The following is a 111196-nucleotide window of genomic DNA, read 5'->3' on the forward strand; positions in this document are numbered from 1 at the left end:
CTGTCAGCCAACCGGGACCCGGCGGCATTCAAGAACCCGGCCGAACTGGACATCGAGCGCGGAGCCCGCCACCACCTCGCCTTCGGATACGGCCCGCACCAGTGCCTCGGCCAGAACCTCGCCAGGACCGAACTGCAGATCGTCTTCGATACGACCAATCGATGCCGAGTTCATCGCGCTGGGCTCGTTCGTGGCGGTGCAGCAGCCGGAGAGTGTCGAGGTCCAGAGCGTGTTCTTCGGCCTCGGCGAGGCGGTCGATGAGGTTGGCGCGGATCTCCTTCAGCCGGGGCTGCTGAGCTGGGCTCGCCGCACCTCAGCATCCGGGGTGCTGGTCCTGAAGCTCCTTCTAGCGCTCGACGACCTCCGAGAGCGACAGGCCTAACGGAACCACCGTGAGCGGTTCAGCTTTCGGTTTCGACGGAGCCATCGGCTGGTTCGGAGCGGAAGCGCCGTAAAGGATCTTCCGAGCTTCCTTGAGTCTCCACCGAACCCGGGGCGCTTCAACCAGCAAGATCAGCATCTAAACAGCATTGGCCACTCAACCGGGGCACACCAAATCCATAACGACACCAAGCAGGCCGAACGTCTGTTCCCCCATGTGAACCGCGAAACTTACCCAGACACAGCTCATAACGTGACCCCGGAGGATGAGCCCTGGACGATCGATGTCAACCGACTCCTCATCTGGCCGATTCGCGCGGCGATGGCGGCGAACTTCTCCTTCTCCTGACGCAGAACCTGCTCCTGAAGCTTCGACTCCACGCGGACCAGAATCGGCACCAGATTGGTCGCCTTCTTGCACTTGACATCAGCTGTCGCTGTGGCGATCTCCTGCGGGGTGGGCTTGCTCGCTGGGCCGCCCCATTGGGAAATGATTCCCGCTTCTCCGGGGCCCTTGTATGCGAAACCCGCCATCGCCATGCAACTGCTCCACTGTTCGACCGCCCGTTCTGCGGCAGGACGTGTCCAGGCGCTGTCAAATGTTTGGGTTCCGAGCCGGTGCACGAATGCCCGGTCCTCGGTGAGCGCGAACCGGTTCACGTAATCCAGCGCCTCCTTAACACATCCGCCCTTGCCGTCTTTTCCATAGGCGGCGACGCGGGCCGTGGGGCGAAGGTCGCTGTCACGCTCCGCTCGCAACCTTCGCACAAACAGCACGCCCGGATCCTGCGGCAGGTGATAGCCGACGCGCCGTGCCACCTCATCTTCTGCGAGACCGTATCGCCTCCGGTGGGTGATATAGCGAACATCGCCAACATCGGTTTCCGTGATTTCGCGCCACGTTTCTCGCCTGGCCGCCATGCATCTCTTAGTCAAGACGTCGGCCGCACGGTCGGTGAGAACCAGATCAGCGGAATTGGGCCGGTAGGCGTCAAACGGCAGATGTAGCGTACGGAAGTAGGGCTCCACCGCGATGCCGACCTCCATGCCGCGCGTTCCTCCGGCGGAGGAATGTCGTGCCGGGGGGACGCCGCAACCAGCTACAACGAGAGCGGAAACGCCTGTCCAGATAAGCAGCCGTGCACACATCACAGCAGCTTGAGTGACGAGATCCTATTATCCCACGTATAGATATCGCAGGCCGTGTATCTACGCGGAAAATAGTCACTGTCACCTTGGTAGTTAAGCCCATCGTAAACGGCGAGGTAATAGTCGTTCTCGTTGGCGAACCCGCTGATCCGATTGTAGACGGAGGTCCCGTCCGTGAAGAAGTTGTTCCGCAGGTCCGCGTCCTGCATGTAGATCGACGCCCATGGCCCGGTGCATCCTCTGGCGCGCCAAACGTAGACCTTATTGGCTTGCTGAGCGTTGCTCTCGATGACGCTGCCAGTCGAACTCCCTGCGCCGTCGGCATATGCGGGCACCACTGGGGCGACCCCCACAACAGCGGTCCCCACAGCGGCAGTGACAAGAAGCGCGGCCGCGGCCAATGCTTTCATTTCCTACTCCTGACTTCGCTCTCCGTACACGGCGGTAGCCAGGCTAAAAGGGCGGATCCACTCACGAATCCGTCATGTGACCGGTGCATTATTACTGCATCGTGTTTGACACAAGGGGAATCCAAGCTGCTCGCCGTCTCATCGGCCCCATCTCTCTCACCCGTCCCGCGCTCCGGTCCGGCGACAGTGGCCGCGGCCGTGAGGTGCCTCACCGGCCGCAGTCCTGGGTGCCGGTGCTGGAGTTACCGCCTTCCGGCTATCGGGCAGCCGTTGCGGTGGGCGTCGGCTGTCGGCCGTCATGAACTCGAGACTCTCGGCGTGAGCTTGCCGTCCAGCCCGGTGTAGAAGACCAGGACGTTGCCGCCCGGCCCCAGGCCGGCGGCCACGGTGCATGTGGTCTTGTCGGAGGCGGAGGGCTGCTTCCAGCCCAGCCAGGCGTCGGCGGGCCTGCGGTTGACGAAGATGCGCTGGTCGAGGCCGGTGGCGAATACGAACAACTCGCCGTCGCGGCCGTAGGCCATCGCGACGGCGAGGTTGGTGACGAGTCCGGGCAACCCTAGATGACCATCGGGCCGGCTCGGGGTCCGCTGTGTCGCGTGCGCTCTCGAACAGGCCGGCCCCGCCCGGTGCAGCACCTTGTCGAAGATCTGCTGCTTGTTGTCGAAGTGGCGGTAGAGGACGCTCTCGCTCAGCCCGGCCGCTTCGGTGATCGCGCGTACGGAGGTGCCGCCGAAGCTGTGCCTGGCGAACAGTTCCAGTACCGACTCGACCAGCACGTTCTTGGTGTCCATCGCGGCGGACTTGGGTGGCCGGCCTGGCCTTCGGGTGCTGATGTTCTGACTTATAAGTAATCGATCCCTTATTTCAACGTGACCTGGGTCACTCGCGTGGTGAGAAAGGGAGAACACACTGGTCACCTGCCGCGTCACTTGACGGATTCGGAAACTTGCCGGGATTTCTAGCGTTCGAAGTACCGAGGTGCTTCTAACCGAGGAACCCGGCGAAAGATCGGCTTCATTCCAAAGGAGGAACCCATGAAGCCATGGACACGCTGGCAGGACTGGACCAACATCGCGGTCGGCTTGTACCTGGCGCTGGCGCCCGTCTGGACGGACACCGACCCCGGTGCGGCGACGGCTCTGGTGGCGATGGGGGCGCTGATCGTCTGCACAGCGCTGTGGGCACTGGCGCAACCTTCATCGGCGGTCAGCCAGTGGACCAACGTCATCTGGGCGGTGCTGGCGATCGCCGCGCCGTGGGTGGTTTCCTTCACCGGGCTCGCCGCCGCTGCCTGGACCGCCTGGGTGGGCGGGATCCTGGTCGGCTGCCTGGCGCTGTGGGCCCTGCCCGCGACCAGGAGGCCAGCCGACCCCCGGGCCGTCCAGCCGCGGCACTGACCGCCGTCACCGACAAGCCCGGGCACCCGCCCGGGCTTTCTCGTATGGTCGCGTCGCCGCCCGTCCGGACGGTGGTGATGGCGGCCCACCGGATGCGGACGGTCCAGCCCGCCAGTCGCCCGAAGGACGCGAGTTCATCCGGCACAGCGCCGCGGCCTGGGGCGAGGCTCACCTGGCCGCCGGTGGCGAACCAGAGCACGTCGCGGCCGCAGTCGAGGCCACCACCAAGTTCTACGCACCCGGCCCAACCTGACATCCCGCTGCGGTGGGCTGACCGGCATCCTTGGCGCTCGAACCGCCGATGAGAATGGTCAGTCGCGAGACGGGTGTCAGACCCCTCCGTCGAGGAGCGGGACGAGCAGCACTACAGCATGTTGTCCCACACCTGGAAGGAATGCGCGCCATGAAGTACACCAACTCGATCGAGATCGCACTGCCGAGGGAGAAGGTGGCCCAGTTGCTCGCCGACCCGGCACACATACCGAAATCACACGCCGGGATCCGGCAGACCTGCACGGGATCCCGAAAGAGAGCGTCGTTCACTTCGACCGCGAGATCGTCGGCGCGGGCATGTGGAGCGTCGTGCGCGATCGGTTGACCGAAGCCGATCCGGAGACGACGCTCTGGGTGAGCGAGAGCGAATACCGCTTCAGCAGCCTGCTACTGCGCCGGGAGACTTGTGTGCCCCCGACTTCGGTGGAGTCGCGTTCCTGGAGTGTCACGCCACGGTGGACGCGTTCGCGAACCGCATCGGGGTGAGCATCCTCAAGGAAACCGGCGTGACGACCTGGTCGTCAACGGCCGAGCCTTAGCGGTGGGAGCGTTCAGATCGTGGTTCGCCGCATCTTCTCGGCGTTCAATACCATGTGACGGAGCACCTCGATGGTGCCGGCATACCTTTCCGCGGTCACTCCATCCCTCATCTGACGACCTGCCTGCTCGACCTTCCGCGCCAGGGCGGCGTGCGCGGCCTCCCCCTCGGGGGTGAGGCTGTAGGGCTCCCGGCCGGTGATCCAGCTACGCCGCTGCAGATCTTCGATCGTCTGGTCCAGGTCGACCGAACTCCCGGACCAGAATGGCCGAAGCCTCTGTGCGATCGCCTCTCTCGTAGCTGGCCCGCGCTGGCCCGCGCGGTCGAAGTCGGGCCCTGGGGCGAGCAGGTTCATCGTCTGCCAGTGGCGACGGTGGAGCCCCATCGCCGCGAGCACTCGGTTGAGGTTTTCCTCGATGAGTTGGTCGAGGAGCTTCAGCCAATAGCCCAGCGGGCGACGTTGTTCCATGCTGATCCCTTCTTCGACGACCCGGAACGCCCGGTCCCGGCCGCGGCCGTCGGCCCTTGCTGTTTCGGTGAGGGGTGGCGGGGTCATGGGCGCAGGACCGTTTTTCCGGTGGTGGCGCGGGATTGCAGGGCGATGTGGGCGGCGGGCGCGTCGGTGAGGGCGAACCGCTGGCCGATCACCGGGACGAGTCGTCTGTGGGTGAGCGCTTCAAGGGCGTCGCGCTCGAGTGTCCGGGTGCCGCCCGGGCGCTGGAGGATGCGTGCGCCGATGGCGGAGGCGGCGCTGATGCCCCGGCTGAACAGGTCGCCGGTCGACAGTTCGGTCAGGGATCCCGAGGACGAGCCGAACATCACCAGGCGCCCCGTGACGCCGAGCAGTTCCAGGGCGCTTCGGCCGATCTGGCCGCCGACCCCGTCGAGGGCGAGCGTCACCGGGCTGCCCGCCACCGCTTGGCGTACCTCGTGGGGCCAGTCGGGGCAGGTGTAGTCGATGGCGTGGTCCGCGCCGGTCCGACGGGCGAGCGCAACCTTGTCGGGACCGCCCGCGACGCCGACGACCGTTGCGCCAGCCGAACGGCATGCCTGGACCAGCAGGGTTCCGATTCCGCCGGCGGCCGCGGTGACCAGGACGACGTCGGCGGCGGTCGGCGCTGCGAGTTCGAGGATCGCCATGGTCGTCCGGCCGGTGCCGACCATGGCCACGGCGCAGTCGGCGTCGACGTCGTCCGGCAAGACGTGGACGGCCACCGCTGGGGCCAGCGCCAGTTCGGCGTTCCGCCGCTGGCCAGACCGAGATCAGCCACGACGCGTCGACCGAGGAGAGCGGCGCCGGCGCCGGCGCCGACCTCGTCGATCGTTCCGGCGACCTCCCGGCCCGGTGTCATGGGAAGGCGGGGCGCGACCCGCGGCCCGCCTCCGCCTTGGCGGATGATGGTGTCCAGCAGGTGGACACCTGCCGACTCGACCCGGATCCGCACCTGGTCACCGGCCGGATGGAGGTCGGGCACCTCCTCCAACCGGAGTTCCTCGGGGCCGCCGAACGCATACTGCCGGATCGCTCGCATCGCCCTCAGCCCTCTCCGTCGGCAAGCAGGTCGTGCTTGTCCAGCCATGCGACGAGCGAGGCGGCGATGGCCTCTGGCTGGTCCTCGGGGGTGTGGTGGCCGGCCGTTCCGTGCGTCTCGATCTGCAGAGCGGACATGTTGGCGGCGCACCAGTCGATGATCTGCGCGCTCATCATCAGGCCCGGGCCGGGGTCGAAGGCGACCAGGAGTTTGGGTACGTCCGCGCTTGCCGCCAGCCACTGGCCGTAGGCATCGATTCTGGCGACGACCTCGGTGGGCTCCCCGTCCAGCGGCATCGCCCGCGGCCATTGCAGCAACGGAACCCGGGACTGCCGGGTCGGGTACGGCCGGCCGTAGACCGCCAGGTCCTCCTCGCTCAGCCCGGGGACGGTGCGCGGCAACGCCTGCTCGATGAAGGCGTTCTGGTCCAGCACCAGTTCCTCACCGACCCCGGGCGTGCGCATCGATTCGAACAGCGGGCGGGCACCAGTTGGGAACTCCTCCCACGACATCGGTTTCACGATCGTCTCGGTGAACGCGATGCCGCGCACCCGTCCGGGGTGGCGGGCGGCCCAGTCGAAGGCGAGCGCGCCGCCCCAGTCATGGCCGACCAGCACGACCCGGTCGAGGTCGAGGGCGTCGAACCAGGCGTCGAGGTACTCGGCGTGGTCAGCGAAGCTGTAGGCGATGTCGGGCTTGCCGGACTCCCCCATGCCGATCAGATCGGGGGCCAGGCACCGGCTGAACGCTCCGGCGACGGGCAGGATGTGCCGCCACAGATACGACGACGTGGGGTTGCCGTGCAGGAAGACCGTCGTGGTCGGCCCGGCGCCGACCTCCCGGTAGAAGATCGTCGAGTCCAGGACATGTGCGGTGGGCATGGCAGGCTCCCCTGAAAGACTGCATATTAGACAGGTATCTGACCACTATGAGATTTAGACAGGTGCCTGTCAATATGAACGGAGATTCCTCCACGAAGCGGCTGCGACTCTCGCTGCTGCTCCGCCTGCTCCACCGCGAGTACGCCGCCGGCATTGAGGCGGCCCTTGCCGAGGCGGGCTTCGGCGACATCCGCTCCGGGGATGCCAAGGTGTTCCCGTTCGTCCCGCCGGAGGGAATCCAGGTCCGTGACCTGGCCCTTCGCGCCGGTGTGCGGAAACAGACCATGGCGCAATCGGTCGACCAGCTGGAACGGGCGGGCTACCTGGAACGCCTCCCGAATCCCCGCGACGCCAGGTCGCGGCTGATCGTGCTCACCGAACGGGGAAGAGCGGTCCAGCCGCTGGCGGCCGGCGCAGGGGACCGAATCGAGGAACGGTGGGCCGAACTGACAAGCCCCGAGGACTTCGAGGCTCTCCGCGCCCTGCTGCACCGCCTGCTGAACCGCATCGGCGAAGCAGACCCCGATGCCGCCGATCGCCTGAGCTCGGTTGACAGGAGCCGGCTCGACCAACAGTGAGACGGTGTCACCTCGGCTACGAACGGGCTCGACAGCATTCGACATCACCGCAGAACAGAATCGGCCCGGTGGCGCCCCCGCCAGCACCTCGGTCGCCTTTCGCAAGCCCGGCATCGCAGGCCCTGATGCAGCAGTGGAACGAAAAGTCACGCCCAGCCCCTCCACCGAGCGGCTGAGCGGAACGGGTTATGGCGCGAGGAGGGCCACAGGTGCCGCAGCGGCGGCAGATCACAAGCTGTCACATTCGGCGGCCCCGGCGGTGTCTTCATGTCGAACAGCCAGAACGCACACCTAAGAGGAGAACATCATGGCGCTACGCGTTCCTAAGGCCGAGCTTCCCGCCGACCTCAGGGAAAACATGATCAGGCAATTCGGCAGCGTGCCCGAGAATGTCGAGGTGTTGTGGAACAACCCCGCACTCGCTCGTGACAACCTGGAGTTCGGCGGCAAAGCGGGCGCGTGGAATGCGGCCGACGCGAGTCTCAAGTCGTTCGCGCACATGGCCGTCGCGGCACTGATCGGTTGCAGTTGGTGTCTCGACGTCGGCTACTTCCAGGCACAGAACGACGATCTGGACCTGGCCAAGGCCAGCCAGGTGCCGCGCTGGCGGACCTCAGATGTGTTCACCCCGCTGGAGCGAGACGTGATGGGGTACGCCGAGGCCATGTCGAACACACCGCCGACCGTCACCGACGAGCAGTACGCGAGTCTGCTGGAGCGGCTCGGCCCCGCGGCGATGGTCGAGCTCACCACGCACATCGCCTACGTCAACCTGGCGACCAGAGCCAACGTGGCGAACGGGGTCACCTCGCAGGGCTTCTCCGAAGCTTGCGAGATTCCGCTGGCCAAGGTCCCGGAGGATTCCGGCGCGGCGTCGACGGCGTGACCGGGGACACGATGACCGAGGACCCGTTCCTCGCCCACCGCAGCCTGCTGTTCACCGTCGCCTACGAGATGCTCGGATCGGCGACCGACGCGGAGGATGTCCTGCAGGAGTCCTGGCTGCGGTGGGCCGGTGTCCACCACGCGCAGGTGAGCGCCCCGCGGGCCTACCTCGTCCGGCTCGTCACCCGGCAAGCGCTCAACCGCCTGCGCACGCTGTCGCGCATCCGCGAGGACTACGTCGGCGAGTGGCTTCCGGAACCGCTGCTGACCAGCCCTGACGTCGCCGAGGACATCGACCTTGTGGATAAGGTCTCGATCGCGATGTTGACTGTACTGGAAACGCTCGCTCCGACGGAACGTGCGGTGTTCGTGCTCCGCGAAGTCTTCGATATGCCCTATGGCGAGATCGCCGAGGCCGTCGAGAAGTCCGCGGCCACGGTGCGGCAGATCGCCCGGCGGGCCCGCGACCGTGTCGCTGCCCGTCAGCCCCGGGTACGGGTGAGCCGGTCGGAGCAACAAATCGTGGTGGAACGGTTCCTGGCCGCGGTGCGCACCGGGCAGGTGAAGGAGCTGATGGAGGTCCTGGCGCCAGACGTGGTCCTGATCGTCGACGGCGGCGGGCTCGCGTCCGCAGCCCGAGCTCCGATCCATGGGCCCGAACTCGTAGCGGAGTCCCTCGCGCGCCCGAACCGGACGGTGTCGGCCGTCTGGCTCAACGGCGCGCCCGCCGGCCGGATCGAGACCGACGGCCAAGTGGCCGCGGTGAGCCTGATGGTTGAGAACGGGCAGGTGAGCCGGATCCACGCGGTGGCGAACCCGCAGAAGCTGACGTGGCTCAGGGAGCCGACCAGCCTCACCAGATAGTCCGCGATCGCGTCATCGCAGGCCCGCGAGCGGATCGACCGGCCGCGGGTCGCCGAACTGTACCGGCGGCGAATGGCGGAATGGTAGGGGTTGGACCCCGGCGCACCGGGCACGCGCTTCAGCCTCGGCTAAAGACAACCGACCCGGTGGGTGGCCGAAGCGCGCTCTTTGGAGTGTGTGCGCAGGATGGCGTCGGGAGATTGGCGCATTCCCAGATGCGGATACAGGTTGCCCAGGACCCGGTTGCTGGGGCGTGGCACCCAGGAGATGAGTGTGCAGAGGGTGAACAGGAAGGTGTAGCCGACGGGTATCACTCCGAGCCGGACGCAAGGTGGGAGAAGACCGCGCCGGAGAAGTTGAAGAATGCACCGGCGTAGGCCCATTCCTTCAACCGGGTGAATCCCGGCGGGAGTATGGCCGGGACGGACAGGACCTTCCAAGATCCGATGATGAGCAGGAAGTATGCGGGGCAGCCGAGGGCCTGCATGCGGCCAGGTTTCCGAGCGGACGTAGGCGGTCCGCAGCAGATCCCAGAAGCCGCCCACGAACGACTCGGCCGCGATGATCAGGGTGGCGGCCCAGTACACGGGATACGCGCGGGTTGATGGAGTCGATGGCGCCGATCATCGGTTGCTGTGCTCCACGCCTCGTACGCGTGACGGCGCGGCACTGCTTTCCCGTTGCGGGCGTATGAGGTCCTTCCAGTCAGCCGGCCAGTTCGCCAGGGCGGCCATGGCCGTGAGCACCAGGTGAATGGGGGCCGAGACCTCTTCGTACAGGGGCGCATCATCGATGAGGTGCGTAGTGACCGCGGCGGTAAGGAGGAAGACCAGCCCTGCGGCGCCGATGAATCTGGACCGTTCGGATGGGATGACCAGCAAGATCGCGCAGATCAGCTCGATGGCGCCAACGACGAATCTGAACCAGGGAGGAAACCCCCAATCGACGAACTTCACCGCGTACGCCGGGCCAAAGAAGGTCGGGCCAGGCCAGAACTTGGTGGCGAAGCCGACGAAGAACTCTGCGGCTAGAACCCAGTAAAAGGCGGTGCGCAGCCAAGACGAGGTGCGTGCGGACATGATTCTTCCTCCGATGGGACAGCTACGCCAGCCGATGAACGGCACCAAGGGCTCACCGCCCAGCGCGGTCGTCACTCTGCTGGTCACACCCGCGACGTTTCGCGAGTCATAGACAATGACTTGCCGCGCCGGAGGAATGTGACCGATGAACGAGCACGACTTTCTGACCGACCGGTTCGAGGAGCACCGGAGGCATCCGCGGGCGGTGGCCCACCAGATCCTCGGCTCGCGGCCGAGGCCGACGACGCCGTCCAGGAACCTGGCTCCGGCTCAACCGGTCCTACACCAGCGAGGTGGAGAACCTGCGCGGGTGGCTCACCACTGTCGTCGCCCGCGTAGCGCTGGCCATGCTGCGCTCACGCACCGCCCGAAGCGAAGAACCTTTGGACGTGCCCGCGCTGCACCTGGCTCAACGCAGAGACGACACAAGGGTCGATCCCGAGCATCAGGCGATCGTGTCCGACTCGGTCGGCCTCGCACTGCTGGTGGTGCTGGACACCTTGGCTCCCAACGAGCGCCTGGCCTTCGTGCTGCATGACATCTTCGCTGTGCCGTTCGCGCCGCTCCGCGGTCGCCGAGACCCTCTCCGGCCGCGCTCTCCACGCATCCCTGGCACTGATCGACGGAGTCCCCGGTGCATTTGTGGCCATGTCGCGTTCCACCCTGTCGGAGGGCGGGACAGCCCGGCACTGCACATTTCGTGGGCAGCGTCGAAGCTGTCCCCCGCCCGTTCGTCTTCAGAATGTGAGCCTCTATGAAGGAGTAGACATGTCCTCAGCAACCCTGCCGCCAGCGCGTGACCTCCCACAGCGACGAGCCGACACCCTTGACCGTCTGAGCAGCGGATTCCAGATGTGGCTGGCCACCGCCAGCGACGGTCACGGAGCACATCTGATCCCGGTCGCCTACGTCTGGAACGGCTCGACCTTGACTTCCGCGACCTTCCGCCGCAGTCGCACGGTCTCAAACCTGCGGGCGAGGCCGACGGCGCGGTTGGCGATCGGAGACACCGCTGACGTCGTCCTGATCGACGCCTACACGATCCTGCTCGACGTACCCGACATCGACGTCGCCTCGGCCGAGGCGTACGCAGAGGTATCGACAGACCCACGCAATACTCCGGACATGTTCCTGTACATCCGCCTCTGCCCCAAGCGGATACTCGCATGGAATTCTCTGGCGGAGTTCAGCGGCCGTACCGTCATGCTCAACGGCTCCTGGCTTGACATCCCCGTTGACTGAGGCCTAAGACGCGGGCTCGACGCTCCACCGGCTGCGGGACGACCACGCCGACGCGGCAATGATCGGCGACTATGACCGTTTCGCGTCGCTGTTCAGATGGTGACACCGCGACCGGCCGGGAATCCATCTTCGAGATCGGTCGCCAGCGCGACGGCAGGTCGGTCCTCATGTACGGCCTGTTCCACGACCGCTACCAGCGCACCCCGGATGGCTGGAAGTTCACCGAGCGCGTCCTCGAGCCCAGGTACCTCGACACCACTGCGCTGCCGGGTTCGCCTCATGTGACCTGGGACCCCGCCGGCTCAGAGGCCGGAAACACCTCCTTCGCGGAAGAAACCCGATAACCGCGGTTCCTCGATCTGCTCCGTCAGCCCCTGCCGCGGCCGGTATAGCGGAGGATGTGAATGCCCTGGTTCTTGTCGGAGACGTAGATGTTGCCGCGGGTGTCCACCACGACGTCCTCCGTCTGGGCCACCAACTCCCCCTCAGGCATCGGGCCGTACCTGCGGACGGGGTCTGGAGGCACGAAGTAGCCGACCTCGCGCGGCAGGCGGGTGTTGGAGACGTCATAGATCCGCAGCCCGGCGTTGAAGTGCGCGACGTAGAACAGGTCGCCTTGTTTCTGCACGTCGGGGTGGTGCTGGTGGTGGTTGATGTTGTGCGGCCCGCTCCAGCCGCCCCTGCCGGAGAAGTCCTCGTACGGCGCTCCGGGTGGCGGTTCGGGGGTGGGCAGCAGGGACAACAGCCAGGGGTTGGCCGGATCGGAGATGTCCACGATGGAGGCGTGCGGGGCGGCGCCCTTGCCGTAGGAGACGTCCTCGGAGTTCGCGAAGGCGATCTTCCTGTCCGGGATCGGGAGCACGCCGTGCACACCGAAGCGGGAGTGGAAGGGCGGGCTGAAGTTCAGGCCGCCGACCGGCTTCGGCTCGGTCACGTCGGAGATGTCCAGCACGACCAGCCCGGCCGCGCCGTAGGGCAGGTAGGCCAGGTCGCCGGTGACGTACGGGGGCCCGTGCAGGGACACGTCCGCGCCGTTCGCGCAGCAGAAGCCGTGTGTGTGCGGCAACTCGGGGGCGGGCGTGCCCTTCTCGCCGTCCCGCTGTCCCGGCACCCACCAACGCCCCACCTCCCTGGGCCGGGACGGGTTAGCGATGTCGACGATGGAGTAGATGTTGCCGCGGAATCCCTTCGCGCCCGCCGCCACGTGCACGTAGCGTCCACCCGGATAGAGGTTGCGGTGCGTCCCGGTGCCGCCGGTCGTGTAGTGGCCGAGCCGTCGCGGGCGTACGGGGTCCTTGATGTCCCAGATGTAGATGCCCTCCTCGAAGGAGGCTTCCGGGTCACCGCCGAAATTGGGGAAGATCTGCTCCAGTGCGGTCACCATGATGTCGCCGTGCAGATCGACCTGCAGGGTCCAGGTGTCCTTAGGCCCCGGCACGAACGCCACCACCTCCGGCCGCCGCGGATCGGTGACGTCCACGACGCTCCAGCCCGAGTGCCAGAAGTGACCTGTGTAGAGATACCACCGATCGCCCACGCGGCGGATGGCGAGCTTGAAGGCCGGCCGGTGATCCATGTCGGTGTAGCCGACGACCTCCACGTTGCGGGCGAACTGGCCACGCGGACCGGGGACGACCGCACTGACCCCGGAGTCCGCGCCCGCGTGGGCCGCCTCCGTGCCTGCCCGGGCCGGTGTCGCGACCGTCTGGGTCGCCGCCAGGGCGGAGGCCGCGGTCAGTGAGGCGCGCAACGCCTGACGCCGCGACACGCCGGAATCCGTTCGCTCGACTCCCATGTCACTCCTCAATCGGCTATCAAGATCATGGTCGTGGTCATCCCATCAACCCATCCGTAAAAGCGAGCGAAAGATCATCTGTCGGAAAACGTTCGGCCCTCGGCCCGAAAGCCAGAGATCTTTCTACAAAACCGCAGGCAGGAGGGTCGTGGAGGGCGGCCCCGGAAGGATGCCGCCACCATGCCGCTATGCCGCGTTCCAAGCTTGATCGGCACCCCTGGAGCGGCTTCACTCACCGAAACACCGTCGGCACGACGACCATTCGGGCTGGCCGAGGGCGGGCCCTCACGTCATTGAGATGACCCATTTTCCCCGGGTGTTCGGAGCGGCGGCGAGGTCGGCGAGGGCTTGGGCTGCCTGGTCAAACTGGTACCTGCGGCTGATCATGTCCACCAGCGTGCCGTCGAGAACGCGAGCGGCGAGGGTGGGGAAGGTGTCGGCACGCAGGCTTGGGGGACCGTCGACGATCTTCACCGTGACGTCTCCGCTGCCGAGCGAGCTGAACGTGGTGCTGATCACCCGACCGCCTGGTCTGAGCGCCTTGACAGCCTCTGCCAGCCGGTCTCCGTCGAGGACGAGGTTGACGATGGCGTCCACGCCGTCCGGGTGGAGTCTGCGGGTCGCGGTGACGACGTCGGTGGTCAGATAGTCGATCGTGTGCGTCGCGCCCAGAGTGCGGGCATAGCCGGCGTATTCGGGGAGTGCGGTGGCGACGACCTCCGCCTCGCGCTCCTTGGCCAGAAGTTGGACGACGATGCTGCCCACACCTCCTGTCGCGCCGATGACCAGGACTGTCTCCCCCGGCTGGAAGTCGCCGTCCTGGATGGCGGCGGCGGCTGTCATGCCGGTGCTCGCGAGCGCCGCCGCCGTCTCGGGGGCCAGGCCGGCGGGCCTGTGCGCAACGAAAGGGCCGTTGGCTTGGAAGGTCGCGTACTCGGCCAAGCCACCCGAGGTGACCGCGGGCAGCCCGAATCGCTCGGCGTAGGAGGGCGGGACGCCGAAGCCGAAGACCTCGTCACCTTCCGCGAAAGCGACGACTCCGGTGCCGAGCCTAGTGACCGTACCGGCGAAGTCCGATCCCGGGACGTAGGGGAAGCGGGTATCGAATGCTTCCCTGATGTCTCCGCTGGTCATCATGAGGTCGGCGGGGTTGAGCGAGGCCGCGGACACTTTGACCTGGATCTGGCCGGGTCCGGGCTCCGGGATCGGCATGTCCTCGATCCTGAGGGTTTGCGGCGGGCCGTAGGCCCTTGCTACCAGGGCTTTCATATCGATCATCCTTTCTTTGTGAGCATTGGGGTGCCGATGAGAGCGCGGGCCTCGCGGAATTGACGTGGCAGGCCCATGCCTGCAACCCCGATCACGCGGCCGGCCCGACCGTAAACGGCCAGGAAGCGGCGGTCTTCGAGGTCTCCTTCCACGACGGCGAACGCGGCATCGCCGGTCGGGTAGCCCCAGACCTGCAGGCGCAGGCCGTACTGGTCGGTCCAGAAATACGGAATGCCAGGTTCGGTACGGCCGCCGAGCAGGTTGTGTGCCACGCACCTCGCCTGCTGGGTGGCGGACGTCCGGTGTTCGATCCGGACCTGGGAGCCGAGGACGGGTTGGTACCAGGCAGCTACGTCACCGGCCGCGGACACACCGGGGCCTGCGCTGCCGTAGCGGTCGCAAAGGACGCCGCTGTCGACCGGCAGGCCGCTGCCGGTCAGCCAGCCGCTGGAGGGCACCGAGCCGATGCCCACGACTACCAGATCGGCGGGCACGGTGCGTCCATCGGTCAATACGACGCCGCCGACCCGGGTGCCTTCCGGGAGTAGGGCGGCGACCTCGGCGCGCATGAGCAGGGTGACGCCGTGGTCGGCGTGCGTGCGGGCCATCAGCCCGCCGAGCACGGGTCCGAGGACTTCGGACATCGGGGCGGGGCCCTGGCCGATCAGTGTGACGTGCGCCCCTATGGCCCGCGCTGCGGCGGCGATTTCCGAACCGACGAACCCGGCGCCGATCGCCACCAGCCTGGATTCCGCTGTCAGCCGATCGCGCAGGGCCAGGGCGTCGTCCAGGGTGCGGAGGTAGTGCACACCCTCCAGGCCGTCGCCCGGCAGGCGCCTGGGTTGTGCGCCGGTAGCGATGATGAGGTGCTCGTAGCCGATGTGCTCCCCGTCCACGAGGGTGATCTCGCGGCTGTCCGGATCCAGGGCCACCGCTTCGGTGGACAACCGCAGGTCGAGGCCGGCGAGCTGGTCGCAGGTGCGTAGGACGGTCCGGTCGGCGTCCCACTGGCCCAGGAGCACCTGCTTCGACAGCGGCGGCCGGTCGTAGGGGAGGTGGGGCTCGGCGCCGATCAGAGTGATCGGCCTGTCGCAGCCCGCCTCGCGCAAGGCTTCAGCCGCGGACAGCCCTGCGGCCGAGGCGCCGACGATGACCACACCGGGCATGGCGTTCAGTCCTTCTCCAGCGCGATGGCCAGCGCGGGGCAGAGTGTGGCCGCCTCGCGTACGGCCCTGGACTTCTCGATGGGCGGCGTCGGGTCGAGGAGCACTACCACCCCGTCCTCCTCCCGCTGGTCGAACACCTGCGGCGCGGCCAGCACGCACTGCCCGGCACCGATGCATCTGTCCTCTTCGATCCGCACGCGCATCGCGCTGTCCCTCACCATGTGACCGGCACCTCGTGGATGCCGTAGATGTTCGCCTCGTCCTTGAAGGGCAGCTCACGCGCCGGCACCGCCAGCCGCAGCCCGGGAATCCGGGAGAACAGCGCGGTGAACACCACCTCGAGCTCCAGCCGGGCGAGGTTTTGGCCCAGGCACTGGTGGATGCCGTAGCCGAAGGCCATGTGCGGCGCGCCGCTGCGGTGGAAGTCGAGCTCGCCGGGGTGGTCGAAGGCGGCGGGGTCATGGTTGGCTGCGGCGCCCAGGGCGATCACTCCCTCTCCCTCGCCGATGACGGCGTCGCCCAGCACGATGTCGGCCGTCGCCACCCGGGCGGTGCCGACGTCGGCGATGCTGAAGTAACGCAGCAGCTCCTCGATCGCCTTCGGCATGATCGCCGAATCGGACTCCAGTTCGGCGAGCCGGTCGGGATGCTCCAGCAGCGCCACCGTGCCGAGCGCGATCATGTTCGCGGTGGTCTCGTGGCCGGCCACCAGCAGCATCGTGGCGGTGACCACGATCCGCTCGCGGTCGTAGTCGCCCGACCGCCGGTATTTGTCGATCAGGCGGCTGATCAGGTCGTCGGCGGGCTCGCGTTCCTTGCGGTCCACGAGTTCGGACAGATAGTCCCGCAGTTGGCCGAGCACGCCCACGCGCTCTTCGGGCGGGCTCGACCGCGAGACGGCCGCTGCGGTACGGCTGTGGAAGAACTCCCGGTCGTCGTACGGGACGCCGAGCAGCTCGCAGATCACCAGCGACGGCACCGGCAGGGCCAGCTCCCGGACGAGGTCGGCCGGCCGCTCGCCTGCCATCAGCACGTCGATGCGCTCATCCACCACCTCTTGCACGTATGCCCGCATGGCCTGCACCCGCTTGACCGCGAACTCGTCAGCCACCATGCGCCGGTGCCGGGTGTGCTCTGGCGGATCCTGAAAGACGAACCCCCTGGCCAGACCCTGCGTGGCCGCCCGGAAACCGGGAGCGGGACTCGGATAGCCGGGACGTGTGGTGTCCTTGCTCGCGCGTGGGTCGGCGAGGAACTCGCGAGCCAGCGCATACGAGGTAATCACCCACGTCGTCCGGCCATCGGGAAGGACGACCTTCGAAACCGGGCACTCGGCACGCAGCCGGGCGTACTCCGGAGGGGGCGACAGGGGGCACGACCTGGGCATCGGGAAAGCGGGCCGGCTGAGAACGCTCATGGAACCTCCAGTAATCGGAGAAATTTTCTCCACTTATGGCGAAGGTACCTTTCCCAGACGGACGCCGTCAAGTGATCGCAGGCGTGACGGAAAGGGGCTGATCGATGCGCGCGCCTGATGACCTGCGCGCCGCTTGTCCGGCGACCGGTCCCTGCCGGTGGCCATGCAGGACAGGCTGATCGCCGAGGCGGCCGGCCGGTGCGGGTCCGCTCGCCAGGCCGTCCCCGGCACGTGAAGGCCCGTTCCTGAACTGATGCCGACGGAGGCCGTGGCGTCCGACCTGGCGGTCGCAGCATCGCCACCCATGACGCAGCGCTCTGCCCGCCGCGCGCAAGAACGCGCTGCTGCTGCCGGTGATCGAGGAGGAGGCCGCGAGCGTTCGATGGAACCGTGGCTCACGAAAGGTCGAAGACGAGACCGGGCGTGGCGATGCCGATCTCACCGTCGTATGTGGCCCCAGCGGCGGCTCGCGCGGCTGAGGCGTCCGTGCCTGGCTGCAGGTGCGTCAGCAACAGGCGCCGGGCATCGGCTTCCAGGGCTTGCCGGCCTGCCTGCCGGGCGCTTGTCAGGTAACGTCGGGCCCCCTCCGGGACCTGGTTCACGTAGGTAGCCTCGGCCAGTAGCAGGTCAGCGCCACGCGCCAGTTCCACCCTGTCGGGACCCGGGCCGCTGTCGCCGGCGTACGCGAGCACCCGTCCGCCCGCTGTCAGCCGTATGCCGGCATTGGGTACCGAGTGCGGCAGCAGACGAGTCTGTGCGCGGAACGGGCCGATGTCGAATCTGCTGCCGACGGTGAACTCGTGCAGGACATAGGCGTCGGCCAGCACCCCTGGGCGGTCCAGCGCGAGCACCGCATCCAGGGCGCCGGGCAGCGAGTACACCGGCAACGGCGCCGGCGGGTCATCGCGCATTGTGCGTGCCCGCAACAGCGGGTTGAGGTCGGCGCAGTGGTCGGGATGTCCGTGGCTGACGAACACCGCATCGATCTGATCGGCGCTGACCCGTTCCAGCAGCCGCGGCACCGTCGCATACCCAAGGTCGACGAGCAGCCTGAACCCGTCGTGCTCCACGAGGTAACCGCTGCAGGCCTGGCCTGCCGCCGGCCACGCACCGCATCCGCCGAGGATCGTCAGCAACATCCGTGAACCCACCTCTTTCCCCATGGTTGTTGGAGAACTTATTATCCCAAGGTGTCTTTGGAAAATCGGGATGACCTTGTCCCCCTGCGCGCCCTGGCCAACCCGCTGCGCATCCGCATCGTGTCGCTGCTCACCGGCGCGTCGATGTCGGCCACCGAGGTCGCCGACGAACTGGGCATCGCGCACGCCTCGGCCAGCTACCACCTGCGCCAGCTGGCCAAAGCGGGCTTCCTCCAGCAGACGGACGAGCGGCCGCGGGCAGGCAAGGGCCGCCCGCAACTGCGCTACCGCTACGACCCGTCCAGCGGCGAGCGCCTCGACCGGTCCGAGGGACGGCAACTCCTCCACCAGGCGATGAGCACTGACCTGGCCAGGCGACTGGCTGAGACCGATCGCCAGCGCACGTCCATGGACGCCGAGGTATGGCTGGCCAGGCCCGTCTGGGAGGAGATCGTCGGCCTGATCGACCAGGCCGTGGCGCTCCTGCACGACAAGGCCGGACCGCCGCACGACGGCGTCAAGGTCAGCATGACCGCGCTCCTGCTCGAACTGCGTGACGAATGATGATCGGCCGCCTGCTTCTCTGCGCGGCCGGCGCGTTCCTGTCGATCGGGCTGCTCATCCCGGCGGTTCCGCGATACCTCACCGGCCCGCTGGGCCAGCAGGCGGGCATGGTGGGCGTCTCGCTGGCCGTCACCGCGGCGGCCGGGGTGCTCGCCCGCCCGCTGGCCGGACGGGTGGCCGACAGGGCCGGACGCCGCACGGCCCTGTGCGCGGGCGCGCTGCTGCTGTCCGGCACGTCCCTCGCGCTGCTCGCCGCCGGACAGTTACCGCTCTTCTTCGTCCTGCGCGGCGTCGCCGGCGCCGGTGAGGCGCTGGCCTACGTCGGCCTCGCCGCTCTGGCCGGCGACCACCGGCGACCCGGCGCGGCGATCAACCACTTCTCCGTCGCCGTCAACGCCGGACTGCTCGCGGGGCCCGTCATCGCCGAGACGCTGTACGCCGCATCCGGGTTCGCCGCCGTCTGGATCACGGCCGCGGCCGTGGCGCTGGGGTCGGCGGCGCTCGGCCTCACCCTGCCGAAGACCATGAGCCCGGACACGGAGAGCGCGAGCCCGGATCCCGGATCCGGGCGGGCCCAGCTGTACCACACGTCCGCTCTACGACCCGGCTTCGGCTACCTGGCCTCCGTGTGGGGCTACACCGCCATCAGCGCCTTCCTGCCGCTGCACGTCGCCGCGCTCGGCGGCGGCTCCGGCGGCCTCCATTTCCTGGTCTACGGCGGCGTCCTCGTCGCCGTCCGGCTGGCCGGACATCCCCTGCTCGCCACGGCCGCCCCGGCGCGCCTGGCCGTCGCCTCCCTCCTGCTGACCGGGACGGGATCGATCCTGCTTGCCGTCTGGCTCTCGCCGGTCGGGACATGGTGCGCGATCGCGCTGATCGGCGCCGGGCAGAGCCTCGGGCTGCCCGCCTTCCTCAGGATGGCGGTGCACGGCCTGCCCGCCGGCGAGCGCGGATCCGCCGTCGCCACCACGACGGCCTTCTTCGACGTCGGATTCCTCAGCGCTGCCCTGGCCCTCGGCGTCCTCGCCGACCGGTTCGGCCTGGCCGCCGGCTTCGCCCTCGCGGGCGCAGTGTCCGCCGCCGGGGCGCTGCTGTTCCTGCCCATGCGCCACAACGAACGCGAAGGAGCCCCCCTTGACCATTCCCCCCGCTGACCTGTCCGGCTATGCCGACGTCGTGTTCGACGTGGCCGTGCCCCTGCTGGCGGACGACCGGGTGCTGATCAACGCCGAGATCGAGCACGCCCCGCTCGCCCGCGCCCTGGCCGAGGCCGCCTACGCCAGAGGCGCCCGCTACGCCGACATCTGGTACTTCGACCCGTACGCCAAACGATCCCGCGTCCGGCACGCCGACACCGCGAGCCTGGCCGAGGTGCCCTCGTGGCTCGACGGCCGCAACGACGAGCTGGGACGGTACGGCGGCATCATCGTCAACATCCGCGGCGCCACCGCCCCCGACCTCCTGGCCGGGCTGGACCCGGTACGCGTCGGGCTGGACCGCATGCCGTCGCTGACCTCACGGCAGCGGCTCCAGCTCAACAACCTGGTCCGCTGGACGATCGTCCCCTACGCCACCCCCGAGTGGGCCCGTGCCGTCTTCGGCGAGCCCGACCAGGCCAGGCTGTGGCGGCACCTGCGCCACATCCTCCGTCTCGACGAGCCCGATCCGCGCGCGGCGTGGCGGCAGCGCATCGCCGAACTGCTCGATCGCGCTCGACGGCTCACCGAGATGCGCCTGGACGCCGTGCGGTTCGAGGGCCCCGGCACCGACCTGACCATCGGCCTGCTCCCGGACGCCCACTGGACCGCCGCCCGCCTGGAGGACGTCAAGGGCCGCCCGTTCCAGGCCAACCTGCCGACCGAGGAGGTGTTCACCACCCCTGACTACCGGCGCGTCGACGGCACGGTCCGCGCCACCCGGCCGCTGTCCCTCGACGGCACCGTCATCCGCGACCTGGAGCTGACCTTCGCCGATGGCGTCGTGACCGGTGTCAGGGCGAGCAGCGGAGCTGACGTCGTTCGCGCGCACCAGGCCACCGACGCGGGAGCGGCCCGGCTGGGCGAGCTCGCTCTGGTCGACCGTTCCTCGCGGGTGGGCGAAAGCGGCATCACCTACCTGGAGACCCTTCTGGATGAGAACGCCACCTGCCACCTGGCCTGGGGCGCCGGGCTGCCTCCTGGCGCGCCCGCCCACCTGCGTACGGACGATCCCGCACGGCTGGACGCGGCGGGCGTGAACACCTCGCGCGTGCACGTCGACTTCATGGTCGGCGGCCCGGACGTCACGGTCACCGGGCTGGGGCCCGGCGGGAAGGTGGTGCTCCTGCGCGACGACGCCTGGCAGTTCTGACGCCCTGCCACAGTCGGGAGTATCAACTGTTGAAGTGGTCAGAGGCCGGCCAGGGCCGGGTCCGGGCGGTGTCAGACTAAGAGAGGGTGAGGGCGATCGACGAGGCGCCTCGTGCCGTCCGGACCGGCTGCATCCTGTCATGTCCTGGCCGGTCAGACCAGGTTCTCGCAGAGAAGCTCGGGACGGTCCATACGTTTACCGATATCATTACATCGACCGGCGCGTATTGGACGTATCACCCCTGGTCCTCCTAGCGTTCGTCGGGTGACGGAGCGACGCGCGATCCTCAGCGGATCGACCTTCGAGGAACAGATCGGGTACGCCAGGGCCGTCGTCGACAGCGACCGCGTGCACGTGTCGGAAACCACCGGTTGCGACTCCTCGACCATGACGACCTCGACCGTGATCAGGGAACTCCATGCGAACGAGCAGTTCGAGCAGGTCGACGAGTTGTTCGAGCGGATCTGGGGATTCGAGCCGGACAGCCGGCCGATCACCGCCGGGCTGATGCGGGCGCTGACCCACGCGGGCAACTACGTCTCCGGTGCCTTCGACGGCGACCGGATGGTCGGGGCGTCGGTGGGCTTCTTCGGGCAGGACTCGACCCTGCACTCGCACAACACGGGCGCGGCAGCGGGACGGGGCATCGGCTTCGAACTGAAGCTGCACCAGCGGCAGTGGGCGCTGGACCGCGGGATCTCCCGGATCACCTGGACCTACGACCCGCTGGTCCGCCGCAACGCGCACTTCAACCTGGCCAAGCTGGGCGCGCGGCCGGCGGAGTACCTCCCGAACTTCTACGGCGTGATGGCCGATGCCATCAACCAGGGCGACGAGTCCGACCGGATCCTGGCCGTGTGGCCGCTGACCGAGCCGCGGGTCGAGGCGGCGGTCCGGCGGGTGCCGTGTCTGCCGGCGGTGCCGGAGGACGCCGTGGTCGGGCTGGGCGACGACGGCCGCCCGGTCGAGGGCCGTACCGACGGGCGCGTGGTGCTGGTCGCGGTCCCCGAGGACATCGAGCGGCTGCGCGGGGTGGACACCGGTGCCGCCAAGGCGTGGCGGCACGCCATGCGCGACGTTCTGGGCGGTCTCATGGAGGAGGGCGCCACGGTGACAGGCTTCCATCGCAAGACCTACTACGTGGTGCAGAGGAACGCATGAAGATCACCGGGGTGGAGCTGCGGCGGATCGCGATGCCGCTGGACTCACCGTTCCGTCGTTCGGCACCGAGACGACGCGGGGCGTGCCGCTGGTGCGTGTGGTCACGCCCGACGTGCTGGAAGAGGTGACCACCGCCGCCGAGTGGATCACCGCTCAACGCATGACTCCGATGTGTCGGTCGATGCGCGGAGAGGGAGGAAAGGATTCAGGGTTCGCCGCGGGCGGCCTCAAGGAACCGTGTGACCAGGGGGTTCTGTTCGTCGCGACGCCAGGCCACTGCGACGGTGGTGCGCGCGCTGTTCGGTTCGATCCGGCGGTATGCGACACCGTTGAGGCGGATCCGGCGGATGCTCGCCGGGGCGAGTGACACGCCCAGTCCTGCCTCGACGAGCGCGCAGACCGTCTGCCATTCGACCGCCTGCTGGCCGAGGCGGGGTTCGAAACCCGCGCTGCGGCACAAGTCGAGGATCCGATCATGAAAGATCGGTCCGGCACTACGGGGCAGCAACACGAACGGTTCGTCCGCGAGTGCTTCGATCGGGAGGACGCGCTGGGCCGCAAGGTGGTGGGCGGCTGGCAGGACCGCGATGAACTCCTCGGACAAGATCGTCTCGGTCGCCAGCCCCGGCTCGCCCGGCGGCTCGCGCAGGAGCCCGACGTCGATCACATGCTCGTGCAGAGCGGACACCTGCGGCGCTGTGGTCATCTCACGGATCTCCATATCCACCTGGGGAAACCGGTCGCGGTAGGCGCGCAACAAGCCCGGCAGGACGGTCAGCGCGAGCGATGCGGAGAAGCCGATCCGGATACGACCGGCCTCGCCACTGCCAGTGCGTCGGGCCGCGTCCAGGCCGACGGCAATCTCGTCGAGTGCACGCCGAGCGACGGGCAGGAGTTGCTGTCCTGCCGCGGTGAGAGTGACCGCGCCGGGTCCTCGGGTGAACAGCGGGTGCCCAACCTTCGCTTCCAGGCGGCGGATCTGCTGGCTGAGCGGCGGTTGCGCGATGCCCAGCCGATCCGCTGCGCGCCCGAAGTGGAGCTCCTCGGAGAGGACCACGAAGGCGTGAAGCTGCTGAAGGCTGAGCTCAGGACGATCCATATCTTCAGGAATATCAGATAAGTCTCGGATAGGTATTGGACATATCGCTGCTGGTTGCCTACCTTTCGCCACATGACAGAGCGACACGTGATCTTGAGTGGATCCACCTTCGAAGAGGAGATCGGCTACGCGAGGGCGGTGATCGACGGCGACTGGGTGCACGTGTCCGGGACGACCGGGTTCGACTACACGACCATGACAATCTCCGCCAACGTGGTCGAGCAGGCCGAGCAGGCCCTGCGCAACGTTGGATCGGCACTGGACGAAGCGGGCTGCTCGTTCGCCGACGTCGTCCGGGTCAGATACCTGCTACCCGACCGTGAGGACTTCCAGCCGTGCTGGCCGACGCTGCGCCGCTGCTTCGGCGACATCCGCCCTGCCGCGACGATGCTCGTGTGTGGCCTGGCCGATCCACGCATGAAGTTCGAGATCGAGGTGTACGCACGACAGCCCGCAGAGCCAAGTCCCGTGCCCGCTGCTTCCTGACCGGCAACAGGCTCCGACGCCTTCCGGACGCAGAACGTCCGGAACGGGGTCTACCGTCGCGACATGACCAACAGCGATTACTGGTGGGAACCGCCCCTCGCCGGCACCGAGGCCGAGCACCTCCTCGGTGCGCTCGACCGCCTGCGCACAACCTTTCGCTGGAAGACCGACAACCTCGACGCGGCCGGGCTGCAGACCCGCGTCGGCGCCTCCTCGCTCACGCTGGGCGGCCTGCTCAAGCACCTCGCATGCGCCGAAGAGCAGATGTTCAGCACCAAACTCAGCGGCGCTCCGCTCGGCGCGCCGTGGGACACCGCAGACTGGAACACCGACCCCGACTGGGACCTCAACTCGGCCGCCGACGACACCCCCGAGGACCTCTACGCGCTCTGGGACGCCACCGTCGAACGGTCCCGGGCGAGGCTCGACGCGGCCCTGGCCACCGGCGGACTCGACCAGCTCGTCCACCTCGCCTACGCCGACGGGCGCCATCTGAGCCTGCGCCGGCTGCTCTGCGACCTGATCGAGGAGTACGGACGGCACACCGGGCATGCCGACCTGCTCCGCGAGGCCGTGGACGGGCTGGTCGGTGAGGACCCTCCGGCTGGATGGCACGCGAAGTCCAACCGGCCACGCCTCCGCAGCTGACCGCCGTACCGGCCGAAGCTCGCAGAGCAGCTCCACAAGAACGGCCGATGTGCAGCTCATACCGCGGCCGGCGAACATCGCCCGTGGACGGAGTCAAGAGCGCCATGGAGGTGCTGCCCGTAGATCATCGCCGCCCTGTCCCGGATTTCTGGAACAGGACGGCTCGGCGATGCCTCCAGGTCGTTCAGCGTTTCCCCGGCGCGTACCAGATTCTGCTGTGCAGGTCGCTGCCCCTGATCACTTGTACGCGCCACGGCTCCAGCCGCAGCACGTGCAGCTTGGGGTCGCCCGGGTCGCGCCAGAAGTTGCCCAGGTCGTAGCCGGCCCCCTGCGGGCTCGTACGCCGATAGAGGCCCCACACGTGGTACTTGGTCTCCAGGTCGTCGGCCCAGGTGGCGACGGTGTCGACGCTCACCGCGTTCTGCCGGGGCGTCCAGTAGGAGAACGTGCTGTGCGGGTTGCCCGCCAGGTGGGCGGCCTTGACCGGTGTCCTGTAGGTGGCGAGCCAGCCCAGCGGCCGCCCGTCGACGTTCTCCCAGACGGGGATCAGTACTCGTGCGCGGGGCCGTCCCTTCCGGTCGACCGTGGTCATGGTCGCGTACACGATGTCGCCGATGTAGGCGTCGAACTGGCCCTTGATCTCGGCGAACGACGTCACGTGGTTGCTCAACATCGTCTCCTTGCTGCTCAAACGGTGGCGGGGGCGGACTCTTGGGCCGGTCCGGGGGAGGCGACACGGGTCCGCAGGCCGAAGGCCATGACTGCCGCGCCGAGCAGCGCCGCCACCAGCGGGACCACCAGCGCGGTCCGCAGCGCGTCCAGACCGGTTCCGGCGGAGACGCTGACCGCGGTGACGGCCGACAGCCCGAGCGCCATGCCGAACTGCATGGCCGTGTAGAGCAGACCGCCCGCCAGACCGTGCTCCTCCTCCTCGACGCCCTCGGTCGCGGCCATGGTCAGCGGGCCGTACGCCAGCGCGAAAGCCAGACCGAGCAGGAGCAACGCCGGGAGCATGGCGGTGTAGGCCCAGTCCATGCCGACGGGCAGAAACAGCGCGTACGCGACCGCCGCGAGCACGATGCCGCCGAACAGGACTCGCGCGTTTCCGAAGCGGTTGACCAGGCGTGGCGTCAGCGTGGGCGCGAGCACCGTGTCGATCCCGATCACCAGCATGGCCAGGCCGGTCTGCATCGTGCTCCAGCCGCGCACCTCCTGGAAGTACAGGGTGGCCAGGAACTGGAAGCCGGCGAACGCCACCAGGAACAGCAGAGCCGCCAGGTTGACGCGCACGAGCGACGCCTTGCGCAGGATCCCCAGCCGCACCAGCGGTGACGACGATCGCCGTTCGATCGCGACGAACAGCCCGAGCAGCGCCAGCCCTGCGACGAACGTCGCAACCGTCAGGAGAGGCCCGTCACCGGGGTGCTCCAGCCGGACCACGCCGTACACCAGGAGCAACATGGCCCCGGTGATGGACAGCGACCCCGCCAGGTCGAAGCTGCCCCGAGCCCGCTTGCCGCCGGTGTCGCGCAGCAGGGCCAGCGCCGCCACCAGGATCAGCGCGGACAGGATGACCGGCGCGAAGAACACCCACCGCCAGCCGAACGAGGTGAGCACGCCGCCGGCGACCAGCCCGAGCGAGAACCCGCCCGCCGCCGTCCCCGCGTACACGCCCAGCGCCTTGGTGCGTAGGCGGCCCTCGGGGAAGTTGGAGGTGATCAGCGCCAGCCCGGCCGGCGCCATGAACGCGGCTGCCACCCCCGTGACGAACCGCGCGGCCAGCAACATCCAGCCTTCGGTGGCGAACCCGCCGAGCCCGGAGAAGAGCAGGAAGACGCTCAGCCACACCACGAACATCCGCCGGTGTCCCAGCAGGTCGGCGGCGCGGCCGCCCAGCAACATGAACCCGCCGTAGCCGAGCACGTAGGCGCTGACCACGCCGCTGAGCATCCCGGTGGACAACCCCAGGTCGGCGCGGATCGACGGCAGCGCCACGTTCAGCATCGCCACGTCGATCCCCTCCAGGAAGATCGCGGCGCACAACACCAGCAACACGCCCCACGCACGCGCTGTCATGCGTGCGGGCCCGCTGACGGAATCCGACATCGGAGCCCAACCTCTCTGCATCGGAGAACCGATCCGCAGACGGTTCCCCAATGCCCTCTTGGTTCCTTCTTGTAAGTGACAGCATCGTCAGGCACTATCGATGAGCATGGAAGACGGCACTTTCAAGTCCCTCGGTTACTGCGGTGATACCGGCATCGACGAGGACGTTCTCCAGTGGGACCAGCGCGCGGAGTGTGAGGTGCGGCATATTCTCGACCGCATCGCCGACAAGTGGTCGCTTCTGATCATCGCGCTGCTCGACAAGCGGAGCCTGCGCTTCAGCGAGCTGAGCCGCGCGATCGATGGGGTCAGCCAGCGCATGCTGACCCGTACGCTGCGGCATCTGGAACGCGACGGGCTGGTGAGCCGGACCGTGCATCCCACCGTCCCGCCACGTGTGGACTACGAGCTGACCCCGATGGGCGCGACCCTGCACAGCACCATCAGCGCCCTCGTCATCTGGACCGAGGAGCACCAGAACGCCATCGCGGCCGCTCGCGCCGCCTACGACAGGAAAGTGGTGGCCGAACGGGAGACCGCGGAACGCCTGGAGGCCGAACGCCAGGCCGTCGCCCACGTGGCCCTGTCAGGCAGGGGCTGACCACCACCACGCCCCGCGCGGCGGCGCGCTGGTCCCGCTTGTTGCCGTCCCAGGGATGGCGGTCTCCTCTCCCGTCTCGGCACCAGCCGCGTTCTTGTCCCGATGGTCAGCGGATCCAGACCGAGGCGTACACGCCGTCCTCGACATTCACCTGCACCGGGCGCAGACCACGCGCCACCAGGCTGTCGAACCTGCGCTGGTAGGCGGAGCCGGAGGTGTCGATGTGGTGGTACCAGGGCCGGACACCGTCCTTGCGGTAGATCGCGGCGAACCGCGCCCCTCCCGGGCCCACCGCGACCGCCGTCGGGCGAAACCCCTCGGCGGTGCGCTCGTCGAAGAACTTCCTGTGCCCGGCGGACGACTTTCCGTACGAGTAGTACCACCCGCCTCCCTGGCTCTGCCGCCAGACCGCGACGTACCGGGGGTCCGACGGCGTACCGTACATATCAATCGAGACCGGTACGTACCCATCCGCGTGGGCCTTCCGGTTGTGGGCGGCGAACTCTGCCCCGGTGAGCCCCATGCGGGAGAAGAACCGTTCGGAGCGCTTCTCCCACAGTGCGGCGAACGTCGCACGGCCGGCCGGACCCGTCGCGGACACCGATATCGGCTGGTACCCCTGCGCGAGGTAGTCGTCGAACCGCGCCTTGAAGCCCGCTTCGGACATCCCGCTCCGCGAGACCCAGGCTCCGCCTCCGCCCTTGATCCAGACAGCCGCGTATCTCGGCCCTTCCGAGACGCTCACCGTGATCGGCCGGTAACCCCGGCTGCGCAGGCTCTCGAAATGGGCTTGGTGCGCGCTCTGGCTCGCGCCGGAATATGCGCGGAAGGCCACCCCCGTGGCGGCGTGTGCCGGCGCCGCGACACCGCAACTCCCCATGGCGACCGCAACCACTGCCGCGAACATCCTCTTCACTCGTGTGCCTCCTCAGACGGCTGACTTGCCCAGTACGGCTCATCCTTGTCACGCTTTGATTGATCACCACCGATCAGATGTTTGATCAACGAGGCAGGGCGAATGGGCAGGCCAGAGCGGAAACTCGATCCTGACAGCGGGTTGGTCGAACACTTCGCACATGACTTACGCCAGCTGCGCGTCGCGGCAGGGCAGCCGACCTACCGGATCATGGGCTCGCGGGTCGGTTGCTCACCGAGCAAGCTCTCAGAAGCCGCGAAAGGGCTCCGGCTGCCCAGCCTGGCGGCGACCCTCGATTACGTACGCGCCTGCGGCGTGACGGACACGGCCGAGTGGGAGCAGCGCTGGCACGAACTCGACGGCCAGATCCAGCAGCATGCCCCGACCGCCGGCCAACCCGTGCCCAGCGATCCAGCCGTGGCGGACGAAGCCCATGGCCAGGAGCCGAGGCCACGCGCTCTCTGGAAGGTCGCGGCGGTCGTCGGCACGGCGCTGGCACTCGTCACGGCCGGCGGGGCGTTCATCTGGGCCTCGGGCGATGCCGTACCAGACATACCCACGCGGTGCCGCACGCCCCTCGTGACGGCGCGCGTGCCGGTGTCGATGCAACCGTGTGTCGCGGTGACCGACGGCGCCGTGGTCGCATCCCTCGACCTGCGAACGGTCCGCGCGGTCGACGGCGCGGTCGCCTACATCTGGCTGCACAACGTCAAATCCCGCGCACCGCTGGCGAAAACCCTCCGTACGTGCGAACTCGGTGTCTTGGCAGCAGGTCAGGCGCTTACCTGCGGACCGTTCTCACACGAGGTGCCGCCTGGACGCTACACCACCGCGGTCGCGGTGGAGCCGGGCCCGCGGCAGAGCGAACCTCCGCACTGGCGCCGCGGCGCCACCGGAACGCAGAGCCAGCAGGTCAACACCGAGCCCTGAAACCGCCACGCGGAGCCATCACGGCTGTGGCGAGGTCACGGGGGCGCAGGGAACCGCCGGTGCCGCAGAAGACGGTGAGACCGGTGGAGGGCCGGGCTACGGGGCGACAGGCGCTCGAGCCCCAGGCACGCGAGCAGATCATCCGTGTCGAGCACGGCGGGGTGACGCTGTTCGGGCTGGCCACGTCCGAGACGTGAGCTAGTTGCAGCGCTATGGTTATTGCGAGGACTATGCAAGTAGGAACTTTGGAGGATAGACGTCATGGGTCAGTACACCCTTCCGGACATGCCCTACGACTACGCGGCCCTGGAGCCCGCGATCACCGGCGAGATTCTTGAGCTGCACCACGCCAAGCACCACGCCGCCTACGTCAAGGGCGCCAACGACACCCTGGACCGGTTGTCGGAGGCCAGGGACAAGGGCGAGTTCGGCGGCCTGGTCGGCCTGGAGAAGACGTACGCCTTCAACCTGTCCGGCCACGTCCTGCACACGATCTTCTGGCAGAACCTGTCCCCCGACGGCGGCGACCGCCCCGACGGCGAGCTGGGCGACGCGATCACCGAGCACTTCGGCTCCTTCGACGCGTTCAAGAAGCAGCTCACCACCGCCACCGCCACCGTCCAGGGCTCCGGCTGGGGCGTGCTGGCCTGGGAGCCGCTCGGCCGCCGCCTGGTCGTCGAGCAGGTCTACGACCACCACGGCAACGTCGGCATGAACACCACCCCGCTGCTGGTGTTCGACGCCTGGGAGCACGCCTACTACCTGCAGTACCGCAACGTGCGCCCCGACTACGTCGAGAAGCTGTGGGGCCTGATCAACTGGAACGACGTCATCGCCCGCTACGACGCCGCCCGCGGCGCCTAGCCCCGATGCCGGCGACGCCCGCCTGGCCCGAGCTTGGTCCGCGGGGCCAGGCGGGCGCCGCCACCTCACAGATCCGGATCGTCCCGGCGATCGAGGTGGACGGCTTGCTGGCCGCCGTGGCAGAGCTCTCAGGCGGTCGGTTCGGCACGGCACGGCAACCTACGCCCGTTCGCCCTGCGCGTCGTCTCGGGCGCGACCTCCATCCAGGAAGATGGCGATGATCGTCGAGCTGGCGTCTTCCACTCCGATCGGCGGCGAGGGCCCCTACAAGGAGTTCAAGCAGAGCGTGGCCAGGATGATCGAGCGGGCCCACCGGCGATCGCGGCTGGGACGCCTTCATGCGCCGGATGGTGCCGTTCTCCGTGGACTGACCCGTTCGAGCTCTGCCCCACCTGGCTGCTCCGTCCCCCGGCCACCTCCTCATACCGGCCCCGATGTCCAGGCGGCGACGGGAGCGCCTGGACGCGGGGAAGAGGGAGGCGGTAGGCGGGGGACGTCAATAACGGCGCCTGCCACTCGGCCCTCGCGGTGCGCTCGTCGGCTGGGTTTGCGGATGGTGGCGGTCTCAGTCGTCGCCGCGAACGGCGGTGGGAGCGAGGCGGGTGACCAAACCATGCAGGACGCAGTCCAGCCCGGTGTCGAAGTCGTCGTCGCGGATGCCGCCCGGGTTCTGGCTGCGCTGGGCGGCGTACAGTTCTCGCAGCCGCGGGTATTCCTTGACGGCTTGTTCGGCGGCCGGCCACAGGCGGTCAGCCCACGCCTGCTCGCTTTGACCAGTGCGGGCGAGCGTGCTCAGCCACGCGGCCTCGCTGGTCGAGATCCCGATGACGTAGGCCACAACGGTGTTCAGGGCCTGGTCTGCCGCTTCGAGTGAGAAGCCCGCCTCCTCGAACACCGCGAGCATGGCCTCGGTCAGCCGCAGCATGTTCGGCCCCAGGTAGGCCAGGCCTGCCTCCCCGAGCACGGAGACGATCCAGGAGTGGCGCAGAAGCGTTGAGCGCATGCTGCGGGCGCAACCGGTGATGGCCGCCCGCCAGCCCGCCGCGTCGCCTGTGCTCGGCACCTGGACCTCGCCGTAGACCTCGTCCACGACGAGTTCGATCAGCTCGTTCTTGTTGGTCACATGGGTGTACATCGAGGTGGCCCCGGCGTTCAGGAGGGCACCGAGCTTACGCATGCTCAGGGCGTCGATGCCCTCGGTGTCCAGCAACTGAAGCGCCGCGGACACGATCTGCTCCCGGCTCAGCGCCGGCTGCTCCCGCCGTTGCCGCCGCACACGAGTCCACACCGATGGGAACACCTGCTTGTCGGCTGGCATGCGCTCTCTCCTCGTGTCTCATGACCACCCTCTCCGCACAGTGTACGGCTTTACGACCAGCGTTCGAGCACCGTACAGTGTGCGGTGAGCAGAACGATGTGCGGAAAGAAAGTCTTCGGAGGGACCTCTTCATGTCTTCACCACGATTCGATGGTGACCGTTGGCAGGCCAGGCTCGATGAGCTGCGCGACGCCCACCACGTGCCGGGAGCTTCCCTGGCCGTGCTGACCGGTGGAAACATTCACGAACTGGCCAGCGGCGTGTTACACCGGGGCACAGGGGTGGAAGTGACGACCGACTCGGTGTTCCTGGCCGGCTCGCTGGCCAAGGCCTACACCGCCACGCTGGTGATGCGGCTGGTCGACTCCGGCGCCCTGGACCTGGACGCGCCGGTCGTCAGCGTGCTGCCGGAGTTCGCCACCCCCGATCCACGGGCCACCAAGACGATCACCATCCGGCAGCTGCTGTCGCACACCGGCGGGGTAACCAACGACTTCAACTACGACAGCGGGCGTGGTGACGACTGCCTGGCCAAGTACGTCCAGGCGGCCAGGCAGGTGGCACTGGACTGCCCGCCAGGAACGGCGATCTCCTACGGCGGCCTCGGCTACGTCGTACTGGGCCGCGTCATCGAGGTACTGACCGGCAAGACCTGGGATCAGGCGCTCAAAGACCTGCTCTTCACCCCGCTCGGGCTGGAGCACTCGCTAACGCTGCCTGAGGAGGCGCTGCGCTTCCGGGTGGCGATGGGCCACCAGGGCGCACCCGGACAGGACCCCGAGCCGGCACCGCACTGGGACGTGATGCCGCGCTCGGCTGGGCCGTACGGCAGGGTCATCGTCTCGGCCGGCGATGTCGCCCGGTTCGCCAAGATGCACCTGGACGGCGGCCTCGCCGCCGACGGCACCCGTGTCCTGTCCGCCGACACCGTCGCCGCGATGCAGCGCCGCGAGGTCGACAGCCCGGACAAGTGGTCGATGTCGGCCGACGGCTGGGGCCTGGGGTGGACACTGCACGACTGGAACGGCATTCCTGGCTACGGCCACGACGGCAGCGCCGTCACCCAGCACTCCTACCTGCGTGTCATCCCGCACGCGGGCGTGGCCGTCGTCCTGCTGGCCAACGGCGGTGACGTCAGCCGGCTGTACGTCGACCTGGTCGCCGACCTGCTGGACGAGCTGGCCGGGGTGCGCATGCCGCCTCCCTTCGCTCCGGCGGCGACCCCGCCCAAGGTGGACATGACGGAGTTGGTGGGCGCCTACAGGCGCGAGGGCGTCCTCACCACCATCACCCAAGAAGACGACGGAGCCGCACGCATCCGGTATGAGTTCGTGGACGGCATGAAGGGCTTCTCCACACCTCTGGAGGCGAACCTGACGCCGGTGTCGCAGACGGTGTTCGCCGCCTCCGGCGGGCCTTTCGGCGAAGCCTACATCCCGGTGGTGTTCTCCACCCTGACCAACGGCACTCCCTGCGTGTACGTCAGCATGCGCTGCACGCCCAAGATCGCCTGACGTCGACCGCCCCAGCATCGCCCACACCTACGGGACCTCCAGCGGGGTGGATCCGTCGCCGGTCGACCCCGGCCTGCTGGGCGAGCACAACATCGTGGTGGGGGGTTACTGGCTCGGCGCCCACCTGCGCCTGCCCGGCAGCACCGCCGCCGAGGCGCTGGCACACCTGGTGGCCCGCCGTACCGTCGGCAAGGTCATCCTGCGCCCGTGACAGCCGGGACCCGCTGGTCATCCTGGACCGCCCTCGCCTCGGCCGCAGCGCAAGGGGGAGTTGACAGCGCAGCGGCAAGAGCCGGCGGCTCAGGAGCGATGGAGCAGCCGGCGGAGCGCACTGCTCAGCGCCGGCAACTACCTGGGGACCGCCGGGTTCTCCCTCACCTGCGGATGACCATGGTCGTCACGCTCACGGTCCGCACCACGAGATCTGCGGCGCCGGTCGGCCGCTCATGATCGTGACGATGGCGGACGGGTGGGTGAGGTGGGGGTGATGGCCGGCGGTGGGGACGGTCGTGACGGCGGCCTGGCCCGGATCGCCGATCAGCGGGTCCAGCTGCCCGGCGACGAGGTGGAGCGGGACGGATACCGCGGTGGTTTCCCTGAGGAGGGCTTGGAGCGCGGCGCGTTCGGCGGGTCGGTTCGCGGCCCGAAGCCACGTGGCCGTGCGGCGGGCGACGCGGGGTCTGCGCAGCTGGGCGGCGGCGCTTTGGATCGCGGTGCGAGCCGCGCTGGAGGCGGTATCACTGCCCGAGCCGAGGAGCGAGGACGTGAGTCGCTCGGCGGATGCCTTCTTGAGGAGCGGCGTGGCAAGTAGCGGCGTGCGGAACATCGCTGAAGCCGGCTTCTGGAGGAAGTAGGGAGAGATGAGCAGCAGACCCGCGACCCGGTCGGGGTGGGCGGCGGCGTATCGGAGCGCCGGTGCCGCGGCCGCCGAATGGGCGACGATGACGGGCCGGGTGCGTACGGGGGCGAGCAGATCGGTGAGCCACTCCAGCGGGGTCGACTCCGTGGGGGCCGAACGGCCCAAGCCAGGCAGGTCGGCGACGAGGGCGGACGCGTCGAGCCCGTTGAGCACGGGCCGCCAGGACTCACCATCGAGGGGGATGCCGTGCAGGAGGACGAAGCCGGGCGAAGTACGGTCACCAGCGACATACGTGCGGGATCCACTGACGTCGTGAAAGCCGCCTGGAAGCACGGCCGCGGCTGACCCGAATTCGTCCGCTACCAGGCGGTCGGCCCAGCGGCGCAGCGCGGTCTGTACGGGAGGCCGGCGGAGTCCCGCGGCTTCGGCGACCTTGTCGGCCGAGGTCGTGTCGTAGCGGTCCTCGGTCAGAAAGGTCAGGGTCTCGGGGTTGGCTCCGGTGAGTGCGGTCGGCAGGCGGCGGATCAGGCTCACGGGTATGAGGGTTCTCGGCGCACGCACGCCGAGGTGGCCGGCGAGTAGCCGGAGCATGTCGGGCAGGTCCGGGGTGTTCTCGTCGAGGACCCAGTGCAGGCCTCCCGGCTCCGGGTCGTGCTCGGGGATCGAGGCCATGAACTTCGCGAAATGGTCCACGGCCACCACGGGCACGAAGGTGCGCGCGGTCCCCGGCACGACGGGCAGCTTGCCCTGCCACAGATCGCGGACCAGCTCGGCCAGACCGATGTACTGATCGGCCTCTCCCGTCAGCGAGTGGCCGATCACGCTGCTCGGATTGACCACGGTCAGCGGGGTCCCCAGCTGCGCGGCGACGACCCGTACTGCCGCGTCTCCCTCGATCTTGGAACCTTCATACGCTCCCTTGTCGCGATAGAGCTCCACCAACTCGGCTTCCGGCAGCGGATAACGCGGCCGCGGATCGAGCCCCACCCGGTAACCCGTCACATGGACGAGCCTGCGCAGGTCGGGCCGGGTGGCGGCCCAGCGCAGCACGTTGACTGCGCCCTCTACGTTGACCGCCCTGGCTTCCTCACGCCGGAGCCCGAACCGGTAAATGGCCGCGGTGTTGAACACATCTCGTACGCCTGAGAGTCGCTCGTCGTCCGTGTGGCTCAGCCCAACGCCCGGCCCGCTTGTGAGGTCACCGCCCAGGACCGTGAGCCGCTCGGTCGACATCCCGTGATCCATGAGCCAGCCAGGCAGCTTGTTCCCGGCGGGGTCGCGGACCACTGCGGCGACCTTGCGGCCCCGCTCGAGCAGATGCAGCACTGTCCATTTGCCGAGGAAGCCGGTCGCACCGAATACCAGGGTGTCCGGTGCTGTAGTCATCTTCTGCATCAAGTGTCCTATCTAGACCAATCTACATATTTTATGGTCACAGAGCAGTGCTCTGGCTTGCCGAGAAGCCGCTCTGGCAAAAATAGACCGATCTACATAAATTGTCCATAGCCCTTTCGACAGTGACGATCCGGGGGTACGAGCCATGCCTGTCTCTGCGGCCACGCGGGTGCAGCGCCAACCACGGCCTGCGGTCACGGTGCGTCGATCGGGTTCACGCCGAATCGACCGGAGAGCTTCACAGCCCGCTCAAGCTGGGCAAAGGCACCCTGTGGCGATGTCCCCTGTATCCCACCGTCATCGGCGGCTACTGACCGGGTTCAGGGGGCGCGCGTACCGCCGACGTAGGTCACGGGTTGCGAGGAACATCAGCACAGCCCAAACCGTGCAGTACCCGCCGAAAACCGCACCACCCCGATCACCGATCAGAGCGGTGCTCAGCATCCCCACCCCCCAGACGGCCGTCAAGACCGTACATATCCAGTGCAAGGTCAGCACCACCCTGTACGGCCAGCGTCCCTCGAACCGGACCCGCCCGGCCAGCAGAATCGCCACGATCAGCAGCCCAGATCCGGCATTGGCCCACTGAGCCAACGCCACCTCCCCCGGCCCGTAATCCAGATAACTGTCCGGCGAGACACGCGGTCCACCGGTAACGCCGAGTCGCCCGTCGAGGGCGTACCCGATCTTCGACGCCACGTACAAACCCGTCCAGGTCATCGCTGCATACGTGATCCTCATGACACCGAGGGTGCCCGCGATGCCTAGCAGCCTGACTCCCCCAAGGGAGGGGTTCCCGGTCCGGTCCTCCCCCACGAGAGCGAGCCATTCACCTGGCGAACGCCGATCCCGGCATCGTGAGCCATGGAACGCCGCGTTCCCCCGGCCGGCGTCCGCCGAGCAGACCAGCCGGCCTGGCTCTCCGATCGGCCAGCATGCCGGCGAACGGCCCTGCCACCACGAGGGGCAACGTCAGCGCCGAGACCGTGAAGGCCCGGCAGCGGTCGCGGACGGGAAGGCGGTTCGCCGGAGGGGAAACGCCCGGCGAACTACTCTGCCCTCGTCGCCTCGGGGCCGGGGGGCGGGACGGCCCGGCGGAAGAGGGCAAGAAACCCCACCGCCGCCTCCACGTCGCCGTCGACACGGAGGTCACCGCCGACCACCGCTTCTTCGGGAGAACGCACCCCTCTGAGCAGCGAGGCGAACGTGGCCGCGTCGGTATCGAGGGTGATGTCGGGGTGTTCTACCCCGCCACGGGCGATGGCGATCTCGCCGCCGGCGGCTGTGACGCGAAACTCGTCCCCGCCAAGCCGTACCGTTGCTCTGATCTCGACATCGCCGACCGGCCCGGGATCGAACAACGCTTTCAACGACAGGATGAGCGAGTCGACGCCGATCGGGGCGTCGAGCGGCAGCGAGGAAGAACCTCCTGCCCAACGCCCCAGCCCGGTCACCACCGGCTCGAGCCCCATGCCCCACTCGGTCAGTTCGTAGACGGGAACGCCCGCCGGCGGGGGGAGCCGGCGGTGGCGGACGACACCGCTTTCCTGGAGCTGGCGGAGCCGCTGGGACAGCACATCCGGGCTGGCGCCGGGCAGCCCGGCTCTCAGGTGAGTGAATCGCTTGGGGCCGAGCAGCAACTCGCGCACGATCAGCAGGGCCCAGCGCTCGCCGACCAGGTCGAGCCCGTGCGCAACCGCGCACCCGTCATCGTATTTGCGCCTCCCTACCATGCCGTCGATCCTACCGCGCCGATTCAACAGTCCACGCGATCAGTTGTTTTTTCCAATCATCTAGTTCTATTGTTCAACCACAGACTTCCCGACAGCGGGAGGCACTCAACCGGGAAAGGTGGCCACCGTGCCCCTGATCTTCATCGAAGGCCCACAAGGAATCCGGCCCGACGCCAAGCGCGAGCTGATGCGGCAGGTCACCGAGGCGCTCTCCGACACGTATCACGTTCCTGACGTGCGGATCTTCGTGCGCGAGCACCCTGGCGTGAACGTCGCCCAGGACGGTCTCTCGGAGGCCGAGGACATCCGGCCGGTCTGTTTCCTGGAGGTGCCGGAACTCCGTGATCTCGACGCGAGGAGGGTACTGGTCAAGCGGATCCAGGACTCAGTGGCTGAGGCCTATCAGGGCATCGCCAACACGGACGAGCTCCTCGTCATGATCAACCACTACCCGCTGGAGAACGTGGGATTCCACGGCCGCCTCCAGTCCGACGACCCCCAGATCGTCGGACTGATGGAGCAGTTGAACCGTTGAGAACGGACGGCGGGACCGGTCGACCGGTCCCGCCGTACCGTCCGACGGCGAGCGCTCCTCCATGTACGAGGGCCGGCAGATCGTCACGCACGCGAGCAGGCGTTCGTGCACCTCCGGGGCTTTGCCTTCCTTGCGGCGGGTGGCCCTGCGGATACCGTCGAAGGCCATCAGGAGCAGGAGCACGCCGCGGCGCCACGACCTCCTGTCGCCCGACGCGCTCACACCCGGAAGCCACACCATCGAGGTGACGATCACACTGCAGACCGCACGGCCGGGCGGCGCCGCGGACGTCACGATGTCCATCGACGGCACCCCCGCAGGAGCGAAGCATCTGCCCGAGCAGATCCCGCAGAGGTGCGGCACCGAATGCATGGATGTCGGCATGGACTGCGTCTCACCCGTCTGCGACGACTACGCCGGCAAGGCCCGTTCCCCTTCACCGGCAAGATTCACGAGGTCACCTTCGACTTCCCGGACGTCACCCCGCCGAAGGGGCACGAACGGCTCGAACTCGCCACCCGGATGGACTGACCGCCATCATGCGATCGGGGTCATACGGCGGCGATGTCCAGTTGCTTGTTTCTCATGTCGGAGCCGTTCAAGATCTTGCCTATTGCCGGGCCGATGACAGGAGCGTGCGTGAGGCGCAGCATCGCGGCCCGGATGATCTGTTCCCTGCGGTCGTGGGGCGTGAAGAGCCTGCGCATGGTCAGCGCGCTGTCCTGCTCTGCTTGGATGAACGGCCGCATCCTGGCCTCCCACGCCCGCAGCGCGCTGGGCAGGTCGTCAGGGTGCCGTCGCAGCATGGTGCCCAGCAGTTCGCCCCCGGCCATGGCGCTGGAGGCGCCCATGCCCGCGTACAAGGTCACGCACCAGGCGGCGTCGCCGACCAGGGCGACGCGGCCGCGGTGCCAGCGGGGCATCCTGACCTGCTGCACGGAGTCGAACAGGAAGTCCGGGGCCTGCTCGAACCGGGTGAACAAGGTCTCCAGGAGGCGTCCGGTGGCCTCGGGGCCGAAGGCGGCGCGGAGCGACTCGATCGGCGGGCGGGCGAACTCGGCGTCGATGTCGCCGGTGCGGTAGGAGAACAGCAGGCTCGGCGGGTGGTTGTCGTAGGGGAAGGTCCATGCCGAGCGTCCAGGCTCGGCCAGGATCAGGCCCTCGTGCTGCGTGAAGCCCTCGATCGGCCTGTCGAGCAGGGTGACGGCGATCATGTAGTTGAGCGGGTGCAGGTACTCCTGCGGTCCGAAGGCCAGGCTCCGCACGGTGGAGCGCAGGCCGTCGGCGCCCACCACCAGGTCGAAGCGCTCGGTGACGACGGCGCCTGAGGCGGTGTCGTGCAACGTGACCTCGGCGGCCGTGTCGTCCTGGGTGATGCGGGTGGGCACGGTGGAGTAACGGATCTCCACGTCGCCCGGCAACGCGGAGAACAGCCCCTGCTCGATGTCGCCGCGCAGCAGTTGCAGGGGTCTGCCCGGCAGGGTTGACGGGTTCATGCCCGGGGTTCGGCGTCCCGCCCGATTCACCTCGTACGCGGTGAGCAAAGGGCTGCCGCGGTCACCAATGGCCTCCAGCACACCCAAACGGCGAGCGGAGGCCACGCCGGTGCCGAACAGCATGACGAAGTACCCTCCCGAGCGGCGCACAGGCGCCCGCTCGATCAGCACCGGCTCCCAGCCGATCTGCCGTAGCCGGAGCGCGGTCGCGATTCCCGCGATCCCGAGCCCGACCACCAATGCGCGGCGGCCACTATCTCGCATGACGGCTCCCTTCCACAAACTGCTTCTTCAGGTCGGTCCCGGCGCGCAGCCGCGGACCGCTCGGCGTTCATCAGGGCGTGGGCGCCCATCACCCCCGCCCGCGCGGGAAGGGGTGATGGGCCGACAGATCAGAGGGCCGGCGTCGCGTGGGCCTGCGCCGAGAGGTCGAGCCAGTCGGCCCAGGTCTTGAGCCGGTCGGCGTAGACCTGCTGGAGCATCGAGAGGTTCTGGGTGCCGAAGAACACCCGCAGGGGCGGGTCGGGGAGGTCGGCGAGCTTGAGTATGGCCTGGCCGGCGGCGGTCGGGTCGCCGAAGTCGATCGTCTGGGCGTACGCGGCTTGGGCCTGGCGGGCGGCGTCATAGTGCGGGCTGGGCGAGGCTTTGACCGCGATGGTGGGCGCGCCGGTGGCGTAACTGCCGGGCTCCACGATGGTCACCTTGATGTCGAAGCCGGCGACTTCCTGGGCGAGGCTCTCACTCAGGCCTTCCAGAGCCCACTTGGACGCGCAGTATCCGCCGCCGAGGGGGAAGGCGGCGACGCCGGCGGTGGAGGAGATCTGAATGATGTGCCCGGAACCCTGCTCGCGCAGGTGAGGCAGCGCTGCCTGGACGACCCGCAGTGGGCCGAACAGGTTGGTCTCCATCAGGGTGCGCAGGTGTTGCTCGGTCACCTCCTCGACCGCGCCGAACAGGGCGTAGCCGGCGTTGTTGACGATCACATCCAGGCGGCCGAAATGTTCCTTGGCCCGCGTCACGCTCTCGCGGACGGCGGCCGTGTCGGTCACGTCCATATCCAGCGCGAGCACCAGGTCGCCGTAGGCGGTGACCAGGTCATCGAGGCTTTGAAGGTTGCGGGCGGTGGCTGCCACCCGGTCGCCGCGGGTCAGGGCGGCCTCGACGAAGCTGCGGCCAAAACCGCGCGAAGATCCGGTGACGAACCAAACCTTGCTCATGATCTCCTTCTTTCTGCTAGAGGATGCGAAGCGGCGTAGGCGGCCTGCTGCGGCCGGAGACTAAGATCTGGCCGTCGGCGGTGACCGGCTCGGTGGCGACCAGGCCGTCCAGGGCCAGGCCGTGTTTCCGGACCGGCTGGGGCGCGGCACGAAGACCGGGCTGCCCGACGTCACCGCCGTGCAGGCGGCCAAGGCCTGATCGGGCGCGCTGGATGTGATGATGTCGCCGCCAAAGCCACGCTCCGGAGATTTCCGAGGCGGTGCTCATGGTGTTCCTTTCGTTACGCCGGCTGGCCGGGCCGGTAGCCGCCGCCGGGCGCGTTTCTCTGGATGTGTTCGTGCTGGACGTGGCGACGTGCACCACACGACCGCGTGCCATGCGTTGTCAGGTCCTCCGCGTTCCGAGAGCACGTCTTTCCTGAGACGAGACAGCCGGGCCGTTCCGTGACATCGGAAAGACGCGGCAGGGCGGGGCCGGCCAACTGGAGGGCGGCCGGGTCGGGGGCGGCCGGACGGGGTGATGTCACAGAACTGACGAGCTATTTCGTCTCCCGGCGGAAGGCAGGCGTCGGGGCTGGGAGGGTGAGGGGTTTGTTGTGCGGGTGTTCGTGGCCGGTGGGCCAGGGTGTTGGGGCGGCGGCTGGTGCCGAAGCCTCGAACAGCCAGTGGCCGGCCCGGCCGCTGGCCGGGAAGACGGCGGTGTCCTGGCGGCAGGGCTTCAAGGAGGAGCTGGTATGACCCGGACGGAGGAGTTCGAACAGTGGCGGCCGCTGCTGTTCTCCATCGCCTACCGGATCCTGGGCAGCGTGAGTGAGGCCGAGGACGCAGTTCAGGAGACCTGGCTACGCTACGAGGCCTGCGCGACCCGGCCCGCGTCGGTCAAGTCGTTCCTCTCGGCCATGGTGTCTCGCATCGCGATCGACGTGCTGCGCTCGGCACGCATGCGGCGGGAGGAATATGCCGGGCAGTGGTTTCCTGAGCCGCTGCTGGCCGACCCCTACGAGGACCCGGAGCGGTCGGCGGAGCTCGCCGACACGGTCTCGATGGCGGCCCTGCTGCTGCTGGAGCGGCTCAGCCCGCTCGAACGCGCGGTCTTCGTGCTGCGGGAGGTGTTCGGGTTCCGCTTCGGTGAGGTCGCCGCGGCGATTGGGCGCTCTGAGGCGGCCTGCCGCCAGCTTGCCGTACGAGCGCGCCGCCACATGGACGCCGGACGTGCCCGGTTCGAGGCCGATCGCCGCGAGCGGGACGAACTCGCCGCCCGCTTCTTCGACGCCTTCCGCGAAGGTGACGTCGACGGGCTGCGCGAGCTGCTGTCCGCCGACGTGCAGATGGCCGGGGACAGCGGCGGCAAGGCCCCGCTGTGGGGAGACGGAGTCTTCGGCGCCGAGAGCGTGGCCCGGATGCTGGCCGGGTTCGTCGCGCCGTTCATCCGGATCGGCGGTGTCGTGGAACCACATGAGATGAACGGCCAGCCAGGCGCGATCTTCCGCGACCAGGACGGCAAGATCGTCAACACGCTGACGCTCGACATCCTGGACGGGCAGATCCAGACCATTCGCGCCGTGATCAACCCCGACAAGCTGCGGCATCTGGGCCCGGTGGCGGACGCCTGGGCGGTCGTCCGCGAGACCAACCGGGTCCGCCGGCTCGAAGACTGACGCCCGCCCTGCAACAGGCAACGCGCGGACGCCTCCAGCTCCTGGCCAACACCACGACATCGACCTCGGATCAGGAAAGAAGGAAGGACCCTGGTCATGCGCATCGCAGTCTTCGGCGCCAACGGCCCCACCGGCCGTCTCCTCACCGGCCAGGCACTCGCCGCCGGACACCATGTCGCGGCGATCACCCGGCAGCCGGACTCGTTTCCCCTGCACCATGAACGGCTCGACGTCATCAGTGCCGACGTGCACGATCCACAGGCCGTCGACGCCGCCGTGGCGGAGCGAGACGCGGTGCTGTCGACGCTCGGCGTGCCCGCTGGAAAGGAACCCATCACCACCTATTCACGCGGCGTGGCCAATATTGTCGCCGCGATGGAACGGCACCGCGTGCGCCGGCTTGGCGTGGTGAGTTCGAGCGGGGTCGACCCGCACCCGTACTCCGAGGGCGGGTTCCTGTTCAATCGGGTGGTGCTGCCCTACGTGACGCGCGTGCTGGGCAAGTCGTTGTACGACGACATGCGGAGAATGGAATCGCTTCTTCGCGCCGACGATCTCGATTGGACGATTCTCCGTCCAAGCGGGCTCTTTCACCTGCCGTCGGTCACCGACTACACCGTTGTCGAGGGCCACGCCGACGGCAGGTTCACAGCACGTGTGGACCTGGCCGCGAGCATGCTGGCCCTCTTGGACGACGACCGCTACGTCCGCACCACTCTCAGCGTCATCACCACAGCCGACAACCCCACTTTGCTCCAGTGGATGCGCCGCGAGGCACTCACCAGAAGCTGACCCGATCTCCGTACGCCGTCTCCGGTTCGGGACGTTCTGGGGGTCTTCACCATTCGTCCGATATCGTGCCAACGCAGCAAGCGCAGGGACCGGCTGGTGCACGGGCACTAAGCGCTCTGGGTGACGTACGCCGCCGCGGCGATCTCGCCCAGTGCCTGCCCGGTCACCTTGGACATCTCCCTGGCCGCTTCCGCCGACCCGGTCCGGATGCCCACGAAGGCGGCGAAGGTCAGCCGCCGCCCGCCGGGCAGTTCGACGTACCCGGCCAGGGCCTGGCGGTTCATCCACGTGCCGTCCTCCGTCCCCAGGCTGGTGCCGGTCTTGGCGTGGACGTGACCCGCCGCCGGCGAGTCGGGCTGGACGTCCTTCAGGGTCCCGTCGCGGCCGAGGATCGGCAGCGCGTCGCGGTAGTGCCGGAAGTGGGGTTGCCGTGCCATGTAGGCCAGGAACTCCACGAAGTATCGCGGCGTGTAGCGGTTCTGCTCCGACCCTGGGGGCGACGAGTCGAACCCGGCCCTTTCGAGCAGCTCCCGCCGTACCCGCTGCCCGGCCGCCTTGGGATCGTCCGGATCTCCCCCGGCGACGGCCCCGACCAGGTAGGGGAACACCTCCGTGTGCAGGTTGCTGCTGACCTTGAGCATCGGCTTGAGCTGGTCGGGCAGCGCCGGGGAGAGATGTTCGGCGACCAGCCGCCGCCGGGTGCCGGACCCGGTCGTGGCGGCGGAGTCGACGCGCACCCCCTTTTCGCGCAGCGCCCGCGCGAAAAGTGCCTGGGCGAAGGCCGCCGGTTCCGGGACGAAGTAGGCGCGGAACAGGCCGGGACTGTCGTCGGTGATGTCGCCGGTCAGGCTCACCGTACGCGTGCCATCGGGGTGGCGTACGTCGTCGGCGAACGTCAGCGGACGCGCCGAAGCCGCTTCGGAGGCGGCGATCGTCCGTACCTTGTTGACGATGCGGACGTATTCCGACTGCGGCGAGATCTCCAGAACGGCGGGTGCCCCGGGACGGCGGCCCGGTTCGACGGTGACGTCCACGAGGTTGTCGTTGACCATGACGGGTGAGATGGTGGCCGTCACGTTGTTGGCCAGGCCCTCGGTGCCTTCGCGATAGAGCGAGACATCCACGAGTACGCGCCCCTCGACCCGCCTGATGCCTGCCGCCACCTGGGTCGCGAGCGAGCGAAGCTCTCGCAGGGGGTCGCCGCCGATCGGTCCGGCGCCGGGAGTGGTGTGGTACGTGTGGTCCGGGTCGGGCAGCGCCAGGCTTCCGTCCGCGCGCAGACGTCCCGACAGCAGCAGGTCGCCGCCCGCCACGAGCACCAGGTCGCCGTGGAGCACGCCACCGCGTACCGGCCCGGTCCGGTGGACGCGAGTCGCGAAGCGCCGATCGTGCCCCAGCGCCAGGAACGCCGTGCCCCCGACGAACACCTTCGACGACGACCCGGCGACGAACGGCTCGCCGGTGTTGAGCTCGTAGATCGACTCCCCGGTGTCCGGGGCGTAGAACTGCGCGCCCCAGTGAGCACCATCGAACGCGGGCCGCGCCATGATCTCCTCGATCCTGCGGGCCAACTCGGCGTCCTGCCAGGTCTGGGCTCCACGCGGGGTCGCGGTGACGGCCCCGGCCAGCGGGACGGCGCCCAGCAGGCCGAGCACGGACCGCCGCGCCGGCCGCCAGATCTCTGGATGGGTCGGATTCGTGTCCACCAGCTTGTCCTCGTTCGTCGGGAATCTCGGTCTGGAGGGCCACTCGGGGCCTTCGACGAGGCATTGAACGCGGAGGCCTGTTTCCTGGCTGTTTCGCCCCGGGGTGGCCGTGATGGTGGAAACGCCGAGGAAACAGCCGATCTGCCACAAAGGACGGCGTACTCCTCAGCGTGTGCGTGCCCATCGAGGAAGGACCGTGAAGTGAACCGAAGGACGGCGGCCGGGCTGGCATGCACGATCCTGGCCCTGAGCATCAGCGCTCCGGCCCCCGCAACCGCTACCGCCCGGCCGGAGATCGGCGACGTACGGCAGGCGATGCGGGCCCTGGCCAAGACGCCGGGGGTGGTGGGGGCCATCGGGGAGGCGTACTACGGCGGCAGGCGCATCGGCGGGGGCACGGCCGGGTCGCGCCTGATCGACGGCGCGGGCGGCAAGATCCCCACCGGCGCCCGCTACCGCGCCTGGTCCCTGACCAAGCAGCTCACGGCCACCGTGCTGCTGCAACTGGTCGAGGAGGGCAGGCTCGGGGTGGACGACAGGCTGAGCGAGGTCCTGCCGGTCGTGGCCGGACAGGATCTGGTCGAGCGGGCCGACGAGATCACCGTACGGCAGATGCTCCAGCACACGTCCGGCATCCCCGACTACACCGGGCATCCGGAGCTGAGGCCCTTCGACGATCTCACCACCCGTCACTCGCCGCTCGACCTGGCGAAGATGTCCCGCGAGCGGCCCAGGCAGCAAGAGCCGGGTGAGCGGTTCAGCTACTCCAACACCAACTACATCCTGCTCGGGGCCGTCATCGAGCGGCTGACCGGCCGTACGCTCGCGGAGGAGTTCCAGCGGCGGCTGTTCAAACCCCTCGGCATGACCCGCACCTACCTGCCCGTGACTCCGGACCAGGGCATCGAGGGGCCGCACGGGCACGGCTACTATCCGGGGCCGGGCGGCACGGTGCGCGACGTGGACCGGATGAACACGAGCAGTTTGTGGGCGGCCGGCGGGCTGGTCTCCACCTCGCGCGACCTGACCACGTTCTACGGTGCGCTCGCCCGGGACCGGCTGTTGCCCGCCCGGCTCCGGAAGGAAATGACGTACCCGGTGGAGGAGCAGCCGGTGTGCGGCGGCTCGGTGACCTCGTACCGGGGCTCCGGACCCGGCGGGCTGGCCCTGACCTTCACCTCGGCGGACGGCCGCCTGCAGTTCGCGCTGTCAGCGACCACCAGCATCGCCGAGCAGGGCCGGGTCCGCCCAGCCCTCCAGAAAGCCGCCGAAGCCGTGCTCTGCCCTGGCACGTGACCGCCAGCAGTAGGCGTGCGGACACGCCGGAGAACGGACACAAGCGCAGACGCAGGCACGAGCACAGGAGCACAGACATGACCATGGGTACAGACGCAGGCGCGAGTACGGGCATGGTGCGGTCGAGAGCCACGGTGATGGCGGCGGTGACGTGCACGCTGATGCTGGCCACCACCGCCACCGCCACCGCCGGTGTCACGGCGGTCGACGTCGTGGGAGCCGGTGTCGCAGTAGCCCCCGCCGCGGGGGTCGGTGCGGTCGGCTCGACGGGCGCCGACCGGGGTGTGCCTCCCTGCGCCGAAGTCTCCGGCCAGCCACCCTCCGGCGGGACCCCGCCGGGGGTGACAGCGAAACCCAGCACGACCCCTTCGGCGACCGCCACCCGGACGAAGGCCGCGGAATCGACGGCCACGGCTACGGGTATCACGACTGTCGAGCAGGCGTACTCCTGTGTCCTCGACCACTACTACGCACGCGACCGGCTCGACCACCGTGATCTCCTCGCCGCCGCCTTCGGCGGGATGACCGTCGAGCTCGCCCGGCTCGGTCTCGACCGTCCCGATGCCGTGATGCCGCCGCTGCGGGGTGACAGGGCCGCCGACTGGGACGCCTTCGCCGCCACGTACGAGCGCGTCACCGCCGCCCTGTCCGGCGGCGCGTCGCGGCGGGAGGCGCTGGCCGCGGCTGCCGTCAAGGCGATGGTCGCAGGTCTGCACGACAACCACGTCCGCTGGGCCCGCTCCGCTCCCCCGTCGAGCGGGCCCCGCTCCACCCCCGAGCCGGGCGAGCGCGGCCGGACCCCCTCACCCGGCGACCGCCGCCAGGCATCGCCCCCGACCGGCTCCCGCCGGACGCCGGACCCGGGTGAGCCACAACAGAGGTACGGGCTGGGGATCGCCACCTCCTACACCCCTTACCACGCCTCCCATGCTCCCCATCGGGCTCAAGCACCGCTGCACATCACCGCGGTGACGGGCGGGCCGGCCGCCGAGCGGGGGCTGCGGGCCGGTGACATCATCGAGGCCGTCAACGGCGCGCCGCTGTTCGCCGGAGGGGTGCTGTCCACCGGCGCGCTCTCCATGCTCTTCCCGACCTCCGCCGACGCGGATCCCGTACGCCTGACCCTGCGGCGCCCCGCCACCGGCCGCACGTGGGCCGTCACTCTGAAGCCCGAGCGGTTCACCTCGACGGTTCGGAACGTGACGGCCACCCTGCTCGGCGGTGACGTCGCCGCCGTCCGCGCGGGCGCTTTCATGCCTGGCACGGCCGATGAGGTGCGAGCGGCCATCTCCGAGCTGGGCCGACGCGCCGAACGGGGGCAACGTGCCGCACCTGGCGAGCGGGCCGGATCGGGCAAGGCGACCTCAGGCAAACGCGGCCGCCTGCGTGGTGTCGTACTGGATCTGCGCGGCAACACCGGTGGCTCGCCGGACGAGGTCGCGCGCCTGCTCGGTGCCCTCGCCCACGGCAAGGTGACCGGCTACACCTGTGACCCAGGCGGCGCCTGCGACCCGCACCGCACCGACGACACCGTGCCCCTCCTGAACCTGCCCGTGGCCCTGCTCACCGATGGCATCTGTGCCTCCGCCTGCGACCATTTCACCGGCGCGGTCAAGCGTCACAGGCTCGGGCCGGTGATCGGCACGCGTACGTCGGGGATGGTGTCGGGGGTCGCCTACCCGTACGCCCTAAACGACGGCAGCACGCTGATCCTGCCCACGCAGTACGGGCTCGGCCCCAACCGTGAGATCGTCAACGGCATCGGCGTCCCTCCCGACCACTTCGTCCCCCGAACCGCCGAAGACCTGTCCGCCGGCCGCGACCCGGCCATGACCAAGGCACTCACCCTGCTCCGCGAACCCTCATGACGGCCGGCGATCCGCGATGCGACCCGCCGGGCCTTCAGCCACAGTGCGGTCGTGACCAGGCAGGGCATGGGCCAGGGGCGATCCCGCAGGCGCCGGCAGCACACCCTGATCGTTGAGCGGCGCGACCAGCGGCGCGGTGAACCCGGGGCAGCGATTCAAGGGCTGCTGACCACCACCGTCAGGCCACCAGGCCGCGGCGGTAGGTCCGTCGCGGAGGTTGAGCTCCGGCCCGGTCCTGACCGGTTCAGGCTCGGGCCGGCCTCCACACGGTGCCGCGGCGATCGTGCCCGATCCACTCCTCGATGGTGACCGCCAGGCGCGGCTCGCCGAGCTCGCGCTCGATGAGGTAGAGCGCGAGGTCGATGCCCGCCAGCCAGCCGCTGCTGCTGGTGACGATGTTCCCGTCGTCGACGAGGCGGGCCTCGATCACCTGCGCGCCCCAGCTGGCCAGCAGCTCGTGCCCGGGACGGTGGGTCGTCGCCGGGCGGCCCTTGAGCAGGCCGGCGGCCCCTATGTAAAGGGATCCGGCATCGGAGCCCGCCAGGATCAGCCGATCACCGCCCCGGCGTCTGGCGTCGGCGATGTGCCGCGGAATCGGCCCGTCGACGTCGTTCTCGATCCAGCCACCGCCGATGACCAGCACATCCGCACGCTCCGGGGTCCACTCCACCAATCCGGCGTAACGGGTGCCGTAGCATCCCGTGACCTCGGTGGCGCCGTCGGCGGTGACCAGCACGGATTCGACGTCCGCACCGAGCAGCCTGGCCCGGCAGAACACGTCGTGGGGCAGCAGGGTGTCCATGTCGGCCACACCCTCGAACATCATCACCTCGACTCGCACGCCGCCACACTAGGCGTCGGGTGGCGAGAACGGTGAGTGACTGTAAAGCCATGTTTCGCTAGATTCGCGCCATGACCCGTGTCGCTGTGCTCGCCACCGAGGGCGTGGTCGGGTTCGAGCTCACCATTCCCTGTCAGGTCTTCGGCTCAGCCGTCGACCCGCAGTCAGGCGCCCCCCTGTACGAGACCTTGGTCTGCGGCCGCCCCATGGAGATGACGGCCACGGCCGCCGGGAAGGACGCCTTCCGCCTCGTCCCGCCCCATGATCTGGACGCGGTCCGCTCCGCCGACACCGTCATCGTCCCCGCCAGCCAGAGGGCGACGCCGAGCGAGCCGGAGCTGGACGCGATCCGCGACGCGCACGCGGCAGGCGCGCGGATCGTGTCCATCTGCACCGGGGTCTACTTCCTCGCCTGGGCCGGTCTGCTCGACGGCCGGCGGGTGTGCACCCATTGGGCACACGCCTCGGACCTGGCACGCAGGTTCCCGCGGATCCTGGTCGAGGACAGGCTCTACGTCGACGACGGCGACATCGTGACCTCCGCCGGCATCAGCGCCGGGATCGACATGTGTCTGCACCTCCTTCAGCGTGATCACGGCGCGGCCGTCGCCGCCTCCGCCGCGCGCCGGATGGTCCTCGCGCCCCACCGCGCGGGCACCCAGGTCCAGTTCGTCGAGACGCCGCTGCCCTCCGACGGCAACCGCCTCGACGACACCATGGCGTGGATGCGCCGGCACCTCGCCGAACCCTTGACCCTGAAGGACATCGCCGCGCATGTCGGGGTCAGTACGCGGTCCCTGACCCGCCATTTCCGGCAGCAGACCGCCACCACGCCGATCCAGTGGCTCATCCGGATGCGGTTGGCCGCGGCTCAGGAACTGCTTGAGGAGACCCGGATGGGTGTCCATGACATCGCCACCGCCACCGGCTTCGGCAACGCGGCCTCCCTTCGCCAGCATTTCACCCGCGCTCTCGGGACCACGCCGACCGCCTACCGCAGATCCGCACGGCCCAGCCCCAAGTAGCGTCGCCGAGCTCGCCGACGGGGTGGCGCGAGCGCGCCCCGACGGCGACGGTCCGCACACACGCCCCCGACGTGCGCCGCGACGACCTGGCGCACGCGGTCCGCGTGGTGGCGGCGGGCGAGTCGCTGCTCGCGCCGGCCGTGACCAGGCGGCTGATCTCCGAGTTCACCTCGCGGCCCGCGGCCAGGGGGATGAGGACCCTGGACGTGCTGACCGCGAGGGAACGCCAGACGCTCTGCCGCCGTTTCTGCTGGTCACGACCTGGCTGACCACCGCCGACTCCGATCTGATCCCATCCTTTGCCGCCAGCGCCGTCCGCTCCGGCTGACCGCCAAAGTGCCGCGAACCACGGCGTCACCCGCCCGCAACTCGCACGCCGTGTCGGGCCCCGGGTCATGGCTGGCTGAGGACGCGGCGCAGGGCGGTGGTGGCGGCGGCGAATTCGGTGTCGTTCAAAAGCGTGCGGCCCCATTGGAGCAGTGGCCGTCGCGCCTGCTGGATGCGGGTCACCATCTCGTGCCCGTGCGGGGTCAGCGTGAGCTCGACGTGGCGGCGGTCGTGCGCGGACGGATGGCGGTGGACGAGCCCGGCGTTGTGGAGGCGGTCCACGAGCCGGCTGGGGTTACCGGTCTCGGCGATGAGGCGGGACCCGAGCTCGCCGAGGGTGAGAGGCTGGCCGTCGGCGAGGATGAGGATCGCCTCGGCCTGGACCACCGTGATGCCCAGCGGCCGCAGGGCCTCGCTGAAGCGTCGGTTGATCTCTCGGTGTACGGCCTTGACCGCCAGTACGAACTCCAGCACCTGGTCCACGGAACGGCATCTTACTTGAATCGATGACATGACATAGATATCGTGCGTCATATCGTTAGATGACATGACGCACATCTCGGAGAGCGATATGCGCAGCACCGTCCCGTCGCGGACACCGACGTTTCACTTAGAAGCCGTCCGGGCCCTGTGGTCAAGCCCGTTCGACGGAGCCGACTCCGGCGAGGTCGTCTCGGCGGTCTCCCGGGTGCGCCCCGGCGACTTCGAGTCCTGGCACCGGCAATGGGACCACCTGGCCACAACCACGTGGGGCCGCGCCGAACGCCTGAACGACCCGGTCTCGCGAGGCAAGGCCCTGCTGCGGGCGAGCAACTACATGCGCACCGCCGAGTTCTACCTCGCGTCCGGCGACCCTCGTCGCGTGGACTGCGCCAGCCGTTCCCGGACGTGGTTCGACGCCGGACTCGCCCACGAGGTCATCTTCGACTGGCTCTCCACCGTCAAGGAGACCGGCCGATGAGCGAGCCGATCAAGCACGGCCGGATGGTGGTGCGGCGCTTCGGCGACGCGGAGACGCTGGAACGGGCCGAGGCGGTCACGCCTGCCCCCGCGCCGGGCCAGGCCAGGATCAGGGTGCTGGCCGCAGGTGTCGGCTACACCGACGTGATGGCGCGCAAGGGCGAGTACCTCTTCCAGAGGGGACGTCCGTTCAGCCCGGGGTACGAGCTGGTGGGCGAGGTCGTGGACCACCACGTCGACGCGCCGCCGCCCTGGCTGGTGCCCGGAACCCGGGTCGCCGCCTGCCTGACCGGGATGGGCGCCTACACGGAATATGCGAACCTGCCCGTACGGATGCTGGCCCCCGTACCGGATGGCCTGGACACCCTGGTGGCCTCCGCCCTTCCGCTGGACTACCTGACAGCGCTGAGCCTCCTGGACCGGCATGGCCGGGCCCGCCCGGGCGACACCGTCCTCATCCACGGCGCGACCGGCGGCGTGGGCGACGCGCTCTGCCAGCTCGGCGCGCACCGGCGCCTGGCCATGTACGGCACCGCCTCCGAGCGCAGCCTGCACCTGCTGGGCGACTACGACATCGTCCCCATCGACTACCGCCGCCAGGACGTCACCCAGGTCGTACGCGCCCGGCACCCCGAGGGCGTCCACATCGTCTACGACCACCTCGGCGGTACCGCCCTGCGCGCCGGCCACCGCCTTCTGGCCCCGGGCGGCGTGCTGGTCAGCTACGCGTTCATGGGCCGGCCCGGACACGTGCTGGCCGACACCGTCCGCGGTGCGCTGCGCAACCGCATGCTGAACCTCGTACCGGGCCGGCGTACGGCCGTCTGCTCGCTGCCCCGGGAGATCGCCGCGGACCCGCCGCGGCACCAGTCGCTGCTGACCCACCTGTTCGAGTTGGCGCTCGCGCGGGGCATCCGGCCACGGATCGGCGCGTGCTTCCCGCTCGCCCAGGCCGCTGAGGCACATCGGACACTCGAACGACGGGACGTCCACGGGAAGATCATCCTCACCATGTTCTGACCCCGGTTGCCACGGCTGTTCGTGGCGTTCAAACGAACAGAAACGTGCAAGGCCGAACACCCCTTCGCCTCCACCGGGCACGGGCGCCGAAGGACGCGATTCACTATTCGATTCTCGGTGTTCGAGAATCCCGCAACCAGGCACACGGGGATGTGCTCGAAGCCTTCCGCGGTTACCATCGCCTTCTCTCGACCATGACCCCGGAATCGTGATTGAGAACTCGCAGGTGAATCACTGGGTCGCCGAAGCCGGCCGTCCCCGGCGACCCAGTGGTCCCACAGATTCGGCAGCGCAGCGTGAGGACGTATACCATGCTTCATCCCGAGCAGGCTCACCCGGCAGAGAACCAGTGGGGACTGCTGGTCGAGTACGGGCACGGGCTCCAACTCGGCTTCCACGCCCTCTGGGTCGAGTCCGACGATCCGGAGGAACTGTCCCACCGATTCCAGGTAGATCTGGAATCGCGTTTGGAATGCAACTTGGAAACGCTGGCGGGGACGTACGAAGGCCCTCCTGCGAAAGGCATCTGGATCGGCCCGCACGCGCCCGGCTGGACACATGTATTCGTCTTCGGTCTTTACTCCGGCCATCCCGCGATCCGCAATCTCGGTAGGCATCGGGCCTTCCAGATGAACTTCTGGGGAGAAGTAGGTGAAGGGCTTGAGCCGTTGCACCTCCACTATGACGGTGAACTGATCGATGATGTCATGCCGCCGTACGAGGAAGGCGGATATATGGCCCTCCCCGACTACCGGCCCTTCACAGCAGGGCTGGAGCTCGATCCCGACACCAAACTTGAGCAGGATGTCCATACCTTGTGGTGCTTGGTGGGCCGGATCACGGGACGCTTCGCAGACCGGGAATGGTGGACGTCGACGCGTACCTTCTACCGCATCCCCGGCAGGGCATGAGAGGGATCCGGTGCCCCGGGGTGGACGGTGCCGGTCTTCACGCCAGTCATGATCGAGAGTCGCCCCGCACGCGTGTCCGACTTGTCGGCATGGAACGGCTCTCGGCGAGGAGGCGTACGTGCTCGTCGGCGGCACGCCGCGCGTCCGTGCGGGCGATGACCGTCGTGGTGCCATGCGGGCCGCGAGCATGGTCGAAGAGCGTCTGCTGGGCGAAGCGGGCGAGTTCGCGGGTGGCCGGTGACAAGGCGTGGCCGCGGCGCGTGACGAGCGCGATCGTGTCGTACATCGGTTCGGCGAACCGGGCCACGTGCAGGCCGACCGGGAAGGTGGCGCTGGCGACCGCCGCCCGGCACGCGAGCGTGTCACCCACCCCGGCCTGGACCAGGGTGAGGGCCGAGGCGAGGTGTTCGACCTCGATGAGGGGTTCGATGCTGACGCCCGAGAGCCGGGCCCGGGTGGCGAGCTGGCGGCGCGCGGGGTCGGTGTCGCCGTAGTGGGCGTCGTAAAGGATCATGGGGGCGGTCGCCACGTCGGCGATGGTGCGCGGGGTGGCGGCGCGGCCGGCGTCCGCGGTGATGTAGACGACCTCGTCGCGCACCAGCGGGGTCACTGCGAGGCCTTCATGGTCGACCGGCAGCGTCACCATTCCGGCCTCGATCTCGCCTCGCTGGACGGCGGCGGCGGTCTCGGTGGAGTTCTGGCCCACGAGCCGGACCCGGACCGAGGGGTGGCGGCGGTGGAAGCGCAGGGCCAGCTCCGACAGCGCGTAGAACTCCGCGTTGCGCAGCAGGCCGAAGGTCGCCGTGCCGCCCTCCAGGTCGCGTAGCGCGCGCACGGCCGTGACACCTTGATCGGCGGCGGCCAGGGCCTGCTCGGCGAAGGGGGCGAGTTCGTCGCCCGCGAGCGTGCTGACCAGCCCTCGGCCCGCTCGGCGGAACAGTTCCATGCCCAGCTCGTCCTCCAGCCGGCGCACCAGCTCCGATACGGACGGCTGGGTGAGCCCGAGGCTGCGGGCCGCCGCGGTGAACGAACCGCCCTTGCGCGCCTCCATGAACGCCTGTAGCTGCTGCAGGGTCATAGGGAAACCCTATCGGTGGGACTGGAGTCGGCCCCGTTGTGCGATGTCCGGCCGCCGCCTATGCTCCCTGAAATCCCTTTTGACCAGCAGCGATGCGGATATTTCCTGGACAGGAGTGGCATGCGGAAGACAGTCAAGGGTACGGCGGCCGGCGTCGCCGTGGCGGCGGGTGCGCCCCCTCATGCGGTGGCCGCGGAGATCATCGACGATGTGCGGCGGAACGGGGACGCGGCGGTCCGCGCGCACTCCGAGCGGCTGGACCGGTGGGCGCCGGCCGACTTCCGGCTGGGCGAGGAGCAGATCGAAAAGTCGTTGCGCCAGGTGGACCGGCAGACCCTCGCCGACATCGAAGAGGTGCAGGCGAACGTCCGAAGGTTCGCCGAGCGGCAGCGGGCCTCGCTGCGCGACTTCGAGGAGGAGACCCAGCCCGGCGTGCTGCTCGGGCAGCGCAGCATCCCGGTGGGTGCGGTGGGCGCGTACGTGCCGGGCGGGCGGTACCCGCTGCTGGCCTCAGCGCACATGACGATCGTGCCGGCCAAGGTCGCCGGCGTGCCGAGGGTGGCCGCCTGCACGCCGGTCACCGGGGGCGAGCTGCCACACGCCACGATCGCCGCGATCCACCTGGCGGGGGCAGATGAGGTCTACCTGCTGGGCGGGGTGCAGGCGGTGGCGGCGCTGGCGCTGGGGACGGAGTCGATCCAGCGGGTGGACATGCTGGTGGGACCCGGCAACGCCTACGTCGCCGAGGCCAAGCGCCAGTTGTTCGGCCAGGTCGGTATCGACCTGTTCGCCGGGCCGACCGAGGTGCTGATCGTGGCCGACGACAGCGCCGACCCGTTCACGGTGGCCGTGGACCTGCTGAGCCAGGCCGAGCACGGCCCCGACTCGCCGGCCGTCCTCATCACCACCTCGGACGGCCTGGCTGAGGCGACGCTGCGCGAGGTGGACGAGCAACTGGCGAAACTGCCCACCCGTGACGTGGCCGGGCCGGCCTGGCGGGATCACGGCGAGGTCGTCGTGGTGGACGATCTGGATGAGGCGTTCGCCGTGGCGGACGAGTACGCCAGCGAGCACGTCCAGGTGCTGACCCGGGAGCCGCGCCTGGCCCTGGACCGGCTGCGCAACTACGGCTCGCTCTTCCTCGGGGAGCGCACGTGCGTCTCCTTCGGCGACAAGGTCATCGGCACCAACCACGTGCTGCCCACCAGGAGGGCCGCCCGCTACACGGGCGGGCTGTGGGTGGGCATGTACCTCAAGACCGTCACCTACCAGGAGGTGACCACCGACGCCGCCAGCGCCTACCTCGGCGAGCTGTGCGGCCGTGCCGCCCGGGCCGAACGCTTCGAGGGACACGCACGCTCGGGCGACCTGCGGGCCCTGCCCAAGGGACAGCGCCCGGCCTGGGCCTGACCTGCTGGGAGGAACCATGTCCATCGTCCGTACCGTGCTCGACGACATCGACCCGTCCGCCCTCGGGCACACCCAGCCGCACGAGCACCTGCTCGCCGACCTGTCCCGTCCGCTCCCCGCCCGCGCCACAACGAGCGAGCGGGCGATCGACAACGCGCCGATCACTCTGGACAACCACTACCGGGTACGCCGCCACCACACCTCCGAGGACCTCCGCCTCGACAGCGTGGACGTCGCCGTGGCCGAGCTACGGCCCTATACCGAGGCGGGCGGGCGCACCATCGTGGACGCCACCAGCATCGGGCTCGGCCGCGACCCGCGAGGGCTGGCCGCGGTGTCCCGGCGCAGCGGCGTGCACGTCGTCATGGGCTGCGGCTTCTACTACCGCGACTACCACCCGCACGACGTGACGAGCAGGGACCGGGACGACCTGGCCGCGGAGATCGTCTCCGACGTCCGTACCGGCGTCGGCGACACCGCGATCAAGGCGGGGATCATCGGGGAGATCGGGCTCAGCCATCCGCTGCACCCGCAGGAGGAGAAGGTGTTGCGGGCCGCCTGCGCGGCGCAGCGGGAGACCGGCGCGGCCCTGATGATCCACCCCGGCCGCGACCCGCGCTCGCCGGGGCAGGCGCTCGACATCATCGCCGCCGAGCACGTCGACCCGGCCCGGGTCATCATGAGCCACGTCGAGCGCACCGTCTTCTCCGCCGCCGAGATGCGGGCCATCGCGGCCAGCGGATGCTACGTGGAGTTCGACCTGTTCGGCCAGGAGTCCAGCTACTACTCGCTGGCGCCGATCGACATGCCGAACGACGCCACCCGCGTGGACTACATCGCCGATCTGATCGACGGCGGCTACGCGTCCCAGATCCTCATCTCCCAGGACATCTGCCACAAGACCAACCTGATGCGGTACGGCGGCGAAGGCTACGCCCACATCCTGGAGCACGTCCTGCCGCTCATGCGGCGCAAGGCCGTCAGCGACGCCCACATCGCACAGATCACCATGGCCAATCCCGCTCGCGCGCTCGCCTTCGCCCCCTGATCGCCAGGCTGAAAGGATGCACCCCTCGCCATGATCCGCGATTTCATCAGCCCGGACGGCACCACCGCGGCCCAGCGGCGCGTGCTGCTCGGCGCCAGTACAGGCCAGTTCGTCGAGTTCTACGACTTCGCGATCTACGGCTTCTCGGCCGTGGCCATCGCCGAGGCCTTCTTCCCCAGCCAGGACCCGGTCACCGGCCTGCTGGCGGCCTTCGCCGCCTACGGCGTCGCGTTCGTCGCACGTCCGCTGGGCGGGCTGTTCTTCGGCGTGCTCGCCGACCGCGCCGGCCGCCGGACCGTCCTGTACGCCACGCTCATCTGCATGGGCGTCGCCACCGCGCTCATCGGGCTGCTGCCCACGCACGCCGCGGCGGGGATCATCGGCCCCATCCTGCTCGTGGCGTGCCGGCTGGCGCAGGGCTTCTCCGCCGGTGGCGAGGCGGTCGGCGCGCCGTCGTTCGTGCTCGAACACGCGCCGTTCCGGCGCCGCGGCACCTGGATCGGCATCACGATCGCCGCCTCCGCCGCGACCTCGGTGATCGCCCTGGTCATCATCATGGCCATCTCCGGCGCGGTCTCGGACACCGCCTACGCCTCGTGGGGGTGGCGCATCCCCTTCCTGCTGGCCCTGCCGCTGTCGATGATCGGCATCTACATCCGCCGCCGTACCGAGGAAAGCCCTGTCTTCCAGGAACTGCGGCGCGGCAACGCGGTCGAGGCCAGCCCGGTACGGGGCAGCCTGCGCGGCAACTGGGGCCGGCTGGGACAGATCTTCGCCATCATGGCGCTGTCCGGCCTGGGCTTCTACGTGCTCGTCGGCTACTTCGTCACCTATCTGCAGAGCGTCGTCGGGCTGAGCCTGCTGCAGTCGCTGGCGGCCAACGCCGTGGCCCTGCTGTCGTTCTCCGTCCTGCTGCCGATCGGGGGCCGGCTGTCCGACCGGTACGGCCGCAAGCCCATGCTGATCATCGGGGCGGCGGCGGTCGCGGTCGTGGGGTTGCCCGCGTTCATGCTGGTCACCAGCGGTTCCTTCGGCACCGCAGTCATCGGGCAGCTGCTGCTGGCCGCGGCGCTGTGCACGTACGGCGGCGGCAGCTACACCTTCTTCGTCGAGCTGCTGCCCGCCGCGACCCGCGTGACGGGCGCCGCCATCAGCTACAACGTCGCCTTCGCGTTGTTCGGCGGCACCGCACCGTTCGTCGGCACCTGGCTGGTCGACCTCACCGGGAGCGACGTGGCACCCGGCTTCTACCTCGTCGCGGTGGCCGTCGCGGCCCTGGCGGTCGCCACGACGGCTCCCGAGACACGGGTGGAGGAACGGCCTGCCGCGAGCGCCGGGCACCGCCGAACCTGAACGCCACACATTTGTATGCATGTACACATGATTCGTACAGTCGTACATATGGCGTCTGATGATGCGGACGAGCGCTCGATGCGGGAACGGATGCTCGCCGGCGACCTGTACCTCGCCGACGATCCGGAGCTCGGCGAGCTCATGCTGCGCGCGGCGGACCTGATGGAGGCGTTCAACGCGTCCTCGGCCCGCGAACCGGGCGAGCGGCGGCGGCTGCTCACCGAGCTGCTGGGCGCCATCGGCGAGGGCACCGAGATCCGCCCGCCGCTGCGGGTCGACTACGGCAGCCACCTGCGCATAGGCGCCCGGTCCTTCGCCAACTACGGTCTGGTCGCCCTCGACGTCGCGCCGATCACCATCGGCGACGACGTGCAGATCGGCACGAACGTGCAGCTCATGACGCCGACCCACCCGGTCGACCCGGAGTTGCGGCGGGCCGGGTGGGAGGCCGCCCGGCCGATCACGATCGGGGACAACGTGTGGCTGGGCAGCGGGGCGATCGTCCTGGCCGGGGTCACCGTCGGCGACAACACCGTCGTCGGGGCCGGCGCGGTGGTCACCCGCGACCTGCCGGCGAACGCGGTCGCGGTGGGCAACCCGGCCCGGGTGATCCGCACCATCGAGCCGGGCTCGGGGCCGGATCGCGCGTGAACGGCTCCGCACCGTCACGGTCACCCGGCCTTCGGCGGCCGCGCCGGCACGACCCGGACCGGCGGGACCGGCTGATCGACGCCGCGCTCACCGTCATCGCCGAACGCGGCGTGACGGGCACGACGCACCGGGCGATCGCCCGCGCCGCCGACGTGCCGCTGGGCTCCATGACGCCCTGGAGGAGGTACTGGCCGAGGCGTTCACCCGGCATGCCGGGTCGGTCGCCCGCACCTTCGACGAGCGGCTCGGCACCGCTCCCGACCGCGAGGCAGCGATCGAGGCCGTCATCACGCTGGTGACCGGCGACCTGCTCGGCTCGCGGCACGACCTCGAGACGCCGGAGCAGATCCGCCACGCCGTTCACCGGTTCCTGCGCTGACCGTCCCGTCCCTCTTCGCCCGCACCACCCGTGATCGAGAGGGCGCCGGACCGTCCTGGAGGCCGTGGACGCGGGGCCCGCCGCAGCCGGGGGGTGCCGTTGATCTCTGACTTCGCGTGCAGTTGAATGAGCGGGTGCGTGCTGGGCGGGTGGTCTCCCCGGTTCTGGTGGGGCGGGAGAAGGAGCTCGCCCGGCTCTCCGCGCTGGTCGACAGGGCTCCCGCCGTCGCCGTCGTCGAGGGCGAGGCCGGCATCGGGAAGTCGAGGCTGACCGCCGAGCTGCTCGGCGGTCCCGCGGTGGCGGGCCTGCGGGTGCTGGCCGGGGCCTGCGTGCAGATCAGGGAGCCGTTCCCGCTGGGCCCCGTCGTCGAGGCGCTGCGCGGTCGCGCGGCCGAGCTGGCCGGGGCGGCGCTGTCGCCGGTCGCGGGGGCGCTGCGCGAGCTGCTGCCGGAGCTGGCAGGGGAGCTGCCGGAGACGCCGCCGCCGCTCGACGACCGGGCGGCCGAGCGGCACCGGGTGTTCCGGGGGCTCGTCGAGGTGCTCACCGCGCTCGGTCCCGCCGTCCTGGTGGTGGAGGACCTCCACTGGGCCGACGGCCAGACGGTGGAGTTCCTGACGTACCTGATGTCCGTGCTGCCGGACACGTTGCGGGTCGTGCTGACGTACCGGGGCGAGGAGGCTCCGGAGGCGGTGCGGGCGATCACGGCGCGCGCCCCCGACACGATCAAGGCCGAGCATCTGGTGCTGCCGCCGCTCGACGCCGCCCTGACGCGGGTGATGGCCTCGGCGATCCTCGAGGCGGAGGAGGTGACCGCTGAGTTCGCCGAGCACCTGTGCCTGCGGGCGTCCGGCCTGCCGCTGGCCGTGCAGGAGCTGCTGGCGCTGCTGCGCGACCGCGGCACGCTCATCCGGTGGGAGGGTGGCTGGGCGCGGCGGGCGCTGGAGGAGCTGGACGTGCCGAGCGGCGTGCGCGCCTCGGTGCGTGAACGGGTGGCCCGGCTGTCCCCCGGAGCCAAGGAGGTGGCAGAACGCGCCGCCGTGCTGCAGCTCCCGGTGCCGGTCGCCCTGCTGTCGGGGCCGGACGTCGGGGCGATCGACGAGGTGCTCGGCTCTGGGCTGCTCGCCGACACCGGCGGGCTGGTCGGTTTCCGTCACGTGCTGGCGGCGCAGGCGGTCTACGAGGCGATCCCGCTCGGCCGCCGGCAGGTGCTGCACGCGGCCGCCGCCGACACCGTACGCGGCCTGCGCCCGGTGCCGCTGGGCCGCCTGGCCCACCACCTGCGCCAGGCGGGCCGGGCCGGGCAGTGGGTCGAGGCCGCCATCGAGGCGGCCGAGCAGGCGTCGCGGCTGGGCGACGACGCCGAGGCCGCGCGCCTGCTGGAGGAGGTGCTGCGCGACGCCGACCTGCCGGCGGCGCGGCGGGCGGAGCTGACGGTGAAGCTCGGCTGGGCCGCCCTGGAACTGCTGCGCCCGCCGCCGGTCGCCGACCTGGTCACCGGCGCGCTGGAGCAGGACGTGCCGCCGCCGCTCCGGGGTCACCTGCGCATGCTGCTCGCGCTGCACCTGGAGCGCACCCGCACCGACAGCGCCCGCATCGGCGAGGCCTTCGCCCGGGCGGCCGAGGACCTGGCCGGCGAGCCGGGGCTGGCCGCGTGGGCCATGGCCGGGGTGGGCCGCCCGCCGAGCGGACTGCCGCCCGAGGAGAGCAGGTCGTGGCTGGAGCGGGCGCTCGCGACCCTGCCCGCCGTGGCCGATCCGGCCATGCGCATGCTGGTGCTGGGCAAGATCGCGATGATCTTCGTGGTGATGGGCGACCCGCGCTGGGCCGCCCTGGCCGGCGACCTGCTGCGGGAGACCGGCGGGCGGCGGCTGCTGCGCCGCGAGGTCAACGCCTACCGTTCGATCGGGGGCGCGGCCCTGTTCAGCGGGCACCACCGCGAGGGCCGCCGCCTGCTGACCGCGGCCGTCGAGGAGGGCGCCGAGCCCGACCTGCGCGAGCGGCTCGAACTGCGCTGCCTGGTCAACCTGGCCGCGGCCGACTACTTCGAGGGCTCCTGGCGCGGGCTGCCGGCCAGGATGCAGGAGCTGCGCGACCAGTTCGGCGACGAGCCGCACGAGCGCATCCTCGTCGACATCGTGACCGCCTGCCTGGCCGCGGTGCAGGGCCGCCAGGAGGCCGCGCTGCCGCCGCTGCTCGACGCCGCCGCCGAGGCCCGGGCCCGCGGCCAGTTCGACGATCTCGTGCTGCCGCTGACGATGCTGCTCAGGCTGGCCGCCGCGCGGGGCGAGCCGGAGCCGGCGATCGAGGCGGCCGTCGAGGCGGGCCGCCACTGGGAGGCGAGCGAGCTGTGGCCGGTGGCGGTCCGTGCGCTGCCCGCGCTGGCCGAGGCGCTGCTGGCGGCGGGCCGTCCCGGCGAGGCCGCCGACGTCGTCGCCCGGCACGCCGCCCGGCTGGCGGGGCTGGACGCGCCGCTGGCCGCGCCCGCGCTCGCGCACGCCCGCGGGCTGCTGGCCGCGGCGGACGAGCAGTGGGGGCGGGCGGCCGCGGAGTTCTCCGCCGCCGCCGACGCCTTCGAGCTGATCCCGGCACGGTACGAGGCCGCGCAGTCCGCCGAGCGGGCGGCCGCCTGCCTGTTCGCCCTCGACGGCCCGGAGGCCGCCGTCCGGCTCGGCCGGGCGGTCGCGACGTACGCGGAGCTCGGGGCGCGCTGGGACCTGGACCGCGCCACCGGGCTGGGCCGCAGGTGGGGCGTCCGCCCGGCGGCGCAGAGCGCGCCCGCGCCGGCCGGCAACGACCACGCGCTGTCGGCCCGGCAGGAGCAGGTGGCCCGGCTGGCGGCCGAGGGGCTGACGAACCAGCAGATCGCCAGGGAGCTGTTCCTGTCGCCCAAGACGGTGGACAAGCACGTGAGCGCGGCCATGCGGAAGGTCGGGGCGCGGTCGCGGACGGAGCTGGCCCGCCACCTCCTCCCCAGCGACTGAATCCCCAGATTGGGGATTTTTCCCCATAGGGCACCCCATACCCCACCCCCATCCGGCTGCACGACACTTTCGGCATGTCCGAAACCACCGACGAACCCGGGCAGCCGGACCCGGACGACCCCTCCCTTCCCTCCGAGCCCGAGGAGCCCCCGGAGCCTCCTCGCCCGCCGGACGGCTTCCAACCCGTCTGACCCCCTCCCTTCCCCCCGCCAGAAAGGCCACCATGGCACTGCCCCGCCCCCCGCTGGCGCGCCGGACAGCAGTCCTGCTGACCGCGCTCACCACGCTCGCCGGCGTGCTGACCGCCGGACCGGCGACCGCCACGACGCCGGCCGCCACCGCCGCCTCCACCGCGCAGGTCACCAAGGACGTCACCCTCTCCGGGGTGCGCGCCCAGAAGGTCGCCGTCACGCTGATCACCGGCGACAAGGTCCACCTCACCCGGTCCCCCGCCGGCCAGTACCGCGTCGAGGCAGCCCCCGGCACCCGCCAGGACGGCCGCCGCGTCAACCTGTTCACCCAGTTCACCCCGGACGGCGTCTTCGTGCTGCCGGACGACGCGATCGCCGCCGTCCAGGCCGGCCTCGTGGACAGACGCCTGTTCGACGTCAGGTACCTGGCCGAGAACGGCTACTCCGACGACGTGGCCAAGCGGCTGCCGGTGATCGTGCAGTACCCGGACGACCAGGCCGAGGCCGCCGTCAAGCGCTCGGCCGCCGCCGTCCCCGCCAGCGAGCCCACCCGGACGCTGGAGAGCATCCACGCCTCCGCCCTCGACGTCACCAAGGCAGAGACGGGCACGTTCTGGGAGGCCGTACGCGGCGGGCAGAGCGCCGGGCAGGGCCTGGCGAAGGTGCCCGGCACGCTACGCGGCGGCATCGCCAAACTCTGGCTGGACGCCAAGGTCAAGGCGGACCTTGACGTGAGCGTCCCGATGATCGGCGCACCCCAGGCGTGGGAGCGCGGCCAGGACGGGACCGGCGTGAAGATCGCCGTTCTGGACACCGGCGCGGACACCGGCCATCCCGACCTGGCCGGGAAGATCGCCGACAGCAGGTCGTTCGTCCCCGACCAGGCCGTCAAGGACGGGCACGGGCACGGCACGCACGTCGCCTCGACCATCGCCGGCACCGGCGCGGCCTCGGGCGGCAAGCGCAAGGGCGTCGCCCCCGGCGCGCAGCTCGTCGTCGGCAAGGTGCTCGACGACACCGGCTCCGGGCAGGAGTCGTGGATCATCGAGGGCATGGAGTGGGCCGCGCGCAGCGGCGCCAAGGCCGTCAGCATGAGCCTCGGCGGCTCGCCCAGCGACGGCACCGACCCGCTCAGCCAGGCCGTGAACGACCTGACCGCGGAGACCGGCACGCTGTTCGTGATCGCCGCGGGCAACCTGTACGAGGCCGAGACGATCAGCACGCCGGGCGCGGCCGACGCCGCGCTGACCGTTGGCGCCGTGGACAAGCAGGACCAGCTCGCCGGATTCTCCAGCCGCGGACCGCGCCCCGGCGGCGGCCTCAAGCCCGACATCGCCGCGCCCGGCGTGGACATCGTGGCCGCGCGGGCCGCCGGCACCTCCATGGGCGCCCCGGTGGACGAGCACTACACCGGCTCCTCCGGCACCTCCATGGCCACGCCGCACGTCGCCGGCGCCGTCGCGATCATGGCGCAGCGGCACCCGGACTGGACGGCGCAGCAGCTCAAGGCCGCCCTGATGTCCACCGCCAAGGACGACGGCTTCACCGTCTACGAGCAGGGCGCCGGCCGGGTCGACCTGGACCGCGCCACCCGTCAGCAGGTGTTCGCCGGCAGCGGCGGCGTGGACTTCGGCCTGCTGGAGGGCGGCAGCGCGCCGAAGACCGGCCAGATCTCCTACCGCAACCTGGGCGACCAGCCCGTCACGCTCACGCTGGAGGCGGCGATGAGCGGCGGCGCGAAGCCGGCGCTCGCCGACGCGACGCTGACCGTCCCCGCCGGCGGCACCGCCGGCACCACCGTCACCCTCGACCCGGCCGAGCTCCCCATCGGCACCTACAGCGGCGCCGTGACGGCCGAGGCCGACGGCGTGCGGCTCACCACGCCGCTCGGCGCGGTGCGGGACGTTCCCAAGTACGACCTGACCGTCCGCACCCTCGACCGGGACGGCAAGCCGCGCACCCCGACGGCCATGAGCGTCCTGGACGTCGAAGGCGGCAAGGGAGAGCTCGGCCCCCACCGCGTCGACGACGTCGGCGTGATCGTCACCCGGGTCCCCGCCGGCACCGTCAGCCTGCTGCAGGTGCTCGACTGGGTGGACGGCGACGACCGCGCCAACCGGGCCTGGCTGTTCGAGCCCGAGCTGACCGTCACCGGCGACACCGAGATCACCATCGACGCCCGCAAGGCCACCGAGATCAGCTTCAGCGCGCCGAAGACCGCGCAGCCGCTGAACAACACCTACGAGCTCTTCTTCCAGCGCACGCTGGCCAACGGCAAGGTCTTCGGCGGCACGCTGCTGTCGAACCGCCCGCTCGGCGGGTGGGAGAAGGTGTGGGCGCTGCCCACCGAGAAGGTCACCAAGGGAGCCTTCCGCTTCACCGGCCAGTGGGAGCTGGGCGTCCCCGAGGTCACCATGACCATGCGCGCATCCGGCCGCGGGTCGAAGCGCACGACCCTGCACCCGGTCTCCCGCGTCCACATGATCGACTCGGGCGAGCTGCATCCCGGGTACGTCCCGTTCGACGGCGTCAAGAACCTGCGGGTGGTCGACGCCGGCAAGGGTCGCCCCGAGGACCTCGCGGGCAAGGACCTGCGCGGCGCGCTCGTCCTGATCGACGCCGAGCCAGCGGAAGGACTCTTCGGAACGGCGTGCGGCCTGCAGGTCGAGCGCGTGGGCCCCATCAGGGACGCGGGCGCCGCCGGCATCCTGGCCTTCAACGAGAGGGCTTCCGTCTGCCCGATCCCGCTGCCCATCTCGCAGAAGCCGTTCAGCGGCCCGTACCTGCCGGTCAACATCCCCGTCGCCTACGTCTCCCACGCCGAGGGCACGAAGATCCGCGAGGCCGCCGGCCGGGGCGAGGTGACCGTACGGGCCGAGGGCACGCCGAACACGCCGTACTCCTACGTGTTCAAGCCGTACGCCGACGGGCGCATCCCGGCGTCGATGCGTTACAAGGTGACCGAGCGCCAGCTCCACCGGGTCGACTTCGACGTGCACGCCGGCCCGTACACGAAGTACATGAACTGGCGCAGCACCTGGAAGACCGACGACATCAGCTACACGGGCACCGGCACCAACATGCTGCACTGGTCGTCCCCGACGCCGGAGCGCAGGTCGCAGTGGGTCTGGCCGCTCGATCCCGAGATCGTGAGCGTCGCGGGCATGGCCGCGCTCGTCTCGTCCGAGCCCGGCGCCGAGGTCCAGGAGACCCGCTACCGCCACGACGTCTTCGACCGGCCGGGACACACCCGGCAGAAGTGGTTCGCCACCCCGAGCACGCCGGGCGCCTCGACGGCCTCCGGCAAGCTGTACGCGCTCGGCGGCGACCCGGACGCGACCCCGCTCGAGCAGCTCGTGATCGGGGTGCCGTGCGCGATCTGCGTGCACGACGGCAACCTGTGGGTGACTCCGTCCATGGTCAACGGGGTCGGGGAGCGGCGCGACGACGGCACCGCGTTCGGCGACCTGGCGCCCCAGTACGACCTGCACCTCTACCGCGACGGCAAGGAGATCCCGAACACGCCCGTGGAGTGGTTCGACAAGCTGCCGCGCTACCAGCTGCCCGAGGAGCAGGGCGTCTACCGGCTGACGGCCAAGAACGCGCTGCATGACATCGAGTGGACGTTCACCGCCCCGCCGGCCAGGGACCAGGTGAGGCCGGGCGTCAACTGCTACGCCTGGTTCATCGACGGGCCGGTCGAGCAGTGCCGCACCACCCCCGCGGTCTACGTCAGCTACGACCTCGGTGGCAGCCTGTCCTCCGCGAACACGGTCGCGGCCGGGCGCAGGCACACGTTCGAGCTGGAGGCCTACCACGGGCCGTCGGCGGCGAAGATGCCGGCGATCGCGGGCGTGCGGCTGTGGACCAGCACCGACGACGGCGCCACCTGGCAGCCCGCCGACCTCAAGCGGGGCCGGGACGGCGTCTACACCGCCCGGGCGAAGTACCCGGCCTACCGCGCCACCAAGGGCGCGGTGAGCCTGAAGGTGGAGGCGTGGGACGCGGCGGGCAACCGCGTCAAGCAGACCACGCTGCGCGCGTTCGACCTCCGCTGACCGGCGTGACCGCGGCCGCCCGCCCGGCGGCCGCGGTCACGTGCCTTCACCGGCCAGGCTCTCGCCCAGGGGGGTGCGCTCGTAGTGCACGGATCGGCCGGTCCGCGTCCGCGTGACCAGGCCGGATTCGCGCAGCACGGCCAGGTGGCCGCCGACCGCGCCCAGGCTGAGACCCAGCTGGCGGACCAGCTGCGTGGTCGTCGCCGGCGCCGCGAGCGCCCGCAGCACCTGCGCGCGGTGCGGGCCGACCAGCCGCGCCAGCGCCGCCGCACCGCTCTGCGGGGGCGGCGGCCCGAGCAGGTTCGCGACGCCACGCGCCGGATACACCAGGGCGTACGGCCAGGGCGGCTCGACGTAGCTGATGAGGGTGCCGAAGACGGTCGGCATCAGCAGCAGCCCTTTGCCGCCCAGCCGGTGCCGCTCCCACGTGTTCCGGGGGCCGGTGCGCACCTCGATCACGCCGTCGGCACCGTCGGCGCGCCAGCCCACCCGCGGATCCAGGTCGGACAGCGCCGCGGCCCAGCCGTACATGGCGAGGTGTCCGGCGCGGAGCAACAGGTCGCGCTCCAGCACTGTCCGCAGCCGCGGCCAGTCGGGCTCGACCAGCGCGTGCCAGGTCGCCTCGATCGCGTCAGAAAGCCGGGTGAGCACGTCCGGGGCGGCCAGGATCTGCTGGACGTGGCGCGGCGGCGTGCGCAGCCCGGCCAGGTTGCGGGCGATCTCCGCGCGAACCTGGCGCGGCGGGGTCGCCCGCACCCTGGCGAGTTCGCCGGCGAAGTCGGCGCCGGGGCCCGAAGGCGGAGGTTGGATGAAGTCGGCGTTGTAGCCGCCGGGCCGGAACAGCGTTGTGAGCGCCCTGACCGCGGGCGTCTCGCGGAGCAGCCGCTCGTACCGCGGCGCGATGCGCTCCGCCCATGGCCGCAGCGGCCCCGCCGGCTGCTTGCCCGCCGCGACCCGCAGCGCGTTCATCGCTTCGCCCAGCGGCGAGATGGCGTAGCGGGTGTGGGCCACGTCGACCGGCCCGACTTCGACGGCAAGCACCTTTCGCCTCCACGCGAAAGCTTAACGCCGCCGCCCGCACCGCCCCGAGACTGGCCCGCATGACGACACGCCAGGCCGCACCGGCGCGGGCCGCCACCTACCGCGAGGTGTTCGCGGTGGGCCAGTTCCGCGTGCTGTTCACCGGCTACACGCTCTTCCTCTGCGGCGAGACGGTGAAGATGCTCGCGCTCTCCGTGACCGTCTACGCCGGCACCGGCTCGCCCCTCCTGGCCGCGCTGGCCTACGTCGCCGGCTTCCTGCCCTACGCCCTCGGCGGCACGCTGCTGCTGGCGTACGCCGACCGGTGGCCGCCGCGGGCCGTGATGGTCGGGTACGACCTGGTCCGCGCCGCGGTCGCCGCCGTGCTCGCCGCGGGGGTGCTCTCCCCCACCGCGATGCTGGTGCTGGTGTTCGTCACCGGCATCCCCAGCGCGGTCGCCTCCGCGGCGCGCAGCGCGCTGCTGCCGGAACTGCTCGACGGCGACCGGTACGTGCTCGGCCGGGCCGTGTTCTCCATGGCCGCCGGCGGCACGCAGGTGCTCGGCTTCGCCGTGGGCGGGATGCTGATCGCGGCGCTCGGCCCGTACGGCGCGCTCTGGATCACCGTGGCGAGCTGCCTGCTGTCCGCCGCGCTGCTGCGCCTGCGGCTGGCCGGGCGGCCGCGCCGGGGCACGGCCGCGGGGTACGCGGTACGCGAGACCTGGCGCGTCAATCGCGACCTGCTGCGCCGGCCGGCGGTCCGCTCGCTCCTGCTGGCCCAGTGGTTGCCGCCCGCGCTCATGGTCGGCGCCGAGGGCGTGCTCGTCCCGTACGCCGTCCAGGTCGGCATGCCGGACTCGGCCGGGCTGCTGTTCACCGCCGTGGCGCTCGGCATGCTCACCGGCGACCTCGCGATCGGCCGGCTGGTCACCCCGGAACGAAGGGAACGGCTGGCCGGGCCGCTGGCGTTGCTGCTCGGCGCGCCGCTGCTCGGGTTCGTGCTCTCGCCCGGGCCGGTCACCGCGGCGCTGCTGCTCGCCGTGTCCGGGTTCGGGGTCGCGTACCAGCTGGGGCTGGCCCGGCGCTTCCTGAACGCGGTGCCGGAGGCGAACCGAGGCCAGGCCTTCGGGCTGGCGCTGACGGGGACCATGACGCTGCAGGGGCTGTTCGCGGCCGGCGGCGGGGCGTTGGCCGAGGTGTCGGCGCCCCGCCTGGTCGTCGGCGCGGCGGGCGCGGCGTCCCTGCTGGCCGTACTGGGTCTCTGGCGCGTGCTCGCGCCGCCGAGGCCGCGACGCCCGGCGGAGGGAGGGCGACGAAACCGCTCCTCAGGTCCCTGATCTGCTGGTCGGGGGTGATCAGCCCTCGGGCGGGCCGGGCGTTCGTGCGGGCTCGACGACGTCGTCGCCGAAGACCGCGGCGAGCGCCCTGCCGATCAGGCGGGGCAGATCGGTCCGCCCGTCGTCCGCGGCCCAGCGCACCAGCGCCGTGTGCAGGGCGGCCAGGCAGGCACTGGCCGCCGCCTGAGCCTGGAACGCCGTGTCGGGATCGGTGGCTTCGTCCCCCAGGGCGCTGATGATGGCCTGCTGGAGGGCGTACTGGTTGTCCAGGTGCTTGGCCCGCAGCGCGGGCGTCGAGATCATGAGCTGGAGGCGGACGAGCACGAACTCCCGGTCCGCCGTCACGTCGTCGCCGCTCAGCGCCGCTGCCGCGTCGACGAGCGCGCCGCCGATGCGGCGGACCAGAGGCTGCCCGGCGGACGAGGCGACGATCCGCTCGGCGATGAGCTCACCGAACTGGTCGACCAGCACGAGGTCTTCCTTGGTGGGGAAGTGCCGGTAGACGGTCATGGGCGACACGCCGGCCGCCTCGGCGACGTCGTTCATGGTCGTGGCGTCGTATCCGCGCTCGCTGAACAGCCGTATCGCGTGCGCCTGGATCGCGCGCTGCGTCTGTGCTCGTCGTCGCGCTCGCAGGGTTGATTGCTGGTCAGGCATGTGTTAGACACTACCAGACTGATAGTGACTACCATGTTGGTAGCGTCTAACAGAAAGAGTGGTGCAATGAACGATCTGACAGGCAGGGCGGCCCTGGTGACCGGAGCGTCGCGCGGCATCGGGCGGGCGATCGCGACCCGGCTGGCGAGCAGGGGAGCGACGGTCGTCGTGCACTTCGGCACGGATGAGGACGGCGCGACGGCGACGGTCGGCGAGATCGAGCGCGGCGGCGGGACCGCCTTCGCCGTCCGGTCACAGCTGGGTGTGGACGGCGACGTCGAGAAGCTCTTCGCGGGCATCGAGGCGGGCCTGGCCGGGCGGCCGCTCGACATCGTCGTCAACAACGCGGCGGCTCAGCCCGCCGGCCCGCTCGGAGCCACGACCCGGGCCGGGTTCGACCACCTCTTCGCGGTGAACGTGCGCGCACCCTACTTCATCATCCAGCGAGCGCTGCCTCTGCTGCGCGACGGCGGCCGGATCATCACGATCTCGTCCGTCGCGACCCGCATGGCCAACCCCACCCAGACGTCCTTCGCCATGACCAAGGGCGCCATCGAGACGATGAGCCTGACCCTGGCCAACGAGCTCGGGGTCCGGGGGATCACGGTGAACGCGGTCGCCCCCGGCGCCACCCGGACTCCCGCCAACGCCTCCTTCTTCGAAGCGCCGGGCCTGGCCGAATTCATCGCCGGATCGACGGCGCTCGACCGCCTCGGCGGCGCCGACGACGTCGCCGACGTGGTCGCGTTCCTCGCCTCCGACGCCGCCCGCTGGATCACCGGTCAGGTCATCGACGCCAGCGGCGGCCTGTTCCTGGGGCCGCGCACATAAGCGAACCCTCGTCGTCAGGGCCACCTGTCGTCGGCGTCCGTGAAGCCAGAGCGTCGGCGAGGCCGGCGCGCCACGATCCGCCGGCCGCGCTCATCGGCCTCGGCGCGGATCAGCTCCTCCAGGCCCGGTCTTCACCCGCCCGCCAAGGACCGGGCGGCGGCGCTTCGGGCACCATACGACGTGGCACCCGAGGTCATACGCTCAGCCAAGGCCCTGGTAGACCTGCGTGTTCTGGGCGGCGGCGATCTTCCACAGCCCTGCCGTCCTGGCCAGGATGTAGAAGGGGCGGCCTTCGGGATCGCCTGTGGGCTCGCCGTCCCGGTCGACGGGCACCTGATGGACGTTGACCGCGGCGACGTCCGGGCGGATGAAGAGGACCCGCACCGGCGTGTAGGTCGCGGTGCCGTGCTTCATCGCCCCCGGCAGCACTTGCGCGGTGAAGTCGTGGATGGTGTCCCAGCCCGACAGCCGTTTGCCGTGACCGGTCGTCCACACCGGGTCCTCCTTGCTGAACAGGCTGAGAAAATCCTCGACCCGCTCGTTCTGCTGCGCTTCCTGGACCGCGGCGACCAGGGCGATGATCGCCTCGACATCGCCCTGGGGATCATCCGCGTCACCAAAGACTTCAATGGTCATCGTCACTCCGAGAGCGTCGTTCTCATTTACCCGGTCATGCTCTCAGGGAGTGCCTGCTCGCCGACTCCGTCGATTCGGACAACTTACGAGCAGAATCGGACGTGACGCTATGCGCGAGGCGCCCCGTGTGGCACATGCATATCTGAGGCTCTAGGTTGGAATCCTGGAACAATCCAGCCCGCGACGACGGAGAAATCAGCGGACATGAGAATTCTGGTCTTGGGTGGCACCCGGTTCGTCGGCCGTGCCATCGTTGACGCCCTGCTGCATGATCACGAGGTGTCCGTGCTCAACCGGGCGACTCGGCCGCTGTGGGACCGCAGGTTGACGCAGCTGGTCGCCGACCGGAACGACGCCGGGCAGATGTGCCGAGCACTCACCGCCGCCCGCTACGATGCCGTCGTCGATGTCTCGGGGACCGAGCCTGCGCACATCTCGAATACCATACGCGCGCTGCCGCGGAGGGAGAGCGTGCGCTACGTCTATATCAGCTCGGCCGCGGTCTACAATCGGCTGTCCGCCGATCCTCCTTTCGCAGAGAACGACAGGGCGGACGGCGACGCGATCTGGGACGGCTACGGAGAAGCGAAAGCCGCCTGCGAGACATTGCTGCGCGACGCTTTTCCCTCCGGTTCCCTCACGATCCTTCGCCCTCCTTATGTCTACGGGCCTCACAACGCCGAGCAGCGGGAGCAGTTTCTCTGGGCCCGTATGCTCTCCGGCCGGCCGGTCCTCGTTCCAGGCGACGGTGGCACCCGCATCCAGTTCATCGACGCCAGGGCACTGGCGCGCATTGTCGTCACTGCTTGCGAGGGAAGGCTCGTGCCTGATGTGTACAACGTGGGAGAGCGCTCCACCTACTCGTTTCTCGAATATCTGCACATATTGGCGCGTGTGGCGGAAATCGTGCCTCGGTTGGTGATGGTCACGGATACTTCGATCCGTGCGCGTGACTACTTCCCCTTCCGCGACGCGGAACTGACGCTCGATGTGAGCAAGCTGGCAGCCACGGGCGTCATGGAAGGTTCGCACCTCGTGGAGGGCTTGGCGGAGACCCTCGCCTGGTTTCGGCGGCACGGCGAGCTGAAGCACGCTCCCGCTCCCTAGCCAGCGCCGGGTGCGCCTGGGGTTGCGGCAGTGCACGCAGATTCCCGGATGCCGTCGGCTGCGGGATCAGGCCCTCGGTTCTGGCCCGGGAGGAGCTTGGGATCAGGTGGCATTGTCATCGGGCAGGCGATGATCGAGGCCGAGTGCGCCGAAGTATCCGTAAAAGAGGAAGCGGATGGACCAGTCTGCCATCTGGCGCGGCGAGTAAGGCAGGCTCCGATCCAGCCACCACGCGATCATGCCCAGGAAGAGTTCTGCGGCGAACACCGGAATGAGCGTCATGGGCATGCGGGCCTGATCCGGGTCGGGCTCGGCGGTATCGATCCGCTCCGCGATCCCCCCGCCCAGCAATTCACGCGCTCTGATCATGAACCTGCGGTTTCGCGGATAGCCGAGCAGCGGTTGATACATCCTGCGGTGTTCGGCGAAGTGCTCGAACAGCCTCTCCGCGCCCGCGATCCTCGAGTCCAGCTCGGCGAGTTGGTTTCCGCCCGCCCAGCCCGGGTGCACGGGCGTGGACTTCCCGACCTCCTCGATCGCCTTCGCGAGGACGTCGACCGCAAGGTCCTCCTTGTCCTCGTAATGACGGTAGAAGGTCGCGCGGTTCACCATCGCCAGGCCGGCGATGTCGCCGACGGTGACGGCGACGTAGCCGCGCTCACCGGCCAACCGCACCAGCGCGGCGCGCAGATGCGCGCGGGTCCGCACCACCCGCAGGTCTCCGGCCTGCTCCGGTTTCTGCGACACCTTGTCCTCGCTGTTGCATACGCGCCAGTGGGCCGTTCCTGTTGATTGAGCGCCACTCTACGGCGTATCTACGGTTGGGCCGTCTGCGAGACGTCAATCAAGGAAGCGAGGGCGATCTCAGATGGCTCAGCACTTCAACCGGCTGCGGTTCAGCGATGACATCGGGCTGGACGTCCACTATCTGCGCGTCCTCTCCGGTGCGCCGTACGGCGCGGCCTCCGCGGGGGAGGTCATGAACGTCGCGAGCGCGATGCGGGCTCGCGTCGGCGACCGCGACGCCTACATCGAGACGTGGGCCGACCTGGGCCGGCGGATCGCCGCGCAGGCGGAGGAGGCGGTGGCCGCCGGCCGGCGGGTGACCGCGCGAGCCGCGCACCTGAGGGCTTCGACCTACCTGCGCGCGGCGGAGTTCTTCTTCCCGGCGAGCCGGCCGGAGGAACGGCGGAAGCTCTACGAGGAGAGCCTCGCGCAGTTCGACGCCGCGGCGGAGCTCATGCCCCACCCGGTCGAGAAGGTCGAGATTCCCTACGTGGACGGCGTCACGCTGCCCGGCCACGTTTTCACGGTCGCTGACAACGGGCCCCCGCGGCCGACAGTGGTGCTGTGCGGCGGAGTGGACGGTTCCGGAGAGGAGATGTATCTGCTGGGCGGCATTCCCGACGCGCTGGCACGCGGGCTGAACGTCATCGTCTTTCACGGCCCCGGGCAGCGCGGGCTGCAGCTGCGCCATCCCCGCCTCGCGTTCCGCCCGGACTACGAGGTGCCACTCGGCGCGGTCGTGGATTATGCCGTCGGCCGGCCGGACGTGGACGGCGAGCGAGTCGGCCTGTACGGAGTGAGCTATGGCGGCTACCTGGCTCCCCGGGCGGCAGCGCACGACCACCGCATCAGAGCGCTGGTGGCCAACTCCCCGATGCGTGCGCCGCTCGGCGTGATCATGGGCGGTGCCGAGCGCGCGGCCACCGGGGTGGCGGAGCAACTCGATGAGGCCGGCTGGGCCGGACGGGCCATGATCGAGAACTACTTCATGTGGAACCACGGCGTGAGCAACCTGGAGGAGTTCGCCGCTCGCGCCCGGGCCTTCACCCTGGACGGCCTGGAAGAACAGATCATCTGCCCCACGCTGAGCCTCGTCGCCGAAGGAGAGACGGACATCGCGACGGATCAGGCCCGCCGCTTCCACCACGCGCTACGCTCCCCCAAGTACTTCGCGACCCTTCCCGCCGTGGACGGCGCGGACACTCACTGCGGCATCAGCAACATCCCCTACACCTCGGCCATGGCCTACGACTGGCTCGCCGAGCAGCTGAGGTAGTTGCCCGCGCCTGCCACCGCTCGGCGCCGCCGCGGAATCACGCTGGCCGGATGAGTGGGGACCCTGGCCGCAACTCACTGGTCACGCCCTGAGGGGTTGCCTAGCATACAAATGATTCTCTGGCGGCTACGTGCCGCACGGCGAGACCCATCGATATATCGGCCGCGAAGATGCGTCCGGTTCCCGTCAGCGTCAATGTCCAAGGGCCCGAGGCCGTCTTGCTGTCCGAAGGTGCTGTAGTCGCGGCGCGACGGCATTCTGCCTCGGAAGCGCGCTCCAAGATATCTGAATGCGTCAAGCAACCATTGATCGCCAGCGCACGTTGAGTAGACGCTTATTCCGGCGGAAGTTGACCGACGGGCTGGCCTTACATCCGAGGAGGCCGTCATGGTCGACAGCTCCAACCACAACGGCGCGCACCCCACCACAGACGTACTGGTCGTGGGAGCCGGCCCCACAGGGCTGCTGCTCGCCGGGGACCTCGCCGAAGCAGGCCTGTCGGTGACCGTGGTCGAGGCTCGCCCGCACAAGCTCAGCAACCTGTCCCGTGCCCTGGTCGTGCACGCCCGTGTTCTGGAGCAGTTCGACGCTCGCGGGATCGCGGACGAGGTGGTCAAACTGGGACACCCCATCGACCGGCTGGCGCTGTTCGAACGGGGTGAACTCAACCCCTCCCGGCTGCCCAGCCGCTACCCGTTCGTCCTGTTCCTCCCTCAATACGAAGTGGAACGCGTGCTGGAACGGCGGGCCCGCGAAGCCGGGGTCACCTTCGTCCACAACACCAAGGTCGTCGGCGTCGACCAGGACGCGAACGGCGTCACGGCCCGCGCGGTCGCGGGCAAGGACGCGAATCCGGACGGGCCGTCGACCATGTACCACGCTTCCTACCTGGTCGGGACCGACGGGGTGCACAGCACCATCCGGTCAGCGGTCGGCCTGCCCTTCCCCGGCAAGTCCATTCTCAGCTCGTTGATCCTTGCCGACCTCAAGCTCGGCCGCGGACCGGATCGGCCGTTCACGGTCAACGCGGTGCCGGACGGATTCGCGCTGCTCACCGAGATGGGCGATGACGCCTACCGGTTGACCGGCTGGAACCGGCACCACCAGCTACCCGACGACGCACCACTCGATGTCGAAGAGATCAAGGAACTGCTGCGACTCAACTTCGGCACCGACTACGACATCACCGACGTCCGTTGGAAGTCGCGCTTCCACAGCGACGAACGGCAGGCCCCCGCGTACCGCGTCGGCCGCGTCTTCCTGGCCGGTGACGCCGCGCATGTGCACTCGCCGGCAGGCGCCATGGGCATGAACACCGGTCTGCAGGACGCCGCCAACCTCAGCTGGAAACTCGTGGCCGTACTCCGCGACGGAGCAGACGACCACCTCCTGGACACCTACCAGACCGAACGGCACGCCGTCGGCAAGATCGTCCTGCGGATGAGCGGGCTCCTCGTCCGCGCCGCACTGCTCCACGGGACCACCGCCCGGCTGCTGCGCGCCACCGCGGGGACCGTGCTCAGCAACGTGCGCCCGCTGGCCGACAGGGCCGCCGCCATGATCTCCGGCATCGGCATCTCCTACCAAGCCCCCCGGGGTGCACACGCGCTGACCGGGAAACGCGCCCCTGACGTCCAACTCGCGGAGGGGCGCCTGAACTATCTGCAACGCGGCGGCAACTTCGTGCTGATCACGCCCCCCGGCCGGAACGCGGACGTGCCCCTTCCCCGCCACGTGGTCCAAGATCACTGGAACGGCGAGCGCCGTACCACCGCTCTCGTCCGCCCCGACGGCTATTTCTGCTGGGCGACGGAGGAGCCCGACGACGCGAACGCTCTACGCGCCGCACTGACCACCTGGGTGGGCCCGCTCCGCGAGCGCCCGTGAGCTGTGCTCTTCAGCAGGGCCGTCTGTCGGCGTCCGTGGAGTCCAAGCTTCGGCGAGGCTTGACGGGATGTCCGGTCAATGTCCTACGGAGGCCCTGGAAGGTCTGCCGGGCTCGCTCGACGATGTCCATGTGAATCATGCGATGTTCCCTGACCCGTCATCGCGACGCTCCAACACGCTGGGAGCACTGCGGTTCGGCGTGCTCGGAACGCTGGCCATCTGGCGGGAGGGAGGCTGTACCGAGATAGCCGCCGCCAAGCATCGGACCGTCCTGGCGATCCTGCTGGCAAACCTGAACCGGACCGTGAACGTCGGCATGCTCATCGACGAGCTGTGGCCGGGCCTGGCTCCGAGCACGGCCAGGAAGACCGTTCAGGGCTACGTCTGGCGGCTGCGCCGGGCGCTCGGGCCCTTCGCCGACCGGCTGGTGACCATCGGTTCGGGCTACCGGATGGTCCTGCCCGCGGACTGGCTCGACGTCCTGGAGTTCGAGAGGTCGGTCGACACCGCGCGCGTCGCCCTCCACGCCGGCGCGTCCGAGAGGGCGGTCGGCGAGCTGACCCGGGCGCTCAACCTGTGGCGCGGGCCGGCTTTCGACTGCGTGCCCCGCAGCCCTGCCATCGAGGCGTACGCGGTCCGGCTCGACGAGGCGTACGTGGCCGCGCAGGAGTCGCTCATCGCGACCCGGCTCAGCCTCGGCCGTCCTGCCGAGGTGGTGCCCGACCTGGTCGGGCTGACCGCGGCACATCCCCATCGCGAGTCGCTGCACCGCCACCTCATGACGGCGCTCCACCATACGGGGCGGCGGCTGGACGCGCTCGACGTCTTCCAGCGCCTGCGTTTCCGGCTGGCCGCCGACTACGGGCTCGAACCCGACCGGCAGACCACGGAACTTCACCAGGCGCTGCTCCAGGACTGCGTCGACGTGGCGGCCGTCCCGCGGCGGTGACCGTCCGCACGCCGGCCACCCACCCCCTCATGATCGCCGTTCCCGCGTGCGCCGGCTCTTCACGGCCCGGCCCGAACACCTTTGGAGATCTTCGGCATGCCTGATGCCCGCCTTCTTCCTCCGGCGACGACCTCGAAGGCCACTGCCGTGGCAACGGCGATCCTGCACCGCCTGTCCGACGAGACGCTCGTCACCGAGGTGGCGAAGGACGCGTCGCGGACGATGGGCCGGCCGGTCTGGGAGCCTGGAGCGTCACTGTACGCGGGCGCCGCCGGCAGCGCGCTCGCCTTCGCGTACGCGGCGCGAGCCTGCCCCGGCTCCTCCGAACACTGGTGGGCCCAGGCCCACCGCTGGTTGAAGCTGGCCGCCGCCGCCACCCGGGACAGGCCCCTGGTGGTCTCCGGCCTGTCGGACGGGACCGCCGGCATGGCGCTCGCCGTAGCCGGATGCGACCCGGACGGCCGCTACGCCCGGACGCTGAGCGGCTTGCACACCCGGCTCGCCGAGCAGGTCGACCAGCCGGACCTGGCCGACGACCACGACTTCTTCTACCCGCACTACGACGTGGTGACCGGGCCGGCCGGAATCCTCGGCCAGCTGGTCCCCCATCTTGGCGATCCCACGGCGCTGCGGGTCGCCACCGGCATCGTCGAACGCCTCATCGCCCGCTGCGACACCACCGGCCCTCGCGAGCGCGACGGCGGCTCGCTGCGCACCGCGCCATGGAAACCCTGGTTCATCGCCAGGAAGCACTACGACCGCTGGAAAGAGGAGGTCCGGCTCAACCCGTACGGCTTCGTGAACCTCGGCCTCGCCCACGGCATCCCCGGACCCCTGGCGGCGCTCAGCCGGGCCTGGCTGGCCGGGCACCGTGCCCCCGGGCTCGGCGAAGCGATCCGCGCCCTCGGCGACCTGCTCGTCGCGGCGTCGCGGCACGAGGACTGGGGCCGCACCTGGCCGCGGGTCCTGCCGTTCGACGAGGCGGGCGAGGTCGCGCCGGACAGCGGCCGCCCGACCCGGCCCTCCTATTGCTACGGCGCTCCCGGCATCGCCTCGGCGCTGCTCGACGCCGCCGACGCGCTCGGGGACGACACGATGCGGGCCGTCGCCGTGGAGGGCTTCGAGGCCGCGCTGCGCCAGATGGAGGACCTGCCGGCCGCGGCGCTGAACTACCCCGGGCTGTGCCATGGCGACGCCGGGGTGGTGCTGATCTGCCGCAAGTTCGCCACCCAGACCGGCAGCGTGGCGGCCGGCCCGGCGCTGGAACGGCTGGTCGACCGGCTGCTCGGCCGCTGCGACCCGAATCACCCCCTGCTCGTCCGGGACCACCGGCCGGTGCAGGCCGCGGAGCCGGGATCTCCGTCGGCTCTCAACCCCGACGGCACCTGGGTCGACGACCCCGGGTTGCTGGAGGGCGCCGCCGGGGTCGCGCTGACGCTGTTGTCCGTCGCCACGCCCGTGCCCCCCTTCTGGGCCCGGGCCGTTCTCGTCAACTGACCAAGCACCCAAGACCGGGAGGAAAGTCGAATGGCGCAGCCTGGCAGCGGTCCCGTCGCGGCCGCGCGGGCGTACGGCACCGGCCTGTACGCGGCATCGGATCTGTTCGTGCTCCGAGCGCCCGTCCTGCCCGCCGACACCTTCGTCAATCTGGGCGCGAACGCGGCCGTGCCGGCGCCTGCCGGCACTGCGGAGACGCTGGCCGCCGCCCGAGCCGAGGGCCGCGGGATCCTTCGCACGCTGGCCGCCTCGCCGCGGGTCCGCCAGGCGATTCAGGTCGCCAGCCCGAGCCTGGCCGCCGCGCTGCCCGGACTCGACGAGAACGTCCCGCGGGACCGGGCCGCCGACCGTGCGCACGCCGCGCTGCTCCGCTACCTCATCCGGATGTCGACCCGCCCCACCCCGCTGGGGCTGTTCGCCGGAGTCGCGCCCGGCGCGTTCCTGAGCGAGCCCGCGACCGGCGGGGAGGGGATCGCGACGCTGGACCGCGACCCGGTGCGGGCCACGCGCACCCGGGCCGACAGCGCGTGGCTGGCCCACCTGGTGGAGCGGATCGGGCGCGACCCGAAGGTCCGCGACAAGCTGCGGGTACGGGTCAACGCGCTGCTGCGGCGCGTCGGGGACAGAGCCGTGCTGGTCAAGGTCGACGGCATGGACGAGCCGGAGCGGATCGAGCTGGCCGTCAACCCCGCCTTCGCGGCGGTGCTGGACCTGGCCGGGCACGACCCTGCCTACGGCGAGCTCGCGGCCGCGCTGGCCCACCGCTTCCCGAGCACGTCACCCGAGAAGATCCGCGCCCTGCTCGACCGGCTCTGGGACCTGGGCGTCCTCCTCCCCGACCTGCTGCCCTCGCCGACCGAGCCGCTGCCCGAGGTGCATCTGGCCAAGCGGCTGATCGACCAGGACGTCCCTACCGGCGTCATCGACGGCCTGACCCGCCTGCGGCAGCTGGCCGACGACGTGGACCGGGGCCCGCGCGGCGGCGACGCGGCAGGCCTGGCGCGGCTGGAGGCGCACCAGCGGGCGATGGCTCCGGACTTCACCGGCCCGGCCTTCCAGATCGACGCCGCGCTCGCGCTGGAGCCCGCGACCCTGCCCGCGGACGTCGCCGCGACCGCGGCGGAGGCGGCCGAGCTGCTGATGAGGCTCGGCTGCGTGCGGCAGCGGCACCCGCACATCGCCGGCTACCACGAGGCGTTCCTGGAGCACTATGGCGTCGACGCGGAGGTGCCGCTGCTCGACGTGCTCAGCCCGGAGACCGGGCTCGGCCCGCCCGACTCGTACACCCGGCCCGCCCGGCGGCATCCATGGCCGCGGCAGGCCGGGCAGACGCACCCGGAACGTGACCGGACGCTGGTCGAGCTGGCGTTGCACGCCGCCCGGGCGGGCCGGCCGGCGGTCGACCTCGACGACGAGCTGATCGAGCGGCTCACCGTCTGGCGCCCGGACGCGGAGCACAGCCGGCCGCGTACCTCCCTCGACCTGTTCTTCGCGCTGGCCGCCGACTCGCCCGAGGCGGTACGGGACGGCCGGTGGCGGATGGTGCTCAACACGATCGGCGTCTTCGGCGGCTGGCAGGCCTTCGGCCGGTTCTTCGACCTTTTCGACGAGGCCACCGTGACCCGCATCCGCACTCAGCAGCGCCTGGAGGAGGCGCTGCGCCCGGACACGGTCTTCGCCGAGCTCAACTACGGGGTCAGGCACCGGGGCGGGAACGTGGCCGGCCACCCGCCCACGCGCGACTACGAAGTGTGCGTGAACGCGGCCGCCACAGGGCCGCCCGTGCGGCAGATTCCGCTGGCCGACATCGTCCTCGGCGCCGACGCGGACCGATTCCACCTCCGATCCGTCTCGCTGGGCCGCCCCCTCTCGGTCGGCCAGACCCACGCCCTGACCGCCACGCGGGCGCCCAACGTCTGCCGTGCCCTGCTGGAGTTCTCGGAGGACGGCTACACCCCGACGTGCCGGTTCGACTGGGGCGCCGCGGCCGACGCCCCTTTCCTGCCGCGCCTGGTCCGCGGCAACGTGGTGGTGCAGCCGGCCCAGTGGACGATCACCGCGGCGACCTTCCCGGCGTGCCAGGACCCGGACGACTTCTTCCGGGCCTGCCGCACCTGGCGGCGTCAGTGGATGGTCCCCCGGTACGTCTATCTGGTCGAACTGGACAACCGGCTCCTGCTCGACCTGGAGCACCCGACCTGGGTGGACAGGTTGCACCGCCACGTGACCCGGCTGCCGGCCCGGTCCGGCGCGTCCGTCCGCCTGCACGAGGCGCTGCCGGGACCTGGCGATCTGTGGCTTCGCGATCGTGCCGGGCGCCCCTACCACGCCGAGCTCGCGGTGCCGCTGGTGTTGCGCGACCGTACCCGGATGCCGGAGCCGGCCGCCGCCCGGACCTCCGCGCCGCCCGCCACGACCCGCCGCTGGCTGGCCGGCGACGAGTGGACCCACCTGAAGCTGTACGCCGCCGCGGAGCTGCACGACGCGATCGTCGCAGGGCCGCTGCGGGAGCTGCTGGCCGATGACCGGTTCGGCCGCCTGGTGGACCGCTGGTTCTTCATCCGGTACGCCGACCCCCTGCCTCACCTGCGGCTGCGCTTCCACGCCCGCGGCCAGGAGCCGGCCGCGGAGGTGATGTCGCGGTGCGCGGCCTGGGCCCGCGGCCTCGTACACGCCGGTCAGGCCACCGACCTCGCGTTCTGCAGCTACGACCGCGAGGTGGAGCGGTACGGCGGCGGGCATGCGATCGACTCGGTGGAGACCGCCTTCTGGGCCAACAGCCGGGCCGCGGTCGAACTTCTCCATCTGCTGCGCACCGGCCGGTTCGACCCGGACGTCGTGCGCGTGGCCGCGCTCCACGAGCTGTACCTGGCCTGGGACGGCGGCCTGCCGCCACTCGACGGCGACGGCGTGGCGGCGTGGATGACCGACGCGGCCCGCAAGCGCTTCCGTGACGTGCGTCCCCTGCTCTGCGAGATCCTCACGCCGGGAGAGCTCCGCCCGGACCGTCGCGCCCCGGAGTATCGGGCCGCCCTGGAACCGGTGTTCGCCCGGCAGCGGCGGCCGCTGGCCGAGGCGGGCCGGCGGGTCCGCGATCTCGCCTCCCGCGGGCTGCTGACCGGCGACGAGCACAACGTCATCGAGAGCCTCGCGCACATCCAGTCGATCCGGCTGGCCGGGATCGACCGCGACCAGGAGCGGCTGAGCCGGGCGCTGTGGTCGCTCAGCCGGCGCGCGATCCGCAACCGCCCCGCCGCCACGGCCGGAGCCCGACGGTGAACCGCCTGACGGTCCTGCTGCGCACGATGCGGCTGATGGTCACGCTGGCGCCGGGCAGGGTGCTGGCAGCCGCGCTGCTCGCCGTGGCCGGTGCGCTGCTGCCGGCCGCCAGCGTGGCGATCCTGAGCTGGTCGCTGCAGCTCCTCGTGGAGGAGGCCCGCGGCGGCTCCGGGGCCTGGACCGGAGGGGCCACCGTCGCCGTGCTGGCGCTCGCGACCGCGTCGACGTTGACGTTCCTGTTCGCGGTCGGGCAACGCTACAACGAGACGCTGCTGCGGCAGCGGCTGGGCAACGCGGTCATCGACCGGGTCCTGGCCAAGGTGCTGACGCTGGAGCTGCGCCACTTCGAGGACGCCGCGGTGTACGACTCGCTGGAGCGCGCCAAGGCCGGCGCGCGCAGCCGCCCCCACCAGGTCTTCGCCGGCCTGCTCGCGACGGTGTCGAGCGTGGTCACGATCGGTTCTGTGGCAGCGCTGCTGCTGTCCTGGTCTCCGCTCGCCGCCGCGCTCATGCTCGTCTCGCCGGCGCCCCTGGCGATCGCGCAGGTCGTCCACCACAGGGCGCGCTGGCGGGTGGAGTTCGCGCGCTCCGCCGATCAGCGCCGGCTGTTCTACCTGGAGTACCTGCTCACGAACGACAAGGCGTACAAGGAGATCCGCCTGTTCGGGCTCGGCCCGCTGTTCCGCCGGCGCTATGCGGCCGTCGTGGACGGGTTCTACGACGTCGACCGGCGGCTCGAAGGGCGCCACGCGGTCGCCTGCGCGCTGCTCGCGATGTGCGGGGCCGTCGCCGTCGGCCTGGCGCTCCTTCTCATGGTGCAGGATGCGGTGCGCACCGGTCAGGCGGGGCAGTTCGCCGGCTACGTCACCTCGGTCGTCCTCATCCAGACCTCGATGCGCGCCTTCTTCGAGGGTGTCGCGAAGCTCTACGACGACTCCCTGTACCTGTGCAACCTGTTCGAGTTCCTGGACCTGCCGGTGCCGCAGCGGCGGCCCGCCGTGACGCCCTTCCCGGGGTCGCTGCGCAAGGGGATCGAGTTCCGCGACGTGTCGTTCACCTATCCGGGCACGGACACGCCGGTTCTGGACCGGCTCAACCTGTTCCTGCCCGCCGGCCGGTGCGTGGCGCTGGTCGGCGCCAACGGCGCCGGCAAGAGCACGATCGTCAAGCTGCTGACCCGGTTCTACGAGCCGACCGAGGGCGTCATCCTGGTCGACGACGTGCCGCTCGCCGCGTACGGCGTGGACGACCTTCGGGAGCACGTCAGCGTGATGTTTCAGGACTTCATGGAGTACGAGGCGCCGGCCCGGGAGAACATCGGCTTCGGCCGGGTGGAGAGCATGTCGGACCGGCCCGGTGTCAGGCGGGCGGCGGAGCGCGCGGGCGCTCTGTCCTTTCTCGACCCGTTGCCGAGCGGTCTCGACACCACGCTGGGCCGCTGGTTCGAGGGGGGACGGGAGCTGTCCGGCGGGCAATGGCAGAAGGTGGCGCTGGCCCGGACCTTCTTCAGGGCGGCTGCGATCAACGTTCTGGACGAGCCGGCCGCCGCCATCGACGCCGCCGCCGAGGCGGAGCTCTTCGCCCGCCTGGCGAATGCCGCCGCCCGGTCCACCACGCTGCTGATCGCGCACCGGTTCTCCACCGTTCGCGCCGCCGCGGACCGCATCGCCGTCATCGACGGGGGACGCGTCGTCGAAGAGGGCGGCCACCACGAGCTGATCGCGACCGGCGGTCTCTACGCCCGGCTGTTCCGGTTGCAGGCGGCCGGGTACCAGGACGAGCCAAGTGACGCCGTTCCTCGGTGAGGAACCGCATGGGGGGACGACATTGCCGAGGTTGACGGTCGGAATCCTTGGTCCCTTGTCCGTCGCGGTCGAAGGGCGGCCGGTCCGGCTGACAGCCGGCAAGCTGCGCACGCTGCTGGTGGCCCTGGCGCTGTCGGCGGGCCGGGTCGTCTCGGTGGAACGGCTGGCCGAGATGGTGTGGTGCGACCGGTTCCCGGCCGACTCGCGACGGAGCCTGCAGAACTACGCCGCACGGCTGCGGAGCGCCATGGGCGATCGGTTGATCGAAACGCGCCCGGGAGGGTTGCTGCTGCGTGCCGACGCGGATGACGTCGACGCGCTGCGCTTCCTGCGTATTCTCGACCGGGCCGCGCAGGCTCGGGACCCCGATGCCGAACGTGAGCTCCTCGACGAGGCCCTGGCCCTGTGGCGGAGCGAGCCGTTCGAGGACGTGGATTCCCCCTGGTTGCGGGAGAGCGAGGCGCCACACCTGACCGAGCGGCACCTGGCGGCGCTGGAGCGGCGCGTCGACCTGGACCTCGTCGGGGGGCGGAAGAGCCGCTTCACCGCGGACCTGAGGAGGCTGACCAGCCGGCATCCCCTGCGCGAGTCGTTGTGGCTGCGCCTGCTTCAGGCGCTCGGCCAGGACGGCAGGCGGGCGGAGGTTCTCGATCGGTACGAGGAGCTCCGGACGCGGCTGGCGCACGATCTCGGCGTGGATCCCCATCCCGCCATCCAGCGGTTGTACGCGGAACAGCTCGCCGATCACCCGAACGCCCACGCGGAACCGCCCGCCGATCACCCGCGTGCTCCTGTCGTCGCCGGTCCCTCGGCGACGGGCGATCCACCAGATCGCCCTGCCGGGGTCGCATCGCTCTGCGCCGCGTCACCGCGACGGCTCCCTCCGGCCACGGTGGACTTCGTCGGCCGCGAGCGCGACCTCGCCTCGCTGGCCGCTCTGGTGCAGGCGGAGCCGGCGACGGCGATCGTGGTCGACGGGATGGCCGGCGTGGGCAAGACGACGCTCGTCGTCCACCACGCCCACCAGGTGGCCGCCCTTTTTCCCGACGGCCAGCTCTTCATCGACCTGCACGGCCACACGCCCGGCTGCGCTCCGGTGCCGCCGGAGGACGCGCTTCATCGCCTGCTCCGCACCCTCAACGTGCCCGCGGACCGCATCCCGCCCCACGTGGAGGACCGGGCGGCTCTGTATCGCGGCCTGCTGGCAGACCGGAAGGTCCTGCTCGTGCTCGACGACGCGGCCGGCGAAGCACAGATCCGGCCGCTCCTGCCGGGCAGCGCGAGCTGCCGTGTCCTGGTCACCAGCAGAAGACGCCTGACAGGTCTGGACGGAACGCGCACGCTGACGCTCGGCGTTCCGCCGCCGGCCGACGCGATCGCGATGTTCACCCGCGTCGCCGGACCGCATCGAGTGGCCGGCACCGCCGCCGGAACGCTGGCCGAGACCGTGACGCGGTGCGAGCTTCTCCCGCTGGCCATCCGGCTGGCCGCGACGCGGCTGCGCTCCCATCCCACCTGGAGCGTGGTCCGGCTCCTGGCCCGGCTGACCCCGGCACGCCGGCGGCTGGCCGAGCTGGCGGTCGGAGAGCGCAGCGTCGCCGTCGCCATCGACATGTCGTACCGGAGCCTCCCCGAGCGCCTGCAGCGCGCCTACCGGCTGCTCTGCGCGCACACCTGCGAGAGTTTCGGCGCCGACCAGGCCGCCGCCCTCATGGACGCGGACACCCTGGCGGCCGAGCGGGTTCTGGAGGGCCTGATGGAGGCGAACCTGCTGCAGGAGCCGGCCCCGGGCCGCTACGCCTTCCACGGCCTGATACGCGATCACGGCGCGGAGCTGGCGACCGGAGAAGGCAGCGGCTCGACGGGGCGAGCGATGCCGCTCACCAGCCTGCCCCGCCCTCCGAGAGGGGCCCTGGCCGAGCGCGACGGGTAGGCGACCGGGCGCCGCCGCCGCGCCTCGCCATGATGACTGAGGTTGCGGCTGCGGCGCCCGGTGCACGACCCGTCCCGTCAGTTGTTGCAGCAGTCGTGGTCGAAGATGCCGCTCGAAGGGGCCCCGGTCGAGGCGTTGGCCGCGCTCGTGTACGACGCTCCCACGAGCGCCAGCCCGGCCACGGCGGTCGCGGCAAGGAACCGTGCGAAGAACTTCATGAGGGACTCCTTTTCTCCGTGAGAACTGTCGGCATCAGTAAAAGGCCGGCCGTCCTCATAGGCGCATAGGATCCGCCTCAGATTTCGCGTCCCTCCGGATCAAGCGTGATGCCGAATTGAGGCAGCCCGATGGTGCAATGGAATGCGTGGGCGGCGAACTGTCGCGAAGAAGTGCCGGCCTGCCGCACACGGACGAAGCCGTGTACGGCAGGCCGGACATGCGAAAGTCACGGTCTGGCAGGCGTGACCTCGCGCAGGTCGCCCGCGCTCTTCCGGACCGTGCCGTCCTGGTCGAGCACGACGAAGGCGGGCCAGTTCCGCACACCGAACGCCTGCGACACCGGGCCCGTCTGCGGCTCGACGACCACTCGGGCGACCTCGCGCACGGCGCCGACGAGGTCCGCGCCCTGCTCGGCGGATCCGGCGACCACCACCAGGATCTGCTTCCGTCCACCCGGCAGTGCCTTGGCGTGGTCGACGAAGCGGGGCAGCGCCTTGCGGCAGGAGGAACACCCCGTGGAGAAGAACGCGGCGAGAAGCGGGCCCTTCAGGCCGCGCAGGGACACCGTCTCGCCATCGGTCGCGGTCGCGGTGAAATCGGCGACGCGGTCTCCGGCCCGGGGCAGGGAATTACGCTCCAAGAGCTGGTCGAGACCCGCCCGAGCCCATTTGGCTGTGTACTCGCGCAGCCGGTGCAGCGCAAGGAGCACCAGCAGCAGGTTGAGCCCGCCCAACACACCGACGACGACGATCGCGGCGGCCGTCACACCATCCATCGACACGCTCCTCCTTCAGCGGGGTAGAACCAGGGCCACGAGGTCGTCGTACGCGATGACCAGTGCCGCCGCGACGACGGCCGCGAACCCGGAGACGATCAAGGCCGCCGTGTCGAACCCGGCGCTCCCCATGTGGCCGGTCAGCACGGTTCCCGCCAGGCCCACGCCGGCGGTCATGAGGAGAATCGCGTTGCGTACGAGATGCCGCGCCCCGAGCGGCTGCGTCGACGTGCCGAAGCACCGGCAACTCGTCGACGTGCCACGCCGCAGGGCTGATGCGATCACCAGCGAGAAGACGATCAGCAGCGCGGCCCCGATGCCCAATCCCGCGGGCGCGGTGACGCCGACCGGCATCAGTGCCGCCGCGGCCAACTCGCACGCGATCACCGCACCGGCGACGGCGGAACTCCAGCGCGCTTTCACGCCGAACGCACTTACGGTGGCACGGAATTCGATGAAACCGCGCCGCCCGCGCACCTTGCTCCCGGCAGCGGCGACGAAAACCAAGGCGAGCAATATACGGCAACCAAAGCCGATATAAGCGATCAGCATCTGCATCCTCATGACAAAGGGTGTGCGCGGCAGCGCCGGACCGCCGAGCCGTCGAGATCCGATTCGATCCCCGGTCGTCGACGGCTCGGCGGTGGTGAGCCGACTACGGGAAACCGGCCTCGTCCCCGGAGACAGGCCGCTCGGGGCCGACCGTTGCCCGTCCGCAAGCCCGCATGCTCAGGCGCAGCTCCATGGGTGGGTGGCGCAAACGGTGATGCACACGCAGTTCGACCACCTGTCGCACTCGCCGTCCCTGATCTCGCCGGGCATCGACGACACGAGGATGTCGAGGTCGAACTCGTCCATGAGAGCGATGTTCGCCGGGTCCTGCGATCTTGTGTCCAGAGCAGGCGCCTCGGACGTCGTGAACTCGGCGAACGCGGTTGGATCGGCCACCTGAACCGTGTCGATGGACATGGTGTTTCCTCCCTTGCTACGCGTGGCTCTTCTCTGCGTCGGACGCTATCCAGCCCGGGTGTGGCGGCGGTGTTGCCCGGGTTGTGCGACGTGCGCTCGCTGGAGGAGGGCGACGAGCTTGAGGAACAGACCATCGGGAACCCCTCGTTCGAGAAGGTGTTCCGGGAGAACGGCCAGGTCTATTTCTCCTTCTGGCCTGCATTGAGCCGCCTGGAGCCATGAATTCTCGCTGGCCGTGAGACCCGCGTGTCACACCTGGGCCACTTCATCAGGTCATGGAGCCGGATCGGGGCAGGCCGCGCGAGCGGCCTTCCGGCGATCAGGCCCGCGTCAACGCCAGCGCCCATACCATACGGTATAGTATGGAAATGCGTGAACCATTCAACGACCGAGGAAAAACATGTCAGCATTACCCGATCCGGTTTGGCCGGTTGTCGTCCTGGCGATCATCCAGGCCGGCGACGCCGTCATGTGCGTCAAACCCGTTCCGTTCATCGCCCAGTGCTTCGAAGACGTGAACTTGCCGCGACGTTACTGGTGGATCATGCCACCGGTGAAATTCGCCGCCGCGGCCGGTCTGATCCTGGGCATCTGGCTGCCCTATCTCGGCGCCGTGACCTGTGTCGCGCTCGTCCTCTACTTCATGGTCGCCATCGCGATGCACATCGCGGCCCGAGACCTCGGCCGCAACCTCTTCCTCAATGCCACCGCCATGCTGCTGATCTGCATCGGAGTCGGCGTCCACAGCTTCATGACATGAAGCTCGTACGCGCCTCGGCGAACGCCGACCACTCCATACCCAATGGTACGTTCGTCGGATGAGCACGGCACGAGACCGGTGGCTGAACGAAGGCCTGAAGGTCCTTGCGGAAGAAGGTGCGGCAGGGATTCGAATCGACCGGATCGCCGCTCGACTCAACCTGTCGAAAGGATCGTTCCACCATCACTTCGATGGCGCCGAGGGATATAAGAAAGCGCTTCTCGCCCATTTCGAGCACCTGTCGGTCGAAGCGCTCGAGAATGCCATTGCCGAAATCGGGGAATCGGCCGGCGCCCGGGTGGTCCTCGCACGGCTGACAGAACTCGTCCGCCCTGGCGGCACCGGACTCTATCGCCCGGAGGTCGACACCGCACTGCGGGCGTGGGCGACTTGGGATGCGGATGTGCGTGCCGTTCAGGCTCGCCTGGACGAGGCCAGGGTGTCCGCGCTCCAGCGGGTGTGGAGATCAGCCGTCGCCAGTGACGAGGAGGCCCGGACGGCGGCCCTGTTGCCCTACCTGCTCGCGGTCGGAGCAACCGTCGTCTTTCCCCCCGTCGACGCCGACCAGCTTCGCGACCTCTACGAGCTCCTCCTGCCACTCGTACCGGACAGCTCCGGCCAGGCACAGGAGTGAGCAGCGACGGCCCGCCCTCATGGAGGCGGGCCGTCAGGTCGGGGAGACTGCCGTGCCAGGCCCATGTAGTGCGCCTTGAGCTCGCCGTCGAGATGTTCGACGGCGTAGCGAAGGGCCGTGCGGGGCATGGTGGCGGCGTACCGGTCCAGGAAGCCGAGCAACAGTGCCCGATCCCGCTTTCCTGCCTCACGGATCCAGCCGCCATAGGCCTTCTGCACCAGGGCAGCCGGATCATCCACCAGGATCTCAGCGATGCCGAAGGCGTCGACGAGATCGTTCTGGCGGATGAAGTAGGAGGTTGCGACGATGGCGGTGCGCCGCTCCCACCAGTGGGCAGAGCGGGCCAGCTCATACAGCGTGGAGCGGGATCTGCCGTACAGGTGGCCTCCCACGACGTACGGCGCGGCCAGGTCCACCAGGTCCCAGGTGTTGATGCGGTCGTGGCGGCCGAGGTAGAGGTCGTACAACTGCGCTCGGCGGGCGTCCGGTGTGCGCTTGCGGCGGGCCTGCTTGTCCATGATGCTGCACGCGCCGACCCTGATCTCGTGCACATCGTTGTCGAGCAGCTTGGCGATCTCGCCCGGCTCCATGTCGATGGATTCCTTGGCCAGTGCGAAGATGTCCCGCATGCGCAGGCCCAGCACGGTGCCAGGCCCGGACGGGCGGTACGTGCGCGTCTCCGGCACCGGCAGGGCCATCAACCGTTCGGTGAACGCGGCACTGGTGGGGGTCATGTCTTGGTTCCTCTCCCTTCTCCGGGGTGGCGGGCGGCCCTGAGGGCGGGATGCGCATGGCATGGCTTGCGGCCCTGCCTGCCGGTCGATGTGGGCTGAGTCAGGACGGCCATGCCGGCACAGGCGTTCCGTGCGCACCGTGATCCACGGTAGAGCCAAAACAGCAGCCTGACCGCCTGACAGGCCGGCCCTTCAGCGGCCGTAGGCTTCCAGCAGCCGCAGCCAGACCTCGCTGACGGTGGGATAGGCCGGGACCGCGTGCCACAGCCGGTCCAGCGGAATCTCGCCGACGACCGCGATCGTCGCCGCGTGCAGCAACTCCGCGACGTCCGGGCCGGCGAGCGTGAAGCCGACGACGACCTTCCGGTCCTCGTCGACGACCATGCGCGCGTGGCCGCGGTACCCGTCGGCCTGCAGGGCGGCCCCGGCGACGGCGCCCAGGTCGTGGTCGACGACCCTGATCCGCAGCCCGGCGGCCTCGGCGGCGGCCGCGGTCAGCCCCACCGAGGCGATCTCCGGCTCGGTGAACACCACCTGGGGCACCGCACGCTCGTCGGCCGTCGCCGCGTGCCGCCCCCACCGGCCGTCCTCGACCGTTTCCCCCTTCGCGCGGGCCACGATGACGTCCCCCACGGCGCGGGCCTGGTACTTGCCCTGGTGGGTCAGCAGCACGCGCCGGTTGACGTCGCCGGCGGCGTACAACCACCCGTCACCGATCGGCGCCCCGTCGTCCCCGAGGACCCGCAGCGTGTCGTCGACCGCGAGCCAGGCACCCGGGGTCAGGCCGATGGTGTCCAGTCCGAGGTCCTGGGTGTTCGGTGTACGGCCGGTCGCGACGAGCAGTTCGTCGGCCTCGATCTGCCCGCCGTCGGTGAGGGTGATGTGCACGGTCCCGTCGCCGGCGCGCTTCACGGCTCCGGCCTCCGCGCCCGGGTGCACCGACACGCCGGCGTCCCGCAGCGACTCGATGACCCGCTCGCCGGCGAACGGCTCCGCGTGCGGCAGCACGCCGTCGCGGGCCAGCATCGTCACCGACGCCCCGAGACCGGCGAACGCGGTGGCCATCTCCGAGGCCACCACGCCACCGCCGATGACGGCGAGGCGGCGGGGGACCTCGTTCGCGGCGACCGCTTCCCGGCTCGTCCATGGCGCCGCCTCGCGCAGACCGGCGATGTCCGGGACCAGCGCGCCGCTTCCTGTCGCGATGACGACAGCGTGCCGCGCGGTCAGCGAGGTCCTGCCGGCGTCGCCTCCGGTCACCTCGACCGTCCGGGCGGACGTGATCCGTCCCTGTCCGCGATACAGCGGAACCCCCACCTGCTCGAGCCAGGCGGCCTGGCCGTCGTCCTTCCAGTGCGAGGCGAAGGCGTCGCGACGGCCGAGGACGGCGGCCACGTCCAGGTCGCCCGTCACCGCCTCACGTGCGCCGGGCACCTGGCGGGCCGCCCGAAGCGCCGCCGCGCTCCGCAGTAATGCCTTGGTCGGCATGCAAGCCCAGTAGGAGCACTCGCCTCCGACCAGCTCCCGCTCGACGATGGCGGCGCTCAAGCCGCCCCGCACCACCCGGTCGGCGACGTTCTCCCCGACCGGGCCCGCGCCGATGACGATGACGTCGTACGTGGTGGCGTCCACGTCAGTTCCCCCTGGCTGCGCGGCCGAGGCGCAGTGCCGAGACGAGGAAGAAGACCCCGCCGAGGACGGCGTAGCCGGCCACGTTGGTCAGCATGGGGTTGGGCGCGGAGGCCCCCAGGAAGAACGACGTCCCGGCCAGCACGGAGATGCCCCCGCTGAGGATCATCGCCCACTGGCCGCCCATCTTGCGACGGCTGACACCGACGATCAGCTGGACGAGCCCGGAGACGACCGCCCAGACACCCCACACGCGCAGGATCGCCGGGGCGCCGGAGGCGCCGGCGACGGCCAGGCCGGCTGCGGCGAGGAGGCTGATCGCGATGTTCACGTAGAGCCCGTAAGGCGGTCCGGCGGCACGGGACGAGCGGGCGTCCACGATCGCCGCGGCGACGTCAAACAGGGGATAAAGGACAATCAGGGCGATACTGAGCGGCCCGAGCTGCGACATGGTGGCGAACAACAAGGCCGCCCAGACGATGGCGAACGCGAACCGCACGAAGTAGAGCCGGCGCAGCGCCAGAGCGACCCCGCTGGTGGAAAGTGTCTCGACGGTGGTCACGATGATCCTTTCGATGGTGTACGGCGGGCGCCGCGATCGGGCGGCTTCCACGCCGACGATGAGACCGAACGTTCTATCGCGACTCAGCATGGCAACGAGGCGCCGAACTGTCAAGACAGAACGTTCTATCTGATAGCTTGGACACCATGGAGCGCACCGAATCCGGAGGGCGACGGTCCGAAGCGCGGGCCCGCCTGCTCGACACGGCGACCAGGCTCTTCTACACGGAGGGGATCAACGCTGTCGGCATCGACCGCATCGTCGCCGAGGCACAGGTCACCCGAGCCACTCTCTACCGGCACTTTCCCGGCAAAGAAGACCTCATCCTCGCCTACCTCAACGAGACCGACCAGGCCGTGCGAGTGGTCACCGACGCCGCCATCGCCGGCGGGCTTCCCGCCGCCGAAACCGTTCGAGCAGTCGGCAGAGCCATCGCCCAGAGCATCCAGTCCCCCGGCTTCCGCGGGTGCGCCTTCCTCAACGCGGTCGCCGAATACCCCGACCCCGACCACCCGGTGCACCGGGCCGTGATCGCGCACCGGCGGTGGTTTCTGGACACCGTCACGGGACTGCTGGCCCGGATCCGGGAAGCGCACGCCGGGCCGGCCGCCCGGCACTTCGTGATGCTGCGCGACGGCGCGATGGCATCGGGCTGCCTGTCCGACCCGGCGCTGGTCTGCGACACCTTTCTTCGCGGAGTCGAGGGACTCCTGCACGCTCACGTCTCACCGGCGACAGGCGGCTGACGGGACCGCCGCGGTCAGCGGCGCTCCAGCGCGCGGTGGGCATCCAGGCCCGAGGCGTCGTCGCTAGCCCGAGGCGGAGTTGCTGCGGAACTGCAGGATCCCCTCGACCCCCTGCAGGAACGTTTCGCGGATCCCCGCCGGATCGGTCAGGCAACCCGATGCCATCGCGCCGTCGCGCAGCATCACGAAGTGCCGGGCGGCGAACTCCGGCGGCGTCTGCCCGACTTGCCCGAGCAGGTCCGTGACGGTGTCAAGGAACCACTCGCGGTGGGCGAGGACGGCTTGGTGCACGGGATGCTCGGGGTCCGGATATTCCGCGACCGCGTTGAGGAAGGCGCATCCGCGGAACTCGGCCGACCCGATGCTCTCGGCGATCGACCTGGCGACGGCCCGCAGGATGTCGACCGCCGGCAGGCCGCTGGCCAGGGCTTCGCCGACCTGGTCGCGAACGGCCTGGTCGATTCCCTGCAGATATGCGACGACGAGCGCGTCCTTGCTGGGGAAGTGCCGGTAGAGCGTGGCACGGGTGACCTTCGCCTCCGCGACGATCCGGTCGATCCCGACGGAGTGCAGGCCTTCCGCGTAGAAAATCCGAGTCGCCGTCGCGAGCAGCCTTGATCGCGCTTCGGAGACCTGGACGCGAGTGTTGTCCACCATCGAGGCGAGCGTACCAGATAGAACGGTCAGTCTTCTGGGAAGCCGCCGGGCGAAGGGCCGGGCCGACGGTCCGCATCGGCCCGGCCACCGGGGGTCAGACTTCCCTGGAGCCGGTAGCTCCCATTAGGCGACGGTCGCGTCCACGGTCACCGGAATGTTGCCGCGTGTCGCGTTGGAGTACGGGCAGATCGCGTGGGCGGCGTCGACGAGCTTGTCGGCCGTCGCCTGCTCCACACCGGACAGTTCGACGTGCAGTGCGGCACTGAGGCTGAACCCGCCTTCCGGTGTCGGGTGAATCTGAACCTCGGCGATGACCGCGGAGTCGGTGATCCGGGTCTTCTGCTGTGCCGCGACAGCCTTCAGCGCAGAGTGGAAGCACGCGGCCCAGCCCGCCGCGAACAGCTGCTCCGGGTTGGTCGCGCCACCAGGTCCTCCCATGCCCTTCGGGATCGCCAGGGAGATGTCGAGCAGGCCGTCGTCGGTCCTCACCTGCCCTCCCGCCCTGCCGTCGCCGGTGGATGTGGCGATGCCGAGATACAGAGGTTTGCTCATGGCTATCTTCCTTTGCGCACAACGGGCGGCGATGCCGACGCCGCGAGACCGAACGTTCTATCGTGCTCTATCATGATGCCGAGCGGCTGCGCCGTCAAGACCGAACGTTCTGTCTCAGACAGGCCGGGATCACCACGTGGACACGACTGGCCACCTTCACCGCCATGCGCTCGGGGTGGCGGTGCGCTCTGTGTGCACCGCGTCCGCGAGATGACGGGTCAGAGCTGGGCGGACCCGCCGTACTCGCCGGCGGAGGGGCACGGGATCACCTGCCGCCGGCTTCGGTAGTATCGCCGGCATGTCTGCTTCGTGCGCGGCCGCTTGTGCCGCAGTGACGAGGACGCTCCGCTAGCGGCGGGGCGTTCGTCTCACTTCTGGTGAACGGTCCGTCGCTCCCCGGTCGTACCGGAGCGGCACGTTTGTGCTGCTCGGAACTTCTTCTGAGCAACGGAGCGCTCGATGCTTTCAGGCATTCTCTTCTCGCGCCGGGACGGATCGTCCCCGGTGCGCGCGTGGCTGGTGCTGTGCTGCATGGCCATGCTGCAGTTCTTCATCGCGGTTGACGTGACCGTCGTCAACGTCGCCCTGCCCTCGATCGGCGCCACCTTCCACGTCGACGGTCACGCGCTGACCTGGGTAGTCGTCGGCTACACGATCACCGGTGGCGGGCTGCTGATGTTCGGGGGGCGGCTGGGCGACATGCTCGGCAGACGACGTGTCCTCCTGCTCGGCACAGCCCTCTTCGGCTCCGCGTCCCTGCTGGCCGGGCTCGCGCCCTCCTTCACTCTCCTGGTGGCGGCCCGGCTGCTGCAGGGAGCCGGCGAGGCGATCGCGCTTCCGGCGGCGATGGCAGTGATCGTGCTCATGTTCCCCGAGGGGCCGCGCAGATCGCGGGCGCTCAGCGTGTGGGCGGCCGTCGCGAGCTGTGGCCTCGTTCTCGGGTTCGCGCTCTCCGGAATCGTCGTCGAACTGCTGGGCTGGCGGTGGATCTTCCTGCTGTCCGTACCTTTCGTCGCGGTCGTGCTCGCCGCGGTGGTCTTCCTCGTGCCGGGTGAACGGCCGGCCGAGCCCTCCCCCGTGGACCTTCTCGGCTCGCTCCTGCTGGTCGCCGCCCCGCTGCTGTTCACCCTCGGGGTCGTCGAGGCGGGGAAGACGGACGGCACGCTGCCATGGCTGCCGCCGGTGGCGCTGGCCAGCGCGGTAGCGGCCGGGGCCCTGTTCGTCAGGGTCGAGCGCCGTGCACGGAACCCGCTCGTGCCGCTGCGGTTCTTCCGCAGCCGGCCCCGCGTCCTGGCCAACCTTGCCACCGCCCTGCTGAGCGCGGCGCTGTCCACCTCGTTCCTGCTGTTCACCTACTACCTGCAGAACCGGTTGGACGCCGGTCCGTTCCAGGCCGGCCTGGTGATGCTGCCTCTGGCGGTGTTCCTGATCGCGGCCTCGGTGCTGGTTCCCCGGCTGCTCGGCCGGTGGGGCGCCCGGGCCTGCGTTCTGGCCGGGATCGGCTGCACCGTGCTGGCGATGGCGGCCATCGCTCTGGCCTCCTCCCTCCACGCCGGCGCCTTGGCGATGGTTCCGGCGATGATGCTCATCGCCGCCGGGATGGGGTTCGGGATCGTCGGGCTGCAGTACGTCGCGGTGACCGGAGTCACCGAAGACGACGCCGGCATCGCGTCCGGTGTCCAGCGAGCGGCCGACCAACTGGGCGGCTCCACCGGGATCACGATCTACGTCGGTATCGGGTTCGCTCCCGCCTTGGACGGCATCGACCCGTTCCTCGCCAGTAGTGCCCTGGCCATCGCCGGGCTCGCCGCAGCCGCCTTCGTCACCTGGCGGATCTCCATGCCCGCCGCGGTGCAGGAAGAAGAGACCGTGTGATCCCTGGCAGGGCCGTGTCCGGCACGTCCTGGCCCGGCCCAGCCTGAAGGATCTTGCTGGGACGGCCGCATCGTGAAGGCCCTCGGCGGCGCCGGTCGCGGTCACCGTCTCCCCTGCGCCAGGCTGGTCATTCCCCCGCGTCGCGGACCAGGAGCGCGATCTGCACCCGGTTCGCGACCGCCAGCTTGGCGAACAGGTTGCCGGTGTGCGCCTTGACGGTCGCGACGCTGATGTGCAGCCGCTCGGCGATCTCCGGATTGCCCAGCCCGTCGGCGATGGCCCGAGCAGTGTCGAGTTCTCGTTCGGTCAGTGCCGACAACCGTTTCCGCGCGGCTTCGCGGGAGGAGTCGCGAGCGGCGGAGGACTGTGGACCGGTGGCTGCGGCGATCACCCGTACCGTGGCCGCCGGAGACAGCGCGGGGTTCCCGTCCGCGACCGTCCGCACCGCGTCGGCGATCTTCGGCGGCGGGGTGTCCTTGAGGACGAACCCGAGTGCTCCGGCGCGCAGCGCGCCGAGCACCAGATCGTCGGAGTCGAACGTGGTCAGCATGAGCACCCGCGGCGGCGCCGGCCGGGTGAGGATCTCCCGGGTCGCGCTGAGACCGTCACGGCCGGGCATGCGCACGTCCATCAGCACGACGTCCGGCCGCTGCTCGTCCACCACGGTGATCGCGGCGTCCCCGTCGGCCGCCTCCGCGACGACGGTCAGGTCCGGCTCGCCGTCGATGACGAGTCGCAGCGCCATCCGTACCAACTGGTCGTCGTCGACGATGACGACACGCACCGGCTCCCGCTCGGTATCCACTCACGTTCCCTTCTCGTGATCGTCCCTTGGCCAGGGCACTCGGGCGGTGAGGAGGTATCCGTGGTCGGCTGTCGGGTGGTGGTGAAGTTCTCCGCCGGTGAGGGCGACCCGCTCGGAGAGACCGAGCAGGCCGAATCCCGACGTCGGTGGTTGTGCGATGGTCGTGGTGGCCGGCGAGTTGCGGACGCTGACGTGCAGGTCGTCGCCGGCTGCTCCCGCGAGGGTGATGTGTACGCGTGCGCCCGGGGCGTGTTTGGCGGCGTTGGTCAGTCCTTCTTGGACGATCCGGTAGCAGGTGCGTCCCACGAGGTCGGAGGGCTCTGCCGTCACGGTGGTGGCGAGCGTGACGTCCAGTCCGGATGCGCGGGCGTCGGCCACCAGGTCGGGCACGCGGTCGAGGGAGGGTTGTGGTGGCTCCGGGCGGCCCGGGTCGGCTCGAAGCACACCGAGGACGCCCCGTAGTTCTTCCAGTGCTTGGTGGGAGCTGTCGGCGATGCCCCGGATCAGCACCCGGTTCTCCGTGGCCGTGAGATCGCTGCGGTGGTCCAGCACCCCGGCCTGCATGGCGACCAGGGAGATGCGGTGTGCGAGCACGTCGTGCATCTCGCGGGCGATCCGGTTCCGTTCCAGGGCCCGTGCCTGCGCCGCTCGTGCGGTCTGCTCCCGTTCCGCGCTCTCCGCCCGGTCCCGCAAGGACCGCACTTCGGCGCGCCGCGCGCCGACGGCCATGCCCATGGCCACCGCGATGCCCGCGGTCAGTGCCGGAAACGCGAGGTCCAGCCACATCGAGCCGGGCGGGCTCTGGATCGATTGAACTCCTCTCTGGCCTGAGGGCCGGAGATTCTCCCGTCACACCGTGGTTAAGCGGCGCGCGGGGGTTGACGCTTCACAGACCGCCTAACGGCGAGGTCTCCACGTCCTGACACCGCAGTCCCTGCGGCGTTCTCGACATTGATCGCGGCGTTGATATCGGCGTGGCCGACCCAGCCGCAGTCGGGGTTGGTGCAAGCGAAACGGATGCCCTGGCGTGCTGCCGGGTCGCGGTGCCCGCACCGGTGGCAGGTCTGCGACGTGCCCGCCGCGGGCACTTTGACCACGTTCCCGCCTCGGTCGGCGCTCTTGTACTCCATCAGGGTGACCCCTCGACCCCACGCCTCGCCGCTGATCGACCGGTTCAGCCCGGCCTTTTGCGCGACGTTTCTTCCGGGGGCTTCGATCGTGCCCTTCGCCGAGCGGACCATGTTGGGGATCTTCAAATCCTCCACCACGATCAGGCTGAACGTGTCAGCGAGTTCGGTGGTGGTCTGGTGCTGCCAGTCGAGGGCGCGACGCTTGGCTATCGCGCGTACCCTGCCGATCTGGGCGTAGGTGCGGGCCAGTCGATGCGAGGCCGGCCGGCCCGGCGGTCGGGTGGCCCGCTGTCGGGCTGATTTCTTCTCCAAGCGGCGCAGGTGCTCGCGTTCGCCCCGGCTCAGCCAGGGTTTGTGCTCGCGTGTGGTGCCGTCCGACAATGCCAAGGCGACATTGACGCCCCGGTCGATTCCCACCGCCGGACCCGGATGCGCCTGCTGGAGGGCAGGGACCAGGGTTTCGGTGCGGAACACGATGGACCAGCCGAACGCGTCTTTGACCAGCCTGGCCCCGGTGATGCGTCCTTGTGGGCCGCCCCGGGTAACGCCCGGCAGGTCCTTGGTCCAGCGGAACCGGACGCGGCCCACTTTGGGGAGGTTCGCCTCGCCCCAGCGCCGGTTGATCCGTTGGATGCGCAAGTCGCGGGCTTGCGGGACGTCCACCGCCATCCGGGTATGGAACCGGCCCTTGAACGTCGGGCGTTGGGCCGGGTGGTCGGGGTTGAAGAAGTTCGCCCACGCTTGGCGGTAGGTCTTCAGCACCGCTTGCGCTGCTTGGGCGGGGAGTCGAGCCAGCCAGTCGATCTCGTGGCGGGCTTGGCGTATCGCGGTGTCGCATTCCTTCAGCGAGGCGAAGCGGCCTTGGCGGAAGGTGAAGTACTCGTGCAGCAGGTTCCACAGGGCGTGAGCGGCATGGGCTTGACCATCGGCCACGGCAGCCTGGGCCGCGCTGAGGTCGAGTCGCGCCACGCGTGCCCGCGCCTGCTTCACCAACTCCACACACTGATCGTATCATTTGGTTTATGTCACCGCGATGGAAGCCGAATCCTGATGTACGCACCGGACGGCACGTTGTTTACACTCTCCACGCTCATTTGGTGTTCGTCACGAAGTACCGGCGCGGGGTGTTCACCGACGAGATGCTGGTCCGTTGCGAGGAACTCATGCGCCAGGTCTGCGCCGATTTCGAGGTCGAACTGCGCGAGTTCAACGGCGAACACGACCACGTCCACCTGCTGGTTCACTATCCGCCCAAGGTCGCTCTGTCCAAGCTGGTGAACAGTCTCAAGGGAGTCTCAGCGCGGATGCTGCGCAAGGAATACGCACCCCACGTCAAGAGGTATCTGTGGGGCGGTCATTTCTGGTCCGGCTCCTACTTCGCTGGGAGCGTTGGCGGCGCACCACTCACCGTACTCAAGCAGTACATCGAGCAGCAGAAACGACCCGTCTGAGGTTAGGCCACGGACACGCTGCCAGGTCAGAGCACGCTCGCGCCCTAGCAGGCACTCCCGCGTGGGCCTTCACCCCCGGCGTGAACGCCGGAGCACTGGCCCACAGTTCGGTAGATCGCGAAGACGAGGAGCAGGTCGGGCACGAGGGCCGCATGGTGTAGCACCCACTGCATGGCCACGGCCAGCATGCTGGTGCCGGTCACGACCGCCAGCACCGGAACGGGCCACCGGCGGCGGACCGCCAGCGGCAGCCCCGTGAGAACTCCGGCGAGGATGGGCAGCGGCTCGACCTGCCCGTCGGGCGGTATCTCCTCGATGGTGGCCACCACGGCGAAGAACGTCAGGAACACGGCGATCGCCACATCGCCGACGAACTGGAACGCGGGCCGCGCGCTGCGTCGGGCCCGGGGTGTGGACCGACGCGGCAGCCTACAAGGGCTGGATCAGCAGGACGACCGGCATCCGCAGCGCCCCCTAGCTCACCGCCTGCTTCACCAACGCTCCGACCCGCGCCTCCACCTCGGCCGTCACCTCGGTCAGGGCGAAGGCGGCCGCCCACATGGGTCCGTCGTCCAGGTTCGCCAGGTCGCTGAATCCGAGCGTCGCATGACGTGTCCCGAACTTCGCCGCGGGCTGGAAGTGGCAGACGATTTTGCCGTCCCTCGCATAGGCGGGCATCCCATACCAGAGCTTCGGCGCGAGGGCCGGGGCTCCGGCCGTGATGACGGCATGGAGGCGTTCGGCCATGACCCGGTCCGATTCCGACATCTCGGCGATCTTCGCGAGCACGTCCCGCTGATCCTGTGCCGCCTTGTCGGCGCGTGAGCTGCGGCGCGCCGCCTTCTTCTGCTCTTGGGCGTGCTCCTTCATCGCGGCCCGCTCCTCGGCCGTGAATCCCTCGTACGTGCTCTTGCCGGTGCTGCTCATGACGGATCTCCCCTTTTGTGGATCTCGATGTTCGGGGCCGGGATGTCTCAGGCGGACGTGGTCTCCCAGACGAAGCCGTCCGGGTCGGTGAAGGGCCCTGCGTCGCTGCTGATCACGATCCGGTGCGATCCGGTGCCCTCCTGCGAGAGGCCGGTGTCCTTGGCGAGGGCCCGGCGAGGGTAGAGGGCCAGCGTCACGGGCGCCGATGGGGTGTCGAACTCGACGTACTTGCCGCCGAAGCTCTTGGCCACGGCCAGGCCGCGGTCGACGTAGAACCGCTTGCTCGCCTTGACGTCCGCCACTCCCAGCAGGAGCGCGATCTGGTCGATGTGCCGCGCGGCGGGGCCGGTGTCCTTCTTCTTCGAGGTCGCCAGCTTGCAGATCGTCCCGTCGGGGGCGCGTACGACGCCGCCGTAGCCCCAGAAACCCTTCGTGGCCGGCTTCAGCATCGTCGCGCCGGCGTCGAGGGCGGCGGCGATGAAGGCGTCGACGTTTCCCGGCTGGGACACCACGAGTGACAGCGCGAACCCGCGAAAACCGGTCGTCGGCGCATCCGAGGCGCGTACGTTCACATAAGAGCCCAGGCCGAAGGCCTGGTAGAAGGCGTCCGCGGCCGAGGGGTCGGGCACTTCCAGGGTGACGGATCTGAAGGAGGTCATGGCACGTCCTTTGAGTGAGGTGGGTTTCTCTGAGCGCGATGGGTTCGTCGTCGTGTCGGCGGCCGCTACGCCGCGGACCCGGGAGGGGCGGGTCCGCTGCTCACCGGTCCTGGATCAGCCCGAGGACGTTGCCATCGGGATCGATGACGGTGGCCACCAGGCGGCCGCCACCGACCTCGTGCACGGCCTCCTTCACGGTGGCCCCCGCGGCGATGACCTCGGCCACCTTCGCCTCGATGTCCGGCACGTGCCAGTAGGCCACCGGCGAGGTCATGCCCTGCGGTCCACCTCCCGGCACCAGCCCGATGTGCTGGCCTCCGGCGTCGAAACCGACGTAGTAAGGCGAGTCGTTCTGCGGAGGCACACCGAGCAGGGCCGCGTACACCGCCGTGGCCTTGCCCAGGTCGGACACCGGGTGCAGCACGGTCCTGATTGCCTGGGGGGAAGAGCCGGTCATGGTCACTCCTGTCGTCGCGGTTCCGGTGTGTGCAACAGCATGGCCGCCGACACGGCCGGCCCGGATCCGTGGCGACCACGGACCCGACCACGGACCCGACCACGGGGCCCGACCAGGGGCCCGACCACGGACCCGGCTGCGGGTCCGGGCACGGAGCCGAACCCGCAGCCCGACGCGAAGCCAGGAGCGGAGCCGGAAAGCGGAGGCCTGAAGCAGGGAAGTGATTACGGCAGAATGGGGCAGTGGTCGCAGGAGCGGATATTTCACCTCGCGAGGCTGAGGTGCTGGCGCTGGTCGGGGAGCACCTCAGCAACGCCGAGATCGGGGCTCGGCTGTTCATCGGGGTACGTACCGTGGAGACTCATGTCTCCTCGCTGCTGCGCAAGCTGCAGGTGCCGGATCGGCGGGCGCTTGCCCAGCGTGCGCCCGAGGTGACCGGCGCCGGTCCGTCGCACCCCGCGCCGGTGCTGCCGGCCCCGCTGACGTCGTTCGTCGGGCGGGCGCGCGAGCGGACCGAGCTGGCCGAGATGATCAGTGCCCACCGCCAGGTGACCGCCGCCGGGCCGGGCGGAGTGGGCAAGACCCGTCTGGCGCTGGCGGTGGCCGCGGAAACGGCAGGCGAGTACGCCGACGGGGTGTGGTTCGTCGACCTGGTGCCGGTCACCGATCCGAGCATGATCGCCACTGCGGTCGCCGGGGCGCTCGGCCTCGGTGAGCAGCCGGGCAGCGACATCACCGAGTCCGTGCTGGCCACGCTGGCCGACCGTCATGCGCTGCTGGTTCTGGACAACTGCGAGCACGTGGTGGACGGGGTGGCGCTCCTTCTCGAGCGGCTGCTGGCGGCGTGCCCCGGAGTGACGGTGCTGGCGACCAGCCGGGCACGGCTGATGGTGCCCTTCGAAAGGGTGTATCCGGTGCCGCCGCTGTCGCTGGCCGCCGATGACGGGTCGGATGCGGTCACGTTGTTCATGGAGCGGGCCGCGGCGGTCGGCCGGCCGCCTGATCCTCTGCTGCGCGAGTCGATCGCCTCGATCTGCGAGCGGCTGGATGGCATGGCGCTGGCGATCGAGCTGGCCGCCGCCCGGTATCCCGCGCTCGGGCTGGACGGCATCACCGCCGCCTTGTCCCACCCGCTCCGCATGCTCACCGGTGGTTCCCGCGCCGATGAACGGCACCGTTCGGTGCGGGCGGCGCTGGACTGGAGCCACGCCCTGCTGGAGCCGGTCGATCGGGCGCTGCTGCGCCGGGTGTCGGTGTTCGTGGCGCCGTTCACCGCCGCGGCGGCCGCGCAGGTGGCCGGTGACGCCGCGGAGGAGATGGGCGAAGGTGCCGCGGAGGCGGCCGGGAGCCGTGAGGGCATTGTCGCCGAAGGACTGGCCCGGCTCGCCGAGCAGAGCCTGCTGGTGGTGACGGCCTCGCCGGGCGGGACCGAGTACCGGGCGTTGGAGACCATCCGCCAGTACGGCTGGGAGCGGCTCGCCGAGGCCGGCGAGCTGGTCGACGCCCGGTCCCGGCACCTGCGCTGGTGCCTGGCCGGGGCCGCCGGTCTGGCGGAGGTACGTGCGGACTGGCGGGCCCGGTTCGATCTGGTGGCCGACGACCTCCGCGCGGCCCTGGCGTGGGCGGCCGACCGGCCGGAGCAGCGCACGGACGCGTACGACCTTGCCCGGCGCCTGGCGGAGCTCACCTTCACCCGTAACCTGACCGGCGAGTCCCAGCGGCGCTACGAGCAGGCGGCCGCGCTCGCGACCGACCCCGCCGCCGGCGCGTCGATGCTCCGGCGGGCCGCGGCCGTGGCCGGCTGCCGGACAGCCGGTGACGACATGTACCGCCTCCGCCGGGAGGCCGCGCAGGCCGCCCGCAGCGCAGGTGACACCGCCGGCGCCGCCGCCGACCTGGCGAGCGCCGCGACCATCGCGTTCCGGTTCTCGACCACGTTCGTACGTCTCCCGCCCAGGGAGGAGGCGCTCGCGCTGATGGCCGAGGCGCGGGAGTCGGCCGGCGACGATCCGGCCGCGCAGGCCGCGGTGGCGCTCGCCGAGGCGGCGGTGCTCACCGACGCGTTCGGCGCCGCCCAGGGCCCGCCCGGCAACGCCGTACCGGAGACGGTGGCGCGCGCGGAGCGGGCGGTCGAGCTCGCCCGCCGGACCGGCGACCCGCTCGCCGAGTCGGCCGCGCTCGACGCGCTCACCGGCGCCCAGAGCTGGGCCGGCGACACGTTCGCCACCGCGGCCACGGCCCGGCGCCGGATCGCCCTCCTGTCATCCCTGCCGATCTCGCCGGCCGGCACCCACGAGCTGATCGACGCGCTCGGTATAGCCACCGAGGCCGGCCTGGGTGCGGGGGACGTGCCAGGCGCCCGCCGTTGGGCACGCCAGCTGGCCGACCATCCTTCGCTGGCGGAGGTCGGTCACCGCGCCACGTGCCGGCTGCTGATGGTCGACGCGCTGGCAGGCCACGTCGACGAGGTGCTCGCCGGCAGCGTCCGGTTCTCCGAGGCGTGGCGGCGGGCAGGAAGCCCCACCGTGTCGCTCCTCTGCCCGGCGGTGGCCGCTGTGGCGATGATCCACGGCCTCCGCGACGACCACGACGCCCGGCGCGAATGGCAGGACATCCTGGATCGGCTCGGCACCCCGCCGGAGCACACCTACGGCTACGGGGCGGTCTTCGACGCGATCCTGCTGCTGCACCGCGGGCAGGCGCCGCAGGCGCTGGAGCGGATGGCCCCCGAGCCCAGGCAGGTGTGGAAGTGGGTCACCTGGATCTGGCACCACTGGTACGTCGCCCTGCGCGCCGAAGCCGCCGTGCTCGCCGGGAGCTCCGGCGCCGGCGCCGCCGTGACCGAAGCCCGGACCGTCGTGGCCGGCAACCCGGTCGCCACCGCCCTTGTGGAGCGGGCCCAGGCGCTGCTCGACAGCGACCAGGAGCGGCTGCTCGCCACGGCGGACGCGCTCGATGCCGCCGGCTGCCGCTATCAGTCGGCGCGGACCCTGGTGCTCGCCGGCGGCGACCATGCCGCCCGCGGCCAGGCCGCGCTCGCCGGCCTCGGCCTCGCCCCTGTGGCCCTCCGGTGAAGCCGACGCTCGCCGCCGAGGGCGTGCAGCGTCCTCGCGAGGTGTTCGCACGGTGAGGGTGCGGCCCTGGGTGAAGTCCTTCCCCAGGGCCGCGACTTCTCGGGCTCGAAGGCCGGGTGCCGCGCGGTCGGTCACCGGCGGTGCAGGGTGAACCAGTATGTCGGCACGGCGTTGGTGCCGGGCGTGACGTCGGTCAGGTCCCAGCCGGTGAAGCGCGTACGCAGCTCATCGGCGGTGACACCGCTCCAGCCGTCGTCGAAGCCCTCCGGGCCGTACCCGAACATCAGCAGCCGCGCTCCTGGCAGGGCACGACGGGTGATCCCGGCGGCGTAGGCGTCCCGACGGTGGTGGGGAATGCCGCAGTAGCAGCTCAGGTCGAAGAACAGGCTGAACCCGTCACCGACGGCGAGTTCGTCCAGCCGGGTCACGTCGCCGCAGAGCAGCTTCGCCTGCCGGCCGGCGGCGTCGGCCTTGGTCCTGGCCTGCTCGATGGCGCGGTCGATCAGGTCCACGCCCACCACGTCCCAGCCGTGGCGGGCGAGGTAGGCGGCGTTCGTGCCGGTGCCGCAGCCCAGGTCGAGCGCCCGCCCGGGCGGCAGCGCATCCGGCCCCTCCACGGTGTCGACCAGCTCGGGAGCCGGGATGCCGCTGTCCCACGGTGGCCTGCCGGACATGTAGTAGGCCTGCAACATCTCCTTGACGGCGATCTCCCTGCCATCGTCGTCGTCCCTTCCCTGGCTGAAGTACGACCACGCCGCGCGTTCCAGATCCATCACTGCTCCCTGTTTCTAGAGTTGATTACTAGAGACGACATCTAGATATACAGTTCGGCACGACAGTTGTCCAGCCTGGAGTTCACGGGAAGAGCGGCGGTCCATGCCGTATCGACGCCACCGGGGACGGAACCGACGGCATGCAGCTGCAGGCAGGCCCGGGGGACGTCACGGGGCGGTCGCCGTACGGGGATCCGGTGGCGGGTCCGCCACCGCGGTTCAGCGGCCCGCCCTCACGTCACGAGGAGGCGAGCCCGCGCCCGAGCGTGCGATCGAGGGCGACGCGGGTGAGCCAGCCCAGACCGGCCGTGAAGAGCGGCGGCCACACGACCGGCCCGAAGGTGTAGCCGACCAGCACGGCGAGGGGGATCCACACGCGGTGCACGGCCTGGTGGAGCGCGCCCGGCGGGCGCACGCCGGCGAACCGCGTCACATCGGGGAACACGAAGAACGCCAGCGCTGCGATAGCCACCTTTTTGTGGGTACTTGTCGAGCGGGGCGGGCCGGGCCGAAGCTTGGTCGTGCGGGCCGAAAAGGCCCTAGACAGCCAGACGGGACGGGGAGGCCGGCCGTGTCTCAGGAAACCGCGTGGGACGGCTCGGCCAGCTGTTCCAGGCGACGATGGCCCCAATCGGAAAGCGGCTCCAGCACTTCGGAGAGCTCACGGCCGAACGAGGTCAGCGAGTACACCGTCTTCAGCGGCCGTACGTCGTACACCTCCCGGTGGACCAGCCCGTCGGCCTCCATCTCCCGCAGCGTCTGAGTCAGCACCTTCTCGGTGAGTCCCGGCAGCCGCCTGCGGAGCTCGCCGGGGCGGTGCGGGCGGGACTCGAGGAGCCAGAGCAATGCCGTTTTCCATTTGCCGTCGATGACCGCGATCGCCGCGGTCACGCCGCACACGTTCGGGTCCTGAGCGCGGCTGCGCGTCATCGCCATCCCCTTCGTCACCGTTCACTCATTGCCATGGAGTTGCAGCATGACCTCACACAACACTGCCCAGTCTGCCGTCACCGTGCTCGGCCTGGGGCCGATGGGCCGGGCCCTGGCCGGCGCCTTCCTGGAGGCCGGCGTACGGACCACGGTCTGGAACCGGACGCCGGGCAAGCAGCGGGACCTCGTCGAGCGGGGCTCGGTCAGCGCTCGATCACCCGAGGAAGCGGTCGGTGCGAGCAGTCTGACCGTGGTCTGCGTGGTGAACTACGACGCGGTGGACGCCATCGTGCGGCGTGCCGCGGTCACCGACGCGCTCCGCGGGCGCGCACTCGTGAACCTGACCGCCGACACCCCCGACCGAGCCCGGGACACCGCGACCTGGGCGGCCGAGCACGGCATCGGGTATCTGGACGGTGCGATCATGACGCCGACCACGACCATCGGCACGCCCGCCGGGGTGTTCCTCCACAGCGGCCCCGAGAAGCTCTACCGCGAGCACCGGCCGACGCTGGACGCCCTCGGCGGCGCCCACACCCACCTCGGCGAGGACGTCGGCAGGGCGGCCGCGTACGACATCGCCCTGCTCGACATCTTCTGGACCGCGATGGCAGGTTACGCACATGCGCTGGCGGTGGCCAGGGCTGAGGGGGTCACCGCGCGGGAACTGGCACCGTTCGCCAAGGGCATCGGCACGATCCTTCCGCCGATGTTCGACCAGGCCGCGGAGGATGTCGACCACGGCAGGTTCTCCGACGACATCAACCCGATCACGTCGGCGGTGTCGTCCATGGCCCATATCGTCCACGTCTCGGAGTCCCATGGCATCGACGCGGGCGTGATGCGCGCGGCCGAAGGGCTGGCGCGCCGCGCCATCGGACGGGGGTACGGCACCGACGGGTTCCTCCGGACCACCGACATCCTCAACCCTCCGTGAGGGGCCTCGGGCACACCGCTACGCGCTGACGACCTCGCCACCGATCACGCAGGTGGGGGTAGCTGCCCGCGCACCCATGCAGGATCGGGGTTGACGTGCACCCGGCCCGCCACCACAACGGTCGGCACGGTCTCGTCACCGTTGTTGGCCGCCCGCACCGCCGCCGCGCCGGCCGGGTCACGCCAGATGTCGACCCAGTGCACCCGGCGGGCGCCGCGGCCCAGCCGGATCCGCAGCCGCAGGCAGTACTTGCACCCCGGCCTCCAGTAGACGATCGGCCGGCCGTCGACCGCGCTGCGGCGTTCTGCCTCCGCCGCGGCGATCGGCCGCGGGAAGGCCAGCGACGAGTGCAGCCCTGCGAGGAGCCCGTACACCAGCAACAGCGCGACGGCCGCGCCGGGAGCACCCCTGGACACCAGGGCGACCGCCACCAGCGTGCCGCAGACCGCGAGCACCGTCGGCAGGACCCATGCGCGGTTCATGTGACGCAGGCTATCGGTGACTCGAAAGCCGACGGATGCCGAGGTGGTCGCACGTCCCATCGCTCGCATCAAGCGCATGGCGCCGCCCGTGTCCGGGGTTGCCGGCAGGTATCAGGCGCGCAGGTTCCGGCCGAGGAAATCCCTGATCAGCCGCGCCACCTCGTCGAGGGCGCTCTCCAGGAGGAAGTGGCCGCCTTCGAGGAGGTGGATCTCAGCCTCGGGCACGTCGGCGGCGAAGGCGCGGGCGCCGTCGGGGCCGAAGATCTCATCCCCCTCGCCCCAGACGGCCAGCAGCGGTGGCCGTCGTTCGCGCAGGACTTCGTGCAGGCGGGGGTAGAGCGGCGGGTTGGTGGCGTAGTCCAGGAACAGGGCCAGTTGGACGCGGTCGTTGCCGGGGCGGGAGACCAGGGCGACGTCGTGGTGCCAGGTGTCGGGGCTGACGAGGGTCTCGTCGGGCACGCCGGTGAGGTACTGCCAGCGGATCGCGTCCAGAGTGAGCGCCTGCCGGACGGCCTTTTCGGTCTCGGGTGTCTGTTCGCGGTGGTAGTCCCAGACGGTGGTCCAGAAGCTGGGGACGAAACCGGCTTCGTAGGCGTTGCCGTTCTGGGTGATGACCGCCGTGATCGCGTCCGGGTTGTCCAGGACGAGCCGCCAGCCGATCGGGGCGCCGTAGTCCTGCACGTAGATGGCGTAGCGGGAGATGCCGAGCTGGTCGAGCAGGCCCGACGTCAGCCCGGTGAGCGCGTCGAAGGTGTAGTCGAAGTCTTCGGCCGGCGGCGCGTCGGACAGCCCGAACCCCAGGTGGTCGGGGGCGATGACGTGGTAGCGGTCGGCCAGTGCCGGGATGAGCTCGCGGAACATGAACGAGCTGGTCGGGAAGCCGTGCAGCAGGACGATGGCGGGCGCGTCCGCGGGTCCGGCTTCGCGGTAGAACAGCCGCCGGCCCTGCACGGTCGCGTAACGGTGGTGGACGTTCGCCATAACTAACCCCTTTGATCTGATTGAATGGTTAGACTGAAGCAGAAGCGGCTATAACCTGTCAAGCAGCAATCAGGGGTTAGGCAATGTTCGAGACGATGACATGGGCGGACGAAGACGTGCTGTTGGACCTGCTCAACAGCACTCCGGTCGTCGACGGGATCCACCAGGACCTCCTCGCCGATCCGGCCGAGGCGCGCACCTGGCTGCGGCAACGTGGAGGCGACGGGTCATCGCCGGAACGCGACGCCGTCCGGCAGGTCAGGGACGCGTTGCAGGAGATTCTCCGCGGCGACCTGCCGGGCAGCGCGCTGGGGCCTTTCCTCGAAGGCGCCACCTACCGCCCGGCCATGTCGGAGCGGGGCGTGGAATGGTCACTCGACGTCCCAGCCGGGCGGGCGATGAGCGTCAGGGTGATCCTGACCTGGGACGCGCTGGAGCGGACCCGGCCCGGGCGGCTGAGGCCCTGCGCCAACAGCGAGTGCAGGCTGTTCCTCCTCGATCGCAGCAAGACCAACCGGGCACGCTGGTGCTCGATGGCCGTGTGCGGCAACCGGATGAAGGCGCGGCGGCACTATCAGCGCACGCACCAGCCGCCGGCCGGCTGAAAGGAGCCGCCGCCAGGCCACGCCGCGGCCTTCGAACCATCGGGGACCGCCCAGCGCGACGTCGCGATCAGAAATAACGCCGCGCCGCCTCCTTACAGCGTGCGAGCGAACCATTCGTGCAGCGCGGCGCCGACCTGCGCCGGATCCTGGGTGTCGACCTCGCCCAACTCGTCGCGTACGCGCGCGATCGCCCGGCAGCAGCACCCCGCAGGCGCCACTACCAGCGGCTCATCCGTTTCCGGCCGCGCCGGGGTCGCGTAGCCGCACGCACACCGCGTACGGCGCGTCGTCCTGCTCTCCGCGCATCCCCTCGACCGGGCCGCGGGTGCGGATCTCGCCCGCGTACCGCATGCCGATGCGCTCCATCACCGCTCGTGAACGCCCGTTGTGGCGGGCCGTGCACGACACCACCGCTCGCGCCCCGAGGACGTCGAACGCGAACGCCAGCCCGGCGCGGCCGATCTCGGAGGCGTACCCGCGCCCCCAGAACTCCCGCCGCAGCGCCCAGCCGATCTCGAGCCAGTGCGCGTGCGCCACGAACGGGTGGCGGGCCTCGTGCGCGTCGCGCACCCACGGCTCCGCCGGAAGGAACGCGTAGAGCTGACCCCAGTCGTCGTCGACCGGCGTGCGCGAAAGTCCGCCGCGGCCGACGACCTGGCCGCTCACGCGGTCGTAGGCGACCCATTTGTGCACACCGTGGAGGCGCCACGAGTCACCCATGAACCTCGCCCGTTCCTCCGCCTGCTCGAAGCTCGGCCTGCCGGCGCCGTACCACGGCCAGACCTCCTCGTCGCCGTGCACGAGCCAGAGGTCGGAGGCGTGAGCGGGGCCGGCCGGCTCCAGCCGCAGGCGCGTGGTGAACCGGACGCCGGCGGCGCCGGCCGGTGGCGGATCTGCCATGCGGCACAGCGTCCCACGACGGGCGGCGGCGCGTCCGCAAGAACGCGCGAGCATTTCGACGAACGTTTCTGCACCTTCCTGCACCTTTCCTGACGGCGATGGCATCGGCGTCCATGCGCCGGTCCTCGCCATCGCCCGCCCGCCCGGCCGTGACCGGGGCGGGCCGGTACGGCGTGAAAGTTTCACCCTTCATTGACAGGCGGAAAGCGCTTTCCTACGGTGTGGGCGTCCACGACGACGAAGGTGGTACGAGATGAGACGAGCAGTCGCGCTGCGACTCCATGCGGCGCTGGCCGCGCTGGCCACCGCGGCCGCGGTCGGTGTGACCTTACCGGTGACCCAGGCCTCGGCGGCGGCCGGCAGCGCCACCGGCTACGCGACCGGCAACGGCGGGACCACCGGCGGTGCGGGCGGGCAGACGGTGCGGGCCACCACCGGCACCGCGATCCACGCGGCGCTGTGCAACCGGGCCAGCAGCTCCACCCCGATCACCATCGAGGTGGAGGGCACCATCAACCACGGCAACACCAGCAAGGTGTCGGGCGACAGCTGCAACACCGCCGACGACGTGATCGAGCTCAAGCAGATCAGCAACGTCACGATCATCGGCGTCGGCAACGGGGCCGTCTTCGACCAGCTGGGCATCCACATCCGCGAGGCCCGCAACATCATCATCCAGAACGTGACCATCCGGAACGTCAAGAAGTCGGGCTCGCCCACGTCCAACGGCGGCGACGCCATCGGCATGGAGAGCAGCGTCCGCAACGTCTGGGTCGATCACGCCACCCTGGAGGCCTCGGGCGGGGAGTCTGAAGGCTTCGACGGCCTCTTCGACATGAAGAACGACACCCAGTACGTGACCCTGTCCTACAGCATCCTGCGCAACTCCGGCCGCGGCGGGCTCATCGGGTCCAGCGAGAGCGACCGCTCGAACGGCTACGTCACCTTCCACCACAACCGGTACGAGAACATCGACTCCCGCACCCCCCTGCTGCGTGGCGGCATCGCCCACATCTACAACAACCACTACGTGGACCTGCACGAATCCGGCATCAACTCCCGGGCCGGGGGCCGCGCCAGGGTGGACAACAACTACTTCGAGGACTCCAAGGACGTTCTCGGCACCTTCTACACCGACGAGGCCGGCTACTGGCAGGTCGGCGGCAACATCTTCGACAACGTGACCTGGTCGAGCCGCGGCGACGAGAACAACCCCGCCGGCCCCGACCCGCAGTCGAACACCTCGGTCAGCATCCCCTACTCCTACAGCCTCGACCAGGCCGGTTGCGTCCCGGACGTCGTCCAGCAGACGGCCGGCGCCAACAAGGGCATGCTGGTGTCGCCCGGCAACTGCTCCGACCCGCAGGAGCCCACGACGCCCCCGACCGATCCCACCGACCCGCCGACCACGCCGCCGCCCAGCGGGACCAACCTCAGCATCGGAGCCGGCTCCGACGGCTCCAGCAAGGCAAGCGGGACGAGCTACGGCAACGTGCGGGACGGCGACATGAGCACCTACTGGTCGCCTTCCGGCTCGACCGGTGACATCTCGGTCAAGTGGGGCTCCGCCACGACGGTCGGCAGGGTCGTCATCCGCGAGGCGTCAGGCTCCTCGGGCGCCATCGGATCCTGGCAGCTCGTCAACCACGACACCGGGGCCGTCCTGAAGTCCGGCAGCGGGGCGGGCGCCATCACCTTCACCCCGACCTCGCTGAAGAAGATCACCTTCAGGATCACCGGCGCGAACGGCACGCCGAGGGTCGCCGAGTTCGAGACCTACGCCTCGTAGCTCCGTCTGCTGATCCACGGAACGTCCCGGAACCGGAGACCGCTCCGTACACCGAACGCGAAGCGTGTCCCCCTGGTGTCGTGATCTTCCGACACCAGGGGGACACCTCCAGGCGAGCCGGGCCAGGCGGACCGCACCCTTCACCACCAGGCGAAGGCGAGCCAGGCGAGGAGAGGTGCGACCACGATCGAGACGAGGCCGTAGGTGAGCAGCTGGCGGAACAGGCGCGGCCGGACCGAGGGCTCGGCGGCGCCGAGGATGAGGCCGCCGGTGATGCCGAGCGGGTTGATGTCGACCAGCACCGACGCGAGGGCGAGGGCGAGCACGCCGCCGACCGGGGAGACGCCGGCGGCCACCAGCGGGGGCAGCAGCGGCATGACGGTCGCGAACACCGCGATGGAGCTGGCGGCGAAGGACGTGACGCCGGCGATGTAGCAGAGCACCAGCAGGCTGAGGAGCGGCGACCCTTCGATCGTGAGCAGGTCGCTGATCTGTTTGAACGCCCCCAGGTGCTGCATCAGGCCCACGTACGTCAGCAGGCCGCCGATCAGCAGGACCACGTTCCACGGGATCCTGGACACGATCGCGTCGACCGGCAGCCGGAACACCAGTTGCAGGACCAGCGCGGCGGTCAGGCCGAGATAGCCCACGTTCATGTCGAAGCCGACGGACAGGGCGACGACGGCGAGCATGCACAGCAGGGTGAAGCCACGGGCTCCGGGTCGCGTCTGCGGGGTGGCGGGCGCGGGTGCGGCGACCGTCGCCGTCCGGGTGCCGCCACCGCCGGACGCGGGCTCCGGCTCCGGCTCCGGGGATGCCGTGCCGGCCGGCTCCGGCGCGGCGGT

The 111196-nt window shown here is 70.1% G+C and carries 110 protein-coding genes and 1 pseudogene (1 of these 111 cut by a window edge); 55 read left to right on the forward strand and 56 right to left on the reverse strand.

Annotated elements, in window-relative coordinates; all coding sequences use genetic code 11:
- Positions 1 to 141: pseudogene (locus tag ABGB14_RS42395) on the forward strand (cytochrome P450); the annotation flags it as partial.
- A 486-nt stretch (positions 142 to 627) separates the two neighbouring features.
- On the opposite strand, the gene ABGB14_RS42400 reads toward ABGB14_RS42395, so the two are convergent.
- The 3 genes from ABGB14_RS42400 to ABGB14_RS42410 form a co-directional block, all read right to left on the reverse strand.
- Positions 628 to 1428: a hypothetical protein gene (locus ABGB14_RS42400; protein WP_347649538.1), complete on the reverse strand. Its 801-nt coding sequence runs from the start codon at positions 1426 to 1428 to the stop codon at positions 628 to 630.
- 101 nt (positions 1429 to 1529) lie between these two features.
- Positions 1530 to 1940 (reverse strand): hypothetical protein, encoded by a 411-nt coding sequence (locus ABGB14_RS42405; RefSeq protein ID WP_347649539.1) that lies wholly within the window; start codon positions 1938 to 1940, stop codon positions 1530 to 1532.
- Positions 1941 to 2236: 296 nt separating this feature from the next.
- Positions 2237 to 2731 (reverse strand): TetR family transcriptional regulator, encoded by a 495-nt coding sequence (locus ABGB14_RS42410; protein ID WP_347649540.1) that lies wholly within the window; start codon positions 2729 to 2731, stop codon positions 2237 to 2239.
- A 243-nt stretch (positions 2732 to 2974) separates the two neighbouring features.
- Here ABGB14_RS42410 and ABGB14_RS42415 point away from each other — a divergent pair, with 243 nt between their 5' ends.
- Positions 2975 to 3337, forward strand: a complete 363-nt coding sequence (locus tag ABGB14_RS42415; protein ID WP_347649541.1) for an SPW repeat protein — start codon at positions 2975 to 2977, stop codon at positions 3335 to 3337.
- An 824-nt stretch (positions 3338 to 4161) separates the two neighbouring features.
- Here the strand turns inward: ABGB14_RS42415 and ABGB14_RS42420 are convergent.
- The 3 genes from ABGB14_RS42420 to ABGB14_RS42430 form a co-directional block, all read right to left on the reverse strand.
- On the reverse strand, positions 4162 to 4704 hold the full coding sequence (locus tag ABGB14_RS42420; protein ID WP_347649542.1) for a MarR family transcriptional regulator: 543 nt from the start codon (positions 4702 to 4704) through the stop codon (positions 4162 to 4164).
- Positions 4701 to 5348, reverse strand: a complete 648-nt coding sequence (locus ABGB14_RS42425; RefSeq protein ID WP_347649543.1) for a zinc-binding dehydrogenase — start codon at positions 5346 to 5348, stop codon at positions 4701 to 4703. The genes ABGB14_RS42420 and ABGB14_RS42425 overlap by 4 nt, the downstream gene beginning before the upstream one ends.
- 337 nt (positions 5349 to 5685) lie before the next feature.
- Positions 5686 to 6561: a haloalkane dehalogenase gene (locus ABGB14_RS42430; RefSeq protein ID WP_347649544.1), complete on the reverse strand. Its 876-nt coding sequence runs from the start codon at positions 6559 to 6561 to the stop codon at positions 5686 to 5688.
- A gap of 74 nt (positions 6562 to 6635) precedes the next feature.
- On the opposite strand from ABGB14_RS42430, the gene ABGB14_RS42435 reads away from it, so the two are divergent.
- From ABGB14_RS42435 to sigJ, 3 genes are all read left to right on the forward strand, one after another.
- On the forward strand, positions 6636 to 7139 hold the full coding sequence (locus ABGB14_RS42435; RefSeq protein WP_347649545.1) for a MarR family transcriptional regulator: 504 nt from the start codon (positions 6636 to 6638) through the stop codon (positions 7137 to 7139).
- Positions 7140 to 7446: 307 nt separating this feature from the next.
- Positions 7447 to 8025 carry a carboxymuconolactone decarboxylase family protein gene (locus tag ABGB14_RS42440; protein WP_347649546.1) on the forward strand — a complete coding sequence of 193 codons (579 nt, stop codon included), beginning with the start codon at positions 7447 to 7449 and terminating at the stop codon, positions 8023 to 8025.
- 11 nt (positions 8026 to 8036) lie between these two features.
- On the forward strand, positions 8037 to 8888 hold the full coding sequence (gene sigJ, locus ABGB14_RS42445) for an RNA polymerase sigma factor SigJ (protein ID WP_347649547.1): 852 nt from the start codon (positions 8037 to 8039) through the stop codon (positions 8886 to 8888).
- Between the two features lie 310 nt (positions 8889 to 9198).
- Here the strand turns inward: sigJ and ABGB14_RS42450 are convergent, their stop codons facing one another.
- Together ABGB14_RS42450 and ABGB14_RS42455 are read right to left on the reverse strand one after the other, a co-directional pair.
- On the reverse strand, positions 9199 to 9375 hold the full coding sequence (locus tag ABGB14_RS42450) for a DoxX family protein (protein ID WP_347649548.1): 177 nt from the start codon (positions 9373 to 9375) through the stop codon (positions 9199 to 9201).
- A gap of 136 nt (positions 9376 to 9511) precedes the next feature.
- Positions 9512 to 9967 (reverse strand): DoxX family protein, encoded by a 456-nt coding sequence (locus tag ABGB14_RS42455; RefSeq protein ID WP_347649549.1) that lies wholly within the window; start codon positions 9965 to 9967, stop codon positions 9512 to 9514.
- Between the two features lie 852 nt (positions 9968 to 10819).
- Here ABGB14_RS42455 and ABGB14_RS42460 point away from each other — a divergent pair.
- Positions 10820 to 11209: a pyridoxamine 5'-phosphate oxidase family protein gene (locus tag ABGB14_RS42460; RefSeq protein WP_347649550.1), complete on the forward strand. Its 390-nt coding sequence runs from the start codon at positions 10820 to 10822 to the stop codon at positions 11207 to 11209.
- 71 nt (positions 11210 to 11280) lie between these two features.
- Positions 11281 to 11553 carry a nuclear transport factor 2 family protein gene (locus tag ABGB14_RS42465; protein ID WP_347649551.1) on the forward strand — a complete coding sequence of 91 codons (273 nt, stop codon included), beginning with the start codon at positions 11281 to 11283 and terminating at the stop codon, positions 11551 to 11553.
- Positions 11554 to 11576: 23 nt separating this feature from the next.
- Here ABGB14_RS42465 and ABGB14_RS42470 read toward each other — a convergent pair whose 3' ends face one another.
- The 6 genes from ABGB14_RS42470 to ABGB14_RS42495 all read right to left on the reverse strand — a co-directional run bounded on the left by ABGB14_RS42470 (position 11577) and on the right by ABGB14_RS42495 (position 17995).
- A complete protein-coding gene (locus tag ABGB14_RS42470; RefSeq protein WP_347649552.1) occupies positions 11577 to 13004 on the reverse strand; it encodes a hypothetical protein in 1428 nt (475 codons plus the stop codon).
- A 285-nt stretch (positions 13005 to 13289) separates the two neighbouring features.
- Positions 13290 to 14273, reverse strand: a complete 984-nt coding sequence (locus tag ABGB14_RS42475; protein ID WP_347649553.1) for an NADP-dependent oxidoreductase — start codon at positions 14271 to 14273, stop codon at positions 13290 to 13292.
- 5 nt (positions 14274 to 14278) lie between these two features.
- Positions 14279 to 15439, reverse strand: a complete 1161-nt coding sequence (locus tag ABGB14_RS42480; RefSeq protein WP_347649554.1) for an FAD-dependent oxidoreductase — start codon at positions 15437 to 15439, stop codon at positions 14279 to 14281.
- Between the two features lie 5 nt (positions 15440 to 15444).
- The gene (locus tag ABGB14_RS42485) at positions 15445 to 15642 is read right to left on the reverse strand and encodes a ferredoxin (protein WP_347649661.1); all 198 of its coding nucleotides are present in this window, start codon (positions 15640 to 15642) and stop codon (positions 15445 to 15447) included.
- A gap of 11 nt (positions 15643 to 15653) precedes the next feature.
- Positions 15654 to 16724 (reverse strand): cytochrome P450, encoded by a 1071-nt coding sequence (locus ABGB14_RS42490; RefSeq protein ID WP_347649555.1) that lies wholly within the window; start codon positions 16722 to 16724, stop codon positions 15654 to 15656.
- Positions 16725 to 17251: 527 nt separating this feature from the next.
- Positions 17252 to 17995: an MBL fold metallo-hydrolase gene (locus tag ABGB14_RS42495; RefSeq protein ID WP_347649556.1), complete on the reverse strand. Its 744-nt coding sequence runs from the start codon at positions 17993 to 17995 to the stop codon at positions 17252 to 17254.
- A gap of 51 nt (positions 17996 to 18046) precedes the next feature.
- On the opposite strand from ABGB14_RS42495, the gene ABGB14_RS42500 reads away from it, so the two are divergent.
- From ABGB14_RS42500 to ABGB14_RS42515, 4 genes are all read left to right on the forward strand, one after another.
- Positions 18047 to 18559: a helix-turn-helix domain-containing protein gene (locus ABGB14_RS42500; protein WP_347649557.1), complete on the forward strand. Its 513-nt coding sequence runs from the start codon at positions 18047 to 18049 to the stop codon at positions 18557 to 18559.
- Entirely contained in the window at positions 18556 to 19713 is a 1158-nt protein-coding gene (locus tag ABGB14_RS42505; RefSeq protein ID WP_347649558.1) for an MFS transporter, read from the forward strand. Before ABGB14_RS42500 ends, ABGB14_RS42505 begins: the two co-directional genes overlap by 4 nt.
- Entirely contained in the window at positions 19694 to 20908 is a 1215-nt protein-coding gene (locus ABGB14_RS42510) for an aminopeptidase (protein ID WP_347649559.1), read from the forward strand. The genes ABGB14_RS42505 and ABGB14_RS42510 overlap by 20 nt, the downstream gene beginning before the upstream one ends.
- A 264-nt stretch (positions 20909 to 21172) precedes the next feature.
- A complete protein-coding gene (locus ABGB14_RS42515) occupies positions 21173 to 22069 on the forward strand; it encodes a GNAT family N-acetyltransferase (RefSeq protein ID WP_347649560.1) in 897 nt (298 codons plus the stop codon).
- A 205-nt stretch (positions 22070 to 22274) separates the two neighbouring features.
- Here the strand turns inward: ABGB14_RS42515 and ABGB14_RS42520 are convergent, their stop codons facing one another.
- On the reverse strand, positions 22275 to 23168 hold the full coding sequence (locus ABGB14_RS42520; RefSeq protein ID WP_347649561.1) for a LysR family transcriptional regulator: 894 nt from the start codon (positions 23166 to 23168) through the stop codon (positions 22275 to 22277).
- A gap of 72 nt (positions 23169 to 23240) precedes the next feature.
- On the opposite strand from ABGB14_RS42520, the gene ABGB14_RS42525 reads away from it, so the two are divergent.
- Entirely contained in the window at positions 23241 to 23654 is a 414-nt protein-coding gene (locus ABGB14_RS42525; protein WP_347649562.1) for a RidA family protein, read from the forward strand.
- A gap of 63 nt (positions 23655 to 23717) precedes the next feature.
- Positions 23718 to 24302: a DUF664 domain-containing protein gene (locus ABGB14_RS42530; protein WP_347649563.1), complete on the forward strand. Its 585-nt coding sequence runs from the start codon at positions 23718 to 23720 to the stop codon at positions 24300 to 24302.
- Positions 24303 to 24486: 184 nt separating this feature from the next.
- Here ABGB14_RS42530 and ABGB14_RS42535 read toward each other — a convergent pair whose 3' ends face one another.
- Both ABGB14_RS42535 and ABGB14_RS42540 read right to left on the reverse strand, forming a co-directional pair.
- Positions 24487 to 24972: a pyridoxamine 5'-phosphate oxidase family protein gene (locus ABGB14_RS42535; protein ID WP_347649564.1), complete on the reverse strand. Its 486-nt coding sequence runs from the start codon at positions 24970 to 24972 to the stop codon at positions 24487 to 24489.
- Between the two features lie 17 nt (positions 24973 to 24989).
- On the reverse strand, positions 24990 to 26408 hold the full coding sequence (locus ABGB14_RS42540) for an MFS transporter (protein ID WP_347649565.1): 1419 nt from the start codon (positions 26406 to 26408) through the stop codon (positions 24990 to 24992).
- A 106-nt stretch (positions 26409 to 26514) separates the two neighbouring features.
- On the opposite strand from ABGB14_RS42540, the gene ABGB14_RS42545 reads away from it, so the two are divergent.
- Positions 26515 to 27009 carry a helix-turn-helix domain-containing protein gene (locus ABGB14_RS42545; RefSeq protein ID WP_347649566.1) on the forward strand — a complete coding sequence of 165 codons (495 nt, stop codon included), beginning with the start codon at positions 26515 to 26517 and terminating at the stop codon, positions 27007 to 27009.
- A 106-nt stretch (positions 27010 to 27115) separates the two neighbouring features.
- Here ABGB14_RS42545 and ABGB14_RS42550 read toward each other — a convergent pair whose 3' ends face one another.
- The gene (locus ABGB14_RS42550) at positions 27116 to 27916 is read right to left on the reverse strand and encodes a hypothetical protein (protein ID WP_347649662.1); all 801 of its coding nucleotides are present in this window, start codon (positions 27914 to 27916) and stop codon (positions 27116 to 27118) included.
- Between the two features lie 90 nt (positions 27917 to 28006).
- Between ABGB14_RS42550 and ABGB14_RS42555 the strand changes: the two genes are divergently transcribed.
- From ABGB14_RS42555 to ABGB14_RS42565, 3 genes are all read left to right on the forward strand, one after another.
- Positions 28007 to 28855, forward strand: coding sequence for a helix-turn-helix transcriptional regulator (locus tag ABGB14_RS42555; protein ID WP_347649567.1), 849 nt, complete (start codon positions 28007 to 28009; stop codon positions 28853 to 28855).
- Positions 28856 to 28914: 59 nt separating this feature from the next.
- Positions 28915 to 29052 carry a hypothetical protein gene (locus tag ABGB14_RS42560; RefSeq protein WP_347649568.1) on the forward strand — a complete coding sequence of 46 codons (138 nt, stop codon included), beginning with the start codon at positions 28915 to 28917 and terminating at the stop codon, positions 29050 to 29052.
- 64 nt (positions 29053 to 29116) lie between these two features.
- A complete protein-coding gene (locus tag ABGB14_RS42565; RefSeq protein WP_347649569.1) occupies positions 29117 to 29719 on the forward strand; it encodes a superoxide dismutase in 603 nt (200 codons plus the stop codon).
- Between the two features lie 565 nt (positions 29720 to 30284).
- Here ABGB14_RS42565 and ABGB14_RS42570 read toward each other — a convergent pair.
- The gene (locus ABGB14_RS42570) at positions 30285 to 31037 is read right to left on the reverse strand and encodes a TetR/AcrR family transcriptional regulator C-terminal domain-containing protein (protein ID WP_347649570.1); all 753 of its coding nucleotides are present in this window, start codon (positions 31035 to 31037) and stop codon (positions 30285 to 30287) included.
- 131 nt (positions 31038 to 31168) lie between these two features.
- Between ABGB14_RS42570 and ABGB14_RS42575 the strand changes: the two genes are divergently transcribed.
- Positions 31169 to 32551: a serine hydrolase domain-containing protein gene (locus ABGB14_RS42575; RefSeq protein ID WP_347649571.1), complete on the forward strand. Its 1383-nt coding sequence runs from the start codon at positions 31169 to 31171 to the stop codon at positions 32549 to 32551.
- Positions 32552 to 32597: 46 nt separating this feature from the next.
- Positions 32598 to 32762, forward strand: coding sequence for a hypothetical protein (locus ABGB14_RS42580; RefSeq protein WP_347649572.1), 165 nt, complete (start codon positions 32598 to 32600; stop codon positions 32760 to 32762).
- A gap of 192 nt (positions 32763 to 32954) precedes the next feature.
- Here the strand turns inward: ABGB14_RS42580 and ABGB14_RS42585 are convergent, their stop codons facing one another.
- The 3 genes from ABGB14_RS42585 to ABGB14_RS42595 all read right to left on the reverse strand — a co-directional run bounded on the left by ABGB14_RS42585 (position 32955) and on the right by ABGB14_RS42595 (position 36538).
- Entirely contained in the window at positions 32955 to 34796 is a 1842-nt protein-coding gene (locus tag ABGB14_RS42585; protein WP_347649573.1) for an alpha/beta fold hydrolase, read from the reverse strand.
- Between the two features lie 306 nt (positions 34797 to 35102).
- Positions 35103 to 35546 (reverse strand): hypothetical protein, encoded by a 444-nt coding sequence (locus ABGB14_RS42590; RefSeq protein ID WP_347649574.1) that lies wholly within the window; start codon positions 35544 to 35546, stop codon positions 35103 to 35105.
- A gap of 308 nt (positions 35547 to 35854) precedes the next feature.
- A complete protein-coding gene (locus ABGB14_RS42595; RefSeq protein ID WP_347649575.1) occupies positions 35855 to 36538 on the reverse strand; it encodes a winged helix-turn-helix transcriptional regulator in 684 nt (227 codons plus the stop codon).
- 127 nt (positions 36539 to 36665) lie between these two features.
- Here ABGB14_RS42595 and ABGB14_RS42600 point away from each other — a divergent pair, with 127 nt between their 5' ends.
- Entirely contained in the window at positions 36666 to 37073 is a 408-nt protein-coding gene (locus tag ABGB14_RS42600; RefSeq protein WP_347649576.1) for a tautomerase family protein, read from the forward strand.
- Between the two features lie 551 nt (positions 37074 to 37624).
- On the opposite strand, the gene ABGB14_RS42605 is transcribed toward ABGB14_RS42600, so the two are convergent.
- Together ABGB14_RS42605 and ABGB14_RS42610 are read right to left on the reverse strand one after the other, a co-directional pair.
- Positions 37625 to 38833 (reverse strand): FAD-dependent monooxygenase, encoded by a 1209-nt coding sequence (locus ABGB14_RS42605; RefSeq protein ID WP_347649577.1) that lies wholly within the window; start codon positions 38831 to 38833, stop codon positions 37625 to 37627.
- Between the two features lie 128 nt (positions 38834 to 38961).
- Entirely contained in the window at positions 38962 to 39786 is an 825-nt protein-coding gene (locus ABGB14_RS42610) for an SDR family NAD(P)-dependent oxidoreductase (RefSeq protein ID WP_347649578.1), read from the reverse strand.
- A 734-nt stretch (positions 39787 to 40520) separates the two neighbouring features.
- On the opposite strand from ABGB14_RS42610, the gene ABGB14_RS42615 reads away from it, so the two are divergent.
- Positions 40521 to 41444: an RNA polymerase sigma-70 factor gene (locus ABGB14_RS42615; RefSeq protein WP_347649579.1), complete on the forward strand. Its 924-nt coding sequence runs from the start codon at positions 40521 to 40523 to the stop codon at positions 41442 to 41444.
- A 96-nt stretch (positions 41445 to 41540) separates the two neighbouring features.
- Positions 41541 to 42236 carry an NAD(P)H-binding protein gene (locus ABGB14_RS42620; protein ID WP_347649580.1) on the forward strand — a complete coding sequence of 232 codons (696 nt, stop codon included), beginning with the start codon at positions 41541 to 41543 and terminating at the stop codon, positions 42234 to 42236.
- 107 nt (positions 42237 to 42343) lie between these two features.
- Here ABGB14_RS42620 and dacB read toward each other — a convergent pair whose 3' ends face one another.
- Positions 42344 to 43942, reverse strand: coding sequence for a D-alanyl-D-alanine carboxypeptidase/D-alanyl-D-alanine-endopeptidase (gene dacB, locus ABGB14_RS42625; protein ID WP_347649581.1), 1599 nt, complete (start codon positions 43940 to 43942; stop codon positions 42344 to 42346).
- Between the two features lie 201 nt (positions 43943 to 44143).
- Here dacB and ABGB14_RS42630 point away from each other — a divergent pair, with 201 nt between their 5' ends.
- Together ABGB14_RS42630 and ABGB14_RS42635 are read left to right on the forward strand one after the other, a co-directional pair.
- Positions 44144 to 45238 carry a serine hydrolase domain-containing protein gene (locus tag ABGB14_RS42630; RefSeq protein WP_347649582.1) on the forward strand — a complete coding sequence of 365 codons (1095 nt, stop codon included), beginning with the start codon at positions 44144 to 44146 and terminating at the stop codon, positions 45236 to 45238.
- A gap of 77 nt (positions 45239 to 45315) precedes the next feature.
- Positions 45316 to 47106 carry a S41 family peptidase gene (locus tag ABGB14_RS42635; protein WP_347649583.1) on the forward strand — a complete coding sequence of 597 codons (1791 nt, stop codon included), beginning with the start codon at positions 45316 to 45318 and terminating at the stop codon, positions 47104 to 47106.
- Positions 47107 to 47350: 244 nt separating this feature from the next.
- Here ABGB14_RS42635 and ABGB14_RS42640 read toward each other — a convergent pair whose 3' ends face one another.
- Positions 47351 to 47947, reverse strand: a complete 597-nt coding sequence (locus tag ABGB14_RS42640; protein WP_347649584.1) for a DJ-1/PfpI family protein — start codon at positions 47945 to 47947, stop codon at positions 47351 to 47353.
- A 71-nt stretch (positions 47948 to 48018) separates the two neighbouring features.
- Here ABGB14_RS42640 and ABGB14_RS42645 point away from each other — a divergent pair, with 71 nt between their 5' ends.
- Both ABGB14_RS42645 and ABGB14_RS42650 read left to right on the forward strand, forming a co-directional pair.
- Positions 48019 to 48972, forward strand: a complete 954-nt coding sequence (locus ABGB14_RS42645) for a helix-turn-helix domain-containing protein (RefSeq protein ID WP_347649585.1) — start codon at positions 48019 to 48021, stop codon at positions 48970 to 48972.
- A 71-nt stretch (positions 48973 to 49043) separates the two neighbouring features.
- Positions 49044 to 49241, forward strand: a complete 198-nt coding sequence (locus tag ABGB14_RS42650) for a hypothetical protein (protein ID WP_347649586.1) — start codon at positions 49044 to 49046, stop codon at positions 49239 to 49241.
- Positions 49242 to 49365: 124 nt separating this feature from the next.
- Here ABGB14_RS42650 and ABGB14_RS42655 read toward each other — a convergent pair whose 3' ends face one another.
- The gene (locus ABGB14_RS42655; RefSeq protein WP_347649587.1) at positions 49366 to 49782 is read right to left on the reverse strand and encodes a MarR family transcriptional regulator; all 417 of its coding nucleotides are present in this window, start codon (positions 49780 to 49782) and stop codon (positions 49366 to 49368) included.
- Positions 49783 to 49846: 64 nt separating this feature from the next.
- On the opposite strand from ABGB14_RS42655, the gene ABGB14_RS42660 reads away from it, so the two are divergent.
- From ABGB14_RS42660 to ABGB14_RS42670, 3 genes are all read left to right on the forward strand, one after another.
- Positions 49847 to 50260, forward strand: a complete 414-nt coding sequence (locus ABGB14_RS42660; protein ID WP_347649588.1) for a hypothetical protein — start codon at positions 49847 to 49849, stop codon at positions 50258 to 50260.
- Positions 50257 to 51279, forward strand: coding sequence for a zinc-binding dehydrogenase (locus ABGB14_RS42665; RefSeq protein WP_347649589.1), 1023 nt, complete (start codon positions 50257 to 50259; stop codon positions 51277 to 51279). The genes ABGB14_RS42660 and ABGB14_RS42665 overlap by 4 nt, the downstream gene beginning before the upstream one ends.
- A gap of 311 nt (positions 51280 to 51590) precedes the next feature.
- A complete protein-coding gene (locus ABGB14_RS42670; RefSeq protein ID WP_347649590.1) occupies positions 51591 to 52190 on the forward strand; it encodes a hypothetical protein in 600 nt (199 codons plus the stop codon).
- 46 nt (positions 52191 to 52236) lie between these two features.
- Here ABGB14_RS42670 and ABGB14_RS42675 read toward each other — a convergent pair whose 3' ends face one another.
- The gene (locus ABGB14_RS42675) at positions 52237 to 53268 is read right to left on the reverse strand and encodes a LysR family transcriptional regulator (protein ID WP_347649591.1); all 1032 of its coding nucleotides are present in this window, start codon (positions 53266 to 53268) and stop codon (positions 52237 to 52239) included.
- 120 nt (positions 53269 to 53388) lie between these two features.
- Between ABGB14_RS42675 and hisD the strand changes: the two genes are divergently transcribed.
- The 6 genes from hisD to ABGB14_RS42705 all read left to right on the forward strand — a co-directional run bounded on the left by hisD (position 53389) and on the right by ABGB14_RS42705 (position 65339).
- Positions 53389 to 54678, forward strand: coding sequence for a histidinol dehydrogenase (gene hisD / locus ABGB14_RS42680; RefSeq protein WP_347649592.1), 1290 nt, complete (start codon positions 53389 to 53391; stop codon positions 54676 to 54678).
- Positions 54679 to 54694: 16 nt separating this feature from the next.
- A complete protein-coding gene (locus tag ABGB14_RS42685) occupies positions 54695 to 55726 on the forward strand; it encodes a hypothetical protein (RefSeq protein ID WP_347649593.1) in 1032 nt (343 codons plus the stop codon).
- A 30-nt stretch (positions 55727 to 55756) separates the two neighbouring features.
- Positions 55757 to 57079 carry an MFS transporter gene (locus ABGB14_RS42690; protein ID WP_347649594.1) on the forward strand — a complete coding sequence of 441 codons (1323 nt, stop codon included), beginning with the start codon at positions 55757 to 55759 and terminating at the stop codon, positions 57077 to 57079.
- Between the two features lie 48 nt (positions 57080 to 57127).
- On the forward strand, positions 57128 to 57730 hold the full coding sequence (locus ABGB14_RS42695) for a sugar O-acetyltransferase (RefSeq protein ID WP_347649595.1): 603 nt from the start codon (positions 57128 to 57130) through the stop codon (positions 57728 to 57730).
- 513 nt (positions 57731 to 58243) lie between these two features.
- A complete protein-coding gene (locus ABGB14_RS42700; protein ID WP_347649596.1) occupies positions 58244 to 61090 on the forward strand; it encodes an AAA family ATPase in 2847 nt (948 codons plus the stop codon).
- A gap of 223 nt (positions 61091 to 61313) precedes the next feature.
- Positions 61314 to 65339, forward strand: a complete 4026-nt coding sequence (locus ABGB14_RS42705; protein ID WP_347649597.1) for a S8 family serine peptidase — start codon at positions 61314 to 61316, stop codon at positions 65337 to 65339.
- Positions 65340 to 65375: 36 nt separating this feature from the next.
- On the opposite strand, the gene ABGB14_RS42710 is transcribed toward ABGB14_RS42705, so the two are convergent.
- Positions 65376 to 66380, reverse strand: a complete 1005-nt coding sequence (locus ABGB14_RS42710; RefSeq protein WP_347649598.1) for a helix-turn-helix domain-containing protein — start codon at positions 66378 to 66380, stop codon at positions 65376 to 65378.
- Positions 66381 to 66439: 59 nt separating this feature from the next.
- Here ABGB14_RS42710 and ABGB14_RS42715 point away from each other — a divergent pair, with 59 nt between their 5' ends.
- A complete protein-coding gene (locus ABGB14_RS42715; protein ID WP_347649599.1) occupies positions 66440 to 67696 on the forward strand; it encodes an MFS transporter in 1257 nt (418 codons plus the stop codon).
- Positions 67697 to 67714: 18 nt separating this feature from the next.
- Here ABGB14_RS42715 and ABGB14_RS42720 read toward each other — a convergent pair whose 3' ends face one another.
- Positions 67715 to 68353, reverse strand: coding sequence for a helix-turn-helix domain-containing protein (locus tag ABGB14_RS42720; protein WP_347649600.1), 639 nt, complete (start codon positions 68351 to 68353; stop codon positions 67715 to 67717).
- Between the two features lie 66 nt (positions 68354 to 68419).
- On the opposite strand from ABGB14_RS42720, the gene ABGB14_RS42725 reads away from it, so the two are divergent.
- A complete protein-coding gene (locus ABGB14_RS42725; protein WP_347649601.1) occupies positions 68420 to 69184 on the forward strand; it encodes an SDR family oxidoreductase in 765 nt (254 codons plus the stop codon).
- A gap of 201 nt (positions 69185 to 69385) precedes the next feature.
- Here ABGB14_RS42725 and ABGB14_RS42730 read toward each other — a convergent pair whose 3' ends face one another.
- Positions 69386 to 69820: an SgcJ/EcaC family oxidoreductase gene (locus ABGB14_RS42730; protein ID WP_347649663.1), complete on the reverse strand. Its 435-nt coding sequence runs from the start codon at positions 69818 to 69820 to the stop codon at positions 69386 to 69388.
- 204 nt (positions 69821 to 70024) lie between these two features.
- On the opposite strand from ABGB14_RS42730, the gene ABGB14_RS42735 reads away from it, so the two are divergent.
- Complete coding sequence (locus tag ABGB14_RS42735; protein ID WP_347649602.1) at positions 70025 to 70927, forward strand: NAD-dependent epimerase/dehydratase family protein; 903 nt, start codon at positions 70025 to 70027, stop codon at positions 70925 to 70927.
- A 102-nt stretch (positions 70928 to 71029) separates the two neighbouring features.
- Here the strand turns inward: ABGB14_RS42735 and ABGB14_RS42740 are convergent, their stop codons facing one another.
- A complete protein-coding gene (locus tag ABGB14_RS42740) occupies positions 71030 to 71674 on the reverse strand; it encodes a TetR/AcrR family transcriptional regulator (RefSeq protein WP_347649603.1) in 645 nt (214 codons plus the stop codon).
- A gap of 121 nt (positions 71675 to 71795) precedes the next feature.
- Here ABGB14_RS42740 and ABGB14_RS42745 point away from each other — a divergent pair, with 121 nt between their 5' ends.
- The 7 genes from ABGB14_RS42745 to ABGB14_RS42775 all read left to right on the forward strand — a co-directional run bounded on the left by ABGB14_RS42745 (position 71796) and on the right by ABGB14_RS42775 (position 84339).
- Complete coding sequence (locus tag ABGB14_RS42745; RefSeq protein ID WP_347649604.1) at positions 71796 to 72989, forward strand: prolyl oligopeptidase family serine peptidase; 1194 nt, start codon at positions 71796 to 71798, stop codon at positions 72987 to 72989.
- A gap of 387 nt (positions 72990 to 73376) precedes the next feature.
- Positions 73377 to 74876 carry an FAD-dependent monooxygenase gene (locus ABGB14_RS42750; RefSeq protein ID WP_347649605.1) on the forward strand — a complete coding sequence of 500 codons (1500 nt, stop codon included), beginning with the start codon at positions 73377 to 73379 and terminating at the stop codon, positions 74874 to 74876.
- A gap of 130 nt (positions 74877 to 75006) precedes the next feature.
- Positions 75007 to 75825 carry an AfsR/SARP family transcriptional regulator gene (locus ABGB14_RS42755; RefSeq protein WP_347649606.1) on the forward strand — a complete coding sequence of 273 codons (819 nt, stop codon included), beginning with the start codon at positions 75007 to 75009 and terminating at the stop codon, positions 75823 to 75825.
- 147 nt (positions 75826 to 75972) lie between these two features.
- Positions 75973 to 77322, forward strand: a complete 1350-nt coding sequence (locus tag ABGB14_RS42760) for a lanthionine synthetase C family protein (protein WP_347649607.1) — start codon at positions 75973 to 75975, stop codon at positions 77320 to 77322.
- Positions 77323 to 77352: 30 nt separating this feature from the next.
- Positions 77353 to 80601: a lantibiotic dehydratase gene (locus ABGB14_RS42765; protein ID WP_347649608.1), complete on the forward strand. Its 3249-nt coding sequence runs from the start codon at positions 77353 to 77355 to the stop codon at positions 80599 to 80601.
- Entirely contained in the window at positions 80598 to 82406 is a 1809-nt protein-coding gene (locus ABGB14_RS42770; RefSeq protein ID WP_347649609.1) for an ABC transporter ATP-binding protein, read from the forward strand. The genes ABGB14_RS42765 and ABGB14_RS42770 overlap by 4 nt, the downstream gene beginning before the upstream one ends.
- 55 nt (positions 82407 to 82461) lie before the next feature.
- Positions 82462 to 84339: a BTAD domain-containing putative transcriptional regulator gene (locus ABGB14_RS42775; RefSeq protein WP_347649610.1), complete on the forward strand. Its 1878-nt coding sequence runs from the start codon at positions 82462 to 82464 to the stop codon at positions 84337 to 84339.
- 77 nt (positions 84340 to 84416) lie between these two features.
- On the opposite strand, the gene ABGB14_RS42780 is transcribed toward ABGB14_RS42775, so the two are convergent.
- The 4 genes from ABGB14_RS42780 to ABGB14_RS42795 form a co-directional block, all read right to left on the reverse strand.
- Positions 84417 to 84557 (reverse strand): hypothetical protein, encoded by a 141-nt coding sequence (locus ABGB14_RS42780; protein ID WP_347649611.1) that lies wholly within the window; start codon positions 84555 to 84557, stop codon positions 84417 to 84419.
- A 227-nt stretch (positions 84558 to 84784) separates the two neighbouring features.
- Positions 84785 to 85333, reverse strand: coding sequence for a TlpA disulfide reductase family protein (locus ABGB14_RS42785; RefSeq protein WP_347649612.1), 549 nt, complete (start codon positions 85331 to 85333; stop codon positions 84785 to 84787).
- A 15-nt stretch (positions 85334 to 85348) separates the two neighbouring features.
- Positions 85349 to 85885, reverse strand: a complete 537-nt coding sequence (locus ABGB14_RS42790; protein ID WP_347649613.1) for a MauE/DoxX family redox-associated membrane protein — start codon at positions 85883 to 85885, stop codon at positions 85349 to 85351.
- A 177-nt stretch (positions 85886 to 86062) separates the two neighbouring features.
- Positions 86063 to 86302: a hypothetical protein gene (locus ABGB14_RS42795; RefSeq protein ID WP_347649614.1), complete on the reverse strand. Its 240-nt coding sequence runs from the start codon at positions 86300 to 86302 to the stop codon at positions 86063 to 86065.
- Positions 86303 to 86362: 60 nt separating this feature from the next.
- Here ABGB14_RS42795 and ABGB14_RS42800 point away from each other — a divergent pair, with 60 nt between their 5' ends.
- The 3 genes from ABGB14_RS42800 (at position 86363) to ABGB14_RS42810 (ending at position 87696) form a co-directional block, all read left to right on the forward strand.
- On the forward strand, positions 86363 to 86524 hold the full coding sequence (locus ABGB14_RS42800; protein WP_347649615.1) for a hypothetical protein: 162 nt from the start codon (positions 86363 to 86365) through the stop codon (positions 86522 to 86524).
- 178 nt (positions 86525 to 86702) lie between these two features.
- Positions 86703 to 87062 (forward strand): DoxX family protein, encoded by a 360-nt coding sequence (locus ABGB14_RS42805; protein WP_347649616.1) that lies wholly within the window; start codon positions 86703 to 86705, stop codon positions 87060 to 87062.
- 58 nt (positions 87063 to 87120) lie between these two features.
- Positions 87121 to 87696, forward strand: coding sequence for a TetR/AcrR family transcriptional regulator (locus tag ABGB14_RS42810; protein WP_347649617.1), 576 nt, complete (start codon positions 87121 to 87123; stop codon positions 87694 to 87696).
- Positions 87697 to 87713: 17 nt separating this feature from the next.
- Here the strand turns inward: ABGB14_RS42810 and ABGB14_RS42815 are convergent, their stop codons facing one another.
- The 3 genes from ABGB14_RS42815 to ABGB14_RS42825 form a co-directional block, all read right to left on the reverse strand.
- Positions 87714 to 88430, reverse strand: a complete 717-nt coding sequence (locus ABGB14_RS42815; protein WP_347649618.1) for a DNA alkylation repair protein — start codon at positions 88428 to 88430, stop codon at positions 87714 to 87716.
- A 192-nt stretch (positions 88431 to 88622) separates the two neighbouring features.
- Complete coding sequence (locus ABGB14_RS42820; protein ID WP_347649619.1) at positions 88623 to 90062, reverse strand: NAD(P)/FAD-dependent oxidoreductase; 1440 nt, start codon at positions 90060 to 90062, stop codon at positions 88623 to 88625.
- Between the two features lies 1 nt (position 90063).
- Positions 90064 to 90621, reverse strand: a complete 558-nt coding sequence (locus ABGB14_RS42825; protein WP_347649620.1) for a hypothetical protein — start codon at positions 90619 to 90621, stop codon at positions 90064 to 90066.
- A 146-nt stretch (positions 90622 to 90767) separates the two neighbouring features.
- Here ABGB14_RS42825 and ABGB14_RS42830 point away from each other — a divergent pair, with 146 nt between their 5' ends.
- Positions 90768 to 91367, forward strand: a complete 600-nt coding sequence (locus ABGB14_RS42830; RefSeq protein ID WP_347649621.1) for a TetR/AcrR family transcriptional regulator — start codon at positions 90768 to 90770, stop codon at positions 91365 to 91367.
- Between the two features lie 63 nt (positions 91368 to 91430).
- Here the strand turns inward: ABGB14_RS42830 and ABGB14_RS42835 are convergent, their stop codons facing one another.
- On the reverse strand, positions 91431 to 92024 hold the full coding sequence (locus ABGB14_RS42835; protein WP_347649622.1) for a TetR/AcrR family transcriptional regulator: 594 nt from the start codon (positions 92022 to 92024) through the stop codon (positions 91431 to 91433).
- A 123-nt stretch (positions 92025 to 92147) separates the two neighbouring features.
- Complete coding sequence (locus ABGB14_RS42840) at positions 92148 to 92582, reverse strand: organic hydroperoxide resistance protein (protein ID WP_347649664.1); 435 nt, start codon at positions 92580 to 92582, stop codon at positions 92148 to 92150.
- Between the two features lie 453 nt (positions 92583 to 93035).
- Between ABGB14_RS42840 and ABGB14_RS42845 the strand changes: the two genes are divergently transcribed.
- On the forward strand, positions 93036 to 94451 hold the full coding sequence (locus ABGB14_RS42845; RefSeq protein ID WP_347649623.1) for an MFS transporter: 1416 nt from the start codon (positions 93036 to 93038) through the stop codon (positions 94449 to 94451).
- Positions 94452 to 94578: 127 nt separating this feature from the next.
- Here the strand turns inward: ABGB14_RS42845 and ABGB14_RS42850 are convergent, their stop codons facing one another.
- The 3 genes from ABGB14_RS42850 to ABGB14_RS42860 all read right to left on the reverse strand — a co-directional run bounded on the left by ABGB14_RS42850 (position 94579) and on the right by ABGB14_RS42860 (position 97385).
- Positions 94579 to 95256 (reverse strand): response regulator transcription factor, encoded by a 678-nt coding sequence (locus tag ABGB14_RS42850; protein WP_347649624.1) that lies wholly within the window; start codon positions 95254 to 95256, stop codon positions 94579 to 94581.
- Positions 95257 to 96042 (reverse strand): histidine kinase, encoded by a 786-nt coding sequence (locus tag ABGB14_RS42855; RefSeq protein ID WP_347649625.1) that lies wholly within the window; start codon positions 96040 to 96042, stop codon positions 95257 to 95259.
- Positions 96043 to 96116: 74 nt separating this feature from the next.
- Positions 96117 to 97385, reverse strand: a complete 1269-nt coding sequence (locus ABGB14_RS42860; RefSeq protein WP_347649626.1) for a transposase — start codon at positions 97383 to 97385, stop codon at positions 96117 to 96119.
- Between the two features lie 23 nt (positions 97386 to 97408).
- Here ABGB14_RS42860 and tnpA point away from each other — a divergent pair, with 23 nt between their 5' ends.
- The gene (tnpA, locus tag ABGB14_RS42865) at positions 97409 to 97837 is read left to right on the forward strand and encodes an IS200/IS605 family transposase (RefSeq protein ID WP_347649627.1); all 429 of its coding nucleotides are present in this window, start codon (positions 97409 to 97411) and stop codon (positions 97835 to 97837) included.
- Positions 97838 to 97881: 44 nt separating this feature from the next.
- Here tnpA and ABGB14_RS42870 read toward each other — a convergent pair whose 3' ends face one another.
- The 4 genes from ABGB14_RS42870 to ABGB14_RS42885 all read right to left on the reverse strand — a co-directional run bounded on the left by ABGB14_RS42870 (position 97882) and on the right by ABGB14_RS42885 (position 99880).
- Positions 97882 to 98199 carry a hypothetical protein gene (locus ABGB14_RS42870; RefSeq protein ID WP_347649628.1) on the reverse strand — a complete coding sequence of 106 codons (318 nt, stop codon included), beginning with the start codon at positions 98197 to 98199 and terminating at the stop codon, positions 97882 to 97884.
- Between the two features lie 112 nt (positions 98200 to 98311).
- Positions 98312 to 98764 carry a DUF1801 domain-containing protein gene (locus ABGB14_RS42875; RefSeq protein WP_347649629.1) on the reverse strand — a complete coding sequence of 151 codons (453 nt, stop codon included), beginning with the start codon at positions 98762 to 98764 and terminating at the stop codon, positions 98312 to 98314.
- 47 nt (positions 98765 to 98811) lie between these two features.
- Positions 98812 to 99423 carry a glyoxalase gene (locus ABGB14_RS42880; protein ID WP_347649630.1) on the reverse strand — a complete coding sequence of 204 codons (612 nt, stop codon included), beginning with the start codon at positions 99421 to 99423 and terminating at the stop codon, positions 98812 to 98814.
- A gap of 100 nt (positions 99424 to 99523) precedes the next feature.
- Positions 99524 to 99880: a VOC family protein gene (locus ABGB14_RS42885; RefSeq protein ID WP_347649631.1), complete on the reverse strand. Its 357-nt coding sequence runs from the start codon at positions 99878 to 99880 to the stop codon at positions 99524 to 99526.
- A 242-nt stretch (positions 99881 to 100122) separates the two neighbouring features.
- Here ABGB14_RS42885 and ABGB14_RS42890 point away from each other — a divergent pair, with 242 nt between their 5' ends.
- Positions 100123 to 102954, forward strand: a complete 2832-nt coding sequence (locus tag ABGB14_RS42890) for a LuxR C-terminal-related transcriptional regulator (RefSeq protein WP_347649632.1) — start codon at positions 100123 to 100125, stop codon at positions 102952 to 102954.
- Positions 102955 to 103085: 131 nt separating this feature from the next.
- Here ABGB14_RS42890 and ABGB14_RS42895 read toward each other — a convergent pair whose 3' ends face one another.
- From ABGB14_RS42895 to ABGB14_RS42905, 3 genes are all read right to left on the reverse strand, one after another.
- Positions 103086 to 103727 (reverse strand): class I SAM-dependent methyltransferase, encoded by a 642-nt coding sequence (locus ABGB14_RS42895; RefSeq protein ID WP_347649633.1) that lies wholly within the window; start codon positions 103725 to 103727, stop codon positions 103086 to 103088.
- Between the two features lie 238 nt (positions 103728 to 103965).
- Entirely contained in the window at positions 103966 to 104199 is a 234-nt protein-coding gene (locus tag ABGB14_RS42900; protein ID WP_347649634.1) for a hypothetical protein, read from the reverse strand.
- Positions 104200 to 104303: 104 nt separating this feature from the next.
- The gene (locus ABGB14_RS42905) at positions 104304 to 104675 is read right to left on the reverse strand and encodes a helix-turn-helix domain-containing protein (RefSeq protein WP_347649635.1); all 372 of its coding nucleotides are present in this window, start codon (positions 104673 to 104675) and stop codon (positions 104304 to 104306) included.
- Positions 104676 to 104703: 28 nt separating this feature from the next.
- Between ABGB14_RS42905 and ABGB14_RS42910 the strand changes: the two genes are divergently transcribed.
- On the forward strand, positions 104704 to 105594 hold the full coding sequence (locus tag ABGB14_RS42910) for an NAD(P)-binding domain-containing protein (protein WP_347649636.1): 891 nt from the start codon (positions 104704 to 104706) through the stop codon (positions 105592 to 105594).
- Positions 105595 to 105638: 44 nt separating this feature from the next.
- Here ABGB14_RS42910 and ABGB14_RS42915 read toward each other — a convergent pair whose 3' ends face one another.
- Entirely contained in the window at positions 105639 to 106076 is a 438-nt protein-coding gene (locus tag ABGB14_RS42915) for a glutaredoxin domain-containing protein (RefSeq protein WP_347649637.1), read from the reverse strand.
- A gap of 111 nt (positions 106077 to 106187) precedes the next feature.
- Positions 106188 to 107057, reverse strand: coding sequence for an alpha/beta fold hydrolase (locus tag ABGB14_RS42920; RefSeq protein ID WP_347649638.1), 870 nt, complete (start codon positions 107055 to 107057; stop codon positions 106188 to 106190).
- A gap of 95 nt (positions 107058 to 107152) precedes the next feature.
- Between ABGB14_RS42920 and ABGB14_RS42925 the strand changes: the two genes are divergently transcribed.
- Positions 107153 to 107662, forward strand: a complete 510-nt coding sequence (locus tag ABGB14_RS42925) for a CGNR zinc finger domain-containing protein (RefSeq protein ID WP_347649639.1) — start codon at positions 107153 to 107155, stop codon at positions 107660 to 107662.
- Between the two features lie 92 nt (positions 107663 to 107754).
- Here the strand turns inward: ABGB14_RS42925 and ABGB14_RS42930 are convergent, their stop codons facing one another.
- Positions 107755 to 107880 carry a hypothetical protein gene (locus ABGB14_RS42930; protein WP_347649640.1) on the reverse strand — a complete coding sequence of 42 codons (126 nt, stop codon included), beginning with the start codon at positions 107878 to 107880 and terminating at the stop codon, positions 107755 to 107757.
- Between the two features lie 10 nt (positions 107881 to 107890).
- Positions 107891 to 108562 carry a GNAT family N-acetyltransferase gene (locus ABGB14_RS42935; protein ID WP_347649641.1) on the reverse strand — a complete coding sequence of 224 codons (672 nt, stop codon included), beginning with the start codon at positions 108560 to 108562 and terminating at the stop codon, positions 107891 to 107893.
- Positions 108563 to 108815: 253 nt separating this feature from the next.
- Here ABGB14_RS42935 and ABGB14_RS42940 point away from each other — a divergent pair, with 253 nt between their 5' ends.
- Positions 108816 to 110351 (forward strand): polysaccharide lyase family 1 protein, encoded by a 1536-nt coding sequence (locus ABGB14_RS42940; protein ID WP_347649642.1) that lies wholly within the window; start codon positions 108816 to 108818, stop codon positions 110349 to 110351.
- 140 nt (positions 110352 to 110491) lie between these two features.
- Here the strand turns inward: ABGB14_RS42940 and ABGB14_RS42945 are convergent, their stop codons facing one another.
- Positions 110492 to 111196, reverse strand: partial view of an SLC13 family permease gene (locus ABGB14_RS42945; protein WP_347649643.1) — the 3' portion only. The gene runs 687 nt beyond the window's last position; the window shows 705 of its 1392 coding nt (coding positions 688–1392); the start codon falls outside the window, past its right edge; the stop codon is at positions 110492 to 110494.

This window comes from Nonomuraea sp. B10E15 (assembly GCF_039871615.1).
In the GTDB taxonomy this organism is placed as follows: domain Bacteria; phylum Actinomycetota; class Actinomycetes; order Streptosporangiales; family Streptosporangiaceae; genus Nonomuraea.

What these genes read in the sequence shown, in the direction of transcription:
- ABGB14_RS42400 (WP_347649538.1), bottom strand. Translation starts at nt 1,428, where the DNA reads ATGGAGGTCGGCATCGCGGTGGAGCCCTACTTCCGTACGCTACATCTG.
- ABGB14_RS42405 (WP_347649539.1), bottom strand. Translation starts at nt 1,940, where the DNA reads ATGAAAGCATTGGCCGCGGCCGCGCTTCTTGTCACTGCCGCTGTGGGG.
- ABGB14_RS42410 (WP_347649540.1), bottom strand. Translation starts at nt 2,731, where the DNA reads ATGGACACCAAGAACGTGCTGGTCGAGTCGGTACTGGAACTGTTCGCC.
- ABGB14_RS42415 (WP_347649541.1), top strand. Translation starts at nt 2,975, where the DNA reads ATGAAGCCATGGACACGCTGGCAGGACTGGACCAACATCGCGGTCGGC.
- ABGB14_RS42420 (WP_347649542.1), bottom strand. Translation starts at nt 4,704, where the DNA reads ATGACCCCGCCACCCCTCACCGAAACAGCAAGGGCCGACGGCCGCGGC.
- ABGB14_RS42430 (WP_347649544.1), bottom strand. Translation starts at nt 6,561, where the DNA reads ATGCCCACCGCACATGTCCTGGACTCGACGATCTTCTACCGGGAGGTC.
- ABGB14_RS42435 (WP_347649545.1), top strand. Translation starts at nt 6,636, where the DNA reads ATGAACGGAGATTCCTCCACGAAGCGGCTGCGACTCTCGCTGCTGCTC.
- ABGB14_RS42440 (WP_347649546.1), top strand. Translation starts at nt 7,447, where the DNA reads ATGGCGCTACGCGTTCCTAAGGCCGAGCTTCCCGCCGACCTCAGGGAA.
- sigJ (WP_347649547.1), top strand. Translation starts at nt 8,037, where the DNA reads ATGACCGAGGACCCGTTCCTCGCCCACCGCAGCCTGCTGTTCACCGTC.
- ABGB14_RS42450 (WP_347649548.1), bottom strand. Translation starts at nt 9,375, where the DNA reads ATGCAGGCCCTCGGCTGCCCCGCATACTTCCTGCTCATCATCGGATCT.
- ABGB14_RS42455 (WP_347649549.1), bottom strand. Translation starts at nt 9,967, where the DNA reads ATGTCCGCACGCACCTCGTCTTGGCTGCGCACCGCCTTTTACTGGGTT.
- ABGB14_RS42460 (WP_347649550.1), top strand. Translation starts at nt 10,820, where the DNA reads ATGTGGCTGGCCACCGCCAGCGACGGTCACGGAGCACATCTGATCCCG.
- ABGB14_RS42465 (WP_347649551.1), top strand. Translation starts at nt 11,281, where the DNA reads ATGACCGTTTCGCGTCGCTGTTCAGATGGTGACACCGCGACCGGCCGG.
- ABGB14_RS42470 (WP_347649552.1), bottom strand. Translation starts at nt 13,004, where the DNA reads ATGGGAGTCGAGCGAACGGATTCCGGCGTGTCGCGGCGTCAGGCGTTG.
- ABGB14_RS42475 (WP_347649553.1), bottom strand. Translation starts at nt 14,273, where the DNA reads ATGAAAGCCCTGGTAGCAAGGGCCTACGGCCCGCCGCAAACCCTCAGG.
- ABGB14_RS42480 (WP_347649554.1), bottom strand. Translation starts at nt 15,439, where the DNA reads ATGCCCGGTGTGGTCATCGTCGGCGCCTCGGCCGCAGGGCTGTCCGCG.
- ABGB14_RS42485 (WP_347649661.1), bottom strand. Translation starts at nt 15,642, where the DNA reads ATGCGCGTGCGGATCGAAGAGGACAGATGCATCGGTGCCGGGCAGTGC.
- ABGB14_RS42495 (WP_347649556.1), bottom strand. Translation starts at nt 17,995, where the DNA reads ATGTTGCTGACGATCCTCGGCGGATGCGGTGCGTGGCCGGCGGCAGGC.
- ABGB14_RS42505 (WP_347649558.1), top strand. Translation starts at nt 18,556, where the DNA reads ATGATGATCGGCCGCCTGCTTCTCTGCGCGGCCGGCGCGTTCCTGTCG.
- ABGB14_RS42520 (WP_347649561.1), bottom strand. Translation starts at nt 23,168, where the DNA reads ATGGATCGTCCTGAGCTCAGCCTTCAGCAGCTTCACGCCTTCGTGGTC.
- ABGB14_RS42525 (WP_347649562.1), top strand. Translation starts at nt 23,241, where the DNA reads ATGACAGAGCGACACGTGATCTTGAGTGGATCCACCTTCGAAGAGGAG.
- ABGB14_RS42530 (WP_347649563.1), top strand. Translation starts at nt 23,718, where the DNA reads ATGACCAACAGCGATTACTGGTGGGAACCGCCCCTCGCCGGCACCGAG.
- ABGB14_RS42540 (WP_347649565.1), bottom strand. Translation starts at nt 26,408, where the DNA reads ATGTCGGATTCCGTCAGCGGGCCCGCACGCATGACAGCGCGTGCGTGG.
- ABGB14_RS42545 (WP_347649566.1), top strand. Translation starts at nt 26,515, where the DNA reads ATGGAAGACGGCACTTTCAAGTCCCTCGGTTACTGCGGTGATACCGGC.
- ABGB14_RS42550 (WP_347649662.1), bottom strand. Translation starts at nt 27,916, where the DNA reads ATGTTCGCGGCAGTGGTTGCGGTCGCCATGGGGAGTTGCGGTGTCGCG.
- ABGB14_RS42565 (WP_347649569.1), top strand. Translation starts at nt 29,117, where the DNA reads ATGGGTCAGTACACCCTTCCGGACATGCCCTACGACTACGCGGCCCTG.
- ABGB14_RS42570 (WP_347649570.1), bottom strand. Translation starts at nt 31,037, where the DNA reads ATGCCAGCCGACAAGCAGGTGTTCCCATCGGTGTGGACTCGTGTGCGG.
- ABGB14_RS42575 (WP_347649571.1), top strand. Translation starts at nt 31,169, where the DNA reads ATGTCTTCACCACGATTCGATGGTGACCGTTGGCAGGCCAGGCTCGAT.
- ABGB14_RS42585 (WP_347649573.1), bottom strand. Translation starts at nt 34,796, where the DNA reads ATGACTACAGCACCGGACACCCTGGTATTCGGTGCGACCGGCTTCCTC.
- ABGB14_RS42590 (WP_347649574.1), bottom strand. Translation starts at nt 35,546, where the DNA reads ATGAGGATCACGTATGCAGCGATGACCTGGACGGGTTTGTACGTGGCG.
- ABGB14_RS42595 (WP_347649575.1), bottom strand. Translation starts at nt 36,538, where the DNA reads ATGGTAGGGAGGCGCAAATACGATGACGGGTGCGCGGTTGCGCACGGG.
- ABGB14_RS42605 (WP_347649577.1), bottom strand. Translation starts at nt 38,833, where the DNA reads ATGCGAGATAGTGGCCGCCGCGCATTGGTGGTCGGGCTCGGGATCGCG.
- ABGB14_RS42610 (WP_347649578.1), bottom strand. Translation starts at nt 39,786, where the DNA reads ATGAGCAAGGTTTGGTTCGTCACCGGATCTTCGCGCGGTTTTGGCCGC.
- ABGB14_RS42615 (WP_347649579.1), top strand. Translation starts at nt 40,521, where the DNA reads ATGACCCGGACGGAGGAGTTCGAACAGTGGCGGCCGCTGCTGTTCTCC.
- ABGB14_RS42620 (WP_347649580.1), top strand. Translation starts at nt 41,541, where the DNA reads ATGCGCATCGCAGTCTTCGGCGCCAACGGCCCCACCGGCCGTCTCCTC.
- ABGB14_RS42635 (WP_347649583.1), top strand. Translation starts at nt 45,316, where the DNA reads ATGACCATGGGTACAGACGCAGGCGCGAGTACGGGCATGGTGCGGTCG.
- ABGB14_RS42645 (WP_347649585.1), top strand. Translation starts at nt 48,019, where the DNA reads ATGACCCGTGTCGCTGTGCTCGCCACCGAGGGCGTGGTCGGGTTCGAG.
- ABGB14_RS42660 (WP_347649588.1), top strand. Translation starts at nt 49,847, where the DNA reads ATGACGCACATCTCGGAGAGCGATATGCGCAGCACCGTCCCGTCGCGG.
- ABGB14_RS42665 (WP_347649589.1), top strand. Translation starts at nt 50,257, where the DNA reads ATGAGCGAGCCGATCAAGCACGGCCGGATGGTGGTGCGGCGCTTCGGC.
- ABGB14_RS42670 (WP_347649590.1), top strand. Translation starts at nt 51,591, where the DNA reads ATGCTTCATCCCGAGCAGGCTCACCCGGCAGAGAACCAGTGGGGACTG.
- ABGB14_RS42675 (WP_347649591.1), bottom strand. Translation starts at nt 53,268, where the DNA reads ATGACCCTGCAGCAGCTACAGGCGTTCATGGAGGCGCGCAAGGGCGGT.
- hisD (WP_347649592.1), top strand. Translation starts at nt 53,389, where the DNA reads ATGCGGAAGACAGTCAAGGGTACGGCGGCCGGCGTCGCCGTGGCGGCG.
- ABGB14_RS42685 (WP_347649593.1), top strand. Translation starts at nt 54,695, where the DNA reads ATGTCCATCGTCCGTACCGTGCTCGACGACATCGACCCGTCCGCCCTC.
- ABGB14_RS42690 (WP_347649594.1), top strand. Translation starts at nt 55,757, where the DNA reads ATGATCCGCGATTTCATCAGCCCGGACGGCACCACCGCGGCCCAGCGG.
- ABGB14_RS42695 (WP_347649595.1), top strand. Translation starts at nt 57,128, where the DNA reads ATGGCGTCTGATGATGCGGACGAGCGCTCGATGCGGGAACGGATGCTC.
- ABGB14_RS42705 (WP_347649597.1), top strand. Translation starts at nt 61,314, where the DNA reads ATGGCACTGCCCCGCCCCCCGCTGGCGCGCCGGACAGCAGTCCTGCTG.
- ABGB14_RS42715 (WP_347649599.1), top strand. Translation starts at nt 66,440, where the DNA reads ATGACGACACGCCAGGCCGCACCGGCGCGGGCCGCCACCTACCGCGAG.
- ABGB14_RS42720 (WP_347649600.1), bottom strand. Translation starts at nt 68,353, where the DNA reads ATGCCTGACCAGCAATCAACCCTGCGAGCGCGACGACGAGCACAGACG.
- ABGB14_RS42725 (WP_347649601.1), top strand. Translation starts at nt 68,420, where the DNA reads ATGAACGATCTGACAGGCAGGGCGGCCCTGGTGACCGGAGCGTCGCGC.
- ABGB14_RS42730 (WP_347649663.1), bottom strand. Translation starts at nt 69,820, where the DNA reads ATGACCATTGAAGTCTTTGGTGACGCGGATGATCCCCAGGGCGATGTC.
- ABGB14_RS42735 (WP_347649602.1), top strand. Translation starts at nt 70,025, where the DNA reads ATGAGAATTCTGGTCTTGGGTGGCACCCGGTTCGTCGGCCGTGCCATC.
- ABGB14_RS42745 (WP_347649604.1), top strand. Translation starts at nt 71,796, where the DNA reads ATGGCTCAGCACTTCAACCGGCTGCGGTTCAGCGATGACATCGGGCTG.
- ABGB14_RS42750 (WP_347649605.1), top strand. Translation starts at nt 73,377, where the DNA reads ATGGTCGACAGCTCCAACCACAACGGCGCGCACCCCACCACAGACGTA.
- ABGB14_RS42765 (WP_347649608.1), top strand. Translation starts at nt 77,353, where the DNA reads ATGGCGCAGCCTGGCAGCGGTCCCGTCGCGGCCGCGCGGGCGTACGGC.
- ABGB14_RS42780 (WP_347649611.1), bottom strand. Translation starts at nt 84,557, where the DNA reads ATGAAGTTCTTCGCACGGTTCCTTGCCGCGACCGCCGTGGCCGGGCTG.
- ABGB14_RS42785 (WP_347649612.1), bottom strand. Translation starts at nt 85,333, where the DNA reads ATGGATGGTGTGACGGCCGCCGCGATCGTCGTCGTCGGTGTGTTGGGC.
- ABGB14_RS42790 (WP_347649613.1), bottom strand. Translation starts at nt 85,885, where the DNA reads ATGCTGATCGCTTATATCGGCTTTGGTTGCCGTATATTGCTCGCCTTG.
- ABGB14_RS42795 (WP_347649614.1), bottom strand. Translation starts at nt 86,302, where the DNA reads ATGTCCATCGACACGGTTCAGGTGGCCGATCCAACCGCGTTCGCCGAG.
- ABGB14_RS42805 (WP_347649616.1), top strand. Translation starts at nt 86,703, where the DNA reads ATGTCAGCATTACCCGATCCGGTTTGGCCGGTTGTCGTCCTGGCGATC.
- ABGB14_RS42810 (WP_347649617.1), top strand. Translation starts at nt 87,121, where the DNA reads ATGAGCACGGCACGAGACCGGTGGCTGAACGAAGGCCTGAAGGTCCTT.
- ABGB14_RS42815 (WP_347649618.1), bottom strand. Translation starts at nt 88,430, where the DNA reads ATGACCCCCACCAGTGCCGCGTTCACCGAACGGTTGATGGCCCTGCCG.
- ABGB14_RS42830 (WP_347649621.1), top strand. Translation starts at nt 90,768, where the DNA reads ATGGAGCGCACCGAATCCGGAGGGCGACGGTCCGAAGCGCGGGCCCGC.
- ABGB14_RS42835 (WP_347649622.1), bottom strand. Translation starts at nt 92,024, where the DNA reads ATGGTGGACAACACTCGCGTCCAGGTCTCCGAAGCGCGATCAAGGCTG.
- ABGB14_RS42845 (WP_347649623.1), top strand. Translation starts at nt 93,036, where the DNA reads ATGCTTTCAGGCATTCTCTTCTCGCGCCGGGACGGATCGTCCCCGGTG.
- ABGB14_RS42855 (WP_347649625.1), bottom strand. Translation starts at nt 96,042, where the DNA reads ATGTGGCTGGACCTCGCGTTTCCGGCACTGACCGCGGGCATCGCGGTG.
- tnpA (WP_347649627.1), top strand. Translation starts at nt 97,409, where the DNA reads ATGTCACCGCGATGGAAGCCGAATCCTGATGTACGCACCGGACGGCAC.
- ABGB14_RS42875 (WP_347649629.1), bottom strand. Translation starts at nt 98,764, where the DNA reads ATGAGCAGCACCGGCAAGAGCACGTACGAGGGATTCACGGCCGAGGAG.
- ABGB14_RS42880 (WP_347649630.1), bottom strand. Translation starts at nt 99,423, where the DNA reads ATGACCTCCTTCAGATCCGTCACCCTGGAAGTGCCCGACCCCTCGGCC.
- ABGB14_RS42885 (WP_347649631.1), bottom strand. Translation starts at nt 99,880, where the DNA reads ATGACCGGCTCTTCCCCCCAGGCAATCAGGACCGTGCTGCACCCGGTG.
- ABGB14_RS42895 (WP_347649633.1), bottom strand. Translation starts at nt 103,727, where the DNA reads ATGGATCTGGAACGCGCGGCGTGGTCGTACTTCAGCCAGGGAAGGGAC.
- ABGB14_RS42910 (WP_347649636.1), top strand. Translation starts at nt 104,704, where the DNA reads ATGACCTCACACAACACTGCCCAGTCTGCCGTCACCGTGCTCGGCCTG.
- ABGB14_RS42915 (WP_347649637.1), bottom strand. Translation starts at nt 106,076, where the DNA reads ATGAACCGCGCATGGGTCCTGCCGACGGTGCTCGCGGTCTGCGGCACG.
- ABGB14_RS42920 (WP_347649638.1), bottom strand. Translation starts at nt 107,057, where the DNA reads ATGGCGAACGTCCACCACCGTTACGCGACCGTGCAGGGCCGGCGGCTG.
- ABGB14_RS42925 (WP_347649639.1), top strand. Translation starts at nt 107,153, where the DNA reads ATGACATGGGCGGACGAAGACGTGCTGTTGGACCTGCTCAACAGCACT.
- ABGB14_RS42935 (WP_347649641.1), bottom strand. Translation starts at nt 108,562, where the DNA reads ATGGCAGATCCGCCACCGGCCGGCGCCGCCGGCGTCCGGTTCACCACG.
- ABGB14_RS42940 (WP_347649642.1), top strand. Translation starts at nt 108,816, where the DNA reads ATGAGACGAGCAGTCGCGCTGCGACTCCATGCGGCGCTGGCCGCGCTG.